The 115,343-nt window shown below is 42.6% G+C and carries 99 protein-coding genes, 3 tRNA genes, 1 pseudogene and 1 riboswitch (1 of these 104 only partly in view); of the genes and pseudogenes, 31 read left to right on the forward strand and 72 right to left on the reverse strand.

Annotation, left to right across the window (positions count from 1 at the left end; all coding sequences use genetic code 11):
* The 3 genes from LG330_RS18000 to LG330_RS18010 form a co-directional block, all read left to right on the forward strand.
* Positions 1–877 carry the 3' portion of a FecCD family ABC transporter permease gene (locus LG330_RS18000; RefSeq protein WP_404406335.1) on the forward strand. 155 nt of this gene lie to the left of the window's left edge, so 877 of the gene's 1,032 nt are visible here — the last part of the coding sequence; its start codon lies beyond the left edge, outside the window; it ends in the stop codon at positions 875–877.
* The gene (locus LG330_RS18005; protein WP_404406337.1) at positions 877–1,692 is read left to right on the forward strand and encodes an ABC transporter ATP-binding protein; all 816 of its coding nucleotides are present in this window, start codon (positions 877–879) and stop codon (positions 1,690–1,692) included. Before LG330_RS18000 ends, LG330_RS18005 begins: the two co-directional genes overlap by 1 nt.
* A 184-nt stretch (positions 1,693–1,876) precedes the next feature.
* Positions 1,877–2,608 carry a GTP pyrophosphokinase family protein gene (locus LG330_RS18010; protein WP_404406339.1) on the forward strand — a complete coding sequence of 244 codons (732 nt, stop codon included), beginning with the start codon at positions 1,877–1,879 and terminating at the stop codon, positions 2,606–2,608.
* 38 nt (positions 2,609–2,646) lie between these two features.
* Here the strand turns inward: LG330_RS18010 and LG330_RS18015 are convergent, their stop codons facing one another.
* Positions 2,647–2,874, reverse strand: a complete 228-nt coding sequence (locus LG330_RS18015; RefSeq protein ID WP_404406341.1) for a hypothetical protein — start codon at positions 2,872–2,874, stop codon at positions 2,647–2,649.
* A 17-nt stretch (positions 2,875–2,891) separates the two neighbouring features.
* Positions 2,892–3,086: a hypothetical protein gene (locus LG330_RS18020; RefSeq protein WP_404406343.1), complete on the reverse strand. Its 195-nt coding sequence runs from the start codon at positions 3,084–3,086 to the stop codon at positions 2,892–2,894.
* Positions 3,087–3,226: 140 nt separating this feature from the next.
* On the opposite strand from LG330_RS18020, the gene LG330_RS18025 reads away from it, so the two are divergent.
* Positions 3,227–4,018: a serine/threonine protein kinase gene (locus LG330_RS18025; RefSeq protein WP_404406345.1), complete on the forward strand. Its 792-nt coding sequence runs from the start codon at positions 3,227–3,229 to the stop codon at positions 4,016–4,018.
* 27 nt (positions 4,019–4,045) lie between these two features.
* On the opposite strand, the gene LG330_RS18030 is transcribed toward LG330_RS18025, so the two are convergent.
* Together LG330_RS18030 and LG330_RS18035 are read right to left on the reverse strand one after the other, a co-directional pair.
* On the reverse strand, positions 4,046–4,237 hold the full coding sequence (locus LG330_RS18030; protein ID WP_404406347.1) for a hypothetical protein: 192 nt from the start codon (positions 4,235–4,237) through the stop codon (positions 4,046–4,048).
* Between the two features lie 136 nt (positions 4,238–4,373).
* Positions 4,374–4,847: a peptide-methionine (S)-S-oxide reductase gene (locus LG330_RS18035; protein ID WP_404406349.1), complete on the reverse strand. Its 474-nt coding sequence runs from the start codon at positions 4,845–4,847 to the stop codon at positions 4,374–4,376.
* Between the two features lie 322 nt (positions 4,848–5,169).
* On the opposite strand from LG330_RS18035, the gene LG330_RS18040 reads away from it, so the two are divergent.
* Positions 5,170–5,358, forward strand: coding sequence for a hypothetical protein (locus tag LG330_RS18040; RefSeq protein ID WP_404406351.1), 189 nt, complete (start codon positions 5,170–5,172; stop codon positions 5,356–5,358).
* A 458-nt stretch (positions 5,359–5,816) separates the two neighbouring features.
* On the opposite strand, the gene LG330_RS18045 is transcribed toward LG330_RS18040, so the two are convergent.
* From LG330_RS18045 to LG330_RS18055, 3 genes are all read right to left on the reverse strand, one after another.
* A complete protein-coding gene (locus tag LG330_RS18045; protein ID WP_404406353.1) occupies positions 5,817–6,152 on the reverse strand; it encodes an IDEAL domain-containing protein in 336 nt (111 codons plus the stop codon).
* Between the two features lie 144 nt (positions 6,153–6,296).
* Positions 6,297–6,725 (reverse strand): RrF2 family transcriptional regulator, encoded by a 429-nt coding sequence (locus LG330_RS18050; protein WP_404406355.1) that lies wholly within the window; start codon positions 6,723–6,725, stop codon positions 6,297–6,299.
* 357 nt (positions 6,726–7,082) lie between these two features.
* Positions 7,083–7,979: an aldo/keto reductase gene (locus LG330_RS18055; protein ID WP_404409670.1), complete on the reverse strand. Its 897-nt coding sequence runs from the start codon at positions 7,977–7,979 to the stop codon at positions 7,083–7,085.
* A 480-nt stretch (positions 7,980–8,459) separates the two neighbouring features.
* On the opposite strand from LG330_RS18055, the gene LG330_RS18060 reads away from it, so the two are divergent.
* From LG330_RS18060 to LG330_RS18100, 9 genes are all read left to right on the forward strand, one after another.
* Positions 8,460–8,783, forward strand: coding sequence for an ArsR/SmtB family transcription factor (locus LG330_RS18060; RefSeq protein ID WP_404409672.1), 324 nt, complete (start codon positions 8,460–8,462; stop codon positions 8,781–8,783).
* 20 nt (positions 8,784–8,803) lie between these two features.
* A complete protein-coding gene (locus LG330_RS18065; protein ID WP_404406357.1) occupies positions 8,804–9,751 on the forward strand; it encodes a TIGR03571 family LLM class oxidoreductase in 948 nt (315 codons plus the stop codon).
* A 211-nt stretch (positions 9,752–9,962) separates the two neighbouring features.
* Positions 9,963–10,988 carry an LLM class flavin-dependent oxidoreductase gene (locus LG330_RS18070; protein WP_404406359.1) on the forward strand — a complete coding sequence of 342 codons (1,026 nt, stop codon included), beginning with the start codon at positions 9,963–9,965 and terminating at the stop codon, positions 10,986–10,988.
* A 105-nt stretch (positions 10,989–11,093) separates the two neighbouring features.
* The gene (locus tag LG330_RS18075) at positions 11,094–11,819 is read left to right on the forward strand and encodes a DUF421 domain-containing protein (RefSeq protein WP_404406361.1); all 726 of its coding nucleotides are present in this window, start codon (positions 11,094–11,096) and stop codon (positions 11,817–11,819) included.
* A 374-nt stretch (positions 11,820–12,193) separates the two neighbouring features.
* A riboswitch (TPP riboswitch) is annotated at positions 12,194–12,294 on the forward strand.
* Positions 12,290–13,027: a thiazole tautomerase TenI gene (gene tenI / locus LG330_RS18080; protein ID WP_404406363.1), complete on the forward strand. Its 738-nt coding sequence runs from the start codon at positions 12,290–12,292 to the stop codon at positions 13,025–13,027. It overlaps the preceding riboswitch by 5 nt.
* Before the next feature lie 21 nt (positions 13,028–13,048).
* Positions 13,049–14,185, forward strand: a complete 1,137-nt coding sequence (gene thiO / locus LG330_RS18085; RefSeq protein ID WP_404406365.1) for a glycine oxidase ThiO — start codon at positions 13,049–13,051, stop codon at positions 14,183–14,185.
* 5 nt (positions 14,186–14,190) lie between these two features.
* Positions 14,191–14,394, forward strand: a complete 204-nt coding sequence (thiS, locus tag LG330_RS18090; RefSeq protein WP_404406367.1) for a sulfur carrier protein ThiS — start codon at positions 14,191–14,193, stop codon at positions 14,392–14,394.
* Positions 14,395–14,396: 2 nt separating this feature from the next.
* On the forward strand, positions 14,397–15,164 hold the full coding sequence (locus LG330_RS18095; protein WP_404406369.1) for a thiazole synthase: 768 nt from the start codon (positions 14,397–14,399) through the stop codon (positions 15,162–15,164).
* Positions 15,161–16,180 carry a thiazole biosynthesis adenylyltransferase ThiF gene (locus LG330_RS18100; RefSeq protein WP_404406371.1) on the forward strand — a complete coding sequence of 340 codons (1,020 nt, stop codon included), beginning with the start codon at positions 15,161–15,163 and terminating at the stop codon, positions 16,178–16,180. The genes LG330_RS18095 and LG330_RS18100 overlap by 4 nt, the downstream gene beginning before the upstream one ends.
* A 168-nt stretch (positions 16,181–16,348) precedes the next feature.
* Here the strand turns inward: LG330_RS18100 and LG330_RS18105 are convergent, their stop codons facing one another.
* On the reverse strand, positions 16,349–16,795 hold the full coding sequence (locus LG330_RS18105; protein WP_404406373.1) for an SRPBCC family protein: 447 nt from the start codon (positions 16,793–16,795) through the stop codon (positions 16,349–16,351).
* Positions 16,796–17,207: 412 nt separating this feature from the next.
* On the opposite strand from LG330_RS18105, the gene LG330_RS18110 reads away from it, so the two are divergent.
* Positions 17,208–18,236 (forward strand): zinc-binding alcohol dehydrogenase family protein, encoded by a 1,029-nt coding sequence (locus LG330_RS18110; protein ID WP_404406375.1) that lies wholly within the window; start codon positions 17,208–17,210, stop codon positions 18,234–18,236.
* 145 nt (positions 18,237–18,381) lie between these two features.
* Here the strand turns inward: LG330_RS18110 and LG330_RS18115 are convergent.
* From LG330_RS18115 to LG330_RS18180, 14 genes and pseudogenes are all read right to left on the reverse strand, one after another.
* Positions 18,382–18,972, reverse strand: a pseudogene (locus LG330_RS18115) (2OG-Fe(II) oxygenase).
* A gap of 667 nt (positions 18,973–19,639) precedes the next feature.
* On the reverse strand, positions 19,640–20,515 hold the full coding sequence (locus LG330_RS18120; protein ID WP_404406377.1) for a MurR/RpiR family transcriptional regulator: 876 nt from the start codon (positions 20,513–20,515) through the stop codon (positions 19,640–19,642).
* Positions 20,516–20,673: 158 nt separating this feature from the next.
* Positions 20,674–21,840: a M20 peptidase aminoacylase family protein gene (locus LG330_RS18125; protein ID WP_404406379.1), complete on the reverse strand. Its 1,167-nt coding sequence runs from the start codon at positions 21,838–21,840 to the stop codon at positions 20,674–20,676.
* Complete coding sequence (locus tag LG330_RS18130; protein WP_404406381.1) at positions 21,824–22,675, reverse strand: GNAT family N-acetyltransferase; 852 nt, start codon at positions 22,673–22,675, stop codon at positions 21,824–21,826. The genes LG330_RS18125 and LG330_RS18130 overlap by 17 nt, the downstream gene beginning before the upstream one ends.
* A gap of 58 nt (positions 22,676–22,733) precedes the next feature.
* Positions 22,734–23,861, reverse strand: coding sequence for an o-succinylbenzoate synthase (gene menC / locus LG330_RS18135; protein WP_404406383.1), 1,128 nt, complete (start codon positions 23,859–23,861; stop codon positions 22,734–22,736).
* A gap of 90 nt (positions 23,862–23,951) precedes the next feature.
* Complete coding sequence (locus LG330_RS18140; RefSeq protein ID WP_404406385.1) at positions 23,952–25,445, reverse strand: M81 family metallopeptidase; 1,494 nt, start codon at positions 25,443–25,445, stop codon at positions 23,952–23,954.
* Positions 25,446–25,703: 258 nt separating this feature from the next.
* Positions 25,704–26,681, reverse strand: coding sequence for an ABC transporter ATP-binding protein (locus LG330_RS18145; protein ID WP_404406387.1), 978 nt, complete (start codon positions 26,679–26,681; stop codon positions 25,704–25,706).
* A complete protein-coding gene (locus LG330_RS18150) occupies positions 26,641–27,678 on the reverse strand; it encodes an ABC transporter ATP-binding protein (protein ID WP_404406389.1) in 1,038 nt (345 codons plus the stop codon). Before LG330_RS18150 ends, LG330_RS18145 begins: the two co-directional genes overlap by 41 nt.
* A gap of 62 nt (positions 27,679–27,740) precedes the next feature.
* The gene (locus LG330_RS18155; RefSeq protein ID WP_404406391.1) at positions 27,741–28,640 is read right to left on the reverse strand and encodes an ABC transporter permease; all 900 of its coding nucleotides are present in this window, start codon (positions 28,638–28,640) and stop codon (positions 27,741–27,743) included.
* A 44-nt stretch (positions 28,641–28,684) separates the two neighbouring features.
* A complete protein-coding gene (locus tag LG330_RS18160; RefSeq protein ID WP_404406393.1) occupies positions 28,685–29,635 on the reverse strand; it encodes an ABC transporter permease in 951 nt (316 codons plus the stop codon).
* 109 nt (positions 29,636–29,744) lie between these two features.
* A complete protein-coding gene (locus tag LG330_RS18165; protein ID WP_404406395.1) occupies positions 29,745–31,313 on the reverse strand; it encodes an ABC transporter substrate-binding protein in 1,569 nt (522 codons plus the stop codon).
* A 57-nt stretch (positions 31,314–31,370) separates the two neighbouring features.
* The gene (locus LG330_RS18170; protein WP_404406397.1) at positions 31,371–32,162 is read right to left on the reverse strand and encodes a putative hydro-lyase; all 792 of its coding nucleotides are present in this window, start codon (positions 32,160–32,162) and stop codon (positions 31,371–31,373) included.
* Positions 32,163–32,256: 94 nt separating this feature from the next.
* On the reverse strand, positions 32,257–33,099 hold the full coding sequence (locus LG330_RS18175; RefSeq protein WP_404406399.1) for a carcinine hydrolase/isopenicillin-N N-acyltransferase family protein: 843 nt from the start codon (positions 33,097–33,099) through the stop codon (positions 32,257–32,259).
* A gap of 844 nt (positions 33,100–33,943) precedes the next feature.
* Positions 33,944–34,666: a VCBS repeat-containing protein gene (locus LG330_RS18180; RefSeq protein WP_404406401.1), complete on the reverse strand. Its 723-nt coding sequence runs from the start codon at positions 34,664–34,666 to the stop codon at positions 33,944–33,946.
* Positions 34,667–34,856: 190 nt separating this feature from the next.
* On the opposite strand from LG330_RS18180, the gene LG330_RS18185 reads away from it, so the two are divergent.
* Entirely contained in the window at positions 34,857–36,008 is a 1,152-nt protein-coding gene (locus tag LG330_RS18185) for an IS4 family transposase (RefSeq protein WP_404405124.1), read from the forward strand.
* 556 nt (positions 36,009–36,564) lie between these two features.
* On the opposite strand, the gene LG330_RS18190 is transcribed toward LG330_RS18185, so the two are convergent.
* From LG330_RS18190 to LG330_RS18235, 10 genes are all read right to left on the reverse strand, one after another.
* Positions 36,565–37,611 (reverse strand): 5-methylcytosine restriction system specificity protein McrC, encoded by a 1,047-nt coding sequence (locus tag LG330_RS18190; protein ID WP_404406403.1) that lies wholly within the window; start codon positions 37,609–37,611, stop codon positions 36,565–36,567.
* A complete protein-coding gene (locus LG330_RS18195; RefSeq protein WP_404406405.1) occupies positions 37,598–39,703 on the reverse strand; it encodes an AAA family ATPase in 2,106 nt (701 codons plus the stop codon). The genes LG330_RS18190 and LG330_RS18195 overlap by 14 nt, the downstream gene beginning before the upstream one ends.
* Before the next feature lie 309 nt (positions 39,704–40,012).
* On the reverse strand, positions 40,013–40,597 hold the full coding sequence (locus LG330_RS18200) for a YesL family protein (RefSeq protein WP_404406407.1): 585 nt from the start codon (positions 40,595–40,597) through the stop codon (positions 40,013–40,015).
* Between the two features lie 21 nt (positions 40,598–40,618).
* Positions 40,619–41,992, reverse strand: a complete 1,374-nt coding sequence (locus LG330_RS18205; protein ID WP_404406409.1) for a glycoside hydrolase family 32 protein — start codon at positions 41,990–41,992, stop codon at positions 40,619–40,621.
* Positions 41,993–42,004: 12 nt separating this feature from the next.
* Positions 42,005–42,850, reverse strand: a complete 846-nt coding sequence (locus LG330_RS18210; protein WP_404406411.1) for a carbohydrate ABC transporter permease — start codon at positions 42,848–42,850, stop codon at positions 42,005–42,007.
* 12 nt (positions 42,851–42,862) lie between these two features.
* Positions 42,863–43,780, reverse strand: coding sequence for a carbohydrate ABC transporter permease (locus LG330_RS18215; protein WP_404406413.1), 918 nt, complete (start codon positions 43,778–43,780; stop codon positions 42,863–42,865).
* 75 nt (positions 43,781–43,855) lie between these two features.
* Positions 43,856–45,115 (reverse strand): ABC transporter substrate-binding protein, encoded by a 1,260-nt coding sequence (locus LG330_RS18220; RefSeq protein WP_404406415.1) that lies wholly within the window; start codon positions 45,113–45,115, stop codon positions 43,856–43,858.
* Between the two features lie 142 nt (positions 45,116–45,257).
* Positions 45,258–46,385 carry a response regulator gene (locus LG330_RS18225; RefSeq protein WP_404406417.1) on the reverse strand — a complete coding sequence of 376 codons (1,128 nt, stop codon included), beginning with the start codon at positions 46,383–46,385 and terminating at the stop codon, positions 45,258–45,260.
* Positions 46,360–48,117: a sensor histidine kinase gene (locus LG330_RS18230; RefSeq protein ID WP_404406419.1), complete on the reverse strand. Its 1,758-nt coding sequence runs from the start codon at positions 48,115–48,117 to the stop codon at positions 46,360–46,362. Before LG330_RS18230 ends, LG330_RS18225 begins: the two co-directional genes overlap by 26 nt.
* The gene (locus LG330_RS18235; RefSeq protein WP_404406421.1) at positions 48,114–49,352 is read right to left on the reverse strand and encodes an ABC transporter substrate-binding protein; all 1,239 of its coding nucleotides are present in this window, start codon (positions 49,350–49,352) and stop codon (positions 48,114–48,116) included. Before LG330_RS18235 ends, LG330_RS18230 begins: the two co-directional genes overlap by 4 nt.
* Positions 49,353–49,586: 234 nt before the next feature.
* Between LG330_RS18235 and LG330_RS18240 the strand changes: the two genes are divergently transcribed.
* A complete protein-coding gene (locus LG330_RS18240; protein WP_404406423.1) occupies positions 49,587–49,757 on the forward strand; it encodes a BsuBI/PstI family type II restriction endonuclease in 171 nt (56 codons plus the stop codon).
* A 196-nt stretch (positions 49,758–49,953) separates the two neighbouring features.
* On the opposite strand, the gene LG330_RS18245 is transcribed toward LG330_RS18240, so the two are convergent.
* The 5 genes from LG330_RS18245 to LG330_RS18265 all read right to left on the reverse strand — a co-directional run bounded on the left by LG330_RS18245 (position 49,954) and on the right by LG330_RS18265 (position 59,979).
* A complete protein-coding gene (locus LG330_RS18245; RefSeq protein ID WP_404406425.1) occupies positions 49,954–53,817 on the reverse strand; it encodes a P-loop NTPase fold protein in 3,864 nt (1,287 codons plus the stop codon).
* A 143-nt stretch (positions 53,818–53,960) separates the two neighbouring features.
* Positions 53,961–54,104, reverse strand: coding sequence for a hypothetical protein (locus tag LG330_RS18250; RefSeq protein WP_404406427.1), 144 nt, complete (start codon positions 54,102–54,104; stop codon positions 53,961–53,963).
* 317 nt (positions 54,105–54,421) lie between these two features.
* Positions 54,422–55,654, reverse strand: a complete 1,233-nt coding sequence (locus LG330_RS18255) for a restriction endonuclease subunit S (RefSeq protein WP_404406429.1) — start codon at positions 55,652–55,654, stop codon at positions 54,422–54,424.
* A gap of 2 nt (positions 55,655–55,656) precedes the next feature.
* Positions 55,657–57,210, reverse strand: a complete 1,554-nt coding sequence (locus LG330_RS18260; protein ID WP_404406431.1) for a type I restriction-modification system subunit M — start codon at positions 57,208–57,210, stop codon at positions 55,657–55,659.
* Positions 57,211–57,228: 18 nt separating this feature from the next.
* The gene (locus LG330_RS18265) at positions 57,229–59,979 is read right to left on the reverse strand and encodes a type I restriction endonuclease subunit R (RefSeq protein ID WP_404406433.1); all 2,751 of its coding nucleotides are present in this window, start codon (positions 59,977–59,979) and stop codon (positions 57,229–57,231) included.
* 587 nt (positions 59,980–60,566) lie between these two features.
* On the opposite strand from LG330_RS18265, the gene LG330_RS18270 reads away from it, so the two are divergent.
* The 4 genes from LG330_RS18270 to LG330_RS18285 are packed head-to-tail and all read left to right on the forward strand — an operon-like array spanning position 60,567 to position 68,202.
* Positions 60,567–61,583 (forward strand): Wadjet anti-phage system protein JetD domain-containing protein, encoded by a 1,017-nt coding sequence (locus LG330_RS18270; protein ID WP_404406435.1) that lies wholly within the window; start codon positions 60,567–60,569, stop codon positions 61,581–61,583.
* Positions 61,571–63,085, forward strand: coding sequence for a replicative DNA helicase (locus LG330_RS18275; protein WP_404406437.1), 1,515 nt, complete (start codon positions 61,571–61,573; stop codon positions 63,083–63,085). The genes LG330_RS18270 and LG330_RS18275 overlap by 13 nt, the downstream gene beginning before the upstream one ends.
* Positions 63,066–63,803, forward strand: coding sequence for a DUF6063 family protein (locus tag LG330_RS18280; RefSeq protein WP_404406439.1), 738 nt, complete (start codon positions 63,066–63,068; stop codon positions 63,801–63,803). Before LG330_RS18275 ends, LG330_RS18280 begins: the two co-directional genes overlap by 20 nt.
* Positions 63,790–68,202 (forward strand): hypothetical protein, encoded by a 4,413-nt coding sequence (locus LG330_RS18285; RefSeq protein ID WP_404406441.1) that lies wholly within the window; start codon positions 63,790–63,792, stop codon positions 68,200–68,202. Before LG330_RS18280 ends, LG330_RS18285 begins: the two co-directional genes overlap by 14 nt.
* Before the next feature lie 274 nt (positions 68,203–68,476).
* On the opposite strand, the gene LG330_RS18290 is transcribed toward LG330_RS18285, so the two are convergent.
* Positions 68,477–69,643: an Abi family protein gene (locus tag LG330_RS18290; RefSeq protein WP_404406443.1), complete on the reverse strand. Its 1,167-nt coding sequence runs from the start codon at positions 69,641–69,643 to the stop codon at positions 68,477–68,479.
* A gap of 117 nt (positions 69,644–69,760) precedes the next feature.
* On the reverse strand, positions 69,761–70,240 hold the full coding sequence (gene rlmH, locus LG330_RS18295) for a 23S rRNA (pseudouridine(1915)-N(3))-methyltransferase RlmH (RefSeq protein ID WP_404406445.1): 480 nt from the start codon (positions 70,238–70,240) through the stop codon (positions 69,761–69,763).
* A gap of 139 nt (positions 70,241–70,379) precedes the next feature.
* On the opposite strand from rlmH, the gene LG330_RS18300 reads away from it, so the two are divergent.
* Positions 70,380–71,795 (forward strand): RQC-minor-2 family DNA-binding protein, encoded by a 1,416-nt coding sequence (locus LG330_RS18300; protein WP_404406447.1) that lies wholly within the window; start codon positions 70,380–70,382, stop codon positions 71,793–71,795.
* A gap of 210 nt (positions 71,796–72,005) precedes the next feature.
* Here LG330_RS18300 and LG330_RS18305 read toward each other — a convergent pair whose 3' ends face one another.
* Positions 72,006–72,626 carry a hypothetical protein gene (locus LG330_RS18305; protein ID WP_404406449.1) on the reverse strand — a complete coding sequence of 207 codons (621 nt, stop codon included), beginning with the start codon at positions 72,624–72,626 and terminating at the stop codon, positions 72,006–72,008.
* Positions 72,627–72,710: 84 nt separating this feature from the next.
* Complete coding sequence (locus LG330_RS18310; protein ID WP_404406451.1) at positions 72,711–73,574, reverse strand: DegV family protein; 864 nt, start codon at positions 73,572–73,574, stop codon at positions 72,711–72,713.
* A 166-nt stretch (positions 73,575–73,740) separates the two neighbouring features.
* On the opposite strand from LG330_RS18310, the gene LG330_RS18315 reads away from it, so the two are divergent.
* The 5 genes from LG330_RS18315 (at position 73,741) to LG330_RS18335 (ending at position 80,281) form a co-directional block, all read left to right on the forward strand.
* Positions 73,741–74,802 (forward strand): saccharopine dehydrogenase family protein, encoded by a 1,062-nt coding sequence (locus LG330_RS18315; protein WP_404406453.1) that lies wholly within the window; start codon positions 73,741–73,743, stop codon positions 74,800–74,802.
* Positions 74,803–75,083: 281 nt separating this feature from the next.
* On the forward strand, positions 75,084–76,520 hold the full coding sequence (locus LG330_RS18320) for a DASH family cryptochrome (protein WP_404406455.1): 1,437 nt from the start codon (positions 75,084–75,086) through the stop codon (positions 76,518–76,520).
* A gap of 259 nt (positions 76,521–76,779) precedes the next feature.
* Positions 76,780–78,411: an L-lactate permease gene (locus LG330_RS18325; RefSeq protein WP_404406457.1), complete on the forward strand. Its 1,632-nt coding sequence runs from the start codon at positions 76,780–76,782 to the stop codon at positions 78,409–78,411.
* A gap of 295 nt (positions 78,412–78,706) precedes the next feature.
* Positions 78,707–79,855 carry a PAS domain S-box protein gene (locus LG330_RS18330; protein ID WP_404406459.1) on the forward strand — a complete coding sequence of 383 codons (1,149 nt, stop codon included), beginning with the start codon at positions 78,707–78,709 and terminating at the stop codon, positions 79,853–79,855.
* A 12-nt stretch (positions 79,856–79,867) separates the two neighbouring features.
* On the forward strand, positions 79,868–80,281 hold the full coding sequence (locus tag LG330_RS18335) for a GGDEF domain-containing protein (protein ID WP_404409674.1): 414 nt from the start codon (positions 79,868–79,870) through the stop codon (positions 80,279–80,281).
* Between the two features lie 679 nt (positions 80,282–80,960).
* On the opposite strand, the gene LG330_RS18340 is transcribed toward LG330_RS18335, so the two are convergent.
* Positions 80,961–81,137 carry a CxxH/CxxC protein gene (locus LG330_RS18340; RefSeq protein ID WP_404406461.1) on the reverse strand — a complete coding sequence of 59 codons (177 nt, stop codon included), beginning with the start codon at positions 81,135–81,137 and terminating at the stop codon, positions 80,961–80,963.
* Positions 81,138–81,329: 192 nt separating this feature from the next.
* Complete coding sequence (locus tag LG330_RS18345; RefSeq protein WP_404406463.1) at positions 81,330–82,535, reverse strand: S1C family serine protease; 1,206 nt, start codon at positions 82,533–82,535, stop codon at positions 81,330–81,332.
* A 196-nt stretch (positions 82,536–82,731) separates the two neighbouring features.
* Between LG330_RS18345 and LG330_RS18350 the strand changes: the two genes are divergently transcribed.
* A complete protein-coding gene (locus LG330_RS18350) occupies positions 82,732–83,694 on the forward strand; it encodes a glutaminase (RefSeq protein WP_404406465.1) in 963 nt (320 codons plus the stop codon).
* Between the two features lie 229 nt (positions 83,695–83,923).
* Here the strand turns inward: LG330_RS18350 and LG330_RS18355 are convergent, their stop codons facing one another.
* From LG330_RS18355 to LG330_RS18405, 11 genes are all read right to left on the reverse strand, one after another.
* Positions 83,924–84,520: a peroxiredoxin family protein gene (locus tag LG330_RS18355; RefSeq protein WP_404406467.1), complete on the reverse strand. Its 597-nt coding sequence runs from the start codon at positions 84,518–84,520 to the stop codon at positions 83,924–83,926.
* On the reverse strand, positions 84,517–84,924 hold the full coding sequence (locus LG330_RS18360; protein ID WP_404406469.1) for a hypothetical protein: 408 nt from the start codon (positions 84,922–84,924) through the stop codon (positions 84,517–84,519). Before LG330_RS18360 ends, LG330_RS18355 begins: the two co-directional genes overlap by 4 nt.
* Positions 84,925–85,318: 394 nt before the next feature.
* A complete protein-coding gene (locus tag LG330_RS18365) occupies positions 85,319–86,116 on the reverse strand; it encodes an MBL fold metallo-hydrolase (RefSeq protein ID WP_404406471.1) in 798 nt (265 codons plus the stop codon).
* Between the two features lie 6 nt (positions 86,117–86,122).
* On the reverse strand, positions 86,123–86,980 hold the full coding sequence (locus LG330_RS18370) for a two-component system regulatory protein YycI (protein WP_404406473.1): 858 nt from the start codon (positions 86,978–86,980) through the stop codon (positions 86,123–86,125).
* Positions 86,967–88,298 carry a YycH family regulatory protein gene (locus tag LG330_RS18375; RefSeq protein ID WP_404406475.1) on the reverse strand — a complete coding sequence of 444 codons (1,332 nt, stop codon included), beginning with the start codon at positions 88,296–88,298 and terminating at the stop codon, positions 86,967–86,969. Before LG330_RS18375 ends, LG330_RS18370 begins: the two co-directional genes overlap by 14 nt.
* Positions 88,295–90,148, reverse strand: a complete 1,854-nt coding sequence (walK, locus tag LG330_RS18380; protein ID WP_404406477.1) for a cell wall metabolism sensor histidine kinase WalK — start codon at positions 90,146–90,148, stop codon at positions 88,295–88,297. The genes LG330_RS18375 and walK overlap by 4 nt, the downstream gene beginning before the upstream one ends.
* A gap of 6 nt (positions 90,149–90,154) precedes the next feature.
* Positions 90,155–90,865, reverse strand: coding sequence for a response regulator YycF (yycF, locus tag LG330_RS18385; protein WP_404406479.1), 711 nt, complete (start codon positions 90,863–90,865; stop codon positions 90,155–90,157).
* 389 nt (positions 90,866–91,254) lie between these two features.
* Positions 91,255–92,673 carry a peptidoglycan DD-metalloendopeptidase family protein gene (locus tag LG330_RS18390; protein ID WP_404406481.1) on the reverse strand — a complete coding sequence of 473 codons (1,419 nt, stop codon included), beginning with the start codon at positions 92,671–92,673 and terminating at the stop codon, positions 91,255–91,257.
* Between the two features lie 298 nt (positions 92,674–92,971).
* Positions 92,972–93,044, reverse strand: a tRNA-Phe gene (locus tag LG330_RS18395).
* Between the two features lie 4 nt (positions 93,045–93,048).
* A tRNA-Asp gene (locus tag LG330_RS18400) sits at positions 93,049–93,124 on the reverse strand.
* A gap of 28 nt (positions 93,125–93,152) precedes the next feature.
* Positions 93,153–93,227 (reverse strand) — tRNA-Glu (locus LG330_RS18405).
* 207 nt (positions 93,228–93,434) lie between these two features.
* On the opposite strand from LG330_RS18405, the gene LG330_RS18410 reads away from it, so the two are divergent.
* Together LG330_RS18410 and LG330_RS18415 are read left to right on the forward strand one after the other, a co-directional pair.
* Positions 93,435–93,980 (forward strand): potassium channel family protein, encoded by a 546-nt coding sequence (locus LG330_RS18410; RefSeq protein WP_404406483.1) that lies wholly within the window; start codon positions 93,435–93,437, stop codon positions 93,978–93,980.
* A gap of 262 nt (positions 93,981–94,242) precedes the next feature.
* The gene (locus tag LG330_RS18415; RefSeq protein ID WP_404406485.1) at positions 94,243–95,073 is read left to right on the forward strand and encodes an STAS domain-containing protein; all 831 of its coding nucleotides are present in this window, start codon (positions 94,243–94,245) and stop codon (positions 95,071–95,073) included.
* 45 nt (positions 95,074–95,118) lie between these two features.
* On the opposite strand, the gene LG330_RS18420 is transcribed toward LG330_RS18415, so the two are convergent.
* The 12 genes from LG330_RS18420 to LG330_RS18475 form a co-directional block, all read right to left on the reverse strand.
* Complete coding sequence (locus tag LG330_RS18420; protein WP_404406487.1) at positions 95,119–96,414, reverse strand: adenylosuccinate synthase; 1,296 nt, start codon at positions 96,412–96,414, stop codon at positions 95,119–95,121.
* Positions 96,415–96,747: 333 nt separating this feature from the next.
* A complete protein-coding gene (gene dnaB / locus LG330_RS18425; protein WP_404406489.1) occupies positions 96,748–98,112 on the reverse strand; it encodes a replicative DNA helicase in 1,365 nt (454 codons plus the stop codon).
* Between the two features lie 149 nt (positions 98,113–98,261).
* A complete protein-coding gene (rplI, locus tag LG330_RS18430; RefSeq protein WP_404406491.1) occupies positions 98,262–98,708 on the reverse strand; it encodes a 50S ribosomal protein L9 in 447 nt (148 codons plus the stop codon).
* Positions 98,705–100,684, reverse strand: a complete 1,980-nt coding sequence (locus LG330_RS18435) for a DHH family phosphoesterase (RefSeq protein ID WP_404406493.1) — start codon at positions 100,682–100,684, stop codon at positions 98,705–98,707. The genes rplI and LG330_RS18435 overlap by 4 nt, the downstream gene beginning before the upstream one ends.
* 78 nt (positions 100,685–100,762) lie before the next feature.
* Positions 100,763–101,701, reverse strand: a complete 939-nt coding sequence (locus LG330_RS18440; RefSeq protein WP_404406495.1) for a YybS family protein — start codon at positions 101,699–101,701, stop codon at positions 100,763–100,765.
* A gap of 174 nt (positions 101,702–101,875) precedes the next feature.
* Complete coding sequence (locus LG330_RS18445) at positions 101,876–103,894, reverse strand: methyl-accepting chemotaxis protein (protein WP_404406497.1); 2,019 nt, start codon at positions 103,892–103,894, stop codon at positions 101,876–101,878.
* A gap of 219 nt (positions 103,895–104,113) precedes the next feature.
* On the reverse strand, positions 104,114–104,350 hold the full coding sequence (gene rpsR, locus LG330_RS18450) for a 30S ribosomal protein S18 (protein ID WP_134381170.1): 237 nt from the start codon (positions 104,348–104,350) through the stop codon (positions 104,114–104,116).
* A 44-nt stretch (positions 104,351–104,394) separates the two neighbouring features.
* The gene (gene ssb / locus LG330_RS18455; RefSeq protein ID WP_404406500.1) at positions 104,395–104,919 is read right to left on the reverse strand and encodes a single-stranded DNA-binding protein; all 525 of its coding nucleotides are present in this window, start codon (positions 104,917–104,919) and stop codon (positions 104,395–104,397) included.
* 70 nt (positions 104,920–104,989) lie between these two features.
* A complete protein-coding gene (gene rpsF / locus LG330_RS18460; protein ID WP_204730600.1) occupies positions 104,990–105,280 on the reverse strand; it encodes a 30S ribosomal protein S6 in 291 nt (96 codons plus the stop codon).
* Between the two features lie 441 nt (positions 105,281–105,721).
* Entirely contained in the window at positions 105,722–106,822 is a 1,101-nt protein-coding gene (gene ychF / locus LG330_RS18465; RefSeq protein WP_404406503.1) for a redox-regulated ATPase YchF, read from the reverse strand.
* 380 nt (positions 106,823–107,202) lie between these two features.
* Positions 107,203–107,400, reverse strand: a complete 198-nt coding sequence (locus LG330_RS18470) for a DUF951 domain-containing protein (protein ID WP_039812941.1) — start codon at positions 107,398–107,400, stop codon at positions 107,203–107,205.
* Positions 107,401–107,411: 11 nt separating this feature from the next.
* On the reverse strand, positions 107,412–108,374 hold the full coding sequence (locus tag LG330_RS18475) for a mechanosensitive ion channel family protein (protein ID WP_404406506.1): 963 nt from the start codon (positions 108,372–108,374) through the stop codon (positions 107,412–107,414).
* Between the two features lie 197 nt (positions 108,375–108,571).
* Here LG330_RS18475 and yyaC point away from each other — a divergent pair, with 197 nt between their 5' ends.
* On the forward strand, positions 108,572–109,195 hold the full coding sequence (gene yyaC / locus LG330_RS18480) for a spore protease YyaC (protein ID WP_404406508.1): 624 nt from the start codon (positions 108,572–108,574) through the stop codon (positions 109,193–109,195).
* On the opposite strand, the gene LG330_RS18485 is transcribed toward yyaC, so the two are convergent.
* The 6 genes from LG330_RS18485 to mnmG all read right to left on the reverse strand — a co-directional run bounded on the left by LG330_RS18485 (position 109,140) and on the right by mnmG (position 115,310).
* Complete coding sequence (locus tag LG330_RS18485) at positions 109,140–109,856, reverse strand: DUF554 domain-containing protein (protein WP_404406510.1); 717 nt, start codon at positions 109,854–109,856, stop codon at positions 109,140–109,142. The two genes, yyaC and LG330_RS18485, sit on opposite strands and share 56 nt — an antisense overlap.
* 29 nt (positions 109,857–109,885) lie before the next feature.
* A complete protein-coding gene (locus LG330_RS18490) occupies positions 109,886–110,737 on the reverse strand; it encodes a ParB/RepB/Spo0J family partition protein (protein ID WP_404406512.1) in 852 nt (283 codons plus the stop codon).
* The gene (locus LG330_RS18495; RefSeq protein WP_404406514.1) at positions 110,730–111,491 is read right to left on the reverse strand and encodes a ParA family protein; all 762 of its coding nucleotides are present in this window, start codon (positions 111,489–111,491) and stop codon (positions 110,730–110,732) included. Before LG330_RS18495 ends, LG330_RS18490 begins: the two co-directional genes overlap by 8 nt.
* 286 nt (positions 111,492–111,777) lie before the next feature.
* The gene (gene noc, locus LG330_RS18500) at positions 111,778–112,644 is read right to left on the reverse strand and encodes a nucleoid occlusion protein (RefSeq protein ID WP_404406516.1); all 867 of its coding nucleotides are present in this window, start codon (positions 112,642–112,644) and stop codon (positions 111,778–111,780) included.
* 36 nt (positions 112,645–112,680) lie between these two features.
* Positions 112,681–113,397 (reverse strand): 16S rRNA (guanine(527)-N(7))-methyltransferase RsmG, encoded by a 717-nt coding sequence (rsmG, locus tag LG330_RS18505; RefSeq protein WP_404406518.1) that lies wholly within the window; start codon positions 113,395–113,397, stop codon positions 112,681–112,683.
* Between the two features lie 20 nt (positions 113,398–113,417).
* Positions 113,418–115,310, reverse strand: coding sequence for a tRNA uridine-5-carboxymethylaminomethyl(34) synthesis enzyme MnmG (gene mnmG, locus LG330_RS18510; protein WP_404406520.1), 1,893 nt, complete (start codon positions 115,308–115,310; stop codon positions 113,418–113,420).
* Positions 115,311–115,343 lie beyond the last annotated feature (33 nt).

Below are 115,343 nucleotides of genomic sequence, written 5' to 3' on the forward strand. Positions count from 1 at the left end.
CGGCGTTCTAATCGGTGAAGAAGTCAGCGGGGCATCCTTTGCAGTCGGAACGATTCGGCTCCCAAGAATGATTGCCGGTGTGTTCGCAGGCTTTGCATTCGGTGTAGCCGGTCATGTATTTCAGACCATGCTGAGAAACCCGCTTGCTAACCCGAATGTAATCGGAATTACTGCAGGTTCCAGTGCTGCAGCTGTATTCAGTATTATCGTACTGCAGGCCAGCAGCACATTTATCTCTGTATCCTCTGTGATCGGAGGACTTATTACTGTACTGGTTATTTTCACGCTGTCTAAAAGCACTTCATTTTCGATCGGCCGGTTAATTCTGATTGGAATCGGGATACAGGCTATGCTCAACGCAGTCATATCCTACCTGCTGCTGATAGGTCAGGAAAACGATATTCCGACAGCGATGAGATGGTTAACAGGCAGTCTGAACGGGGCAACGACTGAAGGTCTGTATCCGTTGATTGTAACCGTTCTGATTTTCACACCGGTTATTCTCGCTCTCAGCAGACGGCTTGATATGCTTGAGCTCGGTGAACAGGCAGCGACTTCCCTTGGTGTTAACACGGGGCAAACCAGGTTTTTACTCGTTGTCAGCTCAGTCATGATCATCGCATTAGCCACTGCAGCGACAGGTCCGATTGCATTTATCGCCTTTTTATCCGGACCGATCGCAAAAAGGCTTGTCGGCGCAGGGTTTTCGGGTGCGATTCCAGCAGGGCTTGTAGGGATTATACTGGTACTTGCCTCTGATCTGATTGGTCAGTTCGCATTTACAGCCCGTTATCCGGTAGGCGTCATAACTGGTATACTTGGGGCACCGTATCTGATCTATCTGCTGATCAGAATGAATCAAAAAGGAGACTTGTAATGAAACAGACACATACTTTCCGTGCTGACAGTATCATTGCCGGATATGATCAATCACCAATTCTTCATAACATTGATGTCGCGATTCCGAGTAACGAAATCAGTATCATCATTGGGGCCAATGGCTGTGGAAAGTCTACACTTTTAAAAACGATGGCGAGACTCATCAAGCCATCAGCCGGTGAAGTCACAATCGGCGGGACACCGATCCACAAAATTCCGCCGAAGAAACTGGCACGTGTGCTCGGCTTACTGCCTCAGACACCGATCGTACCTGAAGGCATTACAGTGACGGATTTAGTGGGACGCGGGCGCTTCCCACACCAGTCATTTATGAAAGGCTGGAGCCAAAAGGATTATGAGGCTGTCAGTGAGGCAATGGATATTATGAACATCACAGAATTCGCTGATCGTCATATTGATGAACTGTCAGGCGGCCAAAGACAGCGTGTCTGGATCGCCATGGCACTTGCACAGCAGACGGATATTCTCTTTCTTGATGAGCCAACCACGTACCTCGATATTACCTATCAGGTTGAAATTCTGGATCTGCTAACAGACTTGAACCGTAAATATGGAACAACGATCGTGATGGTGCTTCATGATATCAATCTTTCAGCCCGCTATGCAGATCATATCTTTGCACTGCGTGAAGGGAAGCTGATTGCAGAAGGTGAGCCATCAAGTATCATCACAAGCCCACTGATCGAAGAAATCTTCGGACTGAAATGCTCCGTCATGAAAGATCCGGTCTCAGGATCCCCTTTTGTTGTGCCGATTGGCAGGCACCATAATAAGATCAGAAAGCATTCATGAGCCTGAACCGCAGAGGATAATCTGCGGTTTTTTGTTACAAAAACTGTTATCCTTTTTAATAAAACCCTTCACACAATCGTCAAAACCCCATAGAAAATGATTCAATCCATGCAACCATATGAAATAAAAGCCAGTATAAATAATATATAAGCTAAAAATTACAGCAACTTACGGAGGAAACCATATGTCAGAACTTCACCAGCCGATTTCAAAAGAAGAATTTGACCGGATCAGAAAAGAAATTACCCGTTTCCGCGCGACTTATAAGTTTGCTTTGGATGAAATCAGTACAAAGGTCAACATTTTGAAAGAGGAGTTCCAGCTGATCCATACATATAACCCGATTGAACACGTAAATACGCGGGTGAAGTCCGGGGACAGTATTGTGAAGAAGATGCAGAAGAAGGGACTTCCGCTCTCGCTTGATGCAATTGAAAAGGAGATCAAAGACCTGGCAGGAATCCGCGTCGTCTGCTCATTCGTCTCAGACATTTACCGGATCAGTGAGATGATACAGAATCAGGCGGACATTCATGTGATCGAAGTGAAGGATTATATACAGAATCCTAAGTCAAGCGGCTATCAGAGTCTTCATCTGCTGCTGCAGATTCCGGTCTTCATGTCTGACCGCACTGTACACGTTAATATCGAGATGCAGATCAGAACAATTGCGATGGACTTCTGGGCAAGTCTTGAACACAAAATCTACTACAAATATAATGGGAATGTGCCTGATAATCTGATCCAGGAGCTGAAGGATGCAGCGGATACGGCCAATGCGCTGGACCGTAAAATGGAGCGGATCAATCAGGAGGTTAACATTCTAAAGGAAACAAATCCTGTGGAAGAAATACAGATCAGTCCGGCCGAGCTGATGGCTGATCTGCTGAAACGGATGGATAAGGGTAATCAATAAAAAGAGGCCAGGTGCTGGGATCGATCCGCACCTGGCTTTTAAGCACTCCCCGAAAACCACGTGACAACAAGCGCCATACTCACCACGCCCCAGGCAACCGCTGCCCAGATAAACCGGATGACCGGTTTCGCTTCCTTTTCACCATCTTCAAGATCCGGGTTACTTTTCAAAAACTCCACCCGGTTTTTCATTGATTTACTAAGCACCATCAGCACAACAAATCCAATCACCAAAAAAGCGATTGTAAACCAAAGCAGTAAGTCCATTTCGCCACACCCCCTGTTTAAAGCCTGTTCGGATTCTCGATTTTCATTTCAAATACGTCCCCGCATTTCGCACAGCATAAAATATACATCGCTGTGCCGAGTGACATAAATGAATCTGGTTTCTTAATTTTATCATAGCCGCTATTACCGATTTTTCCGGTTTTGCTCTCTGTATGCCCGCACTTTTCACACTTAAAGTTATCCTTTGACATGCGCTCACTCCTCTATGTCCATTTAACAAAGATACGATTGGGCTGGAAAAATGTTCCCTTTATTTACTTGTTCTTATAATTGATTTTGCCTTTTGCATAGTCTGGTATGATTAATACAAATGTTAAATGCAGAGGTGCTTATGGAAGCTGTACGCCGAATCATCAAAAGAGCCCGCCAGAAAATCATGGATCACCAATATCCGGTCAGTGAGATTCTGGCTGGAAGATATCAGATTGAGAAAGTGCTTCAGAACGGGAGCTATGGGATTATTTATTTATGCAAGGACCTGGAAACCAGTCAAAAATGCGTAGTGAAACAGATGCGCAAAAGTAAGAGAAAAGAAAATAGCGAAAATTATATTCAGGAGACTGCGATTTTGAAGCAGCTGGATCACACCGGCATTCCCACACTGATTGAAACGTTCTCTTTTGAGGATGAACAGTTCTTTTCGATGGCTTTTGTTGAAGGAAAAAATGTGGAGGATACATTATTTGCATCCAGGCAGCAGTATACAGAAAAGGAATGCCTGGAAATCGTTCAAAAGCTGACTGAAATCGTCTGTTACATCCATCGGGAGGGTGTGTTTCACGGAGATATCAGGATTCCAAATGTACTTTTTCATCAAGACAGGATTCATCTGATCGACTTTGGTCTGGCAAGCAGCCTGCAAACCAGCAGCAGACTGACAAAACATCAGCTGCAGCTCGCACAGGATGATTTCTTTGACCTGGGAGACTTCCTGCTCTTTCTCCTCTACTCTTCTTATGAGGGGAATATTAAAAAAGGAAGACCCTGGACTGAAGAGCTCAATCTGCACCCCCAGACAACGCTTCTGCTCAAAAGGCTATTGAACATCACAGAGCCTTATCATCAGTGCGCAGACATTCTGCCAGATCTTAAGGGTGCGATTAGCTGCCTCTATGCACATTAAAAAGACGCCGCTGAACCGTAGTCCGGTTCACCGGCGTCTTTTGTGATTCTTCTCATCATCAGCTGCTGGAATAATGTTTTTTGTTTTTGTAACGGCCTGAGCCATCATACGGGTTGCGTCCACGCCGGCCGCTACTGCTGCTGCCACCACGATACCCGCGCCTTTTTCCGCTACTTGATCCGTGTCGGTAATGTCTTCTTCTGCCACTGCTGCTCCCACGCCTCTTCAGTTCTTTGGAAATGCCTTTTATGATCTTTTTGAACATCGAGCATCCTCCTTTATGATAGAGATGTCGCAAAGACACCTTCTATTATGTAGCATAAGACGGTTGATGATTTTGTACAACTAAAATTCCTTACGCGCGATATTTATGTAACAGCGCCTCAGCAATATGACAGTAATCATCCGGACACTTATCCAGCCGGTCCTGGTGCTCCTCTGCACTCCGCACGTAATTGGAAAGCGGCAATACTTCAACCGCAATACGATCTGCATCATCTCTCTTCTTTATAAACGCCCGCGCCACTTCTAAATGTAGAGGATCTTCACTATATACACCGGTTCTATACTTCTCCCCAACATCAATCCCCTGCTTATTAAGGCTATATGGATCAATGATTTCAAAAAAGTAATTCATCAGCTGTTCCATCGTTACGGCCTCAGGGTCAAATTCCGTTTTCACACATTCCGCAAATCCGTCATAATTTCCATCAAGCGTACTGCTTGTGCCGTTTGCTCTTCCTGCTTCGGTTGCAACAACGCCTGGAAGCGTTTTGATAAATGCCTGTACGCCCCAGAGGCAGCCTCCTGCAAAATATACGGTTTCCATATCGTTTCACCTCAATGTTAAAAGACTGATTCTTTTTCATACAGGATTGAACCTTATTATACTATTTTCTTCATATGTATGAGACTACACTCAGTATATCTCAACACGTTCCGGACATAGTAACTGTACCCATTTTAATTCATAGGAGGATCCAAATGAAGCTGCAATCCGGAACCTATTACTGGCCCACCACTTTTCCAGATGCACCGTCCTATCCGCGATTAGAAACAAAAAATATCAATTAATTGAGGAGTTTAATAAACTGTTTCCTGACATTCAGGTTGAGCCTGAATTTTATCTTGCTTCATCTTACGGTGGAATTGTGGATGGGGTGCCTGTTGTTGGGAAATATGAAGAATTCCCCGGCTGTTATTTTGTGTTTGCATGTGGTGATAACGGGATGGTGTATGGGCAGTTGCTGGCGAGGCTAATTGTGGAGGAAATAGTAACGGGTATTAGTGAGGATCTGGCGATGTATTTGCAGGAGCGGCCGTTGTTAAAGCAGGTCTGACTGGAAGAAAAATATAAAAAACCTGATCGAAAGTGGGCAAAAACTATAATCAATATGTAATTTGAAATCGCCACCATTAACAGTCATTTTATTTGTAAAAGCTTCTAATAAGTTAAAATATGTTTCTACTTATTAGAAGCTTTCCGTATTACTTATTAAATATAGGCGGAACTATAAGCTGTATTTAAATTTAATTGAGGCTGGGACAAAATCGAAAATAAAGAGATTGGGATAAAAATATAAAATCTGATCAATTAAACAAATTTTTTATAGTGATCATAGTGTAGCGAAGCGTAAGGTGGCGACTCCTGCGGGATGTGACGGACAGCTGAGACCCCGCAGACACGCAGCGTCGAGGAGGCTCAGCGCCGTCCCCGCGGAAAGCGTCCGCCTGAAGCGCAGCGAAACGATTTGGAAAGGCCAAGACACTTTTTGTCCCAGCCCCATTTGTATAAATATTAATGTACGCCATCAACAAGCTGATTAATTGAATTTAATTTGGAAGAAAGCTTAATAAACCACTCTTCATCGCCCGTTAATAATGCCAGGTCGATTAGAAATAAAATCTGTTCCTTATTTACCGCATTAGAAAGTGGCAGCTTCCTAACATTTTTACTTAGAATCGGAATTGTTTTGCCAAACGTTTCACGATTGTCGCTTTTTGCAACCGTTACTTTAACAACTCCATCGAGCATACTCTGTGACTCAATATAACCAATAATTAATTCCCCATCCACTGACTTTCCCTTAATCCAATCACCTGGTTGTAAAACGGTATTATTATTTGTCAGCATCCTTTTTCACCTTTCTTATGTTATTCCTGTATTTTATGAATGTAAGCAGGAGATAACCTTTTTTTAACTGAAGTCATCGGGATCGATCACCCGGATTAATCTGTAATATTTTTTATTACATTTAATAAAAAGAAGTTGCGGCTATCAGCTACAGCCGCTATTTTGTCCTTGATTTACAAGATCGACAACTTCTTTAATTGTATAGTTCTTTAAATATTCACCTAAATGTTCTTCCGCACCTACGAAAATTGTAAATAATACTGTTTTCATATTGGCTCCGACAATACACTTTTCATTTGAATCAGGACACTTAGGCTGCAAAGTACCTTCAGAGGTGATCATATATATATCCCAAAGATTAACTTCGCTCTGCTCCCGGGTAAAAATAAATCCGCCGCCTGTTCCTTCTTTTGATGTTATAAATCCATGTTTTTTTAACAAGCTTAGCACTTTACGAATGCGTACCGGGTGGACACCGGCACTCTCTGAGATATCATCACTTGTTGACATTCGGTCTGGCTGCAACGCCAGATAAGATAAACTGTGAATGGCAAGTGTAAAATCACTATTCATGGCCGGCCTCCTTAGCAATCAACATAGCTAATTATCTTTTAGCTTCTGCATCTTATTATAAATCGATCAAACTACTGTAATAATAAACGTTACAGTTTATCTTGTCAAGTTTACGGATAATTTGCCGGTTCAACATTTGAGCGTACCTGATCAATCATTGATATCATTCATAAAACGGAATCGCTTCAATTTTAATATGTAATTTGTAAAATATTTTTGAAACAATGTTATGAATCTTATCTTCAGTCCAGTGATGAATTGTACATTAGGACGCTGTTGACAACATCAGATTTTGAGAAGGGACATAGACAGCGTCTCGCGGTAAGAGAGTGCAGATTCTTTGTCCCCCCTCTCATCTTAAATGATATCCAGAGGCATTTTACTTGTTGGTTTTGGAAATACCTCATCAAGGCTGTTCAGATCTTCTGTGGTCAATTGAATCGCAGCAGCCTGAGCATTGGCTATGACATGTTCTTCCTGAACCGCTTTTGGGATCGCAATTACGTTGTTTGATCGAATAGTCCAAGCAAGCGCAATTTGTAATGGCTGTGCATTGTGTTTTTCAGCAACCTCAAGGATGACCGGGTCGCTTAGTAATTGTCTTCTTAAGCTCCCTCCCTGGGCCAGGGGACTATAGGCCATAGCTGGCATATTATGCTCTTGATGCCATGGCAGGAGGTCATAATCAATTCCTCTGGAACCCAGATGATACAGTACTTGATTTGTCGCACATTTTTTGCCGTTAGCGGTATCCCACAACTCTTTCATATCCTCCGTATCAAAATTAGAAACTCCCCACCTTGCAATTTTACCATCCTTGCGCAGTCTCTCCATTCCTTCTATCGTTTCTGCCAATGGAACCCGGCCTCTCCAGTGTAAAAGATACAAATCAAGATGATCTGTTCCCAGTCGTTTCAGACTGTTTTCACATGCGCTTTCAATTGAATCTAACCCGGCATGATGAGGATATACTTTCGATACTAAAAAGACTTGATCTCTACGCTCCTTGATTGCCTCCCCAACTAAACGTTCGGAATCGCCATTTCCGTACATTTCAGCCGTATCGATTAACTTCATGCCCAGCTCTATTCCAAGCTGCAAAGCTTTGATTTCTTTATTTTTCGCTTGAGGATTTTCACCCATGTACCATGTTCCCTGACCAATGACAGGAAGAGCGGTTCCATCAGGCAAAGCGACTACACGGTTTTCAAGTGACTGCTTAATTGTTGATATTTCATGGTCATGTAAACTCATTTCATCATTCCCTTCATATCTCATATTGCTTATCTTGAACTGCAATTCTTCAACCGTTACCATTTATTGAAAAATTGGATTGTTATTTTAAAAATAAACGTGTTTATACATTGTTATAGTATAGACACAAAAATAACATAATAACTCCATTTACACCAAGTTTGCCACTCGATTAACAGGTCAATTTGGCTTTATAAATTTTGTCTTTGCCTGTCAGTGATCCCTTCCAGCTGAAACCGCATTTACCCTTATAGGGACCAGGTCTAAAGGTGAGTAACCTAACCCTCAACTCTCACTCAACTGTTCTCCAGGCTAATTTGTGCAGTTCCTTTAAAGCTTTCTCCAAGTACAGTCTAAAGCATAAAATTTGATTCTGTGGTTTAGAGGTTCATAATATAGAGATATTGCGAATTATCAATATCCATATTTAGATTATCAAAGATCGGAAAGGGGCTGGCAGCATTGGATACGGAATCAAATATGATAAATGACGAACAGGCAGTTGAAATTTTCAAGGCTCTGTCAAATCAAACAAGAGTAAATATCCTGCAAATGTTAAAAGAACCTGAACATAATTTTTCCACGCAGGCCCATGTTATAAAAGAACAGGACTTTGAAGGCGGGGTTTGTGTTAGTGATATTCGCAGTACGGTAGGACTATCACAGTCCACCACCTCCCAGTATTTGTCCATCCTGTTGCAAAGCGGGCTGGTGGAGTCGAAACGAATCGGACAATGGACTTATTATCGCCGCAATGAAGAAACCATTAAAAATCTTGAAAAGTATATAGGCTTAAAAATATAACCTTTTAAGGAGGACCAGGAGTGAGTTTTCAAAATCATCGTGCTTATAACAGCATGTACCAGAAAGATAAAATGACACTCGGATTTGTCCTCCCGACTGCCAGGATGTCTAAAAATCCGATTATGGAGAATCAGCTTGCGCTTGCGCGTCAAATTGAGGAATACGGCTTTGCTTCCTTATGGCTCCGTGATGTGACGATGCAGAACTTGAATATTGATGATAACGGCCAAAAGTACGACTTATGGATTTACTTGACGTATCTTGCTGCCTATACGAAGCACATTGCGTTAGTGACAGGAAGTGTAGTTCTCCCTTTGCGCCACCCAGTCAGAGTAGCCAAGGAAGCTGCATCAATAGATCAATTGTTTCCAGGCCGGCTGATTATGGGCGTGGCATCAGGAGACAGGGAAAAAGACTTTACGGCTTTGGGGGTATCCAAGCAGGAAAGCGGTCTGTTATTTAAAGAAAACTTTGAAGTTCTTGACCAGCTTTTAAGAGAGGACCAGCCAACAATCAACAGTCGAACCGGTCTGATTGATGGTACAGATATGAGGTTAATTCCAAAGCCCGTCTCTTCCATTCCGACCATGGTGACTGGATTTAGTAACCAGTCTATCGATTGGATCGCCGGTAATGGGGATGGGTGGATTCAATACCCAAGAGGCCTTACTCAACAGGAGCAGCTGATTCAGGATTATCGTGCTTTAACTGAAGTTCATACTCCAGGAGATTTTAAACCCTTCTCTCAAAGCCTTTTCATCGATTTACTGGAAAATCCCGATGAAATGCCTGTTCCCATACCCTTAGGCTATGCCGTGGGAAGAAACCGTTTAGTTGATCTGCTTCATCAATTTCAAGCGATTGGTGTTAACCATTTGGCTTTTGTTCTGTATTTTTCTAAGCGTCCTCCAGAGGAAGTCATTCAGGAACTTGGAGAATTTGTTTTACCTTACTTTCCAACCCATTAAGGTACAGGCCGGCTTTAAAAATTATATTGAATATAAGCAGGAAGTCAGCCGTTCAAGTGGCGGCTGACGCTGATGAAATGATCGCTCTTACAGAGATTTTTGACCAGTTACATTCAAGTGATTCAGATTGAAGCATTAAAAAAGACTAAGAAAACAACCTGTAAATTCTTTTATAGGATTGAAATAATTTTATAAGAAGGAAGATGAGCATATGTCTGAAAATCATACAAAAAAAATGACCGATATTCCATTCTCGGTCCTGGATCTCGCTCCAATTTCAGAGGGTAGTACACCTGCTGATTCTTTTCGCAATACGTTGGAGCTGGCCCAGCTTGCTGAAAAGCTTGGGTATAACCGGTACTGGCTCGCTGAACATCATAATATGCCGTTTATCGCAAGCTCCGCAACATCGGTAGTCATTTCCCACGTTGCAGCAGGCACATCAAAAATCCGGGTAGGTTCAGGCGGTATTATGCTGCCGAATCATGCACCTCTTGTGATTGCTGAGCAATTTGGTACGCTGGAATCATTATATCCAGGACGTATTGATCTTGGCCTGGGCCGCGCACCGGGTACTGATCAGCATACAGCACGTGCATTAAGACGTGACTTAAGAAGTTCAGGAGAAGATTTCCCTGAGCAGCTGGCTGAGCTCCGGAATTACTTTGACCCTTCTCTGGGACAAGGATTTAGTCGTATAAGAGCAGTTCCGGGTGAGGGACTAAACATCCCTGTTTGGCTGTTAGGTTCAAGCGGATTCAGTGCCCAGCTGGCAGGAGAGCTTGGCCTGCCATTTGCTTATGCGAGCCATTTCTCACCGCATAACACACTGCCGGCTATCGAGCTGTATCGCCGATCATTTAAGCCATCTAAAGTACTGGACAAACCGCATGCAATGGTAGGGCTGAACATCATTGCGGCCGACACGGATCAGGAAGCTGAATGGCTGGCTACAACATTACAGCAGCAGTTCTTGAATTTGATGCGCGGAAACGAAATCCCATTGCAGCCGCCAGTGGATAATATTAAGGATATAGCGAGCGACTATGAATTAGCTGCCCTTGAGAGTCAATTAGGCACCTCGATTATCGGCAGTCCTCAAACTGTAAAAGAACAGCTGGAAAAGTTTGTGGATGAAAGTCAAGCCGATGAAATCATGGCAATCGCCCAGGTTTACGATCAAAAAGCCCGTCTCCGTTCCTTTGAAATACTGGCAGAAATTACTCAGCAGAAATAGGTAAGTCCGGCCGACCATTGGGGCAAGCTTTTAATATCTAATTTCTTTATGACTAAACTAAGCTGAGGATGGTAATTTAAAAGTGCAGATAGGGGTGTAAAAGAAATGGTTGAATCTATAAAGGATATACTTCTGGTTCTTGGGAGAATCATTACAATTTTACCCCTGCTACTCTTTGTCACCCTATTCATGGGAAAACGGGCAATCGGGGAATTACCGATCTTCGACTTTTTAATTATCCTCACATTGGGGGCAGTTGTTGGAGCCGATATTGCAGATCCAAATATTGACCATCTCCCGACTGCAGCTGCAGTCATTGCGCTTGGCATTCTTCAGAAGGTTGTTGCAAAGTGGAAGATTTCCAACCGGAAAATAGGGAGACTGCTGACATTTGAACCGACTGTGATTATACAAAATGGAAAATTCCTCAATCAAAACATGAAGAAAATCCGTTATTCGATTGATAATATCCTTCAAATGCTCAGGGAAAAAAGCGTTTTTGATATTAGTGAAGTTGAAACAGCCATTATCGAAGCGAATGGTTCTTTGAGCGTTTTAAAGAAACCACAAAAGCATTCAGTTACCTTAGAAGATATGAAAATGGCAAAAACAACATCTGCTATTTCCTTTCCGGTTATTATAGAAGGAACCATTTATTCAAACGTTTTGAAGGATTTTAATCTGAATGAAGCCTGGCTGCAACAACAGTTATCTAACAAAGGCATTGTTGATATAAGGGATGTCTTTTTCGCTTCAATGAATCGGGAGCATGAGTTACATGTTTCCCTAAATGATGAAAAAAATATCACGATTCCACCGATAAAACATTAAGTTGTTATGGATCAAAAATCCCATTGCCTCTCACTCAGGCAGCGGGATTCCTTTTATTCTGCCTCAATTGTTAGTTCCATGTATATTCAGGTTGATATGTAAGAAATGAATCAGAGAAAGCCCGGATTTACACTACTGATTGCAACTGTCATCTTCAGTGCTTGAATCCACTCTCATTTACAGATGTTATCTTAATTCATTGAAACCTGCTGGAGGAAGGATAGCACAGCGTTCTTCCCGCACGCTTCAACTATGGTAGTAATACACAATTTTTTTCTTGGAATTTTCACTTCAGAGCGTTGTATATAAAATGAACTGGATAAATCCTACAGAAGATGTTACGCTAACTTTATAGAATTTAAAAAAACTGAATATAAAAACACTAGGGGAGTCTTTCGGGACTGAGACGGAGCAATCCGGACCCTTCGAACCTGATCTAGTTGAAACTAGCGTAGGGAAGTGGTTGATCTATGTTATATTCATTCATAAAACATACCCAAAACCACTCCATCGCTGGAGTGGTTTTTTTTTATTTGTCAGGAGATTTTCTTTTAAGAAAAGTGATAAGTGTAAAGAAAGGGGGCGAAATATTGAAACCCGGAAAGTTGCATTTGATCTCGACAGGAACACAAAAATCTGAACAATTAGCAGACATGATTGAGAGCATTCATCCGGAAATCGATTTTATCCATTTGCGTGAAAAAACCAAAACAGCAAAAGAAATATATGAAATGGTAGAGCTTTTAATAAACACGGGAGTCCCCCCTTCAAAAATAATCATTAATGACCGGGCGGATGTTGCCTGCGTTACAAATGTGCGAGGCGTTCACTTAGCTTTTCATTCGCTGCCTGTTGAGCTCGTAAAACAAACATTTAAAAACCTGACAGTTGGCTGTTCAGTTCATTCCCTTGAGGAAGCTCAAATTGCTGAGCAGCAAGGGGCGGATTATGTCATCTTTGGGCATATTTATTCAACTCAATCCAAACCGGGATTAATTCCGCAAGGGTTAGCGCAGCTAAGCTTTATATCTCAATCAATTTCTATTCCGGTCATAGCAGTTGGTGGAATTAAACCGGCAAACAGTGCAGATGTGATCGGAGCAGGAGCACAAGGAATCGCTGTCATGTCAGGGATATTGGGCGCAAAAAACCCTTTAAAAGCGGTACAGCAATATCGATCCTATTTATCTAAACAATATGATGTCTGAAATAGGTAAGGAGAGAGTTACATGAATAAAACGTACGATGCCATAGTCGTTGGCGGCGGAGTCATCGGTGGAGCAATAGCGTTTAATTTATCGAAAAGAGGAATGAAGGTTTTGCTGCTGGAAAAAGACCGACTTGCAGGCAAAGCATCCGGAGCAGCAGCCGGAATGCTTGGCGCCCAGGCCGAGTTAGATGGAGAGAGTCCGCTTTTTCAATTAGCGAGAACGAGCAGAGCGTTATTTGGCAACCTGGCAGATGAGCTGAAGATGACCAGCGGTGTTGAAATTGAGCTTGTGGAAAAGGGCATGCTGAGGCTTGCCTTAACTGAGCGGGATCTGCAGGAACACCAGAGAATCAGTAAAATCCACAAACAGAATGGAGAAACTGCGGAGCTGCTTACTGGTAAAGAAGCGAGAAAGAGAGAGCCGGCATTGTCAAATGAAGTCATTGGGGCCATGTACCTTGAAAAAGATGGTCAGGTATCAGCACCTCAGCTGTCATTAGGTTTTTTAAAGTCCGCATCAGCACTCGGGTGCGTGATTAAAGAAGGTCTGGAGGTTTATTCCCTGCATTTCTCTAACGGAAAAATCACAGGGGTTACTACGAATAAAGGTGATTTTATGAGCAGTAACGTTGTAGTAACAGGTGGCGCCTGGAGCGAGAAGCTGTTAACGAAAACAGGCCTACAGCTCAACATGTATCCCGTGAAAGGCGAATGTTTTTCCGTACGGACAGAGGCTCCCTTATTAACAAGCACCATTTTCACGCCGGGCTGCTATCTTGTCCCGAAAAAAGACGGAAGAATCATTGTAGGAGCAACAGTCCTGCCAAATACGTTTAACCAAAAAGTCACGCTGGAGGGAATTTTTTCATTAATGGAAAACGCCCGTAAGCTGGTACCTTCCATATCGCAGGGCGAGTGGGAAAAAGCCTGGACCGGTATCCGGCCGCAAACCGCTGACGGCCTGCCTTATTTAGATGAACATCCCGATTACAAGGGGTTGTTTATTGCGACAGGTCATTTTAGAAATGGCATATTACTGTCGCCAATTACCGGAGAAGTGATGGCGGATCTGATTGAAGGAAAATCACCTGCAGTCGATCTATCCTCTTTTCGTCTGGACCGGCTGACCAGGAATACAAATTCAATCGCGAGGTGAAGAAAATGAGATTGACGATCAATGGAGATCAGGTAGAGGTACCAGACACAGTGAAAACGATAGCTGGACTGCTTCAGCATTTTGAATTGCAGCATAAAGTAGTCATTGTCGAAAAGAATGCTGAAATCATGGATAAAGCGGAACATACAGAAGCGCTCATTTTCGATCAAGACAAAATTGAGTTAGTACATTTTGTAGGAGGCGGATAAGCATGTTAAAGATAGGAAATCACGAATTCTCATCAAGATTGTTATTAGGCACTGGTAAGTATCCTGATTTTGATATACAAAAAGAAGCGGTAGATGTGTCGGGGACAGAAATTCTGACGTTCTCTGTCCGCAGAATGAATATATTTGAGGCGGGTCAGCCTAATTTTCTCGAAAACCTTGATGTGTCAAAGTATACCTTACTTCCAAATACAGCCGGTGCCAAGACTGCCAAAGAAGCGGTACGGACTGCAAAGCTGGCTAAAGCATCAGGTCTTTGCGACATGATTAAAGTGGAAGTAATCGGCTGTGAGAAAACATTGCTGCCGGATCCAATTGAAACATTAAAGGCATCAGAGGAGCTCTTAAAAGAAGGATTTACCGTCTTGCCGTATACGTCAGACGATGTGCTGTTAGCAAGACGGCTTGAAGAAGCAGGCTGCCATGCGATCATGCCCGGCGCCTCTCCAATCGGCTCTGGTCAGGGGATCATTAATCCCTTAAACCTTTCTTTTATCATCGAACAGACAAGTGTTCCTGTTATTGTCGATGCAGGAATTGGAACACCTTCTGATGCTGCGATTGCAATGGAAATGGGGGCTGATGGTGTCCTGTTGAATACTGCAGTATCCGGCGCGAAGGATCCTGTGAAAATGGCAAAGGCGATGAGACTTTCAATTGAAGCAGGAAGGCTCGGGTTCGAAGCAGGGCGAATTCCGAAAAAGCGGTATGCCACTGCCAGCAGTCCGATGGAAGGAATGAGTATCAGTTGAATGGTCGATACTCACGCCAGGAGATGTTTGCGCCGATTGGGGCAGAGGGACAGGCTAAATTAAGAAACAAACACGTTTTAATAGTGGGTGCCGGCGCATTAGGAACCGGGAGTGCTGAAATGTTAGTACGGGCAGGGATTGGTAAGATCACAATTGCTGACCGGGATTATGTAGAGTGGAGCAACCTTCAACGCCAGCAGCTGTATACGGAAGAAGATGCAAGACGACGGAATCCAAAAGCAGTGGCTGCTAAAAAAAGACTAGCGGCTATTAATTCTGAGGCAGACATTCACTGTCATGTCATGGATGTCTCAGTCGAAGAAATGGATCAACTAGCTGAAGGCGTTGATGTGATTCTTGATGCAAGCGATAATTTTGATATCCGTATGATTATCAATGATGTTTCCCAGAAATACCAGATCCCCTGGATTTACAGTGCATGTGTTGGAAGTTATGGGATCAGCTATACAATTCTTCCGGGTGAAACCCCTTGTCTGAATTGCTTACTGGATCAAATACCGATGGGAGGCATCACATGCGACACGGTGGGAATTATCAGCCCTGCTGTCCAGATGGTCCTGTCTTATCAGGTTTCAGAGGCCATAAAAATTCTGGTCGAAGATCGACATCATTTAAGAAAGAAGCTTGTGTCGTTCGATCTCTGGAAAAACCAGCATTCATCTATTAACGTCGACAGAGTTAAAAAAGAAGATTGCCCTTCTTGCGGGCTGGAGCGGTTTTATCCTTATCTTTCTCTCTCAAACCAGACAAAAACTGCTGTTTTATGCGGAAGGGATACCGTGCAGATTCGTCCCTCCAAGCCGATAGACAGAGACCTGGAAAGCCTGGATAAAACCTTGTCAAAACAGATAGGAAAAGTTTCACGTAATCCTTATCTGCTCTCGTTCTCAACCACAGAACATCGCCTTGTCATTTTTAAGGATGGCCGCGTTTTAATTCATGGAACGAAAAGCATTCCGGAAGCCAAAAGCTTATACCATCGTTATTTAGGTTAATGTGCTTTTATTTTCATAACTGACCCTGTGTTAGGCACCATTCCACCGCAATTTTATTTAGTAATACGATTTAAATTAATTGTGTGGAATTTTTTTACACAGGGTCAATGCATGAAGTCTATAAAATATTAAGTGTGAGTCTGAGTAACTGACAGGAGCCCCTGACTCTTAGACAGCCGTATAACCTCTCTCAATATAACTTTTCAACTTCTCCAAGTGATCCCCATCTTCTTTTTTTAACATCATCTCAATGAAAGGCTTCAGCAGGAATTTTTTTATTCCAGCTACGTCTGCGAATCCTTCAAAATGCACATGCGTTCCCTGAGCAGTTTTCTTAAAGCTATAATGATATTCGACAGTGATTCCATTATCCTCACTTTTAACGGAGTAATGCTGATCCTTGTTAAAATCCGTTACAGTTAAGACCGTTTCTACCTCTTTCCCTCTCATGAGACGGACTTCCTTAATCCGGGTTCCTTTTTGCACTGGTCCTTCAGTAAGTATTTCTGTCCGAACGACTGAATCCATGATGCTTGAAGCTGCTTTGAAGTCTGTTGATTTTTCAAAAACATAGGTAATCGGAGCGTTGATTTCGATCTCTCTTGTAAAAGCCAATTGTACTCCTCCTTCAGGTCATTTGGTGGTAGCGGTTAGTTTTTTTAGTTCGTAATTAGTACTTTTATTATAGGGTTTATTGATGACTCAGCTACTAAGTAAAACAAATGTCCGGGCTGCCGTGTTCTAGGTTAATTAACAATCTTACCGGAATTTTGAATCAATCTATCATTTTAATTGGTATAAAAAATCATCACTCTTAACTTTAAAAAGGATGTTGATTATGTACCGATTAAACCCCATTAGATAAACGATGAGATCTTAATTCAGATATTAACTATTGATCTTGCACAACAACTCGATTTCTGTCTCTGAGTTTAGGTATACATAAGTAAAAGCGGTAGGATAATAGTAAATATTTTTACCTGATATTAATAACAGGTATACTAACAAGAAAAGGATGTGGTTCGTCATGAATTCAATGAAAGCAGTAGGATTAACGCATTACCTTCCAATTGACAATCCTCAGAGCCTGTTGGATGTAGTTATAGAAAAACCAAAAGCAACAGGTCGTGACATCTTGGTTAAAGTTGAGGCCATATCGGTCAATCCTGTAGATACAAAGGTACGAGCTCCTAAGGAAAAAGTGGAGGAAGTTCCTAAAATTCTGGGTTGGGATGTAGCAGGAATCGTCGAGGAGACAGGACCGGACTGTTCATTGTTTCAGCCGGGAGATGAGGTTTTTTATGCTGGCAGTATTGCACGCCAAGGTGGAAACAGTGAATACCATCTGGTCGATGAACGAATCGTTGGGCGCAAGCCTGCTTCCTTAAGCTTTGTGGAAGCCGCAGCTCTTCCCCTAACCTCTATTACAGCCTGGGAAGCGTTATTTACGCGAATGTCTATATCCCAAGATCCTGACCATAACAAGGAAAAAGCACTGCTGATCATTGGTGCAGCCGGGGGTGTAGGTTCCATTGCCACTCAGCTTGCAAAACAAGCAGGGCTTACTGTAATCGGGACTGCTTCACGACCGGAAACTGTCAGCTGGGTTAAATCAATGGGCGCGGACTATACCATTAATCACCACGACCCGCTCCTCCCGCAACTTCAGGCAATCGGATTCTCAAGCGTTCCGTACATTTTTTGCCTGAATGCGTTGGAAAAACACTGGGAAGGTATTAGCGAAGCGATTTCTCCACAAGGGGTTGTATGCGCAATTGATGATCCAACCTCTCCGCTGGACCTTAAATTACTTAAGCAAAAAAGCGTCACATTCGTGTGGGAGTTTATGTTTACCCGCGCTCTTTTCGAAACAGATGATATGATCGAGCAGCATCACTTGCTTAATCACATCGCTGATGCCGTGGACCAGCAAAAATTAAAGACAACACTGGCCGAGGTTATTGGACCGATTTCAGCAGAAAACCTTCGTCAAGCCCACAAGTTGTTGGAAAGCAATAGTGCAATTGGTAAAATTGTACTGGAAGGCTTTGTTTAAAACCTGTTTGCAGAAAGTATAAAAAACATTTTGGTGTCCCTGTGTTGAACACAATTCCCATACAATGTTATTTGGGTATATAAATTCAAATGAATTGTGTGAGATTTGTTTCTAACACAGGGTCATGCATTTATCTCACATCTAGTTATCGTACACTTCTTCTCCTCATCCACTGTGTTGCAACCCACTTTTCTCCTTTTATAACAGGTGCGCCACCATGAAGCGTTTTTTTGTTCAGTTCTTCATCGTTGTAAAAGTATTCGAAGTAGACGGCTGACCCCTTTTGAGGCGTGATAGAGATATTTAATTCAGGAAAGTAGGTTTGTCCCCCCTCTTCCACCTCATTTAAATATACGACCATTGTGCTGATGCGATTATTTGAAGCTGCTTTACTGGTTGGCAAAAAGTAATCATGGTGCGCTTTGTACTCCTGCCCGGGCGTATATTTCAAGATTTGCAATCCTTCTGCGTGTTCGACAGGGATATTCATGATCTTAGCAAGACGCTTTTCAATGATATTGACCAGATCATTTTCCGACTCCTCAAAGAACATGCCGCTACTTGTTCTCATCTAATTGACAACACGATCACTACTAATTTTGGAACGTTTCATTCTATCACTCGATAATTGAATCAACTGATCACATTCCCCATAGCTAAGTACATCCTCCAACACCACAACCAGCAGTCACGTATGATGCTTCGTAAACGGGATCGCTGTATCACTGACAATCATGACAGACCCATCCGTATCAAAAAGATGTTGCTCTGCAGCATTTTCAGGTTCCGCTTTGTATCCTTCATTGTTCTGTTCTACCACATTGATTAAATGATGGTTAGGCGTTCTGTTCATACGTCTCCTGCCTTTTCTAATATTTAGAATATTGACTTTATTATACCATTCATTTCAAAAAAGTGGCAGAATAATATGCAGGCTGGGACAGACCCAGACTTCGCTTAATACCAAATAAAAAGCCCGGGAACACTCCGCTTATTATGGAAGTGGGTTCCCAAGCTTCAAATAAAGCTTAAATATCGCCATACTCAGTTCATCATAAACATAGGAAAAATCAACAATATCGTTAATCTGTCGCATAAGGTTGCCTTTTGAAGAACAATTAGCTCATAGAACTCCGTATATTGACTTCCTGTCTTTTAATCAAACCAACGTCCCCAAAATTTGATATCTTCATTATACAAAAAAAGAGCAAACAGCTCGATTGTAATCTAGTGATGATTCCTGTTTGTTCCAAAGGGACTTTTTCAATGGCCTCTCTAGAAGCCTGTTCTTTTTATGTCTAGCATTGGTTCGATAGATGATTTATCTTCAGTGGAATTTCCTAAGCTGAGATGCTAAAACACAAATCGTAATATTACTTTTTCATTCAATCGTATAACCATAACTAGTTTTTGGTAAATGGGAAAAACTCTTCACTCGTCTGGTCATATTCTTGCATTCTCTTTTGAACCTTTGCATCCTCTGAGGCACCTATACCCGTAATTAGTAAATTAAGCATCGCAAAGGTAGATGTGATTCCTTTTAAAGGGATTGGATCTGGAGCCACTACCTTAAACAAAATATCAGCAAGCTGCCCAAATGGGGAAGATAATTCATCATCCGTTATCGCAAGCACCTTGGCTCCTTTATTTTTTGCTGCTTTAACAAAGGCGTATGTTTCTTGAGAGTAACGGGGGAATGAAATAGCGATCACTAGTGTTTCTTCATTCATTTGAGATAAAAAGTAATTTGCATCATCTATTTCTCCACGATACATAATCGTGTTTCCTACGACTACATTCAAGCTGAAGGTGAGCCAATTTGCAGCTGCATAAGATGAACGCAGTCCAACAACCGTTATTTTCTCTGAATTAATCATTAACTCTATTGCCATTTTATAATGCTTTGTATCCAGCCCCTCCAAGGTATCCCGAATATATCTACTGTCATGTTCAATTGCATGTTGTATGAAATCTTTATCTTTAAAAGATTTTGAAGAGTTTCGAAATCCCTTAATTGGGTCAGGATTTGGTGAAGAATCATCCAGCAGGGTAGATTGAATTTCTTTCTGGAGCTCGCTGTAACCAGAATAACCAAGTGTATAAGACAATCGAATTACCGTAGTATCACTTGTCTTGCTTGCTATTCCAACCTGCTTTGCCGTATGAAAGGCTACTTCTTTTGGATAATCCATAATATATTTCCCTACTAATTTTTGTCTCTTTGTTAATTCATTAAATTGTTTCCTTATTTTTTCGTGATAACTATCCATTGAAATCATGATCCTTCCCTTACCTGACATACTAAAAGTAAGTTATGTTATGTAAGTTTAATAAGAGAAAAAGAAATAATCTGAGGAACACTATAAAAATTAATATGTGTTTATTCCTTCTTGATTCATTTACATTACCAAAATTTATACTATCTCCACTAACTATATCATTTCTCTAATGCAAATGCTTTTACTTCCTGATTTATAAGTTTCAAAGCAGCAACACTAAGGATTTTAACTCCATTTTGCAAAGCATCCAAGTTAAAATTCATATTCGGATGATGCAGACCTGGACTTAAGTCTGTTCCAAGTCCCACCATTGTCGCTTTCATATGGGGATAGGAGTGTTTATAAAAGTGAAAATCTTCTCCTCCAGGCGTAACCCGAGGTGGCGCAACAGCATCTGCTCCAACAGCTTCGGTAATTGCCTCTTTTACCACTTCTTCCATGTCCAGGCTGGATTCAGCAGCAATCATGGTTGCAACCGTTTCCAAATCAACCGTTGCACCATTCACTGTTCCTGCAGTTTTCACCGTGTGTTCTATTCTTTTTATTAAATCATCCATGACATCGTTTTGTTGCGCTCGAACATCGATACCAAATTCAGCAAAGTCGGGAATGATATTAAAATTATTCCCACCGGCTTGGACCATAGTCACTTTTGCAGAAGCGGATACAGTAGGGTCTACCTTGACTGAATTCACAGCATGGATAATGGCTCCTAATGAGTCAACAACATTTATCCCTAAATTGGGTCTTGAACCATGTGCCTGAAGTCCATGAACCCTTCCTTTTAAAAGAGTGGTTGCTCCGTGGTAAATCGCCGGTGATGCCTGACCAAACTTCAACTCCTGGATCGGCCGTACATGAATGCCCAGTAAATAATCGATATCCTCGATTACTCCTTTTTCTATCAAGGCTTTTGCGCCTTTACCGGATTCCTCAGCTGGTTGAAAAATGATTTTAATCAGACCCTTGGGCTGAAAATCAAGTTGCTTTAAGCAAGTAATCGTATGGAGCACCATTGTCATATGTGCGTCATGTCCGCAAGAATGATTAGCTTTCCATTCCCCGTCAACCAGCTGCCATAAAGCGTCAATGTCGGCTCTAAGTCCAACCGTTGGACCTTTTTCGGGATTTCCCCAATATCCAATAATACCGGTATGATCCTCAAAGGTTTTATAAGGAATCTGTAAGTCCTCCAATTGTTTACTTAAGTATTCCGTTGTATTTTTTTCTTGCCAGCTTATTTCTGCGTTTTCGTGTAAATAGTGATAAGTCGACTTAATAACATCTTCGTTTTCATTTACCCATTCTTTAATTCTTTCTATCATGTAAGTCCTCCATCATTTTATTTCCAAGAACATAAAAATGAACGTTGGATGTACCGTTTTTTACTATTCCTTTTACTTGATAACCTTTTTGCAATGCATCGGAAAGCACACTTCTTAACTTAAATCTCCAGGCCTTCGCAGCCTCATCATTTAACCGTTTCAAGCTTTGGAAATTCGCTGGGACAGGGACTAAATATCCTTTTTGATTATCGATTGTTTTTTCTTCAAGCGGATAAGGAACTTCGCCATGTTCCTGAAACGTGAGCAATTGTTGATAATCGCCAACTGACATCTCCTTTTTATCCACTCCATTCACAGCGTCTGTTACACTGGTTGACCCAATATCCCATTCAGCTAAAAACCGGTCAGATGGCAACCCTTTATTAAGCTTATCTGTCATTTCTCCATAATAGGATTTATAGTAGGTATTTACGTAGGCTCCCAGTTTAATCAGATTGAAGTATGCATTCCTGGCTTCGAGAGGATCGAACGTCCATACAATTTTTTCATATCCATACTTGATTGCCCATTCCCTTTGAATTAACTTCAACTGTAAACCAATACCATAATTTTGATACTTTTCACGAATACCTGTCATATGTGATATTAAATAATTTTTTCCATTTTTATAGCCAGGAAACCCGAAGCAAAATCCAATTAATTCGTTTTGGTCAAATGCTCCTACCAAAACTCCGCCATTGTTTGAATTGGCAATAAGCTGTGGAAGTGGGGTAACAGCTTCGATCCCCCAAATTTCTTCTTGAAATCTAACGACATCTTGAACTTCTTTTAATTCTTCTATAACTTTATAAGTGATTTGTTGTGTATGAACCATAGGTTTCCCCCCCCCCACTTCTTACCGCCATCTATAAGTCTCTCGGAAATAGAACAAATTAACGGAACACACTTTCTCTTTTAAATGATGCTTCATTTACAATCAATTTTTTGATTAAATTGTTATTAATATCAAAACCTATGCCCGGTGTGTCAGGTACTGTGATAATCCCTGGTTTTGATAGAGTTACTTCAGGCAGAATGATATCTTCATGGAAATAACGGCTGGAAGCAGAAGTGTCACCAGGTATTGTAAAATTACCTAAGGAAGCAATTGCAATGTTATGTGCTCTGCCAATACCTGCCTCAAGCATACCTCCGCACCATACTGGAATGTTATGTTTCTCACAAAGATCGTGCATTTTTATCGCTTCGGTTAAACCACCAACCCTGCCAACTTTGATATTAATGATTTTGCATGCTTCAATCTCAATGGCCTTTCTGGCGTCTTCCACACTATGAATGCTTTCATCCAGACAGATTGGCGTTTTCATTTCCACTTGTAATTTGGCATGGTCTATAATGTCATCGTGGGCTAAAGGCTGTTCGACCATGATTAAATTGAATTGATCCAACTCTTTTAAAAGTTCTTTGTCCTTAAGAGTATATGCAGAGTTAGCATCAGCCATTAAAGGAATCGTATCACCGAATCTCTTACGGATTGCCTCCATGGGTTTAATATCCCATCCCGGCTTAATTTTCACTTTTATCTTTCTGTAGCCATCCTCCAAAAAGCCTTCTACTTTTGCAAGAAGGGTCTCAATGCTATCCTCTATACCGATGCTTACCCCCACTTCAATTTCTTTTCGTTTCCCACCCAAAGCAGCCGAAAGCGTTTGCCCGTTTTTCTTGCTGTATAGATCCCATACGGCCATTTCTAACGCTGCCTTTGCCATGTTATTACGTCGTATGTATGAAAACATTTCCGATACATCTTCAGGTACCTGAATCCCCTTTTCCAAAAGTTGAGGGATTAGAAATGTCTCAAGCATATGCCACACTGTACCTGTTGTTTCTTCATTGTAAATCGGGTATGGCATCGCTACACTCTCCGCATAACCTGTATGATCGCCACTAATAACTTTTACAATGATAATGTCCTTTTCCGTTACTTTTCCGAAGCTTGTCGCAAACGATGATTTCAATGGGATTTTTATTCGTTGTAAGTCAATTTGCGTGATGTCCATGCAAACACATCCTTCTGAGATTTTTATTTGGTGAAAACATATACACAGTCAGGAGCATCTATGGTAAAGATGCCCCTATTGATAGTTATCTTATTTATTTCTGCTTGTCGAAAGAAGTAAATCTACTTCTTTATGAAGTGGATATACCGGTTTCTCCAGTCGTGTATGATTAAATGATGTGATATCAAAACTAGAAAGTCCTGGTGAGTTCACAGGCAATATAGTATGTGCAAGAGGTTCAAATGCCGCACGGAAATGCTGGCTTGACTTTAAAGCAACAATTTTATAGGTTGTCACATCAATGCCGTGTAACAGGAAGATTTGTTCATCAAAAGTTTGTGATCTCTTTGAACAAACAATCACATCTACCCCATTCACTTGTAGTCTGGCGGATTTCCCATAATCTACTCTTGTTCCTCTGCCCATTGGTGACGATTGCACGAATTTCCCATCTGAAATTGTTTTTACATATGCTTGAACCTGAATGGGGGTACCGTGCAGATCATCTGTTTTTGCGCCTAACTTGACTTCGATAGTTGTCCCCACTCCATTTGCATGGGCAATGTCAGCAACTTCAGGGTCATATATAAATCCAAAACAAGCGTTCTCTAAATTAGCCTCCAACATAGCGGAAAGCAGGTATGTTCCATCTCCCGGTGTACCACCACCAGGGTTGTCGGAAGTTTCGTTTAGTACAATCGGATACCCTTCTATCTGCAAAGCTTTTTCAATCCCTTCACTTGGTGAATCTATATGAGGGAAGAACGCCTCTCTTGCATTCCAAATTTCGCTGGCAATGTCCTCTGAAATTCTGTCTGCCAAAGCCTGATCGTCGTTAGTAACGGTTACTACCGTAACACCTGGATCAGGGATATCCGTGTAAGGAAAACCATGGAAAAATGTACAATCAACCACTGATTCTTTTTCTTCCTGAGCCCAGCATAATTCATTGATATCTTTGGCTGGAGATAAGTTCGTCGTAGAGGTAGGAATCATAAGCGGAAGCTTTTTGAGACTCATCTTCGGTTTTAACTCTCCTGATAGAATCTGTGTCGTTACATCAATCGCTTCTATTCCCCGCTCATAAGAATCGACATGGGGATAATAATTAACACCTAGCAGGACATCCGCCTCCCTGACCATTTGATCCGTGATATTGCCGTGAAGGTCCAGGGTTACAACTAAGGGCTTCTCATAGCCAACGATCTCTCTCACTGCACTTAGAATCCCACCTTCAAGGTCATCGACACCTTCTGCAACACCAGCACCGTGAAGAGCTAGACAAATAGCATCAAAATCATCTGCGGCTTTGATTCCATCAGTTAATTCCTTGGTGAGTCGCTCGTATGTTTCTTTTGTAATGATTCCGGAAGGCATGGCAAAACAGGCAAATGAAGGAACAAGATCGACACCGATTTCTTCTGCGCGGTCGACCATACCACCCAAGTAATCTCTTACTTTTCGATGCTTATCAACTAATTTCTCGCCATGCAGCCATTTCCATTGTTTAAACGATTCCACAGTTGTCTTTACTTTCGAAAAAGTATTTGTCTCATGAGCAATTTCACCAATTAATATTTTCATATTATCCCGCCTTTGTAAGATTAGAAACCGATTAAAATAATATTTTTTAAACTTCTATATTGAAAAAGTGACCTTGTTCATACGCTTTTTCGACATTCAGACATTCACCTAAACATCGTGAATCCCTTCGGAATAGCAGTGAGGCCTGTGTATATTTCAGTATCAGTTTCACAGGCGGCACAAACTATCTTTCCATCTTTTATCCAGATGATCGGCTACGACCTGTTTTTTCACTTCCATTAACAACAATTTCGTATTTTAATGCAAATGACAGGCAACAAAATGACCATCAGTAATTTCTTTTGTAGCAGGCAATTCTTTTTTGCAAACATCCATTACGAACGGACATCTGGTATGAAAAATGCAGCCTGATGGTGGATTCATGGGAGATGGAATTTCTCCACGTAATGTAATTCGTTCCTGTTTAATCGCAGGATTAGGCAAAGGTATTGCAGACAGCAATGCCTGGGTATAAGGATGAGACGGTGCCGCAAATAATAGATCTGTAGGGGCCTCCTCCATCATTTTCCCTAAATACATCACACCAATGCGATCTGAAATATGTCGAACAACACTTAAATCATGAGCGATAAACAAATAACTCAGATTAAACTCTTCCTGGATGTCTTCTAATAAATTTATAATTTGCGATTGAATGGAAACATCCAAAGCCGAAACTGGCTCATCACAAATAATCAGTTTTGGATTCACAACCAACGCACGTGCCAAACCAATACGCTGTCTTTGTCCACCGGAGAATTCATGCGGATATCTGTAGTATGCCTCCGGTTGTAATCCAACCTTTTGAAGAATATCCATTACTCGTTCGATCCGCTCTTTTTTTGAACCCAATTTATGGATGATCATCGGTTCCTCAATAATATCCCCTATTCTTTTTCTTGGATTCAATGACGAATAAGGATCTTGAAATACCATTTGAAGATCTTGTCTCATTTTTTGCAATTGCTTTGAACTCAATTGAAAAATATCGGTTCCATTGAAGAGGGCCTTGCCATCTGTTGGTTCAGTCAATCGTAAAATTGTTCTTCCCATTGTACTTTTACCGCATCCGGATTCTCCAACTAATCCATAGGTTTCACCTTCATATAGATGTAGAGAAACATCATTTACCGCTTTTACCGTCGCTTCCGTTAATCCAATAGGATTCTTAACAGGAAAATGTTTGGTTAAACGCTTAATTTCTAGTAAGGGTTTTTGGTCCACTGTTAGTGACATCGAATTCCTCCTCCATCATGGAAATTTTTTCGTAATGCCAACACCTGACTTTTTGATTGTTTCGTGCAGTTTCCAAAACAGGTCTTTGTGTTACGCATTGTTCGTCCGCATATGGACATCTTGGGGCAAATCGGCAACCCGATGGCACGTTCTGGAGGGAAGGAACTGTCCCTTCAACAATATGCAGCCTTTGAGAACGATCTCCAGTGATTTGAGGAATTGAGTTCATCAAGCCTTTTGTGTATGGATGAAGGGGATTGGTGAATAAATGATCGACACTCGCTTCTTCCACTAGTTCTCCCAGATACATAACGACTACACGGGTACAATGCTGGGCCACTACTCCTAAATCATGGGTGATAAACACTATTCCCATGTTGAATTCTTCTTTTAATTGAATCATCAAATCCAGAATCTGCGCTTGAATGGTAACATCCAATGCTGTTGTTGGTTCATCCGCAATCAACAATTTGGGCTGGCAGGCAAGTGCCATTGCAATCATGACCCTCTGTCTCATCCCTCCAGATATTTCATGTGGATATTCATGCACCCTTTTTTCCGGGGCAGGTATACCTGTCAACCTGAGCATTTCAACAGCTTTCCCGTAGGCTGCTTTTTTCGATAATTTTTGATGTAACATCAGTGGTTCAACAATTTGATCGCCTATGGTAAAAACGGGATCAAGCGAACTTAAAGGATCTTGAAAAATCATGGATATATCATTTCCCCTAATCCCTCTCAATTCATTCATGGAAATCTTCAAGAGATTTTTACCATTGAAATTAATTTCCCCTTCGTACTCTGTCACTCCTCTTTCTTCAAAGAGTCTCAGGATCGACTGGGCGGTAACACTTTTGCCACACCCAGACTCACCAACTACTCCCAGCACTTCTCCCTCATCCACATGAAAAGTAATGCCATCCACAGCGGTTACCTTTCCTGTTTCTGTTTGGAAGTGTGTTTTAAGTTCATTTATTTCCAGAAGATGATTGCCCATTTGAAAGGTTCCTCCTTATTGTCGCTCCGTATATCAGGATAATTTTTGCCAAAGCGTGGAATTTACTTTTTGGCACGATTTGTATTGGGATCCAATAAATCTCGCAATCCATCACCAAATAAATTCAATCCCAGCACAGCTAAAATAATGGCAATACCTGGATATAAGGTCATCCACCAAGCATTGAAAATGACCAACTTTCCATCATACAAAATATTTCCCCAACTTGGGTCCGGTGCTGGTACTCCGGCTCCGAGGAAACTCAACCCTGCTTCGATGATAATAGCGTCAGCAAAAATAAACGTTGATTGTACAATTAAGGGTGATAAGGTATTCGGTGCTATATGTGACCAGATAATCCTTAAGGTAGAAGCCCCTTGCGCCTTCATCGCTTCTATATAGGTCTGTTCTTTCACTACGAGGGCTGAGGATCTGACAACCCTTGCGACATAAGGTGTATAAACAATGCTTAAAGCGATAATCACATTCTCGAGTCTCGGTCCCAGTGCAGCCATGATTGCGATAGCCAACAGAATGGATGGGAAGGCCATCAAGCCGTCACAGATTCTCATCAAAATTGTATCCAATACTTTGAAATAGGCTGAATATAAACCGATAATCATGCCCAATACACCGGTGATCAATGCAACTGCCGCACCTACACCCATTGATGCCTGAGCTCCAAATACTACCCTGGCAAATAGATCCCTGCCAAAATTGTCAGTTCCGAAAATATGCTCTGAAGATGGGCCTTGCAATCTGTTTGTCGCTATCATTTCGTACGGACCGTGTGGTGCCAATAATGGTGCGAAAATGGCCATGAGTGTTGCAAATAACACAATGACACTACCAGTAACTGCTAGTTTATTAGATAAAAACCGTTTTATCAGAATCTTCCTTCGATGCTTGCTTATATTGCTTTTCTGATCCATCAGAACTTGATTTTTTATTGTTTCTTCCATAATCAATCCCCCATATGCATAAACACAAAATAAGTTTCATGTTACTATTTTTGATTTAGTCGGACCCTTGGATCGATTATTCCATACATTAAATCTACGAATAAGTTAATAAATACATATGACACAGTAATAAACAGAACAGTACCCTGAATCACGGCGTAATCACGGCGTTCCACTGAGTTCATGATCAGCTGGCCAAGGCCTGGAATGTTAAATACCGTTTCGGTTACAGCAGCTCCTGCAATAAGCATTCCAAAAGTTTGTCCAATGACTGTCAAAATGGGTATGAACGAATTCCGCAATGCATGTTTATAAATGACCTTTCGCTCATGGAGACCTTTCGACCAAGCGGTTTTAATGAAATTCGTATTGATTGTTTCAAGCATGGATGACCTTGTCATCCGCGCAATCAATGCAGCCTGCATAGTACCCAATGCAATCGCTGGCATAATCAGAAATTTTAAATGATTGAACAAACCTGCACTCAACGGTTGATATCCCGCAACCGGCAGCCATTGTAGATTTACGGCTAAAATAAGGATTAAGAATAGACCCAATAAAAAGTTTGGGATTGAAATTCCCAGTAGTGAAAGCGCCATAAACGATTGATCTGTGAAAGTTCCTCTGCGCTTTGCTGCCATGATCCCCAGAGGAAGAGCAATAATAATCGCCGTGATTTGTGAAAGGATAGTAAGTGACAGTGTCGGTCCTAAATGCTCAAATATCGCTTGGGTTACAGGTTGTTGCATAAAAAAGGAATCCCCTAAGTCTCCTCTAAGCACTCCCAGGATCCAATCGAAGTATTGCTGATGAATAGGGAGATTCAATCCAAGTTCTTCACGCAATTCAGCCCTGCTTTCTTCAGATGCTTCTTCCCCTAAAATGACTGATGCGGGGTCACCGGGCGTTAAGTGAATGATGATAAAAACCATAATAGATACGATAAATAGAACAGGTATAAGCGATAAAATCCTTTTTAAAACGTAAGTTTTCAAGCTATCATTCTCCCCTTTTTCAATAAGGTAGTCATAAAATCTCAATATATGCTTTGTCCACCCTATGTTTACAGAGGGTGGACAAATATTTTTTATACTATTTAGGGAATTATTGTTTAATGCTCGTATTCCAAAGTATGAGTCCTTCGAAATAGCTGATGCCTTCCACGTTGTCTCTGTATGCTGTCAGTAAGTTAAAGTCGCCCAGTTTGATATGGGATAAATATTCTGACCAATTGTACTCTTGCAATTCATCAAAATAAGCCTGTGCTTCTTCCTGAGATGTAGATGCATTGATTTTGTTCAAAAGATCCTCAATTTTTGCATCTTCTGTCCAACCTGGCCATGTTGGATCTAGTGCAAATATTTGAGTAGGATCTGCAGATGTCGTAAACCCTGTAACAAATGCATCAAATTCTGATGGTTCTGCACGTTTTTGTACTAATGTAGCCCAATCATAAACATCAAGTTTCACAGTCATTCCTGCTTTTTCCAACTGCTGCTGAATGACAACTGCTGAATTATAGATGTGATCATAATCCCGACTGGCAAGAATTCTTATTGGCTCACCATTATACCCAGCTTCCTCTAGAAGTTGTTTAGCTTTTTCAGTATCATTTTGGTTATAGTACTCCTTACCAGCATCACTGTACCAATCCGCTTGTTCCTGATACATATATCCATGGTCCAGACGGTAAAACTCCTCATCAGTGAATGATGCGAGCATAACTTCTTCTGAATTTATAGCGGCATTAACGGCTTGACGCATTTTAGGATCACTCAATATACCTTCTTTTTTATTGAAGACAAAGTTGTGCGGACCGTATAAATCAACTGAAGTTTTGACGTTTGCCGTGTTCTTCAGCTGCTCATAATTATCTCTTGGAAGCCAAATTGCAACCTGATATTCCCCCGTCGTTATTCCTGCTACCCTAGTGGAACCATCCGTTACAACATCAAAATATAAATTATCAACTAAAGCTTCACGTTTACCGGCAAGTCCGTCCGGAGCCGTATCCAAAGATTGATAATCATCATATTTTTCCAAATGGATATATTGGTCTTTTTTCCATTCCACAAAGGCAAATGGACCGGTTCCAACAAATTCCGTAACTCCTTCGGGAGGTGCGGATTCAATGATTTCTTTTGGCATAACTGCAGGAAACTGTATTTGTCCCGCCAAAGCATGCAATACACCGAATGAAGGAGCTGTAAGCTGTAGCACTACAGTATAATCGTCTTTTGCTGTAAGCGTAGCACCGTTTAATGCTACTGATGCTTTAGCTGATTTGCTTAACCATCTTTCAAATGACGCAATAACATCTTCAGCTATCATTTCTTTACCATTATGAAACTTGATCCCTTTTCTTAAATTGAACGTGATTGTTAAACCATCATCACTTTGTTCATAAGACTCTGCCAACATTGGCTGAACTTCATATTTCGAGTTCACTGTGAGCAGAGTTTCAAATACATTTCTTGCTACTTCGCTAGTTGCCGTGGCAGTGGTCATATGCGGATCGAGTGCAGGTGGTTCAGCATTCATCGCTATTCTAATCTCGCCCCCTGTACTTTGCGTTTCCTCTGTGCCTGATGAAGAAGGTTCCGAGCTGCATGCGATCAATGAGAATGAAATCATACAGATGAATATCCAATTTCCCAATTTTTTTAACGTCATTATATTCCCTCCATAGGTAAGTTAGTTTGAATAATTGTATAGTTTTGAAGACTTACTTCAGATTACGGCATATTGCTCGTTCTTTATATCAGTGATGAACATAAACCCGGGAGCGTGGGTAATCATAATCTCCGGTTTCACATGCATCGCAATTGCCTGCGGAGTAACCCCACAAGCCCAAAACACTGGAACTTCCCCTTCTTTGATGGTAACTCTATCACCGAAATCGGGATTCTGAATATCATAAATACCTATACTTGCCGGGTTTCCAATATGGACAGGCGCCCCATGTACGGAAGGAAAACGGCTTGTAACCTGCACTGCCCGGATCGCATCTTTTTCTGACATCGGCCTCATGCTCACGACCATCGGGCCTTCAAATCGACCCGCTTTTACGCACTCAATATTCGTTTTATACATCGGAACATTGCAATTTTCCTCAATATGCCTTATGGGAATGCCATTGTTCAGCAAAGCCTCTTCGAAGGTAAAGCTACATCCGAGCAGGAATCCCACCATGTTATCGTCCCAAATATCCGACACATCTGTCTTTTCTTCCGCTAATTCTCCATTTCTATATACTCGGTATTTGGGTATATCTGTTCTTAAATCTGCATCTGGAGCTGCCAATGCAGGTATTCCTGATCCTGGATCCGTTATATCGATAATGGGACAGGGTTTCGGGTTTCGCTGGCAAAAAAGGAGAAACTCGAAAGCTAATTCTTTCGGCAACACAGCTAGATTTGCCTGAATAAAACCATTTGATAGACCGGATGTAGGCTTGGGCCAGTTATTTTGCCGTATCATTTCCCGAGCATCCGAAGGACTTGTAATTAAATTAGAAGTCACAGACATTCCCCCTTCTTTAGTATTTAAAATAATTTAATCCTGGCATCTATTTTCGATATTTGATTAACTTCATTTCAGAACATTTAAGGATTTATTATAATATTTGCTTCACAATCTCTCCCTCAAAATCTGTAATGTCCCCAGATGAATAGTCAGATAGTTTGAATGGAATATATGTATCCCAGCTTTGAACTTTCTCCGTGTCATGACATGGCGAGCCGTAGCAATACCATATTGTTCTATTTTCCGGGTCAATAATTTCTGAACTGATCGTTCCACTGTTCTGGCCATGGCTACAATTTGAGCTTCCAAACTCTTGATCCAACTCAGCTGATTCATGGTTTTGCAGTAAATGCCTTAAATAAATGCTAGTATTATCCGACTGCGTATGTTTCTTCATGGCTGTCACCATAGACTGATAACGCTGTGTGGAGCTTGGGTGTAGCTCCTGGCTATTAGGAGTCTGCAACTCCAAAAAATGGTTCGTCCGCAATACTGTCTCGCTTGACTTCCAAGTTAATTTCGATTCATAAGGAAGGATTTCACCGAATAATAATGATCCCTTATCGTCAGCAAATATAAAGTTTCCACTAATATTTACATCCTGGTTTTTCAAAAAATACTCAATCTCTGAAAGTGAGGAAAATTGACCCAGAATTGTCTTTCCAAACTCTTTGAACCCGATGCCATCTTTCAGAGGTATACTCAAATCACGTTGTACAAATGCGAAAGTAAAAGCGATTCCTGCTTCATTGACTCCCCTAGTCATCATGTTTGCCCATGGCAAATCATCATTAGGACATTTCAGTTTTGTGCCTATGAATTTGTATTTATATTCATCATTCACACAAATTTTAGTTCGAGTATCCCACGGATTGTCGCTATTGGATCCCAGCCAATAATGGGTTTCTGCGTATACACCCAGTATTGTACACATGTATAATCACCACCACTCTTCATATTCGTCCCGATACTTTGGAATTATTGTTAAAGAAATAAACACTCGAAATGAAGTAAACACTTTATTTGTTAATTATTTTTGAATATATTACTTTATTAATCGTGATTATATACCACGGAATATTGCAATGCAATACAATATTAAAAAAATTCAGTTAATAAAAAATATTATAAAATTTCTAAATTTGTAAATTTGTAAATTTGTAAATCTATGCTGGCTTATAAGTGTTCATTGCTGTACACATATAAATGAATTAAACCTCAAGAAAAAAGCTCTAGGCAGAAAAGCCCAGAACCACACAAATCAATTTATAATTTTGTCTTATTCCTTCTATAAACCCCCGAACAGCTATCACTACTCGGGTTTCAATTTAACTTGGGAATGCTATTTTTTATTATTTGCCTCAATTAATTTTTCTGACATTTGCAACAATATTTTTTTCAGATTCAATCGTAGCTTCAGTTTTGATCAGTACTTTCGCTTTCTCTTTCAGCCCATGTCGTTCAAGCAGACTAAAATCCATAAATTTCACCAATTTGATCAAGCACTATTTCGCAGGCTTTCTGTCCGGTGATAACCATTTGTAATCGGCCGAATCCATTGATCCGGCAGCCCAGGACGTTAGTGACGTGCACTTTCTTCATCGAGATGTACAAGGAAAAAAAGGATAATAGTTATAAAATCAGAAAAATTTGAATCGTTTTCATATTAGTCACCATTATTATTTACATGTAATTAACTTATACATAAAATGTCGAAAATACTCGGTATCTAAAGAAAACAAACGTAACCGAAAAGCATGATCTTTCTTAAGCAAGAATCAATGCAATCCAAAAATAGCAACATACTGATCCTGCAAAACAAACCGATTATCCATCCACCCTAAAGTATTCAACACATACCCTAAAGAATCAGCATTATATCTCCCGGCAATTTTCTGATAGGCCAATAGCTCATACCGTTTATTTGAATCAAAATCTACAGGATATAACCCACTAAGAGGATTTACAAATCCAGTAATAGGACTCTTCAGTCTGCCATTTTCATCGTATATTTCATTTAAATATTCGCTGCCTCTTGTTGAGATATCTATCATGTACTTTAGATTATTGATCAAGCTAACTACTTCCACTTTGTAATCATCCTGATAATGTACCTCATATTGATACTGCTCATTATATACATGAAAATCAAATAATAATTGTGCTGTATTATTTACAAAGGAATAAATATAATGGTACATAATTCCACCACTACCACCTGTATTAATACTGATTAAAATATCATCTACTCCATTCCCGGTAAAATCCCCCAAGAATAAAGTAGGGTTGTAGCCTGCATTTTCAGGAAGCGGAACACTTGTTAACCCGCCAGATCTTCCATCCTGAATGAGCAAAGTGATATTTTGAATAAATGGACTATCCGGAGTCATGATGCCGGTTAAATAGACATAATCAGGTACTCTGTCCCCAGTTACATCTCCACGTGCAAACGAAACTACATTCGGAGGATTCATATTCGTTCCAGCGTAATAATGATACATAACATGCTCCTTTGCATAACACTGTTATCATGATTTTCCTGTGTTCTAATATAAGTGTATGCTACGGCTCCATTACTCAGAATGAAGGAAGGGACAGACCCCATACCCGTCAAGTTAAGAATTTCACTTTACATTCTTCTATATTTTTACTATCCTTCCTTTACATTTTTTAAAAGGAAGGATTTTTTTAATGGGTTCTACAGTAGAAGAATTTGATTTGTTAACTGAAGAAATTGAAAAATTACTATCAAAACAACAAGTAGATCAAATCGCAAAATCAACAAAATTTATTCAGCGGGAAAGAAAGATAGATGCTTTCACCTTTATCCAACTTTGTCTCGGTGAAAGCCAACCTTTTCTTCAACGGTCATTAGGCAGGCTTTGCGGACAACTGCTTGCCAACCAAGAGGTGGATATCTCTGAAGAAGGGTTAAATCAACGTTTTTCTCATAAAGCAGTAAGTTTTTTAAAAGAAGTTTTTTATCGCTGCTTACAGCTCAACATTCCTACATCCTTAGTGAACGAAGGACTGTTTCAAAGAATTAGAATCGTCGATTCTACCTCGTTTGCTTTACCAAGTGATTACGGAAATGATTATAAAGGGCACAACGCTTCAGGGGTCAAAGTGCAGTTAGAATATGATTTATTGTCTGGATCTTTTATGCATATGCCCGTCAAAGAAGGCAGAAGCAGCGACCGTCATTTTAATGAAAGACTAAATGAAACACTTCTCCCTGGAGATATCACCATTAGAGATTTAGGTTATTTTTCATCAGATTCTATCAACGAAATTGAAGGAAAAGGTGCTTACTATATCACACGGCTTGCGGCAGAAACGCATGCACACCGGAAAATAAATGGTGAGTATGAACAGGTAGATTTGATTGAGGAGAGTAAAGAATTAAAGAAGAAACAGTCATTAGAACTGCATGATGTGTATATCAGTCATAGAAAACAGTATGTGCCACGCCTGATTATTTACCGGTTATCTGATGAACAAGTAAAAACAAGAAAGCAGAAAAGGAAAAAAGCACAAAAAAAACAGGGTGGCGCTCTGACCAGCGACACACCCCTAAAAGACAACTTCAATGTTGTATTAACCAATATACCATATGAGGAAATCTCATCTCAAGAGGTCTATGATTTGTATGCCTTAAGATGGCAGGTTGAAATTCTATTTAGAGCCTGGAAATCAGTCTTTAACATCCATTGCGTTAAGAAAATGAAGAAAGAGCGCTTTGAATGTCATTTATTGCACGCTCATTGCGATTGTCATTTCTTCAAAACTGACATTTCAAGCAAGGTTATATCTCTTCAAACATCAAAGAAAAGAAGTCAGTGAATATAAAGCGATGAGTCTCCTAAGAGACTATCTTCCACAGTTTTTGAGACCTGATAAAGCAAACCATACCAAACTAATTATAAGCATACTCACGCGACATGGACTCAAAGACAGAAGAAAATCTGAAGAAACTGCCATGGATATCATGTGCAGGGTTTTTAACTTGTAAGTAGTCTGAACCCATATGGAAAAAAACAAGTCTCGATAGAGGCTTAGTTTCTCATGCCTAATTTTAGATTCCACATAAGATTTGTCAATAAACGCTAGGGTCCACCAACTCGTTTCTTCAACGGATACTTCTCAACTAACGTTAAGTTGACGGGTATGGGGACAGACCCGGACTTCGCTCAGACAAAATAAAAATCCCGAGAACCCACTCCGACTATTGCGGAAGTGGATCCCGAGCTTCAAGAATTTATTATTCAAGATAAAATCCAACGCCATCTCGAACCATACATCAATTAATTAAGCTCACGTAAATAACTAACTTAATAATGAAAAGTCTCTCGAATGATTAATTGAAGAATTTCGTTTTTAGTTAAGCAAATTTATAAAACTACATAAAAAATTGATCAGCATAAGACAATAGGCTTTTCTTTATATCGTTAAAATCCTGTTGCAAATCAAGAGATACCACAAAAATTTGCTTTCCTTTCACCTGGTAAACATGGTTAGGTTGATTTAATGCTGTTGTTTTCGCATAAATCAATATACCTGCAACCTCTTCAACTGGACTCTTTTTCCAATTATTTATATACGTAAATATTTGATAAAGATTGCTCGACTTCTGTTTTGCAACTCCATCTTCAAACCTTGCCACCATATTCTCCGAATAAAATTTTGCATCCGCAATCAATGTTTTATGATCTTTTTTTAGTATAAGGTCTGTTTGCATAATGGGTAATGCTTCTTTGAAACCATCATCAACATCCCACTGAATTTGAGAACGTGATACTTTATAATCTGATTCACGTTTAAAAAATGCATAAATGAACTTTTCATATAGTGATGACAATCTTTGTTCATCTTGAAACTCTTTCGTTATCTGAGATGCAGAGCTTTCATCAAATAATAATTGCTCATAAAGATATCTGCATACATCCACAATGAATTGATAGCGAATATTTTGTCGGTTATATTGAACGTTCTTCCATAGTTTCAAGTCTAGCTCTACAGCTGTTACCTCTGTAAAATAAGGCAACAGACCGTAAAACGATTTACGCATTTTATGATTTATTTTATTTGAATGGGCCAGGTAAAGGAGCGTCCCTTTAATAATTTGATTTAACAATATATCTTCAGAGAACTGATCATAAACGACTGCAACTTTTTTATTTACCAATGTATTTTTCTTGATCGTCGTATTGATATCAATTTTTCCTTTAATTACATTGGAAGTCTCTTCAACACTCATATAATCTTTACTTAATCCTCCACGAATTAAAACAGGGATACCAATCGATAAAATTTCTGCGTAAAGTTCTTTTACGTTCTTAAAATCTTCTGTTCCGATTTGTTTGTACTCAGAAAGATTTAGCGTTTGATAGGCATAAGAAAGCATATAGTAAATATTACGAATCGGAATATTGCTATTTCTCTCCATCGTAACAACCTCTTAGTCGTTCAGCCCAATCGTTTGCTTTCTGTTCATTATCAAACCAATACTCAAATAGCTGTGGAATAATTTCATACTCGATTACTTCCTCTAGGCGATTTGCAGTATCTACTTTATAAGCTTCACCAACAAAGTAGCTGTGCCCAATTTGAAAACCTGTCCCCAGCTCTTCCGTAATTTGATTGTTTAAGCTTTTAATTTCATCAACGACACGAGTCAAAGCCTCTGGATTATCCATTTCGTTTACGTATGAATGAAATGTATCATTTTGAAAAGCTGGTTTAATTTCAAAAAATGAAAACCTTCTTCTAAGTGCGTAGTCTAATAAAGCCAGGCTTCTGTCTGCCGTATTCATCATGCCAATGATGTATAGATTCGGAGGTACAGAAAATTTATCATTTGAGTAAAGAAGATTGATTTGATCGTCTCTCTTATCAGCCTCAATCAGCATCATTAACTCTCCAAATATCTTACTCATATTCCCGCGATTAATTTCATCAATAATAAAGAAGTAGGATCGTTCCGGATCTCGTGCAGCTTTTCTGGCAAACTTCACAAACGGACCTTGTTTCAATTCAAATCCTTCTCCCTCAGCTTTTGGACGGAAGCCCTCAATGAAATCCTCATAACTATAGCTTTGGTGGAACTGAACCATTTGGACACGCGTGTCATCTATTTCTTCCATCATTGCATATGCCAAACGTTTAGCAATATATGTTTTACCTACTCCAGGTGCGCCTTTCAAAATAAGATTCTTCTTATTTTCAAGCAAAGATATCAGACGAACAAGCTCCTTCTTTTCGATAAAAACATCTGAAAGAAAATCCTCAACTGTAAATGGTGGATTTGTCTGAACAGTAGGCTTAGATTCAGCATAGCGAATATAGTAGTCAATTGAACTGCCCGCAACGCCTTTATATTTCTGATATGTTTCATTAGATACAACGACATCTTTCAATCGTTTTAGTTCCTCAATATCTGTTTCACCAAAAATTGAAGCCTCAAAATGATGCTCTATGTCCTTTAACGCACTTATTTTTTGTTTAATTGTCTTTTCAGTCAAGTTAGCTCCTGTGTCAGTAACCTGATTAGATAACCAATTTCGGAATTCATTTACTTCAGCAGCTTTGTGGTCGATAAAATCCTCATTGATTACTTGATCGATCTCCTGAATCAAATTCGGATAAGGGTTTAGGCATGTTAATGTCTTTTGAGGTAAAATCTGATGGAGCTCCCACTTTCCAACCTGAAGCCAGTCCATTTGCCTTCTATGTTTAAACTCTGATGCTTCATCATCAAAATAGTAATCTCCCGTAACAATTCCACGTGCTAGTACTTTCTTAATTCCTTCTTTTACATAGACAACATCACCAATTCCGATTTCATGGTAGAAATCCCATACAGCCTTTGTGTCATTAACAGGGCGTATCCCATCCGCTCTTTGTTCAGTTATTTTACGTTCAACATCTTCCTTTGAATCATAGTTTTTCAAATCTCCTAAGTAGTCCCAACCTAATGCGATCATATTTTTGTCGTGGAATAGAGACCATAATCTTGAATACTCAGCTGGTGAAATAACCCAATAATTGATACTTTTGTCAATCTCAACTTCATCGCTGGCAATTTTCTTCTCTTTTTTAGGATAAATTAAAGTAGGGTTCTCCTGGTAATATAAAAAGATTAAATAAGATCGCATTAAGACTCCCCAATCGGGTATCCCACCTATATTATCAGGCTTACTTCTTACACCTCGCTCATATTCATCCTTCGCATACTTATATCTAAATTGAATTCTTGTCGTACCAAACTGTTGAGGGTATCGTGGTGTACCTCCCCCAGTTACCAACTTCTCAATATCCTCATCACTTTGTTCAGTTATTTCTTGATATACATTTTTAAACTCTGAATATGATTGATAGTTAAAAAAATTCTCTTCATAACCGCTTTCTAATTCAAACTTCTCCAAAAGTTGTCCAAGCTTTTCAAGATATGGTGTATACCACATACCTGTCTTTTCACCTAAATTTTCTGTAACCCACACTTTATACGCATCTTTTTGAGTGTTCAAAATATCCTGCATCGTGCACCTCCAAGAGTAATTCATTGGTAAAAATTATAGCACTGTACTATAAAAATGCATTTATCTCCATTTTTGTTCTTAGCACATATATTTCTTAAAATAGCTTATTAGCTTTTCTTAGTCTGTAACTCGGTAGAAATTGTGATTGAAGAATAGAAAAGCTGCTTACTTTTCATTGTCAGTCTAAGAACTTCATTTAATTGATGCATACTATAACTCTTTGACTAATATTTTTTTGGATTGTAATGGAGCTTGGGACAGATCCAGACTTCGTTCATATCAAATAAAAAGCCCGCGAACCCGCCCCGCCTATTGCGGAACTGGATCCCCGAGCTTCAAATAAAATTTAAATATCGCCATACTCATCGGCACAATAATCACCAGCAGCAGTGCAGGCATCACATAAACCGCTGTACCTGCAGCCACCCATAGTAAAAGCACTGCAATTGAACTCGATGCATGTGTAAAAGCATAAATAAACGACTGTTTTAGCAGTTTCACACCTGTCAGCTTCTGATGTGCGAGAAGCGGGAACATGAATGTACCAGCCAGCAATGTGACGAGTAACATTATGCCTGTGATAGAGATAAGCGGAATTTTCAGTGCGCCGCCGATCTGATAAAAGAACAGAAGGTCCACTAAAAATACGCTAATCACCACAAGCCAGACTGTTCCGGACCAGCCATTTTTCAGGGAAGACTTAAACGCACGTAGATAGCTTCTGAAGACACTATCATCGCCGTCCTCCCAATCTCTTATAACGCTGAACATCGCAGCTGTGGAGGGACCAATCGTGATGACCGGAATGCAGCCGATCAGCCACAGCAGATTTAAAAGCACTATATTCGTACCCTTCCTCATCGCATCAACTGTCCGGCTTTCCATACCTAACATCCTGATTCCTCCATTCACTTTTTACTTCACGCCTGATGGCTGCATAGCACCAATCCGCTCCGTGACCATTTCAAGCTCAAGCTGCTCCAGACCTTTATTTATCCATTTCATTTCAAACGATTCGCCTTCCATGTAAAACAGCTCCGTCATGACATACTTTCCGCCGTTGATAAACAATTCGATTGAGCTGTCATCAATTAAGAGCTGCAGCTGTTCAATGGATGAACATGGCATCGCGTCGACACTCGGAAACTTGTCTGAGAAACCAATATCCCCTGCATTTCTTCTATCGACCACAACACGCTCCGGCGAAAATTGAATCACGAGCTCTCCATTATCACTCTTTAACACACATGAAAAATGTGCGTCTTCACTGCTCACAGCCATTTTCACCTGAACCTGTCTTGGCACTTCTTCAGTAAAGGATTCCTGCTCAGCCAGTACCCTCGACTGCTGTACTGACTCTTCAACCAGAGAATCCACCTCAACCGGCTGCTGCACCAGCATACCGTTTTCAAGTGAGAGCCTGCGCGGAATCGACATTGTCCCGCGGAATGGATCAGTCGGCACTTCGTTGGCGTACTGCCAGTTATTCATCCAGCCGATCCAGAACGGTTTATCCAGTCCACTCCACGTCACCGCTGCGTAAAAGTCGCGGCCATAATCAGCCCATTTCGTTTCACCTTCATGGTCACAGCGGAAGACTTCTCCGTCAAAGTCACCGGTAAAATACTGAATCGCTGAACCGCCGTTTGGTCCGCCAGGGTTAATGCTCACGATCAGCACCCATTTATCATCAAAGGGAATCAGATCCGGACATTCCCATACGCCACCATGAGCGCCAAGCTTCTCTCCAAATGAAGAAAGATAGCTCCAATCAAGCAGGTTATCCGATTTGTAAAAGCGGATATGGTCGCCGCAGGCAAGTGACATAATCCAGTGATCTTGATGCCAGAATACCTTTGGATCACGGAAATCCTTCAGTCCAGGGTTATCAAGCACAGGTTTAGCGTACTTTTCCCACGTCCGTCCCTGATCTCTTGAATACGCGATTCCCTGCGTTTCTTGCTTGTCAGAGTGATAGGTAAAAATCGCAACCATCACTTTCTGATCATCAATCTGAAGCCCGCTCGTATTATGTTCATCTACAACCATACTGCCCGAGAATATCTGACCGTTGTCATCGGGAAAGAGTGCGATCGGCAGGTGTTCCCAGTGAAGGAGATCACGGCTGACTGCGTGTCCCCAGTGCATTGGTCCCCAAACTTTGCTGTGGGGGTGATGCTGATAAAATAAATGGTATTCTCCGTCTAGATAGCACAGGCCGTTTGGATCATTCAGCCAATTTTCCTCAGGGCTGAAGTGAAACTTGGGTCTATATTGTTCGTTTTGCATATCCATTCCTCCTTATCCTTTCACACCGCTTGACGTAATACCCTGTACATAATAGCGCTGGAAAAAGATGAAGATTAAAATGACAGGAATGGTTGTCAGCGTCAGTGCGGCCATAATCTGACCGTATTCAATGTTGTTATCTGTAAATAAATACTGGATCCCTACCTGTACCGTGCGGATTGAATCATCCGTTGCGACGATGAGTGGCCACATAAAGTCACTCCAGTGTGTAACAAATGCCAGGATTGCAGCTGTTGCAAACACAGGTTTTGAGTTCGGTACAACAATTCTCCAGAACACCTGGAAAGGGTTCGCGCCATCAATCTGTGCGGCTTCCTCAAGCTCATTCGGAATGCCTTTAAAGAACTGAATGAAGAGGAAGATACTAAATGCCTGCGCGATAAACGGTACAATCAGCGCCGGGTACTCATTGATCCAGCCGAAGCTGTTAACGACGACATAAAGGGGGATCAGCACACTTTCAAATGGCACTACATACAGCGCGATAATAATCGTCAGGACCAGCCCAGCACCCGGAAACTTCAGCTTCACAAGTGCGTAGGCACATAGCGCGTTTACCACAGTACCAAGAAGCACAATCATCCCAACTGTAAATAAACTGTTCCACATATACTTCATAAAGTTCACGCTGTCTGAAAATAAAATAGTAGCATAATGATCAAGCGTGACCTGTCTTGGAATCAGTGATTCAAGTCCCATATCTCTGAAGATCAGCGTTTCAGGCTTGATGGATGCGACCATCATCCAGACGAGCGGGGAGATAAATAACAGCCCAAGAAGGACAATACTGACAGAGAGCGTAATCATTTTTAACTTCTTTTTTGCTTTTCGACTCATCCTTTGCCCCTCCTACTGTTTAAGTACTTTCTTTAAAATAAGTGATACGGTCACGACAACGAGGAAGAATACGACTGCAATGGCAGATGAGTATCCGACATCGCGGAACTGGAATCCATTTTCATAAAGCATGAATACGAGTGTTTTGGTGGAATCACTCGGTCCCCCATTTGTCATAACATATGGCTGAATGAACAGCCTGAACGCCTGAATCGTTGTGATCATGAGGACGAAGCCTGTCACGTTTTTCAGTGAAGGCAGTGTGACATTTAAAAACTTCTGCCACGCATTCGCACCGTCGATTTCAGCTGCTTCATACAGCGTTTCCGGTACTTCCTTTAACCCGGCTAAAAAGATCATCATCTGGAAGCCGGCACCCTGCCAGACGGACATAAAGATGATCGAGTTCATCGCCTGATTTTCACTTAACAGAAACGGCTGATCCGGAATACCGAAGAAGTTCAGTCCGCTGTTGATCAGACCACTATCCACGTTATAAAGGAACGTCCAGAGGATTGCGACAACAACCATTGATGTGACAACCGGGCTGAAGAAAAAGACGCGGCCGATGACGGCTGTTTTGACCTTTTTGTTAATTAATAGTGCCAGACCGAGTGCGACTGCACACTGCAGTGGCACGACGACTGCTGTGAAGTACATCGTATTTTTCAGCGCTGTATAAAAGGCAGCGTCCTGTAATAGTCTTGTGTAGTTATTGAGCCCGCTGAATTCTTTTGCAGCAGGGTTCAGCATGTTGTATTCCATGAAGCTGTAGACAAAAGCCAGGCCGACCGGCAGGATCAGAAAGGTAAATAGTAAGAGTAATGCCGGTAAGGAGAAGAGAAATCCGAGCCATTTTTTCTGCTGGCTGTAGGTCAGCGTGACACGATAGGATTGTTCTCCCTGAATTTTATTTAATAGCCATTCCATTTTCAGTCACCACCTGTAAGTCGGAGAACAGCGGAGCCTGAGATTCAGACACCGCTGCTTTCCGTGATTGATTGCTTAACGACTCAGATCCTGTTCAACATCACTTGCGACTTTATCAAGCTCCTCCTGCACATCTCCTCCAAGGAAGATATTCTGTACAGCCTGACCGTATTTAGTAGACAGGACAGGGTATGAAGGTGTTGTTGGACGCGGATGCGCTGAATTCAGTACCTGATCCTTCAGGACGTTCAGCGGCTCCTGATCCCACTCTTCCATCTGTTCAAATGACGACATTCTCGCTGCCGGCTTGTTTTCACCCTCTGCAACCTTCACAACGTTCTCTTCATTGACGATATAGTTCAGCAGTGTTGCTGCTTCTTCTTTATGCTCAGTGTTTGTAGAGATTCCCCAGTTCCAGTCACCTGATGGAGATACCTGCTCACCGTCAGCGCTTTTCGGGTAATAGGTGATACCCCATTCTGTTTCAGGATAGTCCTGAAGCTTTGTCCATTCCCATGATCCCATCAGCATCATTGCTGCATTGCCATCTTCAAATTCTGTCGGCGTCGGCTGAAGATTTACAAGTCCTTCATCAGTAAACTTCTGCAGATATTCAATCGCCTCAACTGTCTCAGGTCCATTTACATAACCTTCAGCAGTCGAGCCGTCTTCAGCGATAAAGCTTCCGCCGTTACTCCATACAGCAGGTCCTGTGAAGTAGATAATCCACTCACCGTAATCAAGCGTCCAGTTCGCACCGTAAATGCCTTTTTCCTTATCAGTGAGTGCCTTTGCTGCCTCATAAAACTCATCCCACGTCCATGCTTCTTCTCCGGCTTTCGGCGGCTCAAAGCCTGCTTCTTTTAACATCTCAACGTTATAAAAGAGTGCCACTGTCGACTCAGTTGCCCCGACTGTATAAAGCTCGTCATTATAAGTCCCCTGGCTGATAATCGAGTCAACGAAGTCATCCTGATTTTCAACAAGTCCGTCAATTGGCTGAATGATACCTGACTCTGCATAGTTCGCGACATTCGGTCCGTCCAGTGCCAATAGGTCAGGGAGCGTGCTGCTCGTTGCACCTGCAGAGACTTTATCTTCGTAAGCGTATTTATTACCGCGCGGGATAAATGTGATCTCCGCTTCAATCTCGCCGTCGTATTCTTCATTGAAGTTTTCGATGATTTCCTTATATGTTTCAGTGCTGTCGCCTTCAGGATGCCAGAGTGACAGTTTTACTTCCCCATTGTCTCCTCCTGAACTATCGCTTGAACCACAGCCCGCCAGTGCGCCGATCAGTAATACAGATGCCAGTCCTGCAGATGTCTTTTTCATTCCTTCATTCCCCCTCATGTTTGTTAAAGCGCTTCCATGTATTCATCATAGAAAAATGAAAGCGCTTTTAAAATGCGGCATTTCTCTGATCCATGTTGAAATTCTTCCACACAAAAAAACAGCCACCAGTTTTGGCAGCTGCTTAGCCGGAATGCGCTTTCCGGTATTGACTCGGCGTCATATTCATCTTTTTTCTAAACACCTGACTGAAATAACGTTGGTCTGTATAGCCGACGATCTCAGCGATGCGGTACGTCTCAAGCGTTGACGTTCTGAGTAGCATACACGCGTGCTCAATCCGCTCAGCTCTCACGTATTCAAGGAAGGTCATCTGATGCTTCTGCTTGAACAGCTGGCTGAAATAGCTCACGCTGATCCCCGCATGTTCAGCGACTTCTTCTATACTTAAATCCTCTTTAAAATGCGCTTTTACATGGACTGTTGCCTTATCAATCGCTTCAAATGCATTCTCTTTGGCAGCGTACGTGTCCGTGACAAGGGCTGCTGTAATGACCGGTGCGTCAGTGAGTGACGTATATTTCAGCAAGCGCTTTGCTTCTTCTGCTGCTTTTCTGGCGGCGCCGGGTCCGGTTTCGGCGTCTGTAGCGATCCACCTTGTTTCTTTGAATTGCTGTGAGCCGTCTAAGGCAAGCTGATGTGTTAACTGTTCAACTGTTTCGCGCTCAGCTCCTTTTATGAGCGCAAGCGTCAGGTTAGCGTCCAGCACATAGACGTATAGCTGATACGGCTTCTGCTGCACCCACTGATCCACCTTCTCCTCACCATGGCGAATCATCAGCGCGGCATAAAAGTCACTCTCAAAAGCCGGCTCCGCTCCTGCTACCACCTGATCATAAATCCGCTGGCGCTCGCGGTCATACGCTTCTTTCCGATGCTGATGAATCGTCTTCACCGCACCCTGAATGCACGTCTCAAGCTCCTCATAATCAATCGGCTTCAGGAAATAATCGAGCGCACTGTACTTCAGTCCCTCTCTCGCATACGTGAATTCATCATAGCCGCTCAGTAAAATCGCAAGCGGGCGGTCCTCCCACGTATTAATCTCCTTCAGCACCTCAACGCCTGTCATGCCAGGCATTGAAATATCCGTCAGTAAAAGATCAATGTGCTGACTGCGCAGAGTCTCCAATGCATCCAGTCCATTGCCTGCAGTCGCGACCACCTTACAGCCAAGCGACTCCCAGTCGATAATCCCCTGAAGATTTTTTAGAATCAGCGGCTCATCATCCGCGATCATTACGTGAATCATGGTGCTCACCTCCCCTGATTGGAAACGTAATTCTGATAGATGTCCCGGCACCTTCACCTGAGCACACCATCAATCCATAAGGCTTTCCGTAATACAGCTCTAAGCGTTTATGGACATTTTTCAGCCCATGTCCCCCGTCTTCATGTTCTGCTTCAGCCCAGGTTTTAAGCACCTCTTCTGTCAGTCCGCGGCCATCATCTGTCACAAGCAGATAGCCCTGCTCCCCGGTCTGCCAGCCTCTGATTGAAATGCTGCCTTCTTTACCCGGTGTAAAAGCATACTTAATACTATTTTCAACGAGCGGCTGTAAAATCAGTTTTAAAACAGGCTCCTGCTGCAGCGCTTCCTCTACTTCTACATCAAACGTAAATGCATGGTCATAGCGGATCTTCTGGATCTCCAGGTAACTGATCACATGGCGGATCTCATCCTTCACCGGCACATCAAAGCCCCCATTAATACTGATCCGGAGCAGCTTGCCAAGGTTGATCGTCATTTTACTGATCTCCCGCTGCCCATTCATCGCAGCCAGTGCATTAATCGATTCAAGCGTGTTATATAAAAAGTGCGGATTGATCTGCTCCTGTAGCACCCTGAACTGCGCTTCACGCTTATACTCCTGCTCGACTTTCACGTCATCAATCAGCCTGCGGATTCTTACGATCATACTGTTAAAGCCGTTTGAAATATTGCTTAGTTCAGGCAACCTGAACGTCTTCATCTCCACATCAAGCGACCCCTGCTCTACCTTTTTCATACTGCTCAGTGATTCATGGATAAAGCGGGACACGCGGCCAAGGTATAGCCAGTTGAATAAAAGCGCCAGTAGAATGGCTCCGAGAAGCAGGCCGATTGTGGCATTCCTGATCCAGATAACTTCCCCCGCAAGCACACTCCACGGCTGGATAGAAACCATCATAAGCGAATCATTATTCAGCGTCGTAAAAGCTGAAGGGATATATGTAATCAGGCTCCGCTCCTCATTCCACTCACTCAGAAAATAACCGGTCGTATTCTGTTCAAGTGATCCAAGTTCAGCAAGATCGAGCCTCTCCCCAATCCGGTCATGGTCCAGCGCATATAAAATATCGCCACGTTGATTGATGATATACTCTTCAGACGGATTCCGGACGAACTGCTGGAACAGCTCATCAAAAAGGCGGATTTTAATGTTAATGACAAAGTAGCCCAGATCCTCAAGCGTATTGACATCCTTGATAACCCGCCCCTGCGTCAGCAAAGGCTCTACGCCAGTCGACCAGCCGCGGTTCATGGCAGGTGTCATCCAGACAGGCCGCCCTTGGCTTGCTGCCATCTCTTCTCTAAAAGCAGAGCGGCTGAATGCAGCGTAAGATGGCACTGCCGCCTCTCTTAAGTTCAGCACATCGCCGTCACTGCTGTAGACGACAAAGTCATCCACCTGGGCGTTTCCATACATCAGCCCCGCAATCGACTGCTCGTCCTCATACAGATCAACCAGTGACGCTGATTCATTCGTTTCAATAAATGACTGAACCTCTGAGGATGAAATAATAAAGTCTGAAAAGGTGTTTACTTCAGAAACCGCTTTCATCAGATTTCTATCAACCGCCCTCAGCGTCTGTACCGTCTGATCACTGATATTTGACTGTAGCGCAGAGGATGAAAAGTAATAGGATACGCCACCAAGCATGGCAATCGGCAAAAGCACAAATCCTAAAAACGCAAGCAGCATTTTACTCCGGAAGCTCATGGCTGTTCACCCGCCTCACGCTGATACCGCTCAAACATCTGTTCAAGATCCTCTAAATACCCATCAATATCCTGATCCGCTAAAAACTGAAACGTACGCGCACGGTAATCCGTCTCAGCAGCCGTCCCGCCGTTCCAGTAATGATTCGGCCAGTTCACAGCCTTTCCCGCCTGAATCTGCTCTTGCAACTCAGAAGTTGCGGGATGACTCAGCTCAACCCCCTGAATCGTACTAATCGAACCTTCAAAATTCGAAATACGTGAAGCCTGTTCCTCTTCGGTTAAAAAGGAAAGAAACGCTTTAGCGACTTCAGGATGTGCAGTGGAAGAAGAAATCGCAATCCCGATATCCACACCGCCTAACACCGGATGCTCTTCTTGCTCATCTGCTGGAAAAGGAAAGATTCCGTAATCAAACGAAGGGTTGATACTTTCAATGAGCGGCAGCGCCCACGTCCCCATCACATACATCGATCCTTCCTCACGCGCAAACCGTCCGCTCGCCTGCGTATAACTGTCCTGACTGGCCGTTTCCTGCGCATAAGGCAGCACAGACAAAATCTTTTCAGACAGCTCCTGCCATTCTTCGTTCCCTTCAATCTCATAAGCGTCAGCCTGCCAGTAGTCCTCAGAAAACTCATTCGCTACAAAGTTCATCGTAAAAATCCCCGATTGCTCCACATCACCATTTGGCATAATGAGCGGCGTGTGCCCTGAAGCGTTCAGCCTCTCCATCGTCTCAAGCCACTCATCCCAAGTCTTTGGTACAGAAAGATCCAGCTTCTCAAAATGACCCTTATTATACAGCACACCAACCGCATTCTGCGTCAACGCCACCCCGTACATCCGATCATCTACTAAATACCGCTCCTGAATCGAAGGCTCCACACGCAACACAAACGCCTCATCCGTCACATCCATCAGATACCCCTTCTCCGCACGAATCACATAATCCTGTTCAATCGGATACGTCACAAACAAATCAGGCACATCCCCCCGCGCCATCCGCGTCTTCAACACCGTCATCCCACCCGGCACAACCACCTGCCGGATATCAACGCCAGGATTGTCCGCCTCAAACTCCTGAATGAGCTCATCAAAAAGCGGTTCGGTTTCTACCTTAGGTGTATAGAATTCAAGCACAGCCTGATCGTTGGATGGTGTATTGACTTCGCCTTCGGGTAGACCGCAGGATGAGAGAATAAGAATGGTTAATGGTAGTATGAGTTTTTTCATGGATTCACCCCGGGAGTTTGTTGGTTTTATTATAGGGGTGAGGTTTGGATTTTGGAAGTGGGGGTGGATTTTATTGTGTTGGGAATTGCAGATGGAGAATCAATTAAGAGGGAAAGAATAGTGATTTTGATAACTTTACTCTGCATTAAAATTCTCACACAATTGATATTTGCTGGTTTTATATAAGACATATTAATTGTGTGAGAATTGTGCTTAACACAGGATTAATCTTTTTTGACTGGACCTGTAGATGGAAAGCTACATAGCGAATCAGAAGAGTTGCTTCAGAAGAACCCAAACTTTGACATTTTATATGTTAAAGCATTCCCTGATCGTTCAATCATGGTGAAATATTTAAAGGATATCGAATGGGAAACGGAAGTGTGGGTTGCTAATACACCCTAACGCTTAATCAATTTTTAAAAGTGTTCGCTACTTAGGCGCATATTAATAAACTTTCTTACCAACACCATCACTTTGAAATTTATTTTTGATACCAAGGTTATTATTTTATAAATTTAATTTGCAGTTTTGCTCATCGTTCTGTGTATAAATGTTTGTTTATGTTCAATGGTAATCATGTCAAAATCGAACTTTATTATCATTCTCCATTATTGTATTTCTTTTTTTCAGTTTTGCCAAATTGCCTTTTAGATTTTCTCCACCCAAACATATTTTTAACGCTTGTAGCTATCTCAGCAAACCTCTTATCTTCCTCCAAACTAATTAATACTTCTCTAATGAAATGCTTTGCTTTTTCAGCATCTTTTTTCGAGTACATCAACGGGATTAACTTTAGAGTAACCATCGTTTTATTATTTTTTGTCATTAATGAGTCTCTGAGTAGAGCTAAATCAATTTGTCTAATATGTGAGTTCTTCTCGGCAATAATATCGAATGCCGCATAAACCCAGTGGTTCAACTCGTCTTCTTTCAATTCATAAATTTTATTCACCCAGCTACTTAAATCCTCGTTATTGCTGTTGGTTACAATTGCTTCTACCATTTTCTGTTTATCATCATCGTGAACACTCTCACTTTGCAATTGCTGAATGTACTCTAAATGTGGTTGCTTTCTAAACTTTGCAAGTAATTGTTCAATAACTTGTTGGTAAAATTCTTTTTCCATTCCTTCAATAATTGTGTTCCTTTGCTCTCGGCTAAACTCCAACCATCTATTTGCGATAGCTTTTGTATGAGACAAATATGTCAAGTCACTGTGATTAACAATTAAATCATTGATTTCTGCATCTTTTATAGGCGAGTTGTCGTCTATTAAAGGTAACGTTTGATTAATTGTACTAGAGCTTAATTGGTCAATTACTGAAATACTTGTTTGAGGCTTTCCTTCTAATGCAACTTCCTTCCATTCAGACAACAGACTAGACCAGTCTACAAAATTTCCACATTTTGATAGTTGAACGAAGCTGATGTTTAAATGTTTTTTCCATTGAGTTTTATATTGCAAATTCCTTACATTTTGATGATTGTTTGCTATGAAATCTGATTTTTGAAGCAGCGTAGTAATGACATTTTCCAAGAAACTTGAATATTCCTCTTTGTTAGAAGTAGCATAACTTTTTAATACTAAGAAATTCTCGAAGTCATCTTGATGTATATCTAACACATTTTCGCTTGGTTCAATATCAAACCATTTTTCAAAGTGTCCTTCTTGCCTACCATATTCATAAATTCTACTTGAGTGTTCGATGAGTGATTTGACTGAATTCACGACTTCAGAGTTCTTATAATCAAACTTCTCCTCTAAAACCTCATATAAATCACGAAGTTCTATTCTTTTTTCATTGTGGTTAATTACCTCTATTAACTTTGTATCTAAAGAGCTTTCGGTAAGTTTAATAGATTCAATTGACCACTGAGATACGATTGATATATCTTTCATTAATTCTAGAGCATTTAATAGTTTCTCTTCATCGCTTTCCTCGTAATAGGACAATAACTCATATATCTTCTCACTGACTTCATCATTTAATTCGCTCAGGTTGTACCTTGCATACTTTGAGTTGAGTATTTTAAACACTTCATCTGAAAAATACTTTTCAGTAAATATTGGGTATCTTCTAATAAAGTTTATTGTTTCAGCCATTTCCTTGTCGTTATCTGATTGCTGAACCACTGATTCCCAGTATTCACCGACACCCTCCAAAAAGTCCGCTTTGTTGAGATTTTTAAGTATTTTTAACACTAATCTTTTCAGAATTTTTGCATTGATATAAGTGTCCGTTTTATGATTAACGTTTTGTATCCAGTCAACAAAATTAAATCCTGGAGAATATTGATTCAAAGGCTCTTTTTCATCATCTTCTAACTCTTTATTCTTTGCTTTAATTTCATCATTTTGCTTATTGATAGTGATTAATACATCTTCTAATATATCCTCCCAATGTAAATATTTCGTCATAGGGTGATTTTCTTCGAGAGTAAGTATTAACTTAGGTAATGTAAACTCCTTGTTTGTAGTTTCAGCCACTTCTGAGTTGTAAGTGTAAATTTGGGAGTTTAAGTCTTCAAGATAAAGTCCAGTACGAGAATCCGGGTGTTCTATCCATAAGTCAATTATGTGTTCAGTTGGTTGATTTTTAGTTAAAGATTCTCCTAAGATTTTTTTAGTAGAATTATCTGGCTTCATCTCTTTAATAAACTCGTATATTTTTTTTGGTTGACTATGTTCTGACAAGTAATCAATGTGTTCTCGAAACTTCTCTTCCCAATATATATTTTGTTGAGTATATGTCCCTGTGACAGGCACTGAAACTAAAGTTGATAAAGCATTTCTTTCGTCCATTTCCCCAAATAATTCAGTAGGAACACTATTAAACAATATCCACTTGTCTTCTTCACCTATGTCCTCAAATAAACTATTGAATGTTTCAACATCAGCATTTAATAAACTTTCCTTCATCTCATTTAGTTTAGGAATTGAAGTTATTGGATTCAAAGTTTTATTCGAAAAATATAGATAAGGTCTACTGTCTATTGGTAACTGAGGAAATACTCTTTTCAAAAAAGAAAGAGAAACATATTCTCTGATATCAATGCTCTTGCTTTTCCCATTCTCAATGACATCTTCTTCTTGATTTTCATCATGAGTTTCTTTGATTTGATATGAATTTCTATCATTGCGATTAATATCTGTATTTCGAATAATCTCTTCTAGGTATTCTCCTAAATCCTCACTAGATTCAATGTCTTTAAAAATAAGTGGATTCTCCTGAATAATTTCATAAAATTTCAAGTAATTAGTTTTAATGACTGTCATTATGGCGATTTTTCTAGGGTGAGCCGTAAGTATATCACTTCCACTTGAATTATCTCTTTTCTCAGCCAAATACCAATCGCTTGCAAAAGCATTCAAATTCTTTTTAACCTTACGTGGTGTATCAATTTCAGAATGTATTAGTGTACTTATAATAGAATGAATATGTTCTTGCACCTTGCTATTACGATACCAAACAATGTTATTATCCTCTAATAGTTTGATAGCGTACCTTCTCATATTGTTTTTTTCAACCATTGGCATTTTCATTGTTACATCAAAAGTTTTGTTAAGAAATTCTGATACATCTACTGTCGATTGCCTTGATTCAAAAACATATTCCAATTCATCACGGAGAACTCTTTCATCACAGGGTACGATAAAAATACATTTATCAGCTTTTAAAAAAGTCTTAATTGTATTTAGAGCTGAATATAGCTGATTTGGTGGCAATCTATCTAAGTCATCAAATACTAATACTAATTTATCTATTTTATTTGTTTTGGTGTATTGGCGAACTGTAGACTTAAACTCATTCTCAAATTGGTCATCATAGACCAATGGACGTAATGCTGTCTTAGTGGCTTTTGTAACAGTAATACCAGATTTGTTAAAGATACCAATTGCTATATAAATTAGTATCATCATTGGAACATTTGTAGTTAGCCAATTAACAAAAGGTTGGATAAGCAAAGTTGACATTTGAAAAGCTATAAAGATGATTACTAATGCAGTAATTAACTTGTCACCTGTGAATGGAGCAATTAATAAAGCACCAAAGTTATTCCCTCTTATCGTTACATTGTTTTCCTCAACCGAGTCATCCATTTTCGAGGAAAAATCATTCTCTGTCTGTTTTTTGGTATCTGATTTTAACTCTTGTTTTACTTGTCTAATGATTCTTCGTTGCAAAGTTGTGGTGTCATCTGAGTACTTCCAAACGCTAAATTCTTTGATTGCTATTCTTTTTTCTTCTTTTAAAGAGTCTGTCAGCAATTTTAAGACCGTCGATTTACCAGAACCCCACTCTCCCATTAAACTTATATGGGTAGGGAAATCGTCTTGTTGTTTAATAACTTCTTTTAATGAGTGGGCTATTTGGTCATAACTAAACTCATCTTTTACAGTTGGTCTATCATCTAAATATAAGCTTTTCTTATCCTCTTCTGGCGCTCTTAGTAATTTCAATATAAGTAACCCCTTTGTCGCTAAAGTATAAAATACATTTTTGTATATATTTAGCCTCATTACTATTTTATCACTTCCGCCTTATATTTCAATTTCACCAAAGTTTTTCACAATTAAAAAAGCCACAATTTATTGGGGCCCGGTTACTTTTCAGCAAATATTACGTCTTCTTCAATCTTTTTAATTGCTTTTTGCTCTAATTTATATGCTTCATACCATAATTCATTAGCTTCTAAAGGTAAATTATTTATACTTTCACGAATTGATTCATCTTTTAATAACAGCACTTCAATTTCAGCAATATGAAAATCTTCAATTTGTTCTTAAACAGGCCCACACATGAACCTTTTCATCAATGTTTACCCAGAAATAGAGTTTAAGTATACATACAAATACCCTCTAAAATCGTCCTTTGGAAAAAACTCTAATACGGTGTTCACTACCAGCCCAATGAAACGAACAAGCATAAAGCCCGCCTTAAGGCGAGCCGATGATAACTTACAATTTTAAATTTTTATTAAGGAAAATCTGATCCTACTGATATCATCATATAACCGTCTATGCTTTTAATTGGATCAGACACTAAACCATTATACCAGTCTAATCAAACAAACATTCGTTGCATAAACCCTTTCTTTTGTTTCTCAAAGACAAGCAGCTTTTCTTTTTCCTTTTCAATTTTTATATCGAGCTTAGACAAAAATTTAGCAATCACATTTTGTTCTTTATAAGCTGGTATAAGAAAAGATAAATTTTCAAATGTTGTTTTATTAACAAGGGCAGTTGCAGTTCTTCCTGCAACATTCTTAATTCGATAATTAAAATGCTCAATTAAATAATATAAAAAATCCACATAATGGTTTTCATTAGGTATAATTCCATTTATTTGTTGATTGCATGATCCATCAACTTTTAATATCGCGTTCTTACCTATGCTAGCAATACAGGTAACTAACAAAGTATTTGCTGGTAATTGTCTAGCTTTTTTATAACCTATGTCACTAAGTTTTGATGCCGAATCTAAAATTTCTTTACTATCATTTATATCAGTCGGGGTAATCCAAGGTATGGTAGGATTACTCCAATATACATCTATAGACTTGGATGGGGTATTTCCTGTCACTACTTGTCCAGTATCAGAAAGCCTTTTAGCATTCCACTTAGGAAACTCTTCCCCATCCTCATCCTTAAACCGAATTTCCTGCGAGAAAATCTTCTGCATCATGCCTTTTTTTAGTTCTTCCAACTTCTCAATTTTCTCTTGTTGTTTTTGGATTTTCGAATTTAATAAGCTGAAAAAATAGCCTATTTTTTGTTGCTCTATGACATCTTCAGGAATATAGGTTGAATAAGCTTTTAAGTCTTTAACGGTTAGGTGTGGTTGTGCACTACCTACTATATGTTGATTAATAAATTTAGGTAAGATAGCATCTTTAAATAAATATAGTGTATATTCAAGGTCAATAGCCTGCTTTTGTCGTATGAGCAACATTGCTGAATTAATACGAACTACATTGTATGGGATGGTTTCATCATATACTGCAAGTTTCCCTAATTTTGATCCACGTGTAGTTAGAATCAGGTCTCTATATTCAGCAGTTCCTTTTCTCAAAGATGCGTGTTTTTCTTTAGTAAGCCAATTGGTATTTTTAAACGTCAACCCAGTATCAGATATGTTGTGTGCATTTAGGAATAAACAATATCCTTCTGGTAGAAAATCATTTTCATTAGGGTAATTTTTACCTCTATCTCCATCAATAAAATAGAAAAAATCATTCAAAATAATTTCATTCCATTTAGCTCTGTGATCTTTAAATCTCAACTTAGGTGCATTCATCTTCACACCCCCAACTCTTTAAAATACTGAATCAGTTCCACATCAATTTCTGCAATCTCATCATCGATTTCCTTCAGACGTTTTGAAACAACTTCCAGATCAATCGCTTCTTCTTCTTCAAATGTATCAACATAGCGCGGAATGTTTAAGTTATAGTCATTTTCTTTAATTTCTGCCAATTTTGCTGCATATGAATATTTCTCAATAGTTTCTCGTGTTTTATAAATCTCCACAATTTCCTCGACATTGCTATCCGTCAAGTTATTTTGATTCTTACCTTTTTCGAATTCATTTGATGCATCAATAAAAATTACATCGTCTTCAGCAGCACGTGTCTTTTTAAACACCAAAATACAAGTAGGAATCGATGTCCCAAAAAATACATTAGCCGGTAATCCGATAACTGCGTCCAAATAGTTTTTCTCTTTAATTAAATATTTACGAATAATACCTTCTGCTGCTCCACGGAATAACACACCATGTGGAAGTACAACAGCCATCGTTCCATTGTCGTCTAGTTGATGAATCATATGTTGAACAAACGCAAAATCAGCTTTTGATTTTGGTGCGAGTCTACCGTATGCACTGAAGCGATCATCGTCTAAGTATTTTGAATCTGCACTCCAGTTAGCACTGTATGGAGGATTCGCCACGACAGCTTCAAAACGCATATCGATATGACGTGGATTCTCCAAAGTATTATCGTTCTTAATATCAAAATCTGTGTAACGTAAGTCATGTAGCAACATATTCATTCGAGCCAAGTTAAACGTAGTAGTTGTAAGCTCTTGTCCGTAAAATAATCGTACATTTGACTCTTTGGCCACTCGTAACATCAATGAGCCTGATCCACAGGTAGGGTCATACACGTTTTTTAAGTCGGTTTTATTATGCGTAACGATTTTTGCCAAGATTTTCGAGACTTGTTGCGGGGTATAGAACTCACCTGCTTTTTTCCCTGCGTTGGCCGCGAATTGAGAGATGAGATACTCGTATGCATCACCTAGCACATCGATATCAACGTCATCATGTAAGAATGGAATGTCATTAATGCTCACCATGATCTTAGCAATCAGTTTTGAACGAGACTTTACATCGCGTCCCAATTTAGTAGACGTTAAATCCATATCGTCAAATAGATTTTCAAAGTCTTGCTGGCTATTCGTCCCTAAGGTAGACTGTTCAATGGCTTTCACGGCTTTATGAAGCAGTTCAATATCAAAGGTCCCTTTTTCACCCTTAAGAATTTCTACGATCATTGATGAATATAAATATTCAGGTTCGATCACGAAGCCGATTTCTTCAAGTAAGGTTTCAATCAATCCCTCTTTATATTCTTCATCTTTCCATGCATCAAAGTAGGTAATATCGTCTTCTTCTAGTAACTTACCAATACGTGCTTCTGTTTTTTCAGATAGGTAGCGATAGAAGATTAACCCTAGGATATAGTTCTTAAAATCATAGGCTTCCATTTGACCACGCAGATCATTTGCCATTATCCAAAGTTTCTTATGCAGTTCTGCCTGTTGCAGACGTTGTTTTTCTGAAGTTGTCATGTATAGTATCTCCTCAATTTACGCGTACTTATTTACGTTATTATAAATAAAATCTTTCACGGCTTGCACTCGTTTTCGCTTTTCTTTAAATGGTGCTTTGATGGCATCATTAATCTCTTGATCAGGTGAGACTCCTTTGAATTCAAATTCCCGTATAAAGTATTCTAATTTCTCTTCTGCTACTTGTACTTGCTCAGACATCTGTCGAACTTCTTTCTTGCGTGCTAAATTTTCGAAATCATGGAACTTTTGGTCAACTGAATCATCATTCGTGAGTGTAGGAGCTACGCTTTTTAGGAATTCAAGCAATAGATCTCGTTTTAAGCGCATTTCGGTACTAGCTGATGCATTTACTTCCTTAATTGCTAATCTAACAGCTACATCGCGTTCAGTTTTGTTTGCAAAGTTGATATGACGTAATAGTTCAAGAATGTAATCCACATCAATGCGATCCGTTTGCATGAGCTCAATCTCAAAATCAACATCATCAATAACTGAAACTTTCTCAATCTCAGGTTTCTTATTGATTTCGTACAGATGAAGATACTTACTTCGGTAATCTTGATAGGTTTGTTCGTCAATTCCTAAATCCTCTTGTTTAAATTCAAATTCTACGAATGTCTTTAGTTTTGTCAAAACTTTTGTGAGATCACGGAAAGCTACAACGAATTCTTTTTGTTTTGTTTTGCCTTCAAGATCGTCAACCGCTTGGGGCGAGTCAGCAATTTGCACCAGTCTTTCTAATTGATCCTTAAAATCAGCTAAATACTGATTGTACTCTTTCATTAATACAACACCTGTATCACCCGTTTGTGAAAACAATCGAATGGCTTCATCAGTAGCTTCTTTAAAATTGCGGTAACAGACAATATTGCCATACACCTTTTTAGCACCTTCTACTCGATTCGTACGGGAAAAAGCTTGAATTAAGCCATGGTGTTGCAAGTAACGATCGACATAGAGCGTGTTAAGCTTTTTAGCATCAAAGCCCGTTAAGAACATGTCCACGACAATCAACAAATCAATTTGTGCATTTTTTACTTTCTTAGAGACATCAGCGAAGTAGCTTGAAAATGTATCAGTAGAAAAGTTCGTGCCAAATTCCGCATTATAGTCTTTAATGATACGCTCTAAAGAATGCCTCGAGTGTTCTTGATTTTCAACACTCTCTTCATTCGTTCCATATGTGAAAATGGAGGCAACCTTAAGAGAGGTGTTTAGTTTCTTGAATGCATCATAATACTTAATGGCTGCTGGAATACTTTCAACTGTAAAAATAGCCGTGTATTTTTTATTACTTGTTTTATTTCCATGAATTTCAGTAATGTGTCTGGCAATCATGTCGATTCGAAAGTCAGCCATCCATAGTTCCTGTTTATCAATACCAGGAACTTTCGTGGCGTCATCTATCCCCTCTTTGCCTTTAATCGTCTGTATATATTCAACTGAAAAACCTAATACATTCCCATCATTAATCGCATCTTTAATCAGGTATGTATGTAAACAGTCCTTAAATAAGTCAGATGTTGTGCGCCCATCCTGGCTTTTATTCTCGACGAAACGTGGTGTGCCGGTAAATCCAATATACTGCGCTTGTTTAAAATGCTTTTTAATTAAACGGTTCATTTCCCCAAATTGAGATCGGTGACACTCATCAATAACAAATACCACTTTATCATTTTCATACATCTTCATAATCGATTCATATTTTGGATTCTTTACTGCATTCGCCATCTTTTGAATCGTGGTGATGATCCGTTTTCGAAGTGGATCTTGCAGTTGTTTGACTAAGGAGTCCGTTTTATCGGTAGCATCTACAGAATCCTTTTCAAACTTATTGAACTCTTGCATGGTTTGCGCGTCTAAGTCTTTACGATCGACTAAGAAAATTACTTTTCTAATGTGTTCTTCTTGAGATAAAAGTTCACTTGCTTTAAATGACGTGAGAGTCTTACCACTACCCGTAGTATGCCACACATAGCCATTCTCTTCATTCTCAAGCGTTTGTTTGATGATCCGCTCTACAGCATAAATTTGATAAGGACGCATGACCATTAGATGCTTGTCCGTTTCGTTTACGATCATGTATTTACTGATAAGATTTTGAATCATAGTAGGTTCGAAAAATGTATTTGTAAACTCTTCTAACTGTGAGATTCGTTTATTCAAATCATCTGACCAAAAGAACATATGACTCTTCATCGGCTCACGATCAGAATTCGCGAAGTATTTTGTATCTACGCCATTGGAAACCACAAACAGCTGCAGGTAATTAAATAAACCCCCATATGAGTCTTTGCGATAACGCATGATTTGGTTAAAGCTTTCTGCAAAGTGAAGTCCACGTCGTTTTAACTCAATTTGCACAACCGGTAACCCATTAAAAAGCAATGTAACATCATAGCGATTTGTGTATCTTCCTACTACAGTTGTTTGATGTGTTACTTGAAGATGATTATTTTTATAGTTTTGTGTATCAAATAAAACTAAATAAAGAGTGCTATCGTCATCACTTGTAATCGTTTCTTTATCACGAAGAATTTTAGCCGATTCAAAAACGCTTTTCCCTTCTATTTTTAAGAGCAAGCGTACAAATTCTTTATCCGTTAATGGAACTCCATCAAGATTCTCTTTATTAAGTCGATTTATTTGGTTGCGGAAATTTTGTTGTAGGTGTTCGATCGTTGGGATTGAAACTTTTTCATAGCCAAGTTGAGTGAGCTGACGAATCATTTCATTCTCCAATTGTTGTTCAGATTGATAAGCCATGTTGCTTCCTCCTCACTGGCTGGGGCATAAATAGATAATTATAAAAACTAGTATTATATCGCTCGAAAGAAATAGCTTAATAATTAATGTTATTAGATGATGTAAATTATTCTACTAGTCTTATTTTATCACATTAAAGGATGAATATTGGAAGGCAATTATAGTTTATATAAAAGGGTTCTTGCCATCTTTAATCTAAATTTACTTATGGCGATGATCAGAACCTTTTCTTATTATAAGTAAACTGTATTTCAAAAGTTATTTTCATTTTATGAAGTTCTCCCCTTATTACTACAAAGTTAACCTCTAAATACATTGTCCTCTATTCGTTCTTTATTTACATTACTGACTCAGCTGCCTCTTGTTATTTTTCTGCTAATACACCTAGGAGTTCTTTATTAAAATTTGATTTACTCATCTAATTTCAACCTAATTGAATTACAGACTATTTTACTATATAGTAGAATTAAATTTACATATTTTCGGATAGGCTACTTTCAAAAGCAAAACAGCTTAAATCTTTTGCATATTACACTAAACCAAACTTAAGCTCTCCCACACACCAAAACCGTCAGGAGATTCCCAAAATGAGCGACCTAACCCAACCATTATGCCAATACAAAAACTCAACAATCACTCTCGACGAACTCGAAAGCCTAATGTGCGCCAATGCTCTTACATACGAAGCATTTGCTGGACAGATCCTTGAACTTGAGGAACAGGGCGTTCTTTCCATGATTAAGTCAAAAGGAAGAAACACTCGCAGACCTTCTCTTGCCTACCGTTACCGTATCGACAAACGCCCGCTCCAGCAGCAGTTCCACCAGACCTTGAAGCAACATCGTCTTCTCTTCCACTCATCGATCCAACTTGATGCTTATTTTTCAATGGATTCAGCCGACTGGGAAGGAGATGTCTCCTATATAGAAAAAATAGATGCATATCTAAAGCAATATGGATTTCCGGAAGAGGAAGTGCCTGCGCCCGAGCGGAGTGTATCGCTTGTGGGTGATGAAAAGTGGATCACTGAACGAAACGGAAAAGCGCTGCTGGAGCGAATTGGGTTGTGGGAAGCGATGAAGGTGATGCCTGTCTCGGATCCGCTCATGTTTGCGATTAATCCGCGAAAGATTCAGCAGCACCGGCACTTTCATTTGATCGTTGAGAATAAAACGACGTATCAGGGGCTGCTTGATGCTTTACCGGAGACCCTATTTACAACACTGATCTATGGGTGCGGGAAGAAAATCATTAAAAGCATTGAACAATTTGACCGTCAGTTTCCGGTGGAGGGCGAGCACATTTTCTATTATTTTGGTGATCTCGACCTGGAAGGGCTCTTCATCTGGTATCAGCTCAGCAAAAAACAAACCGTACATATCGCTAAACCTTTTTATCTGGCATGCCTTGAAAAACCCGTGATGAAGGGAAAGACGAATCACCGGCGTAACTCTGAAGCGGTCGAAGCGTTCCTGGCACACTTTACTGCACCTGAACGTAAACAGATTGATGATGTACTTGATCACGGAGGCTACTATGCTCAGGAAGTACTGATGAAACATGAATTGCAGCACATTTGGAGGGATGCGGTATGGACGGATTAGAAAGTGTTACTTCGGGCTACCGGGAACGGATGCGGCGTCTTGCGTTATTTGATCCCCTCTATGAGTTAGACCGGAGACAGGACAAAGACGCCCGTCAGAAGCCCATTGATATGAAAGGCTTCGGGCTGCTGACGCTTCTGTTTTTCTTTGAAAAGAAGATCATTAGAGATTTGAAAAATGGATCAAAGGAACTCGCGGAATACTTAGGCAGCATCAGCAGACTTGAATATGAGCTGCCGCCAGATCAGTTGGAGAAGCTGGCCCAAACAATTATTCAGACTTTCCGGCCTGCTACAGGAAAGAAGCGTGCCTACCCATTTTTCAACTGGGAGACGAAACAGGAGGAAGAGATCGAATACTCGATCTTAAAAGATAATAACTTTGATTTAAAGACGAACCGGCAGTATTACACGCTTGATGAAGATGGGCTCGAGCTCGTTTTTGCAACGAAAGAGTTCTACAGTGAGTTTCAGCTTTCAATCAACCAACTAATGTTACGGAAACAGCTTGAAAAAGGCGAGTTTCAAGGTGCACTTAAACAAATTAATGAAATGCGCCTTAATGTCGAATCACTTCATGAGCGGATGGTCAAACTGCGTCACGAAATTCAGCGCAATATTGTCTCTGAGGATACATTTGACCGGTATAAACAGCTAATTGAGGATTCACACTTGAGGCTTGAGCGGGAGAACGAAGAGTTTTCAGAGCTGCGCGAGTTCGTCCGGGAAACGCAAGAGCGACTTGCGGAGAAGGACTTCTATAAGCGGGAACAGAAAGCGTACGATACGGTCCTGAAGATTCAAAAGCATTTGGAAGAAGTGCATTACCAGCACTCAGACCTCCTTACACAAAGCATTGATCTGAAAAACCATACATTAAAAGCAGCGCAGGAATCGCTTTATTATACCGGTATCGAAGCCTTTAATTTTGATCAGGACATTACGGCAACTATTATTGCAGGACCGCTTCCGCTTGAGGCATTGAAAGGTGTCCTGCATCCGTTTCTCACCGTACAGGAGGAAAAACGCTGGTCGCCGCTCACTCTTTTTGCTGAACAGAATATCTTGGAAGAGCGCGACGCACCAAACGATGACCGCTTTAATGATGTACCTTCTGAAGAAGAGGAATCAAAGTATCATCAGCAGTTGAAAACCATGTATGGCACTTTCATGGAACGAACGCTTGAAGCGATGGAACAGGGTGCTCATGACCTCCGGACGATCATGGATGCACTTGATGAAAATGGACACGGAGAATTATTCGATACACGTTACTTCTACGATTTCTGGCTGCTTCTCCATCAGCGTTCACCGCTGAAAGAAAATGATGTGCAAAATGAAGACAGCAGCCACGTGCTTGATGCGGCACTTGCCCATTTACAGGGACGGGAACTTGTCATTAAGGAAACGAATGATGTGATTTTAGTGAATGACCGCTTTTCCATTCAAAATATGGACGTTGAGACAGTAAAGGAGGAAGAAGATGCATTATCAGGAGGGTAAGGTACTTGATGCGTTTGATTTATATACGAAGCTCGCACGTGATGGGAAAGCCGGGATTGATGCAGTAAATCTGTACAAAGCGGATGATGAAGTACGCAGCCTGGCAGACCTCTTTGTTGCGCATGTCGATTGTGTACTCATCTTAGCAGGAGATGAGATATTGATGATTCCAGAAACAAGGCTCTCTCCTTTTCATGTGAACAATGATTATATCAAGCGGACTTATTTGAGATCCGGCGCAACAAATGGTGATATTTATCTGCTTTATTTCGCAATGATTGTTTTGTTTGGCTCTTTTTACGACAGCTATCAGACACAGGAACCAACCCGAAATTTTCTTAAACTGGACGAATGGGTACGAGCAGTGCAGGAGCGTATTGAAGTTCTGCGTGAGCACGATGAAGAAACGATCCGTTCCTATGAAAAAGAATTCTCTTACAACTGGTCACTGATTATCGAAAAATGGGAAGCGATGAATGATATAAAGGAATCGGCTAAAAAACAGAGCGGCAACACGATCAGCCGGCTGAGCTTTATTCATACCGTCCGGAATTTTATGATCGATCAGGAGCTGATTGAAGACATCGGAAACGATGAAGTCATGCTGACTGAAAAAGCCAAAGCTATTGTGCAGCGTTACTTCATGGAAGTTGAGTACAACAAAGGCATACTTGAATTTTTGTACCAGTGGGAGGAGACATCACATGCCATCGATTAGCCGTATCCGGTTCACGAATGTTGTATATGAAGAAGGTAACAAGCGCTACAATGATGAGATGTTTTCGTTTGACGGACATAACAGTGCAATTTTGCTTGAAAATGGCGGTGGGAAAACGGTATTCATTCAGGCCGCACTTCAGGCTGTATTTCCACGCGCTGACCTGGCTGAGCGTAAAATCAAACAGACGCTTAACCTTGATGGGGCTCCTGCTCATATTGCAGTTGAATGGATCCTATCCGACCAGCCGAGACGCTACCTCGTGACAGCCGTATCGCTATTTTTACATAACCAGAGTCTCGATTCCTATCACTACGTCTATGAATATGAAGCGAATGATGCACATGCGATTGACCAGCTGCCGTTCGTACGGGAGAACATCGACGGCTCAAAACGGGCAGCTTCACGGGATGAAATTAAGGATTACTATCAGGAACGGACGCAGCGTGCCGGCTATCGTGCGGAGACTTTCCAGACGATTAAGGCTTACCGTGAGCACCTCGAGGAAGCCTATCATATCATTGCAAATGAATGGGACAGTATTATTAAAATCAACAGCACTGAAGGCGGTGTAGAAGCGTTTTTCGAAGAGTGTAAAACGACCGGGCAACTGTTTGACCGCCTCTTGATTCCAACCGTTGAAGCATCGATTGCCGGGCATGATAAAAAGACGTTTGCTGATACGTTTGAGAAAAGGCGTGAACAGTTCAAACGCTATAAGTCACTGAAGGCGCAAATTGAAGAGAATAAGCGGATTGAGTCGGAGCTTGCGGCGTATGTCGGCCAATTCGAGAAGCTGTATGGTAAAGAACAAAGTTATGATACGGCAAAACGGCATGCGAAGGGCTTATTCCGTTTCATTGAAACAGAACGCACAGAGTCTGAAGTGGAGAAAGCCCTGTATGAGGATCATCTTGAAAAATGGCAAAATGAAAAAGAGGCGTGGAACAAAGCAGAAGCCTCTTATAAAGTACTGGACAAACGTGATAAACATGCCGCAGCAGTCAGGAAATCGAGCGCTTTAAATGAAGAGCATGAGCGCTCGGAAAATGAATTCCGTGATCAGCAGCATACTTATTACTCGATAAAATTGGCGGAACACAAGCAGAAGATTCAGACTGCAGAAGAAAAGAAAATACATCTCGAGAAAGAGCTCGAGCGCCTTGATGAAGAGACAGGCGCTGATGAACTGCGTGACAGACTTGATGAAACACGAGCGGCACTCCATGGTTATTTTGCAGAAAAAATTGAGGAAACAGCACGGACGATTGACTCACTGAAAATTGAGCAGCAGCCTATTATCAATGAAATTAACCGGATAGCTGGACTGTTTGACGCAAACATGGTTGAGAAAGAGAAGGTTCAAGACGAGTTTAGTCAGTATAAAGGTCAGATTCAAATGCTTGACCAGTCAATGGAAAGTATACGACAGTCAATTCTCAGCAAACCCGATCAGGAGACCGTTGAAGAGAAAGCGGAAGAATGGAAACACCAGGAGCAGGTACTTGACCAGCAAATCGTCAAACTGAAGGGTGAGAACAAACGGCTGGATGCCCTGCTCACCGAACTGGATCAACGCTATGACCACAGCCAGTCTGCACTGACACTTGCGGAAAAAGAATTGTCTGAAACAGAAACGAACCTGAACCTTTATGAGAATAAGCAACAGCAGGTCATTAAACAGCTTGGCAGTTACAAGCCGAAATGGTCCAACCTTGAAGAATTATATTTGAAAGAAGACTCGATTCAGTCAGAGCTGCGTGAAGCGCTCATCAGGCAGCAGAAAGAGCATGATCGTAGACTGCACAAAGAACGTCTGACACTGCGGTTTGTAGATGATTACGGCGAGCAGGAACGCTTTTTTGCTGAACCCTTCATTGAGAAAAAGGTGGCTGATTGGCAAAACCAATTCAACTTTCTGAATACAGGTATGCAGTATATAGAGAGCATGACAGACGTGGATGTCAAACAGTTTCCGTACTGGGCGATTTCCCTTGTGACGACCACACAAGAAAAAGGGTTGCTCACGCGCAAAGTACAGGAACATGCGGCACACTTATCACAGCCGCTTTTCATTTTTTCAACAGATGAGATCACACAGATTTTAAAAGAAGAAATGACTGTACAGGAAGGCATTGTCCCTGGCCACTGGCCGGCTAATATGGACATGGATACGTTCCGTGCATGGCAGGAGAACAGTCAGCAGGCAGCTGATGAGGCGACACAGACACGCAAACTGGTCGAAGATGAAATACAAGTGGTGCGTCAGCTGATCAGTCTCGTCCAAGACTTTACTGAACAGTTTCCTTATGAAAGTAAGCAGGAGTTGATCGAAAATAAACAGCGGCTCATCAACCGAAAACAGTCGCTTGCTGATGAACTGCGGACGATAGAACAGACAATGGGAAATCATAAGGAAACGATGATGCGTCACCAGCAGGAAATAGATGACTCCTCCGATAAACTGAACGGTCTGCGCAATAAACTTTCAAAGGCGCTGGAGTATGACAAGCATAAGAAAGAAATGGATCGCCTGATGACTAAGCAGCAAACGGTCTCAGAGCAAATATCTGTTCTGGAAACTGAACAGAAGCGAATAAAGCTGCAGCGTTCGAAGTTTGAAGAAGAGCTTGATCATTTAAAAGAAGAAGTCAGCGACAAAACCTTCTTAAGACAGCAGCTTGAAAACGATACTCTTTTTCAAAAAGTGAAAGATACAGTCCCTGCTTACACTTCTGCTTCCCGAGACATTCTTGCGGATCAGTTTGAAGACCTTTTAATTAAACTGAAAGGTATTTCGAAGCAGCGGAGTGAAGTGGAAGCTAATCTTTCTTTCGAGAAGAAAACCGTAAAGCGTGAGCAGGAAGCGATTGAGGATCTGCAGCGGGAGCATACAAATCTTGATGAAACACTTGTATTTCCGCTTGATGGAAAAGTGCGTATGGAGAGACTCAGTTCTCGATTTGGTGAGATGAAAGAGCGTCTGAAGGATCTGAAGACCGATCTTGATCAGGCAAATGAAGACATGCATAAGTTGAGCGGGCGTGTCCAGGACGCAGAAACCACTTTTCAAGAAAGATTCCATGGCGCTGGATTGGTATCATTCTCTGTTCCCCTTTCTGAGGTGCCGAATCAGCTAACAGAACAAAAGAAGCAGCTGGAAGAGCGAAAGCGATATATTGATCAGCAATTAACAGAAGTTGAGAAACAGCTTGAACGGATCATTGAGGCTGATCAAAAGCTGCAGAAATACGAAGTCAAACACTTATTTCTTAACCAGTCTGTAGAAGCGAAAAACTTGAGCGAGGACGAGCAGCGGGATTATACCTATAACCGCAATACTTTTGTTAAAAATGCTATAGCTGCGCTGAATGATACATTTGATGCGCTGGAATCAGAAAAAGTCAAAGTAGCTCAAGCGAAAAGCCGCTTCAAATTATTCTGCCAGGATCAAGTCACAGACGTACAAATGCGTCAGATGGCGATTCGCGGCGTAGACAGCAAGACAAAGTATGAAGATGTGATTCAATTTAAACACCATATGAATGAACGCATTCTCCGTGCGATCCGCTACAACGAAGAAACCATTCGTGATGCGGATAAAGAACTCGAACAGTTCGTCAGTCATATCCACCAGCACTTGAGTAATTTAACTGATCAGCTGAAGGTAATCCCGAAGAAAACGAAAGTGAAGGTTGATGATAGCTGGAAAGAAATCTACCATTTCACCATTCCTGAATGGGATGAGACGGAGGGCAAAGAACAGATTCGCAATCACATCGACTGGATCCTTGGAGAGCTTGAGAAGGATGTTTTCTTCGGAACCAGCGGCGAGGAAGATCAGGGTAAAGTACGGAAAGAAATTGAAAAATGGCTGGATTCAAAGCAATTGCTCCGGATTGTGATGAAACAGGACGTCATGAAAGTATCATGCCGCAAAGTGACAAACGATAACCGCGTCACAACGAAACGCCATTCGTGGGAACAGACGAATAATTGGTCCGGCGGGGAAAAATGGAGTAAAAATATGACACTGTTTCTCGGCTTACTAAAATACATTTCCGAGAAAACACATCACGTAGAGCAGGAAAAAGGCCGCAATCGTGCCGTTATCATGGATAATCCGTTCGGCAAAGCATCTAGTGATCACGTATTGAACCCAGTCTTTTTCATAGCTGAGCAGCTTGGGTTCCAGATCCTCGCGCTGACCGCACACGCTGAAGGGAAATTCCTGCACGATCACTTCCCTGTCGTCTATAGTTGCCGCCTGCGTACAGCTAAAGATGCCCAGACGAAAGTGATGACCAAAGAGCGTCATTTGCATACAGCCTATTTTCAGGATCATGAACCTCGTTCAATAGAGCGTTTGGGTGAAGTTGAGCAGATGGAATTGTTTTAGGTGGTTAGGTATTGAATTAGATGTTATTCCACACGGTTTAGTTTGAATGAATTGTGTGGAGTTTATTTACTCAAAATGTCTCAATTATGTCTCTATTTTAAAATTAGACATAAAAAAATCCCTGAAACAATTACACGAGTAATAATTGTTTCAAGGATTTAAATTCCTTAAATCTAGAAATAGCTGTTACCCTATTTTCCAGACGACCTTTCGGAAGGGTCTTTCATGTTTTTTAATAATACCATTTGCAAAAAGTGAAATCAATCATAAATACTTAGTTTTTCACACTATAGTTTTTAATTATTTTTAAGATTAGGTAGTACACTTCACTGAAATCAGAATGATTCTCATAATACTGTTTCTTCAATCTGCATCTTTCCATTAGACTAACTAGTTCTTTTTTTCTTTCTCGTCTAGTAATCTTTCCATTTACATAATGATCATGCAAATAAAGTAAAGCACTAACATCGTGAATTTTAAGATTCCTTATTTTACCACTCACTAATTTGTCAGGTAAATTGCATTCTTGGGTTAAATAATTTCTTACTTGTAGTTTTGGTCGTTTATCACTTGGTAATAGAAACTCATTAGGACCTACTATATTAAAAATGATTGGTCTACTATGTGCTGCCGAATCTCGAATGTTTTTTGAATCTAGCAATAAACTTCTAGCTAAATTTAATTCTTTATATTTATATTTTTTTCGTTGAACATAAAAGTTTATAAAGAAAGAGAGCTGTCCATAAGACATTAATTCGATTAACACCCAAATTGATGGCTTACTTTTTCTTTTACTAATTAAATCATAACTATAATCCCTTGGCGATTTATACGAGTCCATTAACTTTTTATCTATTGTTTCATATTTTCTAACTTTCATATCAATAGTTTCTAGAGAATCTTTACTTTTGGAATTAATTAGTCTTTTACGATAGCTTTCAACTTCAAATGCCTTATATTCCTCAACAATTTTGTACCCATCTTCATCACTTTCTGTGATTAAATTGATCAATAAAGTTTTAATATTATGCTCAATATCTAAAAATAGTTTTAAAAACAAATAGCGGAAATGCATATCGATTGTTGCTAAGTCGTTTAATAAACCAAAATCAACGTTCTTGTATTTACCATTGTCTTTTTTAAAGTTTTTTCTAAACGCTGTTACTTTATAATAATAAGTTCGATTTGATAAAATATCCTCGGCTATACTTTCATTCAATCGATCGAACGTGATACCTTTAAGCTTTAAATAATTTATTTGGTCAGTTATTGTTAGTTTTTCTTTATTAACTGCTTTGTCAGCAAGGTTAGATTTATAATTTGACTTCTCATCAATCTCTTCTTTAATAATTGTTGCTGCAATTTCGTCCTTAACTTCTGAAGTAAATGATATAAGTGATCGTTTGTTGTTAAATGGATCTTCTCTAAAAGCCCTCTTCAAGAGTGTTCACCTCCCAAATTGTGTGAATAAAAGCAAAACTATTATATCACGTAATCAGTACTTTTATCTCAACTCCAATGCATAATAGAATAGCTATACAAACAGCTTAATTCACATTCATTTATGATAAGGTTCATTCCTGTTGATCCTGTAAGCCCGATAAACCTGCTCCACCAAAACCAGCTTCATCAACTGATGCGGAAAAGTCATCTTCGAAAATGACAATCCAAAATCACTTCTCTTCAATACTTCATCACTGAGTCCAAGTGATCCCCCAATAACGAATGCAATTTTACTTTTCCCATAGGTCGCAAGCTTGTCTATTTCTTTTGCCAGCTGTTCTGATGTGAGCTGTTTGCCGTTAATTTCGAGTGTGATGACGTGGGTGTCGGGTGCGATTTTAGAGAGAATGCGCTCGCCTTCTTTTTGTTTGACGATTTGCATGTCGGCTTCGCTCAGGTTTTCGGGTGCTTTTTCGTCAGGGACTTCGATTTCTTCAATGTTGCAGTAGGCGCCGAGGCGTTTTACGTATTCTGCGATGCCCTGTTTGAGGTATTTTTCTTTGAGTTTGCCGACTGTGATGATTTGTATTTTCATAATGGTCCTCCGGGTGTTGTGATGGTATTAGTTTAACATGAATGGGCTGCGCTGGAACTTCCGAGACTATCCAAATTAGAGTAAGGGCCTGATGGGCTTTATAATGAGTTGAGGGGTTAGAAGTAAGGAGTGTTTTATTATGATGCCAGGGGTTAAGATTGAACCTTATGATAAATTATTGTTTATGCCGGTTGGGCGCAGGTATGCGAATATCCGCTCGATTGGGCATAAGGGGGAGCGTGCGGTGCTGTCCCGTCTTCAGCAGGCGGTTCATCGTGCGCTGCCTCAGTTTTCCTATAGAGAGCTGAAGGATATAAAGGAATTTTTGCATGCGGACTGCTGGCGGATGCCGGTTCCGGTGACGCGTGAGGAGGAGCTGTATCCGCAGCTGATGCGTCCTGAGATGTTTTTATGGCAGGAGCATTCGGCACAAAGAGGCTTGCCGATTGATGAGAGTTATTTTTACGGGAAGATCTACAGCCGGCTGTCAGCTGAGGGGCTGCATCATCATGTGTCGTATGTGCTGAAGGATTATGCGTTTTGTGCGAAGCTGCACCGGATGAAGCGTGAGTACTGGCTGGATCAGATCTATGATGCGTACAGCCGCCATCCTTTTATAGAGCTCGCAAAAGAAAAGAATCATGTGGTGGAGGCTGTTGAGAAGATGAACAGGTCTTCTCTTTTAGCTGTGTTGAAATATCCGGAGGACATCGCGTACTGGCGGCACCGTGTGGAGATTGTGATGCGGCCTTACCGTGATATACCTGCTGAATGGCGCTGGGAGATGTGTACGCATGAGAAAGAGCTTGCCGTGGATGGTGAGGCGCTTGTGTGCACGTGTCCGGTGTGTGAGTATGCGGTGAAGTATCACGTGGACGCGGAGCGCATTGAGCTGCGTGAAGAGCCGATTATGGAGCGCACAGTGAAGCGGATCGCAACGATTGAACGCCAGCTGAATGAGATTGCGGCGCAGAGTATGAATGTCGTGGAGGCGCTGCGTGATGTGCAGGATGTGAAGCTTCGACTGAATGCTTTTAGCGGGAAGCTTGAACGGCTGATTGAGCTGAAAAGTGAGCTTGATGTGGAGGTGGCTGAAGTGGTTGGGTGCTATGAGCAGCTGAAGGCGGTCAGGTTGCCTCAGGAGCGCGTGGAGCCGACACTGATGAGTCTGTCTCAGGTTGTGCTGCCTGATACGAAAGTGCTGAAGGCGGTGCAGCATTGGAAGACGCTTGAGGTGTCTGAGGCAGCGCTTGATGAGCTTCTTAATGAATGGACCGTGCTGCTTGAGGCGAACCAGCCGAAGCCGGATGATGTGATGGTTGAGGTGGAAGGCTTTCAGGTAACGCGCGCTGAAGTGGAGCGTGTGGAGGCTTTTTTGGATGAAACCGAGCTGACACTGACACTGCATTTACTGGCGCAGACCTTGATGGGTGAGCCGACGAATAAGGTGCGGACGCTCGGGCTGCATGAGACAGCCGTTTTTGGCATGCTTGGGGAATGGCCGGAGAAGTATGTGGTGCGGGCTGTGAAGAAGTTGTTTAAGGGGAAAATTTGAGATAGATGACGTCCGGGGAATATTCCCTGGGCGTTTTTTTGCGGGCTCGACCGGATGGGTAATTGTACCCTAAGTAGCGAACCTCGTGTGTTGAACGTCGAACCAGCGGGGTTGAAGCGCGAAGAACACTGGTTGAGCGCTGAACCCGGACGCTTAAAACGCGAAACGCCCGGGACATACGTCGAACCCCACCCAACCCGTCACCATACATCAAAACGTAATCGGCACCGTCCCTGCATCCTCAAACACATCCGTCACTTCCCACTCATACATCTGAACCGCGCTCAAAATCGCGCGTCTTGTCTCGTATTCACGGGAGTTATACGGAACGGTAATCGACTTCTCACCGTCTGAGAATGTATAGGATAGAACCGCCGAATTAGTTTCATCTACCAGCCGCGTCACTTCCTCCACGTCATCCCAGGCGATGTACTCTTCTGAAAATGTCCAGAATGAGTTGCCGGTTACACCGGTTTCATCTAAAAAGGCGTAGTGGTAAATGGAGAGCGCAAATAGAAGGGGTGCGAACGCCATCATGAAAACATGGAGGCCTGCTAACTTATAAGCCTTGTCTTTTCGCTCGGCATACATTTTGGTAAAAAGGAATGACAGCAGCACGACAGCAATCCAGATCATCGCGGCACCAAAGCCCATGTACGCTTCTGACGGGCGCAGGAATGACCAGTGGTCGCGTGAGTAGAAGAGCATATCCTGAATGAACATGACGAAGATGCCAGGTAAGAAAAATGCGGTTAAGATTAATAAAATGGCTGTGGTTGAGATATATGGCATTACCGTATCTGCATCTGAATCTCGGATCTTTTTAAGCATAAAAATAACCTCCGGGGGTTCGTCTACTTCGTTTTACGAATAGAATCTCCCGGAGGTTTCACAATTTTATACATTTTCTGAATCTTATTTTTCCATAAAAAACATCGAGATGCCGCCCGGTCCAACATGGGTACCGACTGCAACACCCATTTGCATGACGAAGATCTCTCCGGCAAAATCAGTCTCATCCTGCATTTTCACCTTTAAGTTCTCTGCCACAGTTGCATCTGTCGTATAGCCGATGATGACAAATTCAGTCTGTTCAGGGTCATTGCGCTTTTTGAATTCTTCAACATAATGCTTCAGCACTCTTTTACGGCCGCGTTCTTTTGCGACAACCGCTCCCTTGCCGTCCTTCATTGTCATAACAGGCTTCAGCATCAGAAACTTCCCGATCATTGCGCTCGCATTTGAGATCCGCCCGCTTTTAATCAGGTGGTTCAGGTCATCAACTGACAAAAAGTGCTTTACGTTTGTTTTATACTGCTCATTAAAGCCGACGATTTCTTCAAATGAAGCACCTCTTTCACGCAGCAACGCGCTTTTCAAAAGCAGCCAGCCGCTCCCGTGACTCATACATTTAGAATCTATGACCTGAATATGGATTGGTGAGGTCGGATGCTCCTCGTAAAAATAGTCTTTTGCGAGTTCAGCAGACTGATAGGAGCCGCTCGTTCCGCTCGACATACAGATACACAGAATATGCGTATGACCCGATTCAACCGCTTCTTCCATGATCGCCAGGTACTCAGCAGGACTCGGTGCACCGGTCGTCGGAAAATCTGATAGATCCTCAAGCATTTTGAAAAATGTCTCCGGGTCGATTTCAACTTTATCTTTATAGGACTTGCCGTCAATATTAATCTTCAGTGGCGCAGTGCTGATGTCGTACTGTTCGAGTATCTCATTTGACAGATCACACGTTGAATCAGCCATTATTTTAATCATATAAACCTCCAGTAAACTCTTGATGTAACCCTATTGTAAGCCATTTCACAAGGTAAAAGTAATTTAGTTGCGTATTTCAACTATTTTTGTGACGGCTTTGAAAAGGAAATGTTTACTACACACTGCTATACTTATGAACAATTCAACCACTGAAAGGATGAAATCAATGTCAACATGGATGATCTACGGAGCAAACGGCTACACTGGCGAGCTCATTGCACGCCAGGCAGTGCGTGACGGCATGACCCCGGTGCTTGCCGGACGAAACGAAGAAGCGATCAATAAGCTTGCCGGTGAACTCGGACTGGAATCAAGCGTGTTTTCCCTTAATGACCCTGCGACAGTTGCTGAAAAGCTTAAAGGCATGGAGCTTGTCCTTCACTGTGCCGGCCCCTTTTCAAAGACAAGCCGTCAGATGGTCGAGGGCTGTCTCACTGCTTGTGCACACTACCTTGATATCACCGGTGAAATCGGCGTGTTTGAAATGATCCACGCACCTGAGATGTCTAAGCGTGCGGCGGATAAAGGCATCGTACTGTGCCCGGGCGTCGGGTTTGACGTGATTCCAACTGACTGCACCGCCCATAAGCTGAAGGAACTCATGCCCAGTGCCGTGTCACTCTCACTCGGATTTTCATTTTTGGCAGGCATGTCACCAGGTACCACGAAAACAATGGTTGAGGGACTATCCAGTGGCAGTGCTGAGCGGAAGGACGGGAAAATTGTACCGTTTCCAATGGGTACTAAAAAACGGACGCTTGATTTCGGCAAAGGGCAGCAGCCGGTCACTGCGATCCCATGGGGCGACGTATCGACTGCGTACTATACGACGAAAATTCCAAATATCACGACGTGGATTCCGCTCTCTGAAACGCAGATCCGCGGCGCACGCGTCATGTCCCTTTTCGCACCGGTGCTCGGTACTAAGCCGGTCCAGAAGCAGCTGCTGAAATGGGTCGACCGCTCCGTCAAAGGACCGGATGAACGTGCGCGCGAAAACGCACCGTCCTATATTGTCGGGGAAGCAAAAGCTGAAGACGGCCGGACAGTCACGGTGCGGATCAAAACGACGAACGCTTACACACTGACTGCACTTGGGTCACTGGAAGTCGTGCGCCGGATGCTCGGACGCGATCTGCCTTCAGGAAGCTTTACGCCGGCCGGGCTGTTTGGTTCCGGTTTGGTGGAGTCGCTTAAGGGGTCGGGGAAGTTTGAGGTTGTGGAGTAGGATTTTGGCCCGGGGTGTGGGATCCCGGGCTTTTTGTGTGGGTTGGTGGGTGAGTCTTTGTACCCGAAGTGGCGAACATGGGCGGTTGAGCGTCGAACATCAAGGGTTAAAACGCGAACCAGCCATGTTTAGTGTCGAACACACCCGACTGAAGCGCGAACAGCACACGCTTAACGCCGAACCACCTATACTGCACCTCCATCGTAACCGACCCAAACTTCCTTCCACTCCCCTATTCTTTTACAATATTCCTAACACATTTACCAAAAGGAGCGAATCCAATGGATATTGCAGCTGTATGGTTTAGAAACGACCTGAGGACAATTGATCACCAGCCGCTCAGGCGTGCGGTGGCAAGCGGGCTGCCGGTTGTTGGTGTATATGTATTTGACCCGGAGATGATGCGGGAAACTGAATATGGATTTAAGAAAATGGAGAAGTTTCGCGCTACGTTTATCAGGGAGAGTGTGCAGGATCTGCGAAGCGAGCTAAAAGAGCTTGGTATTCCTTTATACGTGCGCACAGGTGATCCTGCAGAAGCGTTTGCTGCGCTGAATGAGCAGTATTTTGTGAAGTGCCTATATTTGCATGAGGAAATCGGCAGCGAAGAGCAGATGGCTGAGCGCCGGGTGCGAAAGGCCCTTCAGTCAAAGGTGTCGATTGATCACGGTCATAATCTGTACGACCCGGAGGATCTGCCGTTTGATTCATATAGCGTGCCCGACACGTTTTCACAGTTTAGAAAGCGCATTGAAAAAAATGATGTACTGATGCGCCAGCCCCTTTCAAAACCGTCAGCTGCTGATAAAAATGTTGAAGTGGATGAGGGAGAGATTCCATCTTTATCAGCGCTTGGGTTTGATGAGCTGGATGGGCCGCTTCGTTTTCGCGGCGGGATGAATAAAGGACTCAAGCGGGTCGCGCATTACTTTTTTGAAACAGATCAGCTGCGTGTATACAAGGAAACCCGTAACGGTATGTTAAAAGAGGACGATTCATCCAAGCTCTCCCCATGGCTTGCACACGGCTGTCTATCGCCGCGGATGGTGATGGATGAGGTGCGGCGCTATGAGGATGAGCGGGTGAAAAACAGCTCGACGTACTGGCTGTATTTTGAGCTGCTGTGGCGCGATTATTTCCACCTGGTGCACAGGCGTTACGGCGATGATTTGTTTGCTGCATCCGGCCTGCGCGACCGCATGCCGCCTTGGGATCGTGACGAGCAATTGGAGGCAGCCTGGATGAACGGGAAGACCGGGTATCCGCTGGTCGATGCAGCCATGCGCGAGCTGCTGACAACCGGATTTATGTCAAACCGGGCACGGCAGAACGTCGCAAGCTTTCTAACGAAAAATTTAGGACTCGACTGGCGGATCGGCGCTGCATGGTTTGAGTCGCTTTTGATTGATTATGACGTGTCGAGCAATTACGGAAACTGGCTGTATCAGGCAGGTGTCGGCAATGATGCGATTGAATTCAGGGCGTTTAATGTCGTAAAACAGGCACGGGATTATGATCCAAATGGCGATTATTTGCGAATATGGCTGCCGGAGCTCAGACGCGTGCCGGGAGCAAGAATCTTTGCACCTTATGAGATGAACCATGAGGGTCAGCAGGCGGCAGGCGTTGTGATCGGGCGGCATTATCCGGCGCCGGTTGTGGATTTGTTTCAGTCGGTGGAGCGGAATAAGGCGAGGTTTTTGGGTGTGATGAAGTGATGATTAACGGGTGAGTCTTTGTACCCGAAGTGGCGAACATGTGCAGTTGAACGTCGAACATGGCTGGTTGAAACGCGAACCAGCCATGTTTAGTGTTGAACCTCCTCCCACAAAGCCCGATCACTAAAGGTTTTACGCCCAACCCCCCATTCAACAACCCTTTCAAAAGCATTTGTGAAAATATTCACAAATAACCCCTTCCTCCTACAAAAAACCTGCTATACTTAAAGTATCTTACAACCCGATAAGGATGATTCTGATGACGTTTTTGCAAATGCTGACTGCTTTAACTCCTGTTGTCGCTGTATTTTTGTTTCTTGTCATTTTAAGACTTCCTGCAACAAAGGCGATGCCGATTAGTCTGGCGGCGACTGCTGTACTGGCGTTTTTCATCTGGCAGGTCCCTGCGATTCAGATTACTGCTGCGATCATTGAGGGACTGATCATCGCTGTTTCGATCATGTGGATTGTGTTTGGCGCGATCCTCCTCTTAAATACGCTGAAAAAAAGCGGCGCGATGGATTCAATCCGTAACGGCTTCACGCAGATCACTGCTGACCGGCGCGTTCAGCTGATTATTATTGCCTGGCTGTTCGGCTCTTTTATAGAAGGGGCTGCAGGCTTTGGAACGCCGGCTGCGATTGCGGCGCCGCTCCTTGTCGCGCTTGGCTTCCCGCCGCTTGCTGCTGTTGCGCTCGCACTCATTGCTGACAGTTCTGCTGTTTCTTTTGGTGCAGTTGGGACACCGATTATTGTCGGGGTCAACCAGGGACTGAATCAGGGAAGCTCACTTGCGCCTATTGTGCAGGAAGAGCTTAGTGGCGCTGCAATCGGTCCGTATTTGCAGGAGGTTGCGAGCACGGCTGTCTTTATCGATCTCTTTATCGGAACGTTTATTCCACTTATCTTAGTGATCATGCTGACCCGCTTTTTTGGCGAGAACCGTTCATGGAAGGAAGGCTTTCAGATCGCACCGTTTGCGATTTTTTCAGGGTTAGCGTTTACCGTACCGGCATTCACAGTCGCCACCCTGCTCGGACCTGAATTCCCGTCGATTATCGGTGGACTTGTCGGGCTGATGATTGTTGTACCCGCTGCGAAAAAAGGATTCCTTTTACCGAAAAAAGCGTGGGATTTTGCTGCAACTGATCAGGTAAAAGCTGAAGCGGTATCTGCCTCGATGCCACTCTGGAAAGCTTGGCTTCCCTACCTGATCGTCACGTCACTCCTTGTGCTGACGCGGATTGATGCTCTCCCGTTAAAAGGATGGCTGCGCGAGGTCCAGGTTGGCTGGAGCAACATTCTTGGAACAGAAATCACGACCTATTTTGAACCGTTTTATTTACCCGGCACGATTTTTTTAGTCGCTGTACTGCTGACGGCAATACTCCACAGTCTGCGTATAAAGGCTGTCGGCAGCGTGTTCGGTCAGTCTGCTAAAACAATGGTCGGGACTGCAATTGCGCTTGGAACTGCTGTGCCGATGGTTCGGATTTTTATTAATTCAGGCGTGAACGGTGCTGAGTTGCTCAGCATGCCACTTGAACTGGCGGATTTCGTCTCTGCCGCGGCAGGCACCAACTGGCCGCTCGTCGCCCCAATTATCGGTGCGCTTGGCTCATTTATTTCAGGCAGCGCGACCTTCAGCAGTATGATGTTTTCACTGTTTCAGTTCAGTGTCGCAGACCAGATCGGCGCTAATCCGCAGGTCGTCCTTGCCCTGCAGGTGCTTGGTTCAAATGCCGGTAATATGATCTGCGTGTTAAATGTGGTGGCTGCTGCATCTGTCGTAAATCTGACCGGCAAGGAAGGAACGATTATCCGGATGACGCTTGTGCCAATGATGTTTTATGTAACGATGGCGGGTGTGATCGGGTTCATACTTTTATAGTTGGAAGCTGTCCGTGGAGTCGCGGGCAGCTTTTTTGTAGTTAATTGTACACAATTTCTAGGACTCATGGTAGATTGCTCTGAACCACCGTGAAAATGACATGAACCACCCGTGTAATTTGCTGAACGTCTAAGGTCATCTCATGGACATCATAAGAAATCTCCGGAACCACTCTCCATCCAATCAAATTTTTAAACTTTCAGACAACTTTCCCGTGCTGATTCCTGCAGATTATGAGATACTTATATGTATAAAAAGGGCACTTAGTCCTATTTCACACAAAGGGTGTGATGTTATGCGGGAACTGTTAATTTATATGGCTTTATATTTGCTTCCGGCTGCAATGATGTTTTATATGGCGGCTGATGTGCTGCTGAGAAATCACAGACGGACAGAGCATTTATTGTTAAGCGCATATATTGCCTGCTACGGGGTGCTATTTACGACGGAGTTTATCCGTCAGCAGGTTGATATCTCGTACAGTCCGTTTCTGATCACCTATGTGTTTGGAAATGCAGGACTTTTGATCTTATGTTTATCGATTCATTTCATCATTAAAATTACTGGTGTGAATGAGAAAATACCGGGGTTTTTGTATCCGTGGGTGTTTTATATTCCAGCGTTACCGATCCCTTTAACGATTCTCTTTCAAAGCAACTTTACTAATAGTACGACTTTTGAACGTGAAGGACTGTTTATTTATCCCGAATTTAATGCTGCTTACCTTGCGACGATGGCTACCGGTCTCACATTATCGTTTTTTATCATCTGGATGCTTCATCAGCTCGGTAAAAAAGCTGTGGCGCCTCAGCAGCAGAAGATTATCAGCCTGCTGATCGTGGTAGCAATTTTAGTTCAGGTATGGAATTTTATATTCGGCATTTTTGAATTCAGGGGTACGATGCCTCCTTATCCTTATATCTATGGCGGTATCATCTGGATTGGGGCGCTCGCATACGGTATGAAAAAGTTCGATTTTCTCGCTTCCTATCACAAGCGCTTTTCAACGCTGCACGAGATTAATCCGTCTCCTATTTTACTGATTGACCGCCAGGGAGTGATTGAAAGCGCCAACCCTGCAGCCCTTGCGCTTCTAGATGTAAAAAGCTTAAAAGGAAAGCAGTTCACTGACTACATTTCAGAAGACCGGAAAGAAGGCGCACTTGAGCGGTTTCAATATATGTTTGACCGCGGGGAACGGATCAGTCAGTATGAGTCCCGCGTGACGACTGAGCACGAGGAAAAGAAATATATTTTAATCGACGGGGATTTTGTATTTGTTGAGCATAATCTTTATATTTTATGTATTTTAAGAGATGTACAGGTCTACAAAGAAGCGGAAGAAACGATCCGTTTTCTCGCTTATCATGACCCTTTGACAAAGCTGCCGAACCGTCGTGCGTTCTATGAGGAAGCGGCTAACCGGTTAAAAGGTAGCCTGTAAACGGCCCTGCTGATCTTTGATCTCGATGACTTTAAATCGGTCAATGACACATTCGGTCACCAGACAGGAGATGAATATTTAAAGCATGTCGGGGAGGTCCTGAAAGAAACAATCGGCGATGACGGACTTGCTGCCAGAGTCGGCGGGGATGAATTCTTTGCGTATGTTCACTGTAAAAATGAAGCCGAGTTAAAACAACTGATCTTACGGCTGATGAAGCGGTTCGAAAAGAGTCCGTACTGGGCTGAAAATATACCGCTTGAAATCAGGTTCAGTCTTGGCGCCAGCTGCTATCCGCACCACGGCGATAAGCTCGAAACGCTGATTCATAAGGCTGATCAGGCGATGTATAAGATTAAACGTAACGGAAAAAATGATTTTTATATTTGGAATGAGGAGCTTGAAACGTCAGGGAGCTCGAGGTAGAAGCCATTTCCTTTGTGAGATGGTTTTTGTTTGAGGTTTTCGGGTTTGGCGTGGGCGATGGGTGGTTGGCTGGGGCAGGGTGAGGCGGATTTATCTATCGGCTTTCTGGTTTTATCTATTGGCTTTTGATTTATTACATCACCTTTCTTGTTGATTCGCTCATCTACGCTGGAGCCTGCCGGATATCTATCGCCTTTTGTTATTTATCTATGACCTCTTGAACGATTTCCATCACCTTTTTATTTTTACGATCTTCTGTGTAGAAATGTTTACGGTTTTCTCGTGATCCAGTTCCAGGGGCTAGCACGTTTCCTTCAGCTCTGTCCGATAAGTCAACATCGGCTCACTCTGTTCACCGTGTTTCCTTTATCTCCGACGCCTCAGTCCAACGTGTACGCCCCTAAACGCTCATCTCCACTTTTCTATTTGATCCAGCTCCAGCAGGCAGGTCCTCGAGTCATAAGCCACAATGAGAAAATGGGAAAGGTCACCCATTTCTCTCATTGCGTCTTATGCTTGTCGGACCTGAACGCCTGCTTCCGCTTTTCTATTTGTCCACTGTGGATAGATTTTGTCGTTTTGTGCGGATTGAGTATTTTAGGTTGTTCGACTTTTATGAACAGGTTATCCCCAAAAGTTATACACATATCCACAATTTCTATCCACATTTTGTGTGGGATCATTTGTTCTCCACAAGATATATGGCTGGTTCATCGCAGTATTCACACTTTGTGGACAACTCATCATGGTTATCCACTGTCTTTAAAAGAGGGACTTCCTCTGTTTCATCGATCAGCACATCGAGTGCTAATTCAACATGTTCTTTACAGCAAAATATGCGCAAATGTGTCACCACCTTTTAGATTGATTGTATCATGGATGGGTTTTTCACAAAAAAAAGAGCAGGAGCGTGGAGGGCTCCTGCTAAAATAGGCTTAAGAAATAGTGTTTTGTCTGTAGTTTGTGTGGACTTGAAATCTATATGAACTCCCTTGGGAGGAGATTATTTTCGATTTAAGATTGAGGAGCCGTTAAGCCCCTCAATGTTTTACAGCTGTGAGTCATCAGTTAACGTCATTGTTACTTCAACCATCTCACCATTTCGATACACTTTAACCTGCATGTCATCGCCTACACTCTTTTCAGTGTAAAGATGCTGGCGAAGCTCCATGCTGTTGTTGATTTTCTCGCCGTCCATTTCAACGATGACATCCATATCTTCGAGTCCTGCATTAGCTGCTGCTGAATTTGGTACAACACGTTCAATGACAACACCCGTTGTGACTTCTTCAGGGAGGTTCAGCTGTTCCTCCTGGTAGACAGCCGGAACGTTTGCAAGATCAAATAGTGTAATACCCATTGTCGGGCGGTCGACTTCACCTTTAGATTCAAGGTCTTCAATGATTGGCTGTGCCATATCGATTGGGATGGCAAGCCCGATTCCTTCAACAGAAGACTGTGCGATTTTCATTGAGTTGATGCCGATCAGCTGACCCTGAATATTCACAAGGGCACCGCCTGAGTTACCAGGGTTGATCGCTGCATCTGTCTGAATCACCTCTGCCTGCCAGTCAACCTGGCCGTCCTGGTTAATGTCTACAGGAATCGTACGTTCTACACCTGAGACAACACCTGTTGTAACAGATCCTGAGAACTGAAGACCGAGCGGGTTACCAATTGCAATGACCGGTTCACCTGGTTTGAGTGCCTGTGAATCACCGAATTCAGCGACTGTTTCTACATTTTCACCGCTGATCTGAAGTACAGCAAGGTCTGTCCACTGATCGCCGCCAAGAACGGTTGCTTCTTCTTTCGTTCCATCAGCAAGTGTGACTTCCACCTGGTCGCTGCCTTCGATAACGTGATAGTTGGTGACGATAAATGCATTGTCGCCTTCTTTTTTATATATAACGCCAGAGCCTGTGCCGGCTTCTTGTGCTTCACTCTGCTGCTGACCAAACATACCGCCGCCAGCCTGAAGGTTCGTTACACCAACGACTGCATCTCCGGCTTTTTCAACAGCGCCTGTGACATCAGATGAAACGTCATAGGAAATCGATTGTGTTTCACTGGATTGGCCTGCTGTATCAGAGTTGCTGATTGTCGTGTTACTGTCCCCGTCAAACATCGGGAATGCGAGTGCTACGATCAGCGCCCCGACAATCACACCCACCAGACTTGAAAAAAAGTAGCCTGCTTTACTCCCTCGTTTTCTATTGGATCTTTCCTGTGTATGATCATCGTAATAACCCATTTATGTTCATCCTTTCATCTGTTGATCTCTTCTATGATTCACAGTATAGAGCGTGAAGATGAAAATCAGATGAAAAAATGCTTAATATTTTAAAAAAATTGCATTGAATGTGCTGAAGGATACTTTTTTAAGACGGTTAGATTTTTTATGTAAGGGGAAAGTAACTAATACTGACTGTATGATAGGAGGCTGTGACATGAGAAGTGAAGAAGTATTTGAAAAACTGAAGCAATGGGTTGAAGATAACCGCTCACATACTATGCTTGGTGAGCCCGCACAATACATACCGGCGCTCGCAAATCAGGACCGTGAACAGCTCGGGATCTGTATGATGGATATTGATGGAGACACGTATATGGCCGGCGACAGTGATGTGAAATTCACGCTGCAGAGTATTTCAAAAATTATCAGTTTTGTCGCGCTCTGTCATTTTAAAGGGCTGGATTTCGTACTAGATAAAGTGGACGTGGAACCAACAGGTGAGTCATTTAACTCGATTATTCCTTTTGAAATCCACAGACCCGGTAAGCCGTTCAACCCGCTTATTAACGCCGGTGCGATTACAGTTGCGTCTATGCTGCCTGGTGACACGGTCGAGGAAAAATATGAGCGTTTTCTGCTGTTTGTCGAAGGCATGATCGGTCATCAGCTCGAGCTTGATCAGGAAGTGTACGAATCCGAATGGAAAACCGCCCACCGGAACCGCGCGCTTGCCTATTACCTGAAAGAATCAAAACTGCTTGATCTGGACGTGGAGGAAGCACTTGAAATCTATATCCGCCTTTGTGCAATCTGCATCAACCTCAAGGATCTCGCTAAAATCGGGCTTGTCATCGCGCACGACGGCTATGATCCAATCGAGAAAAGACAAATTTTCAGCCATGACGTAGCCCGGATCGCAAAAGTACTGATGGTCACATGCGGCATGTACAACTCATCAGGAAAATTCGCCGCACACGTTGGCATCCCGGCTAAAAGTGGTGTATCAGGCGGCATTCTGGCATCCGTTCCACCAAAATGGCACTCTCCCGAAAAAGCATTCAGAAAAGGCTGTGGTATTGCTGTCTTCAGTCCGGCAATTGATGCAAATGGGAATAGTGCAGCGGGCACGATGCTGCTGCGGCAGATATCTGAGGAATGGGATTTTAGTATTTTCTAAATAGAGACTCTACTGCCAGCCCCGGCTGGCAGTTTTTTTGCGTTTTTCGCATAGGTCAAATGACATGAAACGTCGAAGATTGCGTGGTGAGTGGCGAACAACACTTGTTTTCCTTCGAACAAAGCACGTTTAGCGTTGAACATTAGAGGTTTACCTCCGAACATCCGCCAAATACCTGCGAACTCCACGTGGCACATCAAATAAACCGCCCAAAAGGCGGTTTCTACACTTACAAGTCCTCCATCATATCCACCATCATATCCCGATCCATCGGGCCCAACAGCTTGCGCTGGATCACGCCTTCTTCATCAATCAGATACGTGGTCGGGATGGTAAATGCCTGAAATTCATCACCCATTGCGCCTGTTTCATCCAGCAGAACCGGAAATGTCAGGCCGTAATCGTCGATAAAAGATCCGATGCGGTCCATGCCGTTATCTTTACTCGTCAGGTTCACAGCGAGAATTTCAACGTTTTGGTCTTGTGCTTCATTTTCATAGTATTCCTGCATGTGCGGCATTTCTGCGATACATGGCGGACACCAGGTTGCCCAGAAGTTCAGGATCACTTTTTTACCCTGATAATCCCGAAGGTTGACTGTTTCACCGTCAAATGTTGTTACTTCAACGGCCGGAACAGGGTTGCCCTCTTTGACAGCGCCGCTTGATTCGACCGGTGCTGCACTATCATTATCTGCCGGGGCAACTGCATATTCCTCCTGAAGCGCCTTCAGCTCCTGACGTTCTTTTTGATCATTGATGACGCTAATAATTAAAAATGTGACTAATACGCCGACTAATCCGAAGGCTAATAACCGTGGAATCATGATTGCTTCCTCCTTGTAGTAACCAACCAGACGGCTGCACTGATCAGCCAGCTGTAGATGAGTCCGGTTGTAATGAAATCGCCATTGAGCGAGAATGTGAGCCATTGAAGTGCGAGTACCATCACCAGTGTAAGGGTCGGTGCTTCATTAATAAGACGGCTGTTTTTAGGCCAGATGAAAATGAGTAGTACGAGAAATATACCAACAAGCAGTGCGTCTATAATGGTTGAGGCAGTCAGCATCAGCTTTACCGCTTCAGTAACAATTAACACAACAATCCAGGCCGGGAGCCAGTGAACAATGACATCCGGCGTTTTCCGGCTGTAGTAAACAAGCTGGAGCAGAACGGCTGCAACTGCAAGCAGTAAGCCCATTTCGCCTCCATTGTAATATAAAATAGACATCGGCGCGTTCATAATGTACTCAAAATAGAAGAGAATACTTGAGAACTTCCAGACGAGCACGAATGTATAAAACAGGTTTGATACTTTTGATGCTAAGATTTTATCTGACTGACTGATCCGGAACCAGGCAACTGCAAATGCAATAAGCAGCGCGATTTGTGTAGATGAAATAATAAGCGCGCGGATATTATACCATTCGATTTGATACCCCTCCTCCTATTTTCTCCTTCTATCAGTCTACTTGATTTATGCGAAAAAGGGAGGGAAATTGCCTGATGTCACAAAGGTGTTGAAAAGTGGACGGCAGGGTAAATGATATTTTTTTGCGAACCATTATGTTTGTTCTATGAACCACAACCAGCACCATCAAAAAAGCACCACCCGCAGGCAGTGCTCACACAATCTTATACAAATCTGTCGGCGTTTTTGCATCTGTGTCATAAAGGTCAAATGTCTCGCCAACCTTCATTCCACAGTCTTCAAGCGTTTGCGTCACGCTCATTCTCGCCAGATCTTTCATATTATTATCCTTTGATAAGTGAGATAAATAGATTCGCTTCGTGTTATCTGTCACGACTTCACTCATGGCAACCGCAGCGTCCTCGTTGGACACGTGGCCGACGTCACTCAGAATGCGCCGCTTGATACTCCATGGGTAGCGTCCCATTCTAAGCATCCCCACGTCATGATTGCTTTCAAAAACATAGGCATCCGCGCCTTTGATGATGCCTTTCATCCGGTCGCTGACATAGCCTGTGTCTGTCATGACCACAATCTTCTTCCCGTTTTCATGAAAGACGTAGAACATCGGCTCCGCTGCGTCATGTGAGACGCCAAAGGATTCAATATCAAGTCCGCCAAACGTCTGGACCGTCTCCATCGGGAAGATAAATTTCTGCTCGCTGTTCACATTCCCAATGAGCGGTGCCATCGCATGCCACGTTTTTTCGTTTGCATACACTGGCAGGTTGTAGCGGCGCGCAAGGATTCCGAGTCCTTTAATGTGGTCGCTGTGTTCATGTGTAACCAGAATGCCGCTCAAATCTTTCATTGAGCGGTCAATCTGGCTGAATAACCCTTCCATCTGCTTGCCGCTCAGACCTGCATCAACTAAGAAGGAATGATGCTCGTTTTCTATAAAAATCGCATTGCCTGTACTCCCGCTTGCAAGCACACTCATATGCATTGTCATATGTCTTCACTCCGCAGTTTCGTCATCTTCTTCAAGCTGTTCGAAATCAAGATCTACCTGCGACATATCATAAATACTGCCATCCACCGCATTCATAAAGAGCTCATTGCGGCTGCCGTCCTCATTTTCGATTGTCATTTTCCAGGTAGGTGTCAGTACCTGTGTTGCCACCGCCTCTGTATCGCCGCCTGATTCCTGTACAAATAACGGATAGTAGCCCAGTTTCAAATCGGTTGCCGTTGAATTTGGCTGGATCAGGTTACGGTCATAGAAGGTTTCAAGTACCACTCTTGGTTCTCTCAGCTCCTGTTCTTCTGTAAATTCCTCAAATGATGTCAGATACGTCTGCTCGTAGGAAATGGCTTCATTATTTTCATTCAGCTGAACGGCAATTTGCGCATTCAGGTTGTAATAAAGCGGTAAATCATCATGTGTCTGAAAATAGCGCAGCTGATTGTCTTCTTCATCATATTCCCAGAATGTGTACTGCTCTCCGTTTAACACGTAATCCGCGAACAGTTCAGTCACTTCTTCAGGATTCTCTGGATTTTCAATCGCCACCGGCTCAGTGAGTACTGACTCAAGGATCTGTCCTTCACGAATTGTTGCATTTTGTCCTTCAAGCTCCTGCAAATCCGCGCTCATAAAACGGTAAAACTCCGCATTCAGATAAGGCTGACTGTCTTCTACATCAGGCAGCTCGCCCAATGTCACATTCTCATCAGCAAGCCGCTCAGTCGTTGAGAGGTCACCAATTGTTTCAAGCTGACTGTCTTCATACTTTCGAATAAACAGGAATAAAAGGAAGATATCCAGGATCAGAAATACGATAATAAATATGGTTTTCGTTTTACTCCAATCCAACCGGATCCCCTCCTCCTATAACTGGCACCCTTGCCCAGCTGTCATTATATTTGTAATACCAGACGGGATCAAGTATATACTCGCTGCCATTTGAATCTCTTGTCATGTAATAGCCGACTGTCACATCCTGCAGCCGTTCAGGATTGTAATTTTCTATACTTTCAATGGCTTCAATGGCATCATAGCCTGACCCAATCGACACCGCATCAGCACTTACCGGAGTTTCAAATTGCTTTGATAAATATGAGCGGGCATACTGATGAATTCTAGTCTCGCCCCACTCCTGATAAACCTCAGCAGCACCATTGTCATTAAAGACCGGCAGCCCCTGCTCATGCATTCTGAAAGTGATTTCCTGATCCATTGCATCAAGGTCGTACAGATAATACGTATCCACCCAGCCCTCGTGCTCATTCACAAATCGTCTGCTCTTTTGGAACAGATCACCTGCTCTGCCTACTGTTGAAAGCTCTGCAGAAGGGTTCACGTAGCTAAGCGTATTGCTGTTGCGATCCACTTCCATCAGGTTCGATGACTGATCAAAATACTGGTCACGCGAAGATCCAAATTGGTTCATCTCCACTGTCTCAGGGTTCTGGAACAGTGCACGTCTGAACAGATTGATATCAATCGTCGTCATTCTATAATGGTATTTAGTATACTCTCTGCGTTCAACCGGCAGATAAATCGTCCGATCACCTGTTTCATAAGCAAAAAGCGGCGTATAAATCGCAGGTGCATTCGACACGATCACACGATTCAAATCTTCAAGGTGCGTTGAATCCACACGCCCTTCATAGATCACCCTATTTTCATAATGAACAAAGTACACAGTAAAAGGCGTGTCCTCCTGCCCCGACACATCAATCACTAAGCGGTCAAATGTATCTTCAGGCAGATTGGTATTTTCAAAGGTTAAAATATCTCGGTAGGCACTGAACGGAATTCCTGCAGGATACAACACTTCAATGCGGTTTGGTCCATGAACGATGTTCTGGAAATCCGCTTCATCAAAAGAATTATTTTGCTGAACGTTATAAATGTTCCACTCCTGCATCAGCGAATTTAACGTATTAATATTATTCTCATCAGATGTTCCGCTCACTGCCACTTCACCGTGAACAAGAAAGCGTGACGGCTGAATCAGATCTCTGGTCGTACGTTCTTCAGCAATCGCAACGTTCTCAACAGTTGTCTCAGACTCATCATAAAGATTGCTTGCCGGCTGATAAGACCATACATTCCACGTAAGAAGCAAACTTAATACAACCAGCAGTGACAGCAGGATCGATTTTAAAAGCTCCATTCTTTTCATCATGCCCAATCATCCTCACTTTCCGGATCATATGGCAGTGTGAAATAAATGGTTGTCCCTCTTCCTTCCACACTTGAAGCCCAGACCTGACCACCGTGTGCGGTGATCATCTCTTTGGCAATCGCAAGTCCAAGCCCTGTACCGCCAAGCTGTCTTGTTCTGGCTTTATCCACACGATAAAAGCGTTCAAAAATATTTTTCAGGTTTTCACGCGGAATCCCTACACCCTGGTCTGACACGCTGACAACCATCTCTTTTTCACGCTCTTTCAGCTCTACCTTAAAGCCGATTTGACCACCCTCAGGCGAATATTTAAGCGCATTTGAAATAATATTATCAAGTACCTGCGTCATCTTATCAGTATCAATTTCAACATACACAGGATTCTTCGGAAGCTTTACTTTAAACGACACATCCTGTGAACGCCCCATATCAAAGCGGTCGATAATCCGCTGATAAAACGCAATGAAATTAACCCATTCTCTATTTAAACGATAGTCACGGCTATCCATTTTAGACAGCTGCAGCAAATCATTCACAAGACGGATCATCCGTTCAGTTTCAGTCTGGGTTGTATGAAGAAACTGGGGTGCAATTTCTTCATCCTGCCACGCACCTTCAGCAAGCGCCTCAAGATAGCTGCGCATTGTCGTCAGCGGCGTTCTGAGCTCATGTGAGACATTCGCAACGAACTCACGGCGCTCTGCGTCAATCTTTTCCTGTTCCGTGATATCATGCAGTACGGCAATCAGACCGCTTACAAAGCCAGTTTCTTTTTGAATGGCAGAGAAGTTCGCACGCAGAATATAAGGCTTTGACTGCGTACCAAAATTCAAAATCAGTGAGTCGCTCTGACTGGACAGGTCGTCAAATGAGTATTCCTCTTCAATGCCCAGCAATTCAGGAAGAGACATTGACAGCACTGTTTCACGTGAAACATTCAGCATGCCGGCTGCCGGGTCATTAATCAGAATAACTCTGCCTCTCCGGTCAGTGGCAATTACTCCATCTGTCATATAGCTGAGGACACTTGAGAGCTTCCGTTTCTCCGCTTCCGTTGTGACGCGCGCTTCCTGAAGTCTTTTCGTTAAATTATTGAAGGTAATGGCCAGCTGACCAATCTCATCGTGACCATATACTTTAACTTTTCTCGAAAAATTCCCTTTTGCCATATCAACGGCGTGACTTCTCATATCAGCAATCGGTCTGGTAATCGTCTGCGCAAGCAGCACACCGAGTATAGCGGTGATCACAAGCGAAATAGCCGTACCTCCGGCCAGGATTTCATTGATCTCATCCATTTGTGAGTATACGTTTTCAATACGCGATTCAATATGAATCGCCCCGATCACATCACTTCCTGAAACAATCGGGATGGCAAGCACCCACATTCTGTCCCCGCTTTCACGGTCCACGTAGGTTTCGTTCAGGTTATTTGAAGGGGGCCCCCCTTCAATAAACATCCGCTGCAGCAGCTCATTATTCATCCGCTGGCCGACAACGGTCTGGTTATTATCGTCAGATGTGCCAAGTACACGGTTTCTTGCGTCGATAATCCGTACTTCCTCGATATCTTCAGAATTAAGTCCACCCAGCAGTATGCGGATGGACTCTTGTAATGGAGGTTCATCATCTGACCGTTCGCCCGACAGATCATTACTAATCTCTTGAGTAATACTGTATTCAAGCGGGCTCATACGGTCTTCAATCGACGATTTGAAGTTTTCGATTAGCGTTTCTTCAAGCTCACGCACAAAATAAACGCCAATAATCTGCATGGCTAATGCGATTAAGAGTACGTATATCAGCACAAACTTTAAATGTATAGATTGAAAGAAATTAACCTTCCGCATTTAAATCTAATCCTGATCCGGGTTTCTCAGGTAGTAACCGACGCCGCGGCGCGTTACGATCCATAATGGGTGACTCGGATTGTCCTCGATTTTCTCGCGCAGACGACGAACCGTTACATCGACTGTACGCACATCACCATAATAATCGTAGCCCCACACTGTCTGAAGCAGGTGCTCACGCGTCATGACCTGACCGATATGTTTTGATAAATAATGAAGCAGCTCAAATTCACGGTGCGTCAGTTCAATCGTGTCACCGCGTTTTGTCACCATATATGCATCCGGATGAATCGTCAGAACGCCTACTGTGATTTCATTTGTCAGGTTCTCTTCCTCAACCTGTCCTTTTAATGCCTGGTGACGGCGCATGTTTGCCTTCACACGCGCTACAAGTTCACGTGTACTGAAAGGCTTTGTCACGTAATCATCTGCGCCGAGCTCAAGACCGAGCACTTTATCAATTTCAGAGTCTTTTGCCGTCAGCATGATAATCGGCATTTCATAATTCTTACGTACTTCACGGCATACTTCCATGCCATCTCTACCAGGAAGCATGATATCAAGCAGAATTAAGTCCGGCTTGATTTCTTCCACTTTTTCAAGGGCTTCGTCACCGTCATATGCACAGTGAACCTCATAGCCTTCTTTTTTCAGGTTAAATTGTAGTATATCTGCAATTGGCTTTTCATCATCGACAACTAGGATCTTTTTATCCATCTCGTGATTCTCCTTTATCATTCGTAATCATTGAGTGTTATATAGTCTTATAGTAAATGTATCACGTTGACGTCAATAATTCACTCTTTACCCGATTTTAACAGCTGATTTCCCGGGAAATAGAACGTTTATCTATAAGCGCTGACCCTCTCCGGGAAGGACAGCGCTTTCCGCAGCCGCGCGGTGAGCCCCTTCCAGGCTGTGCCTTCCACGGTCTCACCTGTCGCTTCTCCGCTGCAGGAGTCGCCGCCTTACGCGCAAATCATCAGCTGCATTTCAAAAATATTATGTCATAAATCTTTATTAATAGATTATTTCATTTAAGATACACAAAACTGCTGCCAGCATCCAGTTTTTCAGTAAAACCGGTACCGGCAGCAGTGTTTCTTTTAATAATCCAGATAATCCATCGGGTTTTTCAGGTCACCGTTTACGTATACTTCAAAATGCAGGTGGATACCTGTAGAGAATCCTGTTGTACCCATTAATCCAAGTGATTCACCCTTACCGACCGTCTGGCCTGGCTGCACGTGAATTTCACTTAAGTGGGCATAGATTGTACGCATGCCGTTATTGTGATCAATGACGACTTTATTTCCGTAATCTCCTTCAAATCCTGCTGATTCGACAACACCGTTATCAACATTACTAATCGTCAGGCTGTCAGGACTTGCGATATCAATCCCTTTATGATGATCTCCCCATCTTGGTCCCTGATGACTTGAGATATAACCGCCATCAGCAGGCCATTGAAGTGAGCCTGTTCCTTTGGAAGGAATTTCTTTTGTTCCTTCAAGTACAATGTGATCTTTCGCTTCTTTTGTTACTTCTTCATCTTCAGTTGATTTAGCTGACTGCTCACCGTTTACTTCAGTAATCAGCTCCGTGTAAACCTTCTCGCCTTCCTGGCCTTCCTGTTCTACACGCGTTTCGCCTTTCAGGAGGTCACCGTCTTCTCTGACTTCTTCTTCAAAATCAATTGTTTCTGTCACGCGTGACTCTTTTTTCACCTGAACTTCCACACCAGGTACCTTTTCTTCAGCTTTGATCAGTACGCCTTCAGAAAGTTCTCCAGCCTCAGGATTCAGCTCTTCAAAGGTCTCCTCATCCATGCCGTACCTTTCAAGGATGTCTTCCTTTGTTTCCTTTTCAGCTACTTCATGATCAATCGTTTTTGTTGTCCCAGCCAAAAGTTTTTCAACTGCTTCTTCCGGTTCAACCAGGCTGTCAGGTTTCACCTGTGTCTCTTCCTGCTCGCCAATTCCATTAATCTGAATATCGATTACACGGCTGTCACCAGACTCAAGCTCCTTATTCGGATCCTCTTTCTCAAAACGATCGAGCTCTTTTTCAGAAACAGCTGTCAGCTTAAGCTGTCTGATTGTTTCCTTTGCAGCATCTTTATTCTCTACATAAGCAATAGCATGCTCTCCAAGTTTCAGTTCATAAGCATCTGTTTCAAATGCAGTTGCTTCCTTAGCCTGATCAATCAGCTTCTGATCTTCTGTCTGCGGGTTAAATACGTGCTCAGGAATCAGTTTAAGATTGTGTCTAACATCACCGGAAGCTTCTTCTTCAAGCTCTTCTTCTTTTTTCTCTGCCCATGCAGTTAAATCATCCGGATCAGTCACAACCCCAACGTATTCTTCACCTGCATACACATGGTGAACAACTGTCAGTCCGCGTGAATCGGCAGAAGTTTCTGTGTCAAACCCCCAAAGTCCAGTAGACAGCATGACTCCGGCAGCAAATATTTTAAGACTTTTGCCTGAATATATAAATGAACGGTTTTGATTGCTATTTTTCATTATTTTATCCTCCAACAGGTAAACTTGAATCAGCGCCTGAAAAATGCGCCATCCAAATGTACCATATAGAAGCTGCCACTCAAGGCTTGTTGCCTAACTGTAAAAAACGACATAAAACCAGTTTTAATCTAAATTTTACCAACACCTTGATCTGAATGATGCTAACGGGGCTCAAGTAATGAAAATTTTTTGACTGTAATTGTTTTGTTAGGAAATTGAGATGTTTAATAGTAGAGAAATGAGGTTATTAGGAGAGGTTTGGGCACAAAAAAATACGCCACGATTGCAGCGTATCTTATGGCTTTGGACGGAATCGAACCGCCGACACATGGATTTTCAGTCCATTGCTCTACCAACTGAGCTACAAAGCCTAAATGGCGGTCCCGACCGGGATCGAACCGGCGATCTCCTGCGTGACAGGCAGGCATGTTAACCGCTACACCACGGGACCAAAGATAAATATGTATAAATGAAATAAGTGGTGACCCGTACGGGATTCGAACCCGTGTTACCGCCGTGAAAGGGCGGTGTCTTAACCGCTTGACCAACGGGCCAAAAAATTGAGCTGCCTTAGCAACGAATCTAACTATACCATAACTTTTTAAAAACTGACAATCTTTTTTTTGAAAGTTTTTAAGGTTTTTTCATTACACTTGGTTAATGTATGACATGTCATATACGGCAGGGTTAAAGAGCGTTAAAATCTGTATATGAAACTTCCATAAGATACAAAACATATTGACTTTAAGGTGTGACAAACCATGCATATTTTTATGAGACTCTGGAAGCAGCTTTCTGAAATGGATTTCCGCGTGATCGCGATTTTATCTGCATTTATTATTTTATTTGGTACATTTTCAGTCTACTGGATAGAGCCCGAGACGTTTCCAACGCTGTTTGACAGCTTCTGGTGGACGATGACGACATTAACGACTGTGGGATATGGAGACTTTTTTCCGATGACAGTAGCAGGCAGGCTTGTTGGGATCTTTCTATTTATCTTCGGCATCGGTCTGATTAGGGTACTAATCGGAAAGATCGTGGAAGCGGCAAGTACATATCAGCGTTTAAAAAAGGAGGGGCGGCTTATGTATAAAAAAGCGGGCATTATGTCTATATCGGCTGGTCGAAAAAAATTGAGCAGGCAATTAAAGAAGTGCTTTACCATAATAACGGTGCTGAAATTGTTCTGGTGGAAGATACGCCCGAGACCCCTCTTCCTCATGATAAAGTCCATTTTATCAGTGGCGATCCGACGGAAGAGAGGATTTTGCATAAAGCAAATATCATTGAAGCGAAGAGAGTAGCAATTTTCACGGTTCAGCTGTTTTCTTAGTGACAATATATAGGCTTCCATGGGAACCTGTTGTATAATACTATTCATGTATACCCTCGGGAGGATTCTATATTTTCCTCTTTGTTACCAGATATCTTAAATAAGCCGTCATGATGATAAAGAAAAATGATTTTTACGCCAGAACTAGGCTTGAACAGTCTACACTTAAGGGTATAGTAAAGCTAAAAGGCTGAAAACCAGGATCACTAACATCATAGAATTGAGGGATTGACATGGGTTCGATTCAGGATTTTGCTTCATACCTGAAACAAAATGGAGAAGAGCTTGGAGAAAAACTTCTTGTATATAGTCTTAATAAGGTTGATGTGGAAATACCACAGTCAATGATTGAAGAGTCCAGAAAAAACAATGGCCGTTTTTTCAAGTTCTATTCAGAAACGCTGATTATTGAAAAAGAGGAATCAGTAGAAGAGAAATTTCTGAAATGGAGTCGGGATAATATCGAAGAACAGGTATCCATGATGGATAAGCTTTCTTCACTGATTCGCCCTTATCCTGATACAAGAATGTATTTCAGTGATTTGATCGGGGCAGTTTGTATTCAAAAGGAGCTTTCCACTAAGGACACGCTCTTTGTGTTAAACCGGTTGAATTTCATTCTGGATGTTAATATGCGTGAATCAATTTTGATGTTCGAGAAGTATAAGAATAAAATTAATGAAGAGAGCCGCAGAGAAATTCTTGAGCTTTCTGCACCGATTGTACCGATTCAGCCGGGAGTCGTTGTATTGCCGCTGATTGGTAAGATTGATTCTGCACGCGCAGAGCACCTGATGACGAAGACGATTCCTGCGATCAGTGATATGAATCCAGATTGCGTGATTATTGATTTTTCAGGTATTGTGACGATTGATAACGAAGTGGCCGGACATGTATTTGATATCACCAATGTACTTAAGCTGCTTGGGGTAGATGTAAATGTAAGCGGTCTGCGTCCCGAGCTTGCGCAGCATATTGTGTTAAATGGCATTAATTTCAAGAATATTCAGACATTTTCCAATGTGCAGCAGGCAGTCAAAAATTGGGATGTTAAAATTATATAGAAAAAAGGGTATCTGCAGCTCGCAGGTACCCTTTTTTCATGTCATTTATTTTTCCACTCTCCATACACTTTTCACAACGTTCGTCTGCGTCCGGTCAGGTCCTACTGAGAAGATTGATAGCGGGATACCTGTCAGCTGTGATACGCGCTCAAGGTAGTGACGTGCATTGTCAGGAAGCTCATCTAGTGAACGTACGCCAGTAATGTCTTCGTCCCAGCCTGGAAGCTCTTCATAGATCGGCTCACATTTTGCAAGTGTGCGAAGGTTTGCCGGATATTCTGTAATAATTTCATCGTCAAGGCGGTAAGCTGTACAGATTTTCAGTGTTTTGATGCCTGTTAATACATCAATTGAGTTCAGTGAAAGGTCTGTCAGTCCACTTACGCGGCGTGCGTGACGTACAACAACGCTGTCGAACCAGCCAACACGGCGCGCACGGCCTGTTGTTGTACCATATTCACGGCCGACTTCACGGATCTGGCTGCCGATCTCATCATGCAGCTCAGTTGGGAATGGACCATCCCCGACACGCGTTGTATAGGCTTTAGATACACCTACCACGTGACCGATTTTCGTCGGTCCAACACCTGAACCGATTGTTACGCCACCCGCTACCGGATTTGAAGACGTAACGAATGGGTATGTACCCTGGTCGATATCAAGCATAACACCCTGTGCACCTTCGAAAAGCACGCGGCGCGCTTCATCAAGTGCATCATTTAACACAACAGATGTATCGCAAACATATTTCGCGATCTGCTGGCCATATTCAAAGTATTCTTCGAAAACATCGTCCATCGTAAAGCCTTCCACTTCATAGAAGCGCTCGAGCATACGGTTTTTCTCAGCCAGGTTATGTTCAAGCTTTTCTTTAAATGACTCTTTATCTAAAAGGTCAGCGATACGGATACCGGCACGTGCTGCTTTATCCATATAAGCAGGACCGATTCCTTTTTTCGTCGTACCGATTTTGTTCGCGCCTTTACGCTCTTCTTCCACTTCATCAAGCTTGATGTGGTATGGAAGAATCACGTGTGCACGGTTACTGATACGAAGATTTTCTGTGCTGACACCGCGGTCATGAAGATACTTCAGTTCCTTCACAAGCGCTTTTGGATCTACAACCATTCCATTACCGATCACAGAGATTTTATCTTTATAAAAGATCCCTGATGGAATCAGATGCAGTTTATATGTTTCTCCATCAAATTTAATTGTATGACCTGCATTATTACCGCCCTGATAGCGTGCAATTACTTCTGCATGCTCTGAGAGAAAGTCAGTGATCTTACCCTTACCTTCATCTCCCCATTGAGTTCCTACTACAACTACTGAAGACATGGAACGCACCTCCGTCAGGCTGTTACACCCTTTTTATCAAACAAGAACAGTTTACCAGTCATTGAGGGGTCAGTCAATGTAAAGACGAACATTTTTGATTAAATGATAGTTTATATTCGTTTATTTCGATAAATGAAAAGATTTACTGATTTGTGTGGTACTGATTTGTGTGAATGTGACAGTTTTTTGGCTAAGGGATTGGTACGAATACAGAGTGAACACGTACAACTTAAAGCACAAACGACTCACCCCGGGTGTATCGCTACCTCAACCGGCAAAACACGTCACTCAACAGCGACCACACACGCAAAAAAAGCCCCCATAAAGGAGGCTTTACGCACCAGGCGGCATATTCGGATCATCGAGTCGCCGCTCGAGGTTAACGAATTTGTTATATTCCTTGATAAATGCGAGTGACACCGTACCAACCGGGCCATTACGCTGCTTGGCAATAATGATTTCGATCGTATTCTGGTTTTCACTTTCTTTATCGTAATAATCATCACGATAAAGGAAGGCAACGATATCGGCATCCTGCTCAATACTTCCTGACTCACGTAAGTCAGACATCATCGGACGCTTGTCCTGACGTGATTCTACGCCACGGGATAGCTGAGACAGTGCGATGACCGGTACTTCAAGCTCACGGGCAAGTCCTTTTAGTGAACGGGAAATTTCCGATACTTCCTGCTGACGGTTCTCGCCGGGCTTTCCTGTACCATGGATCAGCTGCATGTAGTCAATCAGAATCATACCGAGTCCGTGTTCCTGCTTCAGACGGCGGCATTTCGCGCGGATATCCTGTACGCGCACGCCAGGCGTGTCATCAATATAAATACCGGCATTTGACAGGCTTCCCATGGCCATGGTCAGCTTTCGCCAGTCCTCATCTGTGAGCGCTCCTGTACGCAGGTTTTGCGCATTGATGTTTCCTTCAGCACAGAGCATACGCATCACAAGCTGCTCGGCACCCATCTCAAGACTGAAGATCGCAACGTTTTCACCTGTTTTCGTCGCAACGTTTTGAGCAATATTCAGGGCGAAAGCGGTCTTACCAACTGACGGACGGGCTGCAACGATAATCAGGTCGTTACGCTGGAAGCCTGCTGTCATGCGGTCGAGCTCATTGAATCCTGTTGCAATTCCTGTGATATCACCCTGTGAGCTGTTCAGTATCTCGATATTATCGTAAGTACGCACAAGCACGTCTTTCATCGAGTGGAAGGCGCTTGTGTTCTTACGGTTTGCCACTTCCATGATGTTACGCTCGGCTTCAGCTAAAAGGTTTTCAACTTCATCCTCACGTGCATAGCCATCTTGAGCGATCGTTGTCGCTGTGCGGATCAGCCTTCTTAAAAGTGATTTTTCCTCGACAATGTGCGCATAGTACTCAAGGTTGGCTGCAGTCGGTACAAAACCTGCAAGGTCTGTTAAATAGGAGATTCCCCCAACGTCTTCAAGCTCTTTCATGGCTGCAAGCTCTTCAGTGACCGTGATCAGGTCAATTGCTTTTCCTTTATCACTTAAGCTGATCATGACGTCAAAAATACGCTGGTGGGCACTGCGGTAAAAATCTTCCGGCATGAGGACTTCCTGCGCAGATATCAGTGACTGGGGTTCTAGAAAGATAGCGCCAAGCACGGCCTGCTCAGCTTCTATATTTTGCGGCGGCATGCGGTCGGCATACTGTTCATTCACGTCGGATCCCTCCTGTGTTGCTGTATAAAATGCCGGCACTATGCTTCCCTCAGGAAATTCGCATAGTCCCGGCATTTTTATCTGTTTATTGTCATCCAAGTTATACATTCAGTATATCACGGATCCATTTGGTTTCAGAAGACCCTAAATTATTCCTCAGTTACATGAACCTTTACAGTCGCAGTGACATCATTATGAAGCTTCACCGGTACATTTGTGTAACCAAGTGAACGGATTGCGTCACTAAGCTCGATTTTACGCTTATCGACTTTAATGCCGTGCGTTTTTTTCAGTTCTTCAGCGATCTGTTTAGAAGTGACTGAACCGAATAGTCGGCCGTCTTCACCGGATTTCGCTGTCAGTTCAACTGTCAGCTCCTCCATTTTCTCCTTCAGCTGCTTTGCTTCTTCAAGCACCTGCTGCGCTTCCTGCTCCTTCTTTTTCTTTTGAGCATTCAGCTGGCTGACGTTTCCTGCGTTTGCTTCAGCAGCCAGGTTATTTTTCAGCAGGTAGTTGTGTGCATAACCATCTGCTACGTTTTTCACTTCGCCTTTTTTACCTTTACCTTTAACGTCCTGTAGGAAAATTACTTTCATGATTCTTCAGTTCCTCCTTCGATGTGTTCATTGATTGCCAGTTTCAACTGTTCTACCGCTTCATCAATTGTAACGTCCCGGAGCTGGGTTGCTGCATTGGTCAGGTGACCTCCGCCATTCAGTTTTTCCATGATCAGCTGTACGTTGACTGTTCCAAGTGAGCGTGCGCTGATGCCAACGACACCTTCATCACGGAAGGCAACGACAAATGACGCCGCCACATCTTCCATTTGCAGCAGCGTATCAGCCGCCTGTGCAATAATGACGGAATCATGTACACGGTCATCATCACCAAAAGCAATGGCCATCCCATGCTTATAAAAAGTGACTGTCTCCACTAGGCGAGCCCGCTCTACGTAGGTCGTAACATCCTCTCTCAGGAACTGCTGTACGAGTACGGTATCCGCCCCAAGCGTTCTAAGATAGGATGCCGCATCAAATGTCCGGGATCCTGTACGCATGGTGAAGCTTTTCGTATCCACTATTATACCAGCAAGAAGCGCAGTCGCTTCAAGCATTGTGATTTTCTCTGTCTTCGGCTGATAATCAAGCAGCTCAGTGACAAGCTCGGCTGTTGAAGACGCATATGGCTCCATATAGACAAGCAGCGGGTTTTCTATAAACTCTTCCCCGCGGCGGTGGTGGTCAATCACAACCACTTTTTCCGCTTTGTTTAACAGCTTTTCTTCAATGACAAGACTCGGCTTATGCGTATCTACAATCACAAGTAATGTATCATCTGTCACCATATCAAGTGCTTCTTCAGGCGTAATAATATGAGAAAACAGGTCAGGCTTCGTTTTAATCTCATCTATTAAACGGGTTACCCCGCTGTCGATCTCAGTGAAATTCAACGCCACAAAGCCTTCACGCTGGTTCATCTGGGCAATCTTCCTGACACCAATCGCCGCTCCGACTGCATCCATATCAGGGCGCTTATGTCCCATCACGATGACTTTATCACTGCTGACGATCAGTTCACGCAGTGCATGGGAGATCACCCTTGCCCGTACACGCGTCCGCTTTTCCATCGGGTTCGTCTTCCCACCGTAAAACTTTACTTTTCCGTTCGCCTGATTAATGACTACCTGGTCACCACCGCGTCCTAATGCCAGATCAAGACTCGACTGCGCCTGACGCCCAAGCTCAGGAAGTGTCTCAGCGCCTGAGCCGATTCCGATACTGAGTGTCAGCGGTACGTTTTGTCTTGAAGTCATCTCACGAATCGAATCAAGCACCGTAAATTTCTCATACTCAAGCTCACGTAAAATGCGCTCATTCATCACTGCAAGGAAACGGTCAGATGACACTCTTTTCACGTAAATATCGTGCTCTGTCGCCCACTGGTTGAGCAGCGTTGTGACTGAACTGTTAATATTACTGCGGGCAGAATCGTCCATTCCCTGTGTCAGTTCATCATAGTTATCTAAAAAGATGACTGAAATCACTGTCCGGTCCGCTTCATATTGCTCTTCTACCTCTGACTGCTCTGTCACATCAAAGAAGTACAGTAGTTTTTCATCGTGCTTATGAATGATGCGGAAAATCCGCCCCTGCCACGAAACAGTTTCTTCTATGCTGCCTTCTTTTTTAATGACCGGCACAAGCACGTCCGCTACGTCATATAATGACCGGCCAATCATTGTGCCGTCCTGCACGAACGCAGTTAAATACGGGTTTGCCCACTCAACGAAAAAATCGTCGTTATAAAGCAGGATCCCAACCGGCATTTCCATCAGTGCTTCTTCTCCTACCCTCTTTACCCGGTAGGAGAGCGTGGCGATATACTCTTCAGTGTCGTTGAAAAAACGCTTTTCAAATACAAAAGCGAACCACAACATAGGCACTGCAAGAATCAGCGTACCGACCGCAAACATCCAGTTGTATATGAATAATACCGCCGCAATCAGAAGGACAATCAGTGTAAGCCCGAGCAGCAGCCGGCGTAATATCCGGTGTTGAAAATATGTTGGCATGCCTTCAGCTCCCAAAACGGTTCACCCGTTTGCATGATATATGCTCTATCTTATCCATCCACCAAAAAGAATGTGCGCTTACTTCTTTTCAGTGATCCGTTTTCTTAAATCAAAACCTAAGTCTATTATACCTAAAATTCGCGTCAATGGATTGATCAATACGCCTAAAATGGTCAAAATCACCAGCAATCCTTTGCTCCAGCCCTTTAAATGACCGTAGAAATGAATGAAAGCCAGCCCCTGAAGGACCATTAACAGCTCAAATCCAAACTGGAGATTAATTAAAGCATACGCAAACATGGTTCCCTGCTCAGGTGCGGCAATAAGTGCTGTCAGCAGAATAATCAGGTAGTACCAGATGACGTTTTTCGGCAAAGAAAGATTGCTGAATGAATCAAATTTCGGCATGTCCTTTTTCGTAAGGCGCTTAACGAGCGGAAAGTTGATGATCATCATAATCCAGATCAGCAGTGCTGCGGACAGGACAATTAATGATGGTAGCAGCGTTTCAAAAGTCATCATAATCTGCGAAAATTGCTCTCGCACATCACCTGTCTCAATGCCTGCAGCACTATAAACTGAAATTGCCTGCTCCAGTGAGTCATCCATTAAAGTGAAAAACTCATCAATCATATTAATCCCGAGAAGCAGAATTGAAAATAAATATTGTACGACCAGGTTTACAGCAAATACAAGCGTTGAAATCATAAAAATCATAAACTTGCTCTTACCCTGCTGGACAAGCCAACCCATGACAACACCGGTCGTTCCGTATAAAATGGCAATCGGGATTGAAATGACTCCACCAACGATCGCTGCTACACCAATGGATGCTGCAAACATCACCAGCGAAGCGCGAATCGAATATTTTACACTGTATAGTAAAAATGGCAGCAGCAAAAAGAAAGCTGTTACAGCTGATATAAACGGCACATACACCGTGATCAGTAATAAGACTGCGAAAAAAGCGGTCATCATTGCGCCTTCAGTCAGCCTTAACGTATTTGTATTGTTCATTCATACACCTCTATTTTTCTCATTCAATCACTATATCCATCTACTCATTTTATCTGTCATACCGCTTTCCTTCAACCCGCAGCCTTTTTTCACGGTGAATTACCGGGTGATTCCGTTCACGTGTTTGATGAATTTAAAAATCCTCCAGGTCACTTAGACCCGGAGGATTGATATTTAAGCTTCTTTTTGTTCATCGAGACGGAAGCGGTTCACTGCCTGCTGCAGATCATCGCTAAGCTCACTTAGACGCTCTGCTGATTCAGTAACAGTCTGGATCGCTCTGACCTGCTCATCTGTGGAAGCTGCCACTTCTTCACATGATGCAGCTGTTTCCTCAGCCATCGCAGCCATTTCCTGAATGACGCGCGTGACTGCTTCTTTACTTGCAGATACATCCTGGATTTCACGGTACACTGCAAGAATTGATGTTTCCATTATGCCCATAAAATCAGACATCTGATCGAAAATGTCATTCGTTTCTTCAACAACGATTGACTGATGATCAAAGTTTTCCTTTGTACGGCCCATTTCGCTTACCGCACGCTTTGAGCTGTCCTGAATGTCAGCGATCGTCTGCTTCACTTCATCTGTCGCACGCACTGACTGCTCTGCAAGCTTTCTGACCTCGTCTGCAACTACAGCGAACCCTTTACCATGCTCACCTGCACGCGCTGCCTCAATCGAAGCGTTAAGAGCTAACAGGTTTGTCTGTGAGGAGATCTCTGTGATCGTTGCCATGACAGTTTCAATTGTCTGGACCTTCGTTTCAAGATCCTGAATAACTGATTCCATCGATTGAATAAATCCTGTAGAAGACGTGTGATATTCCTTCAGCTGCTTCATCTGACTGATGCCGCTCGCATTCACACTGCCCGCTTCACTTGCCACCTCAGACATCTGCTTTGACTGCTCTGAAATGGCATTGATCTTTTCACCAAGCGTCTGTGACTGGCGGTTCGCTTCATCCGCTTCCTCCGCTGACTGCGTTGCACCATCTGCAATATCACCGACAGCACTCGCCACCTGTTCACTTGAAGCATTCGTCTCTTCTGCCACCGCACTCAATCCTTCAGCAGACCCACGCACTTCTTCGACAGATGCTTTAACAGTCGAAAGAATCTCATTCATATGATCCACCATTGTATTAAATTGTGTAGCAAGCTCACCAATCTCATCATTGGACTTCACGTTTGCACGCGTGCTCAGGTCTCCGCCTGCTACCTCACGCACAGAATGACTCAAAGCAACAATCGGCTTTGAAAATCTGCTTGCAACAAGAGACATAATGACACCAGCAATCACAAGTGTGATCACACCAATTATGAGTAGAAGCGTCAGAATTGATAAAGACTCTGCTGCAATATCCGATTGGTCAAACGCGACACCGATTTTCCAGTTGGTATTTTCAGCTGTAGAATAGACCATCAGCTTATCTGCACCATTCAACTCATATTCAATTTGCCCATTGGCATCTTCCTGCGCAAAAATTTCCTGAACAAAACTGTATTCCATCAGGTTTTCACTTTGCAGGGTCGGGTGTACAATCGCAACCCCTTCACCTGATAAAACGAACGGATAGCCATTGTAGCCAATCTGCGTTTCCCCTAGCCTAGATGTTAGATCTCCAAGCTTCACGTCCACACCAACCACCCCAACAAGCTGTGAACCGCTCTGCATGGCTTTTGCAGCTGTGATGACGTATTCACCTGTTGCTTCGTCTATGTATGGCTCACTCCAGATCACCGTGTCAGGCGCTGCAGCAGCCTGCTGATACCACTCACGCGTTGTCGCGTCAAAGTCTGCAGGCAGATCAACAAACGGAGAAATGAGTAACGATCCATTATCTGCTGCTACATAGATAGAGGACGGATCTGAATAAATTGTTAAGTATTCTTCAAGCAGCTGTTCAAGCTCATTTGTTGAAGCTGCATCACCTTCATCAAGTGCTGCTTCAGCATATTGAAGCGCAGTCGTCGTAGAAGCGATTTGTTCAATACTGCGTCCATACTGATCCAGGAACGTTTCAGTCGAGTTGTTAAGCTCTCCTGCAATCCCTTCAGCCTGCTGCAGCACGTTTTCCTGCGTACGGTCATGAAGCTGCCATCCTGTTAAACTGAGTAAAACTGCAAAGGCTACGATCAATACCAGCGATGTTGTCAAAATTAATTTAGTCTTAATAGATTTAAGTTTCACCCTGCTCACCCCATATGACTCTCTTTATATTCAGGCAATCATGCCTCATACATATACATCGGTTCATATATGAAAAAGTGAATAGATTGAATGAAATTTTTAGTTCAGATGGCATGGTGAAAAGAGAGAAATTTCAGTATTAGAGGAATTTAGTAGGCTAAAAGTAGTGATCAACCCATAAAAAAAAGCTGCCAGACATGCTGACAGCTTTTCATATCATTATTCGCCTGAAACGAATGGTAGTAGCGCCATTGTACGTGCGCGCTTAACTGCAACTGTCAGTCTGCGCTGATACTTAGCGCTTGTGCCAGTTACACGACGTGGAAGAATTTTTCCACGCTCAGAGATAAACTTTCTTAGTAGATCAACGTCTTTGTAATCGATGTGTGTAATACCGTTTGAAGTAAAGTAACACACCTTTTTACGACGCTTACCGCCTCTGCGTCCTCCTGCCATGGGATTCCCCTCCTTCTTTTTTAGATTTTATCGTTCTACACGTCTTAGAATGGCAGATCATCATCTGAAATGTCGATCGGCTGACCGTCATTTGAGAATGGGTCCTTGTCCACTCTTGTGTAGTTCTGGTTATTCTGGTTGCCTTGATTGCTTTGGTTTTCACGCGGTTGATTCTGACCGAAGTTATTATTGTCCTGATACCCCTGATTGCCTCCGTAGCTTCCGCCGCCGGACTGGCCGCCTGAAGCGTTCTTCGGCTCCAGGAATTGAACACTTTCTGCATTCACTTCAGTGACATACACGCGTTTGCCTTCCTGGTTCTCATAGCTTCGTGTCTGAATACGTCCGTCAACGCCTGCAAGACTGCCTTTTTTAAGGAAGTTTGCCACGTTTTCAGCTGGACGTCTCCATACCACACAGTTAATAAAATCCGCTTCACGGTCTCCCTGCTGGTTCGTGAAAGCACGATTAACAGCGAGTGTGAATGTTGCGACTGCTACACCGCTTGGCGTATAGCGCAGGTCCGGATCCTTCGTTAATCGACCGACTAATACGACTCGATTCATCATCAGAACCAACTCCTTTATTTTTGCGCAAGCAGGTTGACACCTGCTCTTGCAAGGAACTTATATTTAGAGATTAGTTTTCTTCTTCGCGAATCGTCATGTGGCGAACGATATCGTCGCTGATTTTAGCCAGACGGTCGAATTCGTTGATAGCCTCAGAACCTGAGTTCAACTTAACGATCTGGTAGAAACCTTCGCGAATCTCGTTAATTTCATAAGCGAAACGACGCTTACCCCACTCTTTTGACTCGATGATTTCCGCTCCATTTGAAGTAAGGATTTCTTCAAAGCGTGTAGTGACAGCTTTTTTCTGCTCCTCGTCAACGTCTGGACGGACAATGTACATGATTTCGTACTTTCTCATCGGTTTTCACCTCCTTATGGTCTATGCGGCCTCCTGTTGTCAGGAGACAAGGAATAATAAAAAATTTCTATTACTCACAAGGATATATTATAGCATAATGAAATCCTTTGGACAAGGGTGACAGTAAGATTTTGAGATTCCTGTTCTTCCCCAAACAGAAATAGAACATTTGTTCTTATTTTATTGTAACGGACTTTGGACGGGATGTCCAATTGGAGGGAGGAGGTTTTTGATGGGAGTGGGGGGTTCGGCAGAAAACTAGTGATGTTCGGCGTTTGCAGCTTCCTGTTCGACGTTCATCCATCTATGTTCGACACAAAATAGTCCATGTTCAACGCTAAACAGTCAACCTTCGCTTTTTAGTGTCATTTGACCTATCCCCGCGCGACCATACATTAACCATTACTAAACCCCCGGAATCTCTCCCGGGGGCTCATATTGTTAAACGTTAAAACGGAAGTGGATAACATCTCCGTCTTTTACAAGATATTCTTTACCTTCAAGACGTACTTTACCAGCTTCTTTCGCTGGTGACATGCCGCCTGAAGCGATCAGGTCATCATAAGAAACGGTTTCTGCACGGATGAAGCCGCGTTCGAAATCAGTATGGATGACGCCCGCACACTGAGGAGCTTTCATGCCGTGGCGGAAGGTCCATGCGCGAACTTCCTGGACACCTGCTGTGAAGTAAGTGGCAAGACCAAGCAAATCGTACGTTGCACGGATCAGCTGGTCAAGACCTGATTCTTCAATGCCAAGCTCTGAAAGGAACATTGCTTTTTCATCTTCATCAAGCTCTGCAATTTCTTCTTCAATTTTCGCACAGACAACGATCACTTCTGCGTTATCTTCCTTCGCAAATTCACGTACGCGCTGAACGTATTCATTATCTGTCGGGTCAGCGATTTCGTCTTCACCAACGTTTGCAGCGTAAAGCATCGGCTTGCTTGTTAACAGATGCATGCCTTTAGCGATTTTCGCCTGCTCTTCATTCAACTCAACGGTTCTTGCTGCCTGATTGTTTTCAAGCGCTTCTTTCACCTTTTCAAGCACTGCCATTTCAATCACAGCGTCCTTGTCTTTTTGCTTTGCCATTTTCGCAACGCGGGCGATACGCTTATCAACTGCTTCAAGGTCAGCTAAAATCAGCTCAAGGTTAATCACTTCAATATCATCAATCGGATCCACTTTTCCTGAGACGTGCGTGATGTTATCATCTGCAAAGCAGCGGACAACCTGTACGATTGCATCTACTTCACGGATATGTGAAAGAAACTTGTTTCCAAGACCTTCACCTTTACTTGCGCCTTTTACAATCCCTGCAATATCAGTAAATTCAAATGCAGTCGGCACGGTCTTTTTCGGTTCAACCAGCTCAGTCAGCTTAGTCAGACGCGGGTCCGGTACTTCTACGATCCCGACGTTCGGGTCGATTGTACAGAACGGATAGTTTGCAGATTCAGCACCTGCTTTTGTAATTGCATTAAATAAAGTAGACTTCCCAACGTTCGGTAAGCCCACGATTCCAGCTGTTAAAGCCATTTCGTTCACTCCTTGAATCTTCTATTAAAAACATGTTCATGTGACGTGTCATATACAAACCTCACACAATTATATAGAGTTCGGGTTATAAATACAAGAGGACCGGCGTGAGGAGGCAGGAGCCTATCAGGGAGATGATCCGTGATTTTTTGAATGTGACCGCAAGTTAGGTGGATGTGATCTGAAAATGACAAAATATGAGCCGAGATTTTTACCTCCGGCCCGGATGTGAACCGAAATTCCAATAATATGACCCGAAATCAAACACAATCTGACCTGAGATTTCCTGAATGTGACCGCAGATCCTCAAATCCCCATTCCCAGAAATATCATCAAAAAACCGCATGAAATCACTCAAGATCTCATGCGGGCAAACTTCCTTATTCCTCATGTTTCACAAGCACTTTCTTCATTTTCCGTGAAAATTCCTTGCGGGGGATCATGACGCTGTGTGAGCAGCCTTCACATTTGATTCTGATATCCATCCCCATCCGGATGATTTTCCACTGGTTGACTCCGCACGGATGGGGTTTTTTCATTTCTACTACATCATGTAGTCCATACTCTTTTTCTTCCATGAAATATCCTCCTATTTTTTCACTTTTTCCTGCATATCCGTTTGAAGCTTGCCTACTTCTTCCCTTGAATACATGACCATACGAGGGAATGGAATTTCAATTCCGCGCTCATCAAGATAATGCTTGATTTCACGGCGCATTTCACGGGCAATATACCAGTGTTTCATTGGCTGAGTTTCTGCAATGACACGCATGACGACTTCTGAAGCGCCGAGGGTCTGAACACCTAGCAGCTCAGGCTTCATGACAACTTCTTCATACTTGCCTTCGAGAGAATCACAGAATTCACGGATGGCTGTTTCAGCCGCAGCCACGTCTTCCTCATAAGCAATACTGATATCTACGACAGCAACACTGTTATGAATGGAGAAATTCGTGACTTCTGTGATATTTCCGTTTGGAAAAATGTGCAGTTCACCAGTCCAGCTTTTAATTTTCGTTGTGCGGAGGCCGATCTCTTCCACGTGACCTTCAGCCTGACCGATTCTGACATAATCTCCGACAGAGAACTGGTCTTCGAAAATAATAAAGAATCCCGTGATGATATCCCGCACGAGGTTCTGAGCTCCAAAGCCGACAGCAAGTCCGACGATACCTGCACCGGCAATCAGACCGCGCACATCAATTGAGAATGCGGACAGCACAGCAAGCACAGCCACAAAGTAAACGACGTATGAGACCACGTTCTGCAGCAATTTTAACAGCGTGTTTTCCCGGCGGAGCGATACCTGCACAGGGCCTTTCGCACGCACTTTAAAGACGTTTTGTATCAGTTTTTTAGCGACGCGGACGACAATGCCTGCAATGACAATGATCAGGATAATTCTTAAGAATGTAATCCCGAACGATACCCAGACCGCTTCATTCGTTAAATAAGCGACAATTGAATCCCAGGCTTCTGTCAGAGCACCAACGTCAACTGCTTCTTCTATTGTTTGAGGTGTATCATTTGTTTCCGGTGAAGCAAGTTTCATGCAAATCACTTCCTGCCTTCTTTTAAAAAATGATTTCAAGCTAATCTTTATTTTATCAGCGTTCGTTTTTTTCTCCAACTTATAAGAAAAAAAACATTTTGTTCTTTAAAAAGAACAAAATGTATTATATAATGAATAAACAGAATAAAAAAATAGGCACGGTCCTATACTGTAGAAGTGAGAGGAGCTGGACTTAAATGAACGAAGCGATACCGCCACAATTTACAGACACTAGCTGCCGCAGTCATTTAGAGGATCATATGACACCCCACAGACTCGCCAAAACACTTGCCGCAACTTATCCGGTCGACCGCCCGATTGTCTATGTATGTATCGGCACGGACCGTTCAACGGGAGATTCACTCGGACCGCTGACCGGATCGCTGCTTGAAAAAAGAAGGCTGCCATTTTGCGAGCTGTACGGAACATTAAAAGATCCTGTACATGCGCTGAACCTGGCAGATACTGCAGAGAAAATCCGGATGGAATATGACAATGCATTTGTCGTAGCGATTGATGCGTGTCTCGGCCAGTACCGGAATATCGGCTACATTGAAGTGGGAGAAGGTCCGATCTTTCCGGGCGCAGGTGTTCAGAAGCAGCTGCCACCGATCGGTGATGTGCATATTACCGGCATTGTAAACGCGGGCGGCTTTATGGAGCACGCGATGCTTCAGAATACACGCCTTTATTTAGTAAATGAAATGGCTTCTAAAATCACAGATGCCATTCATTATTCCAATATTCTTTTACGTAAAAGACTGGCTAAAATCCATACCCCTCATACAGGTGAACAATGGTCACAATTGCACCCACAATGAAGATACCCGGCAGCAGGTTGGCAACACGGATTTTTGTGATCCCGATCAGGTTCAGTCCGATTGCAAGGATCATAATGCCGCCTGCTGACGTCATTTCAGCGATAAATTGATCCATCAGCACCTGAGGGACGAATTTGTCAATCTGCGTCGCAAAAAGGGCAATCGATCCCTGATAAAGTATGACTGGAATGGCTGAAAATAATACGCCGACGCCAAGCGTTGAGGTTAAAATAATCGACACGAAGCCATCGATAATGGACTTGGTGAACAGTACCTGATGATCACCGCGAAGACCGGAATCCAGTGCGCCAATGACACCCATTGCACCGATCACAAAAATAAGGGTGGCCGTGACAAACCCCTGAGAAATACTCGTCTCACCCTTTGAACCGACCTTCCGCTCAATCCATCTGCCCATTGCATTTAACTTATCATCAAGCTCCATCCACTCCCCGATCACCGCACCAAGCACAAGACTGATGATGACAATGAGATAGTTATTGCTCGAAAGCCCCATCTGCAGACCGAGCACGACGACTGCAAGCCCGATTGCAGACATCACAGTCGCCTTCATACGCTCAGGGATTCTGTGCAGCAGCTTTCCGATCAAAGTACCAAAAATAATTAACAGTCCGTTTACCAATGTCCCCAGCAGTACCAAGCGAAACTCCCTCTTTTCTACTCTCTATCTCAGAAGCGGTTCTCTCCTTTTTCACCTAACAGTGACAGGATCCGTTCAAGATCATCCTCTGACATAAATTCTATTTCAATTTTACCTTTATTTTTGTTTTTTCTGATGGCAACACTTGTGCCAAGACGCTCTCTCAGCACAGTTTCCTGCTGTTTTAGATGAGGATCTGTTTTCTGTTTAGGCTTATCCTTCCTTGGAGGCGCAGCTTCTGAAATGAGTTTTTCAAGCTGGCGTACGTTTAAGCCTTCTTTCACCACTTTCTCAGCAAGTTGTTCAGCTGCAGTCGGATCCTTCACACCCGCAAGTGCCCGGCCATGTCCCATCGTTAAAGTCTTTTGTGAAAGCTTCTCCAGAACCGGCTCAGACAGCTTCAGAAGACGCAGGTGATTTGCAATATGCGGTCTGCTTTTTCCAACCTTTTTGGCAAGCTCTTCCTGTGAAATATCGAGCTTTCGCATCAGTGTTTCATACGCTTTTGCTTCTTCAACAGGTGTCAGGTCTTCACGCTGCAGATTTTCAAGCACTGACAGCTCCATCATCTGACGGTCGTTCAGATCACGTACCACTGCTGGTACATGCGTCAATTCTGCCTGCTTAGCCGCTCTGAAACGGCGCTCACCTGCAACAATTTCAAAGCCCTTCAGACTTTTCCGCACAATAATCGGCTGAAGAATGCCATGTTCTTTTACAGAAAGCGTGAGCTCTTCAAGCGAAATTTCTTCAAATATCTTTCTCGGCTGATAAGGGTTCGGGCGGATGTCTTTGACTGACAGCTGCTGAACATGCTCATCATGAATCGATGACATGTCTTTGAAAAGGTTACTGACCCCTTTACCAAGTCCTTTAGCCATTAATAATCACTTCCTTTGCTAATTCAAGATAGACTTCTGCCCCTTTTGACTTCGGATCATATAAAATTACAGGAAGTCCGTGACTCGGCGCCTCACTCAACCTTACATTTCTTGGAATGATCGTTCTATAGACTTTGTCCTGGAAATATTTTTTTACTTCCGCAATTACCTGTAGGCCAAGATTTGTTCTCGCATCAAGCATTGTCAGTAATACACCGTCGATTAACAGATGGTGATTCAGGTGCTTTTGAACAAGTCTGACTGTACTAAGCAGCTGGCTCAGCCCTTCAAGCGCATAGTATTCGCACTGCACAGGAATAATGCAGGCATCTGACGCTGTTAAGGCATTGATCGTCAGCATCCCAAGTGAGGGCGGACAATCAATAATAATATAATCGAACCTGTGCTGTACATCCTCAAGCGTGTTTTTTAATCTTATTTCCCGGGAAACCATCGATACAAGCTCAATTTCCGCGCCAGCCAGTGAAATCGTAGCGGGAATCGCATACAGATTTTCAACTGATGTCCCCCTGATCACGCTTTTTGCAGGAATACCCTCAATTAAAATGTCATAGATACTTTCATCTACATCCCCTTTATTAATACCGACCCCGCTCGTTGCGTTTCCCTGCGGATCCATATCAACGAGTAAAACCTTTTTCCCCAAATAAGCAAGACATGCACTGATGTTCACAGACGTTGTCGTTTTACCGACGCCGCCTTTTTGATTCGCAATCGCAATCATTCTCCCCATTCGTGTCACCCGTCCCCTTTTTGTGAATGCTTCCGTCTATGAAAATATTAAGTCTATTTTAACAGAGATTGTCTGGAAAAGTAGAGAGGTTGTTTTTTGGCGGAGTAATTGGAGCGTGTAAAATGGCGGATTGAGACAAAGTGATAGGGGATTGCTACATCTTGAGCCTGGACTGATACAAGCAGCCGGGTGGATCGCAACAATTCCGGACGAAACTCATACAACTTCAGCAATAACATCCAAAATAAAAACCCGCTCATCATAAGCGGGTTCCTACTCTATCAATCTATTTCTTCTTTTTAGGCAACTTAATCGTAATCTGATAATAATCGTCGTACTCTTCTTCTTTTGAATCGAGCTTCATACCTGAATCAGAGATCATATTCAGTGACTGACGAATTGTATTCATGGCGATCCGCACGTCTTTATTGAATGCCTTACGCTTCGGCTTCGGTTTGGTCTCAGTTGATTCAAGCATTTTCTGGACGCGCAGCTCTGTCTGCTTGACGTTCAGCTGCAGTTCGATGATTTCTTCTGCTAGTTTATTCTGAAGCTCAGCATCCTTTAAAGGAATCAGTGCGCGTGCATGCCGCTCCGTCATTTTCTTTTGTATAATGCTTTCCTGAACGAATTCAGGCAACTTTAAAAGACGCAGCTTGTTTGCAACGGTTGACTGACCTTTTCCAAGGCGCTGTGCCAGGGCTTCCTGTGTCAATTCATGAAGATCCAGGAGCTTTTGGTAAGCCATCGCTTCTTCCACGGGAGAAAGTTCTTCGCGTTGAAGGTTTTCAATTAAAGCAACAGATGCTGTTTCAGTGTCACTCATATTTTTCACAATGGCAGGAACGGTTTCCCACTTGAGCGATTTCATCGCGCGCCATCTGCGTTCACCGGCAATAATTTCATAAGAACCGTCTCCGCTTTCGCGTACAACGATCGGCTGAATGATGCCGTGTGTATGAATGGTTCTTGCCAGCTCATCTATTTTTTCATCATCAAAAATCGTTCTCGGCTGAAAACGGTTCGGTTTGATCTGATGAATGTCGATTTGTTTAACTTCTTCTTGGTTAACTTCTTTTTCTTCCGTGGTTTCAGGCGAAACAGGCTCGTCCTTATCACCAAGGCCAAAGATCCGTGAAAACGGAGTCTTCATCAAGACACACCACCCTTTGTGAAAAACTATACGCCATTATGAAAGCGGAGATTTATTCGGTGTTCCCGGCTTTCTTGGATATTTCTTCGGTGTAGATTTAACTTTTTCCACGACAATGACTGATCTTTCACTTTCCTCTTCAGGAAGTGTGAAAGCCTGCACCACCGTCTGCTGACCGCCAAGCAGCTTAATTGCTTTCTGGCTGTCGTCAAGCTCTTCTGCAGCGCCCGCACCCTTCATCGCCACAAAATGCCCGCCGGTTTTAGCAAGCGGAAGACACAGCTCTGACAGCACTGAAAGTCTTGCTACGGCACGTGCAGTTACAAGGTCGTACTGCTCTCTGTGCTCAGCTTTTTGACCGAATGTTTCAGCGCGGTCATGATAAAAGTGTACGTTTTCAAGCTTTAGTTCATCTGCTAAGTGATTTAAAAATGTGATTCTCTTATTCAGTGAATCGACAATCGACACATTTAGGTGCGGGAAGCAGATTTTCAGCGGAATGCTTGGAAAACCTGCGCCCGCTCCCACGTCACAAATGCTCATCGGCTTTGTGAAGTCGAAATAAAACGCGGCAGTGATTGAGTCATAAAAATGCTTTAAATATACTTCCTCACGTTCAGTGATCGCTGTTAAGTTCATTTTCTCATTCCATTCAACAAGAATTTCATGATACTTTCTGAACTGCTCCAGCTGATCGTCACTTAACGTGATGCCATTTGCTTTTAGCTGTTCGTAAAACTGCTGTTCTGTCATAGTGGTCTCCTTTAGATCATTCAACCGGATACTTTTGCAATTTTACCCTGTTCGATATAGACAAGTAAAATTGAAATGTCCGCCGGATTTACACCGGAGATGCGTGATGCCTGAGCAATTGACAGCGGCTGAACCTCGCGCAGCTTCTGTCTCGCTTCTGAAGCAAGCCCTGTGATCGCATCATAATCAATGCCTTCTGGAATCTTTTTATTCTCCATCTTTTTCAGCTTATCTACCTGCTGAAGAGATTTTTCGATATATCCTTCATATTTCACCTGAATCTCAACCTGTTCCTCTACATCAGCAGGAAGTTCAATCGCTGCAGGTGACAATGCTTTAATATGATTGTACGTGATTTCCGGTCTTCTTAAAAGGTCTGTTCCGCGAATTCCGTCTTTTAAAGCAGAGCTGCCTGCTTCTTCAAGCAGTGTCTGTGTTGCTTCATTCGGCTTAATAATAACTTCCTGTAATCTTTTAATTTCTGCATCAATCTGCTCTTTTTTCAGATTAAAACGGCTGTAGCGCTCATCTGAAATCAGACCGATCTCATGACCAACGTCTGTTAATCTCAGGTCTGCATTATCATGACGCAGAAGCAGACGGTATTCAGCACGGGACGTCAGCAGACGGTAAGGTTCATTCGTCCCTTTTGTCACGAGATCATCAATTAATACGCCGATATATGCATCAGATCGGCTCAAAATGACTTCTTCTTTATCAAACGCGCGTCTTGCAGCATTAATACCGGCCATCAGTCCCTGACCAGCTGCTTCCTCGTAGCCTGACGTTCCGTTGATCTGACCTGCAGTGTACAGGTTACGGATTTTTTTCGTCTCCAGTGTCGGCCATAGCTGAGTCGGCACCATTGCATCGTACTCAATTGCATAGCCTGAACGCATCATCTGCGCGTTTTCAAGGCCCGGAATTGTTGAAAGGATCTGCTGCTGCACATCTTCAGGAAGACTCGTAGATAGACCTTGTACGTAAACTTCCTTCGTATTACGGCCTTCAGGCTCAAGGAAGATCTGGTGACGCGGCTTATCGTTAAAGCGCACAACCTTATCCTCGATTGAAGGACAATAACGCGGGCCTGTACCTTTAATCATACCTGAGTACATTGCAGAACGGTGTAAATTATCGTCGATGATCTGATGTGTTTCTGCATTTGTATAAGTCAGCCAGCATGGCAGCTGATCTGTAATAAATTCAGTTGTTTCATAGCTGAATGCACGCGGCGTTTCGTCACCGGGCTGAATCTCAGTTTTCGTGTAATCAATTGTCGAGCTGTTAACACGCGGCGGTGTACCTGTCTTAAATCGTACGACATCAAAGCCAAGCGCTCTCATATGATCGGCAAGACCAATTGACGGCTGCTGGTTATTCGGACCGCTTGAATACTTCAGATCGCCAATAATGACTTCACCACGCAGGAATGTACCTGCTGTGATAATCGTTGTTTTCGCACGGAAAGTTGCACCGGTATTCGTGATGACACCATGACACTCACCATCTTCAATGATCAATTCTTCAACCATTCCCTGGAGAAGCGTCATATTAGGCTCGTTTTCAATCGTTTCCTTCATCATTTGCTGGTAAAGTACCTTATCAGCCTGTGCACGAAGCGCGCGCACGGCAGGTCCTTTTCCAGTGTTCAGCATACGCATTTGAATATGCGTACGGTCAATTGTGCGTCCCATCTGACCGCCAAGTGCGTCGATTTCGCGCACAACGATTCCCTTAGCCGGTCCGCCGACTGAAGGGTTACACGGCATAAACGCCACCATATCAAGATTTATTGTTAACATTAGTGTTTTTGCACCCATTCGTGCAGAAGCAAGACCCGCTTCCACACCCGCGTGACCGGCACCAATGACGATTACATCATAATTTCCTGCTTCAAATTTTTTCACCATGATGATGAATGTCCTCCTTTTTAACTGAACCAG

The sequence above is a fragment of the Jeotgalibacillus malaysiensis genome (genome assembly GCF_044789845.1).
GTDB lineage: Bacteria > Bacillota > Bacilli > Bacillales > Jeotgalibacillaceae > Jeotgalibacillus > Jeotgalibacillus malaysiensis_A.

What these genes read in the sequence shown, in the direction of transcription:
- LG330_RS18300 (WP_404406447.1), top strand. Translation starts at nt 70,380, where the DNA reads ATGATGCCAGGGGTTAAGATTGAACCTTATGATAAATTATTGTTTATG.
- LG330_RS18330 (WP_404406459.1), top strand. Translation starts at nt 78,707, where the DNA reads ATGCGGGAACTGTTAATTTATATGGCTTTATATTTGCTTCCGGCTGCA.
- LG330_RS18270 (WP_404406435.1), top strand. Translation starts at nt 60,567, where the DNA reads ATGAGCGACCTAACCCAACCATTATGCCAATACAAAAACTCAACAATC.
- LG330_RS18260 (WP_404406431.1), bottom strand. Translation starts at nt 57,210, where the DNA reads ATGACAACTTCAGAAAAACAACGTCTGCAACAGGCAGAACTGCATAAG.
- LG330_RS18215 (WP_404406413.1), bottom strand. Translation starts at nt 43,780, where the DNA reads ATGGAATGGCTATTAAATAAAATTCAGGGAGAACAATCCTATCGTGTC.
- LG330_RS18435 (WP_404406493.1), bottom strand. Translation starts at nt 100,684, where the DNA reads ATGCCAACATATTTTCAACACCGGATATTACGCCGGCTGCTGCTCGGG.
- LG330_RS18355 (WP_404406467.1), bottom strand. Translation starts at nt 84,520, where the DNA reads ATGATTCCACGGTTATTAGCCTTCGGATTAGTCGGCGTATTAGTCACA.
- LG330_RS18035 (WP_404406349.1), bottom strand. Translation starts at nt 4,847, where the DNA reads ATGGAAACCGTATATTTTGCAGGAGGCTGCCTCTGGGGCGTACAGGCA.
- LG330_RS18010 (WP_404406339.1), top strand. Translation starts at nt 1,877, where the DNA reads ATGTCAGAACTTCACCAGCCGATTTCAAAAGAAGAATTTGACCGGATC.
- walK (WP_404406477.1), bottom strand. Translation starts at nt 90,148, where the DNA reads ATGCGGAAGGTTAATTTCTTTCAATCTATACATTTAAAGTTTGTGCTG.
- LG330_RS18305 (WP_404406449.1), bottom strand. Translation starts at nt 72,626, where the DNA reads ATGCTTAAAAAGATCCGAGATTCAGATGCAGATACGGTAATGCCATAT.
- LG330_RS18050 (WP_404406355.1), bottom strand. Translation starts at nt 6,725, where the DNA reads ATGAATAGTGATTTTACACTTGCCATTCACAGTTTATCTTATCTGGCG.
- LG330_RS18175 (WP_404406399.1), bottom strand. Translation starts at nt 33,099, where the DNA reads ATGTGTACAATACTGGGTGTATACGCAGAAACCCATTATTGGCTGGGA.
- rpsF (WP_204730600.1), bottom strand. Translation starts at nt 105,280, where the DNA reads ATGAGAAAGTACGAAATCATGTACATTGTCCGTCCAGACGTTGACGAG.
- LG330_RS18200 (WP_404406407.1), bottom strand. Translation starts at nt 40,597, where the DNA reads ATGTTAGGTATGGAAAGCCGGACAGTTGATGCGATGAGGAAGGGTACG.
- LG330_RS18015 (WP_404406341.1), bottom strand. Translation starts at nt 2,874, where the DNA reads ATGGACTTACTGCTTTGGTTTACAATCGCTTTTTTGGTGATTGGATTT.
- LG330_RS18475 (WP_404406506.1), bottom strand. Translation starts at nt 108,374, where the DNA reads ATGAAACTTGCTTCACCGGAAACAAATGATACACCTCAAACAATAGAA.
- mnmG (WP_404406520.1), bottom strand. Translation starts at nt 115,310, where the DNA reads ATGGTGAAAAAATTTGAAGCAGGAAATTATGATGTAATCGTCATTGGT.
- LG330_RS18275 (WP_404406437.1), top strand. Translation starts at nt 61,571, where the DNA reads ATGGACGGATTAGAAAGTGTTACTTCGGGCTACCGGGAACGGATGCGG.
- yyaC (WP_404406508.1), top strand. Translation starts at nt 108,572, where the DNA reads ATGAACGAAGCGATACCGCCACAATTTACAGACACTAGCTGCCGCAGT.
- tenI (WP_404406363.1), top strand. Translation starts at nt 12,290, where the DNA reads ATGTTATATTCATTCATAAAACATACCCAAAACCACTCCATCGCTGGA.
- ychF (WP_404406503.1), bottom strand. Translation starts at nt 106,822, where the DNA reads ATGGCTTTAACAGCTGGAATCGTGGGCTTACCGAACGTTGGGAAGTCT.
- LG330_RS18150 (WP_404406389.1), bottom strand. Translation starts at nt 27,678, where the DNA reads ATGGGCAATCATCTTCTGGAAATAAATGAACTTAAAACACACTTCCAA.
- LG330_RS18140 (WP_404406385.1), bottom strand. Translation starts at nt 25,445, where the DNA reads ATGAAAATATTAATTGGTGAAATTGCTCATGAGACAAATACTTTTTCG.
- LG330_RS18005 (WP_404406337.1), top strand. Translation starts at nt 877, where the DNA reads ATGAAACAGACACATACTTTCCGTGCTGACAGTATCATTGCCGGATAT.
- LG330_RS18130 (WP_404406381.1), bottom strand. Translation starts at nt 22,675, where the DNA reads ATGGTTCATACACAACAAATCACTTATAAAGTTATAGAAGAATTAAAA.
- LG330_RS18180 (WP_404406401.1), bottom strand. Translation starts at nt 34,666, where the DNA reads ATGTATCATTATTACGCTGGAACGAATATGAATCCTCCGAATGTAGTT.
- rpsR (WP_134381170.1), bottom strand. Translation starts at nt 104,350, where the DNA reads ATGGCAGGAGGACGCAGAGGCGGTAAGCGTCGTAAAAAGGTGTGTTAC.
- LG330_RS18095 (WP_404406369.1), top strand. Translation starts at nt 14,397, where the DNA reads ATGTTAAAGATAGGAAATCACGAATTCTCATCAAGATTGTTATTAGGC.
- LG330_RS18145 (WP_404406387.1), bottom strand. Translation starts at nt 26,681, where the DNA reads ATGTCACTAACAGTGGACCAAAAACCCTTACTAGAAATTAAGCGTTTA.
- LG330_RS18220 (WP_404406415.1), bottom strand. Translation starts at nt 45,115, where the DNA reads ATGAAAAAGACATCTGCAGGACTGGCATCTGTATTACTGATCGGCGCA.
- LG330_RS18165 (WP_404406395.1), bottom strand. Translation starts at nt 31,313, where the DNA reads ATGACGTTAAAAAAATTGGGAAATTGGATATTCATCTGTATGATTTCA.
- LG330_RS18470 (WP_039812941.1), bottom strand. Translation starts at nt 107,400, where the DNA reads ATGGAAGAAAAAGAGTATGGACTACATGATGTAGTAGAAATGAAAAAA.
- LG330_RS18315 (WP_404406453.1), top strand. Translation starts at nt 73,741, where the DNA reads ATGTCAACATGGATGATCTACGGAGCAAACGGCTACACTGGCGAGCTC.
- thiO (WP_404406365.1), top strand. Translation starts at nt 13,049, where the DNA reads ATGAATAAAACGTACGATGCCATAGTCGTTGGCGGCGGAGTCATCGGT.
- LG330_RS18210 (WP_404406411.1), bottom strand. Translation starts at nt 42,850, where the DNA reads ATGAGTCGAAAAGCAAAAAAGAAGTTAAAAATGATTACGCTCTCTGTC.
- LG330_RS18490 (WP_404406512.1), bottom strand. Translation starts at nt 110,737, where the DNA reads ATGGCTAAAGGACTTGGTAAAGGGGTCAGTAACCTTTTCAAAGACATG.
- LG330_RS18155 (WP_404406391.1), bottom strand. Translation starts at nt 28,640, where the DNA reads ATGGAAGAAACAATAAAAAATCAAGTTCTGATGGATCAGAAAAGCAAT.
- LG330_RS18350 (WP_404406465.1), top strand. Translation starts at nt 82,732, where the DNA reads ATGAGAAGTGAAGAAGTATTTGAAAAACTGAAGCAATGGGTTGAAGAT.
- LG330_RS18345 (WP_404406463.1), bottom strand. Translation starts at nt 82,535, where the DNA reads ATGGGTTATTACGATGATCATACACAGGAAAGATCCAATAGAAAACGA.
- LG330_RS18415 (WP_404406485.1), top strand. Translation starts at nt 94,243, where the DNA reads ATGGGTTCGATTCAGGATTTTGCTTCATACCTGAAACAAAATGGAGAA.
- LG330_RS18230 (WP_404406419.1), bottom strand. Translation starts at nt 48,117, where the DNA reads ATGAGCTTCCGGAGTAAAATGCTGCTTGCGTTTTTAGGATTTGTGCTT.
- LG330_RS18025 (WP_404406345.1), top strand. Translation starts at nt 3,227, where the DNA reads ATGGAAGCTGTACGCCGAATCATCAAAAGAGCCCGCCAGAAAATCATG.
- thiS (WP_404406367.1), top strand. Translation starts at nt 14,191, where the DNA reads ATGAGATTGACGATCAATGGAGATCAGGTAGAGGTACCAGACACAGTG.
- LG330_RS18185 (WP_404405124.1), top strand. Translation starts at nt 34,857, where the DNA reads ATGGGTTCTACAGTAGAAGAATTTGATTTGTTAACTGAAGAAATTGAA.
- LG330_RS18495 (WP_404406514.1), bottom strand. Translation starts at nt 111,491, where the DNA reads ATGGGGAGAATGATTGCGATTGCGAATCAAAAAGGCGGCGTCGGTAAA.
- LG330_RS18190 (WP_404406403.1), bottom strand. Translation starts at nt 37,611, where the DNA reads ATGGAGAGAAATAGCAATATTCCGATTCGTAATATTTACTATATGCTT.
- LG330_RS18360 (WP_404406469.1), bottom strand. Translation starts at nt 84,924, where the DNA reads ATGTCTATTTTATATTACAATGGAGGCGAAATGGGCTTACTGCTTGCA.
- noc (WP_404406516.1), bottom strand. Translation starts at nt 112,644, where the DNA reads ATGAAGACTCCGTTTTCACGGATCTTTGGCCTTGGTGATAAGGACGAG.
- LG330_RS18285 (WP_404406441.1), top strand. Translation starts at nt 63,790, where the DNA reads ATGCCATCGATTAGCCGTATCCGGTTCACGAATGTTGTATATGAAGAA.
- LG330_RS18055 (WP_404409670.1), bottom strand. Translation starts at nt 7,979, where the DNA reads ATGAGTTTACATGACCATGAAATATCAACAATTAAGCAGTCACTTGAA.
- LG330_RS18070 (WP_404406359.1), top strand. Translation starts at nt 9,963, where the DNA reads ATGTCTGAAAATCATACAAAAAAAATGACCGATATTCCATTCTCGGTC.
- LG330_RS18390 (WP_404406481.1), bottom strand. Translation starts at nt 92,673, where the DNA reads ATGAAAAATAGCAATCAAAACCGTTCATTTATATATTCAGGCAAAAGT.
- LG330_RS18235 (WP_404406421.1), bottom strand. Translation starts at nt 49,352, where the DNA reads ATGAAAAAACTCATACTACCATTAACCATTCTTATTCTCTCATCCTGC.
- LG330_RS18310 (WP_404406451.1), bottom strand. Translation starts at nt 73,574, where the DNA reads ATGATTAAAATAATGGCTGATTCAACGTGTGATCTGTCAAATGAGATA.
- LG330_RS18120 (WP_404406377.1), bottom strand. Translation starts at nt 20,515, where the DNA reads ATGATTTCAATGGATAGTTATCACGAAAAAATAAGGAAACAATTTAAT.
- LG330_RS18205 (WP_404406409.1), bottom strand. Translation starts at nt 41,992, where the DNA reads ATGCAAAACGAACAATATAGACCCAAGTTTCACTTCAGCCCTGAGGAA.
- yycF (WP_404406479.1), bottom strand. Translation starts at nt 90,865, where the DNA reads ATGGATAAAAAGATCCTAGTTGTCGATGATGAAAAGCCAATTGCAGAT.
- LG330_RS18060 (WP_404409672.1), top strand. Translation starts at nt 8,460, where the DNA reads ATGATAAATGACGAACAGGCAGTTGAAATTTTCAAGGCTCTGTCAAAT.
- LG330_RS18320 (WP_404406455.1), top strand. Translation starts at nt 75,084, where the DNA reads ATGGATATTGCAGCTGTATGGTTTAGAAACGACCTGAGGACAATTGAT.
- LG330_RS18125 (WP_404406379.1), bottom strand. Translation starts at nt 21,840, where the DNA reads ATGATAGAAAGAATTAAAGAATGGGTAAATGAAAACGAAGATGTTATT.
- LG330_RS18325 (WP_404406457.1), top strand. Translation starts at nt 76,780, where the DNA reads ATGACGTTTTTGCAAATGCTGACTGCTTTAACTCCTGTTGTCGCTGTA.
- LG330_RS18020 (WP_404406343.1), bottom strand. Translation starts at nt 3,086, where the DNA reads ATGTCAAAGGATAACTTTAAGTGTGAAAAGTGCGGGCATACAGAGAGC.
- LG330_RS18045 (WP_404406353.1), bottom strand. Translation starts at nt 6,152, where the DNA reads ATGCTGACAAATAATAATACCGTTTTACAACCAGGTGATTGGATTAAG.
- LG330_RS18195 (WP_404406405.1), bottom strand. Translation starts at nt 39,703, where the DNA reads ATGCAGGATATTTTGAACACTCAAAAAGATGCGTATAAAGTGTGGGTT.
- rsmG (WP_404406518.1), bottom strand. Translation starts at nt 113,397, where the DNA reads ATGACAGAACAGCAGTTTTACGAACAGCTAAAAGCAAATGGCATCACG.
- rlmH (WP_404406445.1), bottom strand. Translation starts at nt 70,240, where the DNA reads ATGAAAATACAAATCATCACAGTCGGCAAACTCAAAGAAAAATACCTC.
- LG330_RS18280 (WP_404406439.1), top strand. Translation starts at nt 63,066, where the DNA reads ATGCATTATCAGGAGGGTAAGGTACTTGATGCGTTTGATTTATATACG.
- LG330_RS18075 (WP_404406361.1), top strand. Translation starts at nt 11,094, where the DNA reads ATGGTTGAATCTATAAAGGATATACTTCTGGTTCTTGGGAGAATCATT.
- LG330_RS18225 (WP_404406417.1), bottom strand. Translation starts at nt 46,385, where the DNA reads ATGATTCACGTAATGATCGCGGATGATGAGCCGCTGATTCTAAAAAAT.
- LG330_RS18365 (WP_404406471.1), bottom strand. Translation starts at nt 86,116, where the DNA reads ATGACAATGCATATGAGTGTGCTTGCAAGCGGGAGTACAGGCAATGCG.
- LG330_RS18410 (WP_404406483.1), top strand. Translation starts at nt 93,435, where the DNA reads ATGCATATTTTTATGAGACTCTGGAAGCAGCTTTCTGAAATGGATTTC.
- LG330_RS18420 (WP_404406487.1), bottom strand. Translation starts at nt 96,414, where the DNA reads ATGTCTTCAGTAGTTGTAGTAGGAACTCAATGGGGAGATGAAGGTAAG.
- menC (WP_404406383.1), bottom strand. Translation starts at nt 23,861, where the DNA reads ATGGACATCACGCAAATTGACTTACAACGAATAAAAATCCCATTGAAA.
- LG330_RS18440 (WP_404406495.1), bottom strand. Translation starts at nt 101,701, where the DNA reads ATGAACAATACAAATACGTTAAGGCTGACTGAAGGCGCAATGATGACC.
- ssb (WP_404406500.1), bottom strand. Translation starts at nt 104,919, where the DNA reads ATGATGAATCGAGTCGTATTAGTCGGTCGATTAACGAAGGATCCGGAC.
- LG330_RS18375 (WP_404406475.1), bottom strand. Translation starts at nt 88,298, where the DNA reads ATGATGAAAAGAATGGAGCTTTTAAAATCGATCCTGCTGTCACTGCTG.
- LG330_RS18110 (WP_404406375.1), top strand. Translation starts at nt 17,208, where the DNA reads ATGAATTCAATGAAAGCAGTAGGATTAACGCATTACCTTCCAATTGAC.
- LG330_RS18255 (WP_404406429.1), bottom strand. Translation starts at nt 55,654, where the DNA reads ATGAATGCACCTAAGTTGAGATTTAAAGATCACAGAGCTAAATGGAAT.
- rplI (WP_404406491.1), bottom strand. Translation starts at nt 98,708, where the DNA reads ATGAAAGTAATTTTCCTACAGGACGTTAAAGGTAAAGGTAAAAAAGGC.
- LG330_RS18265 (WP_404406433.1), bottom strand. Translation starts at nt 59,979, where the DNA reads ATGGCTTATCAATCTGAACAACAATTGGAGAATGAAATGATTCGTCAG.